This is a genomic window from Fluoribacter gormanii (assembly GCF_900156395.1).
Lineage (GTDB): Bacteria > Pseudomonadota > Gammaproteobacteria > Legionellales > Legionellaceae > Legionella > Legionella gormanii.
Window position 1 is genome coordinate 1 of the sequence record NZ_FTNL01000007.1, and the last position, 115,343, is coordinate 115,343.

Sequence of the window (115,343 nt, forward strand, 5' to 3'; positions counted from 1 at the left end):
ATGACTGTATCCGAGATACACCGCAGGAGATCCCTCACCCTCGCTGCGCTCGGGTTCGGGATGACGTGGGGAGTTACTTTAATTTTAATTTTTGGAATTGGTTAGCAAATCTCTAAGATGATCTAATAATGCTAACAACAATTTGGTCGAAGCTGAGTATATGAAATACATTGTAAATCAGTGAGTTATTTCTGCTCTTTCTTACGTTTATTCGTTTTTTGTCGGGCACAAAGATAAATAAGATCAAAAAATAATTTCTTAATTCTTTCTTAAGGTTTGATCATTATACTTAACAATGAACTAATAGGGAGCCTGGATGCTATGCGCGTATTAATTATCGAAGACAGCGTTTTTAATGCATTTTGCTTATCTCGACTTTTGGAGTCAGTTATTACTTCAGTCTCAATAGATGTGGTAAGTAATAGCCAGGATGCTTTATCTTTTTTAGATACTCAGGCACCGGATTTGGTTATCATTGATGGTGAGTTAAATTTGATTGATGAGTTATCTACTCATGGTCCACAACTTGCAGCGGTTATACTGCAAAAATATCCTCATCTTCCTCTTATAGCATGGTCAGACTCTGAATTTATGCGCGGAGCATTTGCTAAGGTTTTTATTCAATATAATCGCTTGGTAAATGAGTATAATACCTGGACTAAAACTGTAAGTCCGGAATGTATTCAAAAAACTTGGGCTTATTATTTTGATGAGTCAGTCGGAACAAAACAGAAAACGTTTTCCCATGCATCTCATGCTAAAAGACAGGCTGCTATCATCTAGATTCACACATATATCTGTTCTGAGTTTGAGCAAAGGCCTGCAATACACGCTATAATTGTAATTAGATAATACTGTTTTTGTGACAGATAGATAATCTATTTTTTTAAGGAAATCGCAAATGATGGATTATGAGCGAACACAGGGCCCTTCAGATCACAAACCACAGAAAATACATAAAACAACAAGAATTGGTGAAAGAGAAACGGACGATGATCTTGGTTCCTTAAGCCAACAATTTAAAAAGATTAAAAAGCATCAAAGACAAAAGAATGCACAGGTAAAAGGGTGCATGCTTGACTTGGAGGTACAACCTATTAAGACAGAAGAAGCATTTTATGCAAAAAGTATTCTGCAAAATATTCTGGAAAGCATGATTGAGTATTCAATTGTGGCAACAGATTTGGATGGCAAAATAATTGTATGGAACGAAGGAGCTTACCGCAATTACGGGTTCCATGCTACTGAGATGGTAAACAAGAAGAATATTTTGGACCTTCATAAGCCTGAAGACATTGAGTCGGGAACTGCTCAAAAATTCATGCAAAAAACATTGCAGGAGGGAAAAGCCGAAGAGGAATTTGAACGTCTTCGCAAAGATGGGTCGACTTTTATTGCCTCGGTCACTTTAGCATTGCGCAGAGATAATGAGGGTAATCCTATCGGTTATGTTATGATCTCCAAAGACATTACTAAAGCAAAGCAAATTGAAAATCAACTGATTAAGACGAATGAAGAGTTAGAACAGTTTGCTTATATTGCATCACATGATTTAAAGGCTCCTTTGCGGGCAATTGAACGATTAGCCACCTGGATTGAAGAAGATAATTTCGATAAGTTAGATGATAAATCAAAGGAACATTTGGCATTATTACGCCAACGTACGTTGCGTCTGGCAAATTTAATTGATGGAATATTACAATATTCACGAGCTGGTCGTTTGGATTTAAATCTTGAGCTGGTGAATACCAAAGAAATTTTGAAGGAAATTATTGAAAATCTTAATCCAGATGGTCGATTTGAAGTACATTATCCGCAAAATATGCCAATTTTTAAAACCGCTAAGATTCCATTGATGCAGGTATTATCCAATTTGCTGGGTAATAGCATAAAGCATCACCATCGCAAAAATGGCACGATTAAAATTGAGATTGAAACATTAGGCGCCTTTTATTTATTTACGATTAAGGATGATGGTCCAGGAATTCCCTCCGAGTTTTTTGATAAAATCTTTGTTGTTTTTCAAACGCTTAAATCTAGGGATGAATTGGAATCCACTGGTGTTGGCCTGAGTATAGTGAAAAAAATTGTTGAGTCTCAGGGAGGGAGAGTTATGGTTCAATCACAGGTGGGGCATGGAACCACAATGTCATTTACGTGGCCTAAGCAGATCTGCGAACAAGATTTACACTCGTCATTAAACATCGATTAAAAATAGTATTAGGTACTATTCCGCTTTTTTGTTAGGAAATTCAAGTAGATTCCAATAATGATGTAATGATGTAATTACTTCCATAAAGTCTGAAATTTGGAATGGTTTTACAATATAACCAGCGGCATTCAAGTTATACGCATCTATCTTATCCTTTTCACTATTTGAGGTGGTAAGAATAAAAACTAGCAGTGATTTTAATTTTTTATTGGTTCGAAGATTTTTCATAAACTCAATGCCATTCATTTTAGGCATATTGATATCCAGAAGAATTATTTTGGGGGTGGGTTTTATTTTTTTTTCTCCATTTATGCCTAATAATTTGTTTAAGGCGTCTATCCCATTGGTAGCCACATGCAATGGATTATCAATATTATTTTTTTTAAAAGTTCTTTGCATATCTTTGATATCAATTTCATCGTCATCCACAAGCATAAAATTAATGGATTTATCTAATTGATACATAATTTTTCTTCCCTAACATTATGTAATATAGATTATAGGCAACAAAGTCAATTTTTCCACATAATGATCTTTTATTGGTACTATAATTAAGATATGAATCGATACAAATAGGATAAGTATTCTTAGAAACTATTTCCTGATAACCGTGATCTATGGGCCATTTAAAGCACAGAAAAGCGGTAGGAGAATGATTATGGAACCCCAAGGAAACACCGTTGATATTTTGTATATCGAGGATGATATTGTTGATGTTGAGGGAGTAAAACGAGTATTTAAAAAACTTAAAGATTCGTGTGCTATAGAAGTTGCCTCAAATGGTGAAGAGGCTTTAAATAAGCTATATGGGCGTCAAGGTCAAGAAAAAATTCATCCTAAAGTAATTCTTCTGGATATCAATGTACCTAAAGTGAATGGGATTGATTTACTGAAAATTATCCGTAAGGATCCTTCATTAGCTTTTACAGAAGTATTTATTTTGACAAATGCTTATACAAAAGAGGATAAGCTTGCAATCAAGGACTTAAATGTAAGAGGACAAATTATTAAACCTCTTGAATACGGTGATGCATTGAATATTTATTGGGCAACCCATCATGTCTAAATAAAGCGCCAATGCTTCATACCTCGCAACACCGCTGCCTCACCGGCACAATACCAAACCATTAGATAGCTGGTAAAGGTTTAATGAGCTGCATCCCAGTTAGCACCTGTACCAATAGAGACTACAAGCGGAACAGAAAGTTCCACCGTATGCTCCATCAATTCACGAATTATCGTTTTGCATGCTTCGATTTCACTGGCATTTACTTCGAAAACCAACTCGTCGTGTACTTGCATAATCATTTTTGCCGATGGATTTTTTTGCTCATTTTGCCATTTAGCTATGGATATCATCGCTTTTTTAATGATGTCTGCGGCGGTGCCTTGCATCGGCGCATTGATTGCTGTGCGCTCTGCTGCCTTTTGGCGTATCATGTTGCGTGCATTAATTTCAGGTAAATACAAACGCCTACCGAATAAGGTTTCTACATAACCCAAATGATGAGCCTGTTGCCGGGTGCGATTCATATATTCCAAAACTTTAGGATAACGTTGGAAATAGGTATCGATGTAATATTGTGCATCCTGACGTTCCACACCAATTTGTTTTGCCAGACCAAAAGCAGACATACCATAAATCAAACCAAAATTGACTGCTTTAGCACGACGGCGTTGCTCGCTGCTGACTTCATCCAAGGGCGTTTGAAAAATTTCGCTGGCTGTGGCCGCATGAATATCCCAACCGTGAGCAAATGCTTTTAACAGATTTTCATCTTGTGACAAATGGGCCATGATTCGTAATTCGATTTGCGAGTAATCTGCTGCAAGAATGAGGCTGTTTTCTGGTGCTATAAATGCAGTACGAATTAGCCGGCCTTCTTCACTTCGGATTGGTATATTTTGCAAATTGGGTTCACTGGAAGAGAGTCGGCCTGTGGCAGTGACTGCCTGGTTGTATGATGTATGTACTCGGTGCGTCTGCGGATTAATTTTTCTAGGTAGGGCATCAATATATGTAGAGACCAGTTTCGTTAGACTGCGGTATTCAAGAATTACCGCAGCCAGACGGTAATCATAAGCGAGCTCTTGTAATACAGACTCTGCTGTAGAGGGTTGTCCCGTTGGTGTTTTTGCAATCACTGGCAGTTTGTGTGAATCGAAGAGGATCTCTTGTAATTGTTTTGGTGAGTTCAGGTTGAAGGGTCTACCTGCCAATTGTAATGCTTCTTGCTCTAATGCATTAATGCGCTCTTTTAAGCGTTTTCCATGCTTCTCCAAAGTTACGGAGTCAATAAGTACTCCAAGTCGCTCCATATCAGCCAGCACTGTAACCAACGGCATTTCTATATCATTGAATACATTTTGCACCGATTCCGGGATCAAAGGGAACAGTTTATTGTGAAGTTGCAGCGTAATCTCTGCATCTTCTGCCGCATAAGCGGCTGCCTTATCCACTGGAATTTGATCAAAACGCAGCTGTTTTGCTCCTTTTCCAGCAACCTCTTCATAACTAATTGTTTTATGACCTAGATATTTTAAGGCCATTGAATCCATATCATGACGCCCGGAGCCACTATTGAGCACATAGGATTCCAGCATGGTGTCATAGCAGATCCCTTTGAGGCTGATGCCATGATTTTTTAATACCGCATAATCGTATTTGAGATTTTGGCCGATTTTTTTAATTTTGGGATTTTCTAAGATAGGCTTTAACGCGGTTAATACTTCTTCACGAATTAATTGTGTCGTCCCATCTGTATGTATAAATGGAATATATACGGCTTTTCCCTCTTCGATAGCTAGAGAAATTCCGACGATTTCTGCAAGCATAATCTCAATGCTGGTTGTTTCTGTATCTATGCAAAAGGTCTGGCATTGTTCCAGTTGATTGAGTAAATGATTGATTTGGTGGTTGGTTGTAATTAATTCAAAGGGAATGCTCGAAATACCTGTTTTGTTTGAGGGTGTATTTCCTTCTTCTCCTAAAAGATCTTTGAGCCAGTTTTTGAATTCAAAATATCGGGTTAACTCGATGAGTTGTTCTTTATTCATTGGTTTTGGCTTTAACTCACCCCAGCTTAGGGGCAAATTAACATCTGTTTTGATCGTCACCAATTTTTTGGATAATGGCAGTTGTGGTATGCCGGCACGCAAGTACTCACCAATTTTGCCACTAATTTCAGCTGCATGTTGGATGAGATTATCAAGCGTTTGATATTCTGTAAGCCATTTGACTGCTGTTTTAGGCCCACATTTCGTTATCCCGGGGATGTTATCTACACTGTCACCAACAAGTGTAAGATAATCGATTACTTGCTCAGGTGTTATCCCAAATTTTTCTTTGACTCCATCAATACCCATGATGGTATTACTCATGGTATTGATTAGTGTGATGTGCTCGTTGACAAGTTGAGCCATATCTTTATCGCCTGTCGAAATGACCACCGAAACTCCTTGTTCGGTCGCTTGCCTTGCCAACGTCCCTATTACATCATCTGCTTCAACGCCATCGATAATCAATATGGGAAGTCCCATCGCCTCCAATAGCTGGATCAAAGGCTCAAATTGCGAGCTTAACTCTTGGGGCATAGGTGGTCGATGTGCTTTATATTCTGGATACCATTCATCTCGGAATGTTTTCCCCTTGGCATCAAAGACTACTGCCAATTCTTCAGGTTGGTAGTCTTTAATGAGCTTTTTAATCATATTGGCTACCCCATAGATGGCACCTGTGGGTTGGCCTTTTGAATTAGTCAAAGGCGGTAGTGCGTGGAAGGCACGAAAGAAATAGGATGAGCCATCAATGAGAATCAAGGGGGATGTCATAGTTACTCTGCCTCTGCTTTGGCTAGTTGCTTCTTCAATGATTCAACTTGCTCCGAAAGTGCTTTAATGTTTTTGCGTATTAAAGGGATTCGATTAACACCTAGCTCATGTTGAATGGCAAGATCTTTGGGGCGAGCAGGATTTCCTAAATAAACATTCCCTTCTTTCAAATGTTTGTTCGGAGGCACTCCTGTGCGAGCACCCAATACCACACCGTCATCAATGCGTACATGGTCACTGACCCCAACATTAGCCGCAAAAATGACATGATTACCGGAAGTAGTACTTCCTGCTATGCCGGTAAAGCCGCATAAAATATTATGCTTACCTAATTTAACGGAATGAGCTACCTGGACCAGGTTATCAATTTTAGTCCCTTCACCAATAACAGTTGCCCCCATTGTGGCGCGATCTATAGCAGTATTTGCACCTATTTCTACATCATCTTCGATAATGACGCGCCCAATATGAGGAACTTTGAGGTGCTTTCCATCAACAAAGGTATAACCAAAACCGTCAGAACCAATAACAGTAGAGGCATGAATTGTTACTCGGGAGCCAATTTGACAGCTATCATACACCGTAACATGAGAATGAATGGTGGTATGAGCACCTAGGGTCACTTCACGACCAATATGAATATGACTTTTTAAAATACAGTGATCCCCAATAACACTACCTGCTTCAATCACTACATAAGGCCCTATAAATACCTCGTTCCCTAATTGCACCCCTTCGCCAATGACTGCAGTAGGATGAATGCCAGGAATGATTTTTTGTGGGGGATTGAAATGGTGCATCAGAGTAATAAAGGCTTTGAATGGATGCTTTACCTGTATTAATGGTTTTTGAGAGACAGTGATTTGTTCATTGACTAATATAGCAGCTGCTTGAGAGGCTTCTGCCAATTTTACATTTTCATTACTATCAGCAAACACTAAGCTCCCTGGTATAATTTCATCAATAGGAGATAACAAAGAGATTTTTATTGAGTCATCACCTATGACTACCCCTTGTATCTTATTTGCTATATCACGCAGTGAATAACTCATTTGTTGGCCTTTTTTTGTAAAATAGCTGATTATATACCCAAGAAACCTCCATTGCTATGTTTTAAACGACTTGATTGATTTGTTTGACGTCCTCTAAAACGCGCATCATGATTAACTGCTATTCATTTTTATAAATTTAGAAAAGTATGTGAAAACTTAACCCTGGCTACAATTATGGCACCAATAGTTGAGTGATTAGTTAGTATTTTCTTACGCTGAATAAAGCTTGATAGAACCGGTTAAAATGTAACGAGACGAAGTATAGAAAAGTAGGTCCAAATACTGTATAAAATTAGCCTGAATGCTCCGGATTTCATGGTTAAAAATCAAAAGGATAGGTATGTTGAAAAAAATAATAGCCTCAGGGTTTTGCGCGCTGTTTACCGTAAATGCGTTTGCAGTAGTGGATCCTTATGCCCCAGTTTTGCCCCAGGTTTGGTCATCGATTATTATTGTAAGTGGAGGACCTGCATGGTCTGATCCGGGAAAAGATCAATATCTTTACCCTTTTCCACCTCCACAAAACAACTTATATCGTGCTGATTCAAAATCCGATTGGTTAGGATCAGGTGAATTATTTTTTGGGCTACAGCATTTTATTGGTGCAAGCAATATGATTGCCCAATTCGGACTCGGTGTGGCTGCTGCGAGTGATGCGAGTCTTTCAGGAACAGTTTCTGTTGATGGTGTTCCCGATGTTTATACCTATAGCTATAAGGTGAGCCACGTGCGTGCAGAGTTTAAAGGAAAACTCATTGCTTGTGGTTTTCAAACCATCCAGCCCTATTTGAGTGGAAGTTTTGGGGTGGGTTGGAACCATGCTCATGATTGGCTTCCTACTACAATTGATCCAGTTCTCTATCCAACATACTGGTTTTCTACCGCCAGTACGGTTGCTTTTTCATATACAGTAGGTCTAGGGGTGCAAAAAATGTTAACTCCAAACTGGCAAGTAGGGGTGGGGGCAGAATTTGCAGACTGGGGTAAAAATTATTTGGGCGGTGATAGTGCTACGCTGGATAAGGGTCCAGGTATGCCCCATTTGTATACCACGGAATTATTGTTTAGTGTGGGTTATATGTTTTAGCTAAGGCACGAAGGTGAGAGCACTGGTAAGTGCTCGATGTGTAGCCCTGTTAGTCAGCATCTGCCTTTTGATCACATCAGCGCTTACGCCCCGCGACTTTTCCTCGGGGGCCAGCGCTTTGGGGCAGATTGTTATTTGATATATCTACGTAGTATCAAGGCGACGTTGGCGCCTCCAAAGGCAAAATGATTGGATAATACGATATCAATAGTCTTTTTACGTGCTTCATTAGGCACATAATCCAAGTCACAGTCAGGGTCTGGCGTTTCTAAGTTAATCGTAGGTAATAGTAAATCATGCTGTAGGCTTAGTGATGTGGAAATGACTTCCATTACCCCAGATGCTCCTATTGCATGGCCAATCATTGATTTTTGTGCAGTAACCGGGATCTCATAGGCTCTTTCACCAAATATTGATTTAATCGTTTGTGTTTCAATTTTGTCATTTAATGGTGTTCCGGTACCATGGGCTTTGAGGTATTGAACATCTCGTGGTGATAATTTTGCATCATCTAATGCCCCCTGAATCGCTCGTTGCTGTCCTTCTGAAGAAGGCGCGGTAATATGAAATGCATCACAGCTGGAACCAAAACCAATAATTTCTGCAAAAATATTGGCTCCTCTTGCTCGGGCATGATTTAATTCTTCAAGAATTAAAATTCCAGCACCTTCCGCCATCACCATTCCCTCACGATTCAGATCAAATGGACGGCAGGCTTTTGTTGGCGTTTCATTGTCGGTAGACATCACCTTTAATTTACACCAAGCGGACATCATCGATTCCCAAAGAGGTGCTTCTGTTCCGCCACAGACAGCAGTGGATAGTCTGCCACTGGCGATTTGTTGGTAAGCAGAGCCTATGGCATCAGCTGAGGAAACACATGCATTAGATATCGTTGAATTAGGTCCACCCAGCCCGAATGCGATGGCTATAAAATTAGCAATGGAGTTAGACATTCCTCGGATTACCGTCAGAGGTTGCATTTTTTTCCAATTGTCATTGAAAAACAATTTATAACTAGCCTCTGATTCGGGATACCCTCCCATGCCAGTTCCTATAAAAGTCCCGGCTTTTCTGAGTTCATGAGGAGTCAGCCCGGATTGTTCTATAGCGTTATGTGTACAATAGAGGGCGAATTGAGCGACTCGCGGATAACGTTTATTTTTGTTAAGCTCAGGAAGATGCTCCAGGGAAAAATCCGTAACTTCACCTGCTATTTGTGTTGGATACAAAGAGGGATCATAACTCTGAATCCGTTTTATTCCACATTGCCCTTGTTTTGCTGCTTCCCAGAATTTGCTTAAGCTTGTTCCTATGGAAGAGGTTATTTCCATGCCGGTTATAACAACCCTTTTCTTCATCAATGATCCCTTTTTTTTAATATGTGAAATGCTCTTTATGTATGCTGAACAACGATTTTGAGATAAATGGTTGTTCTTGCATTTTTAGCTCAATACTAAAGGCGAGGTTTAAATTCTGTCAAGCACTCTATATGAAGAGTTTCTATTTTAAGGAAAGGCGACCCCACACTGCCATTAAGTTCATGATTTTGTCATTCCCAGGTATGGGCTATTCTTGTAGTAACACCGCATCTCTCCTGAAATGGGCTTCCATCTTCGGGAAACGACTGTTTTTTCTGGAATGTCAGAGTTTCAGTTCCGCTTACTACTTAGATACAAAAAGTGTTCCTGGTAGTGAAGACAGCTCAATGTTTGCGTTTTGGTTTAATTAGTTTTTGCAAATCGTAGAGGTTAATTTCCCAGTAATCACATGAATTTTGAGTTAGAAAACCAAGGCGCGTATATAAATTAAGCGCTTTTTGATTGTGTGTTTCTACATCTAGATTGAGATCAGGTTTGCCTTCGCTTAAAGCATAATTAATGCAGTGGGAAATCAAGGCTGTCCCCAAACCTTTACCTTGGCGAACTGGCAAAACGGCGATATCAGAGAGTGTTGCGCCATGGTTTTCCCAGCGTATGTGCGCTTTTCCTACAAGATGATTATCTTCAAAGGCCAGTATTATTTGATAGGTTCTATCACTAAGTATGTGTTCAAAACGAGGAACTAATTCTGCTTGCGTTTTGAAGAAACATGCTTCATCTAAGACACAAAGCAATGGTATATCCTTTTCTGTAGCAGTACGGTAGGTTAGATTTTTTTTGTAATCCAGTAATGGGTTTAAGTCATGTCGCTCCATATAGTATTCACTATGCAGATACGAAAAACCAAGTTCAGGTAACCACGGGCTGTTTATATGAGCAGGGCTGGAAAAAATTAATTTTAAAAAACCTTGTTCTTGTACGAGAGGCAATATATTGTGCAGCAATTTTTTGGCAATACCTTTCCGACGATAATCCGGGTGAACAAGCAGTGAAACTTCGACTGCATCCTCGTAAAAGAAAAAAACACTTAGGAAGCCGACTAATTTTTTTTTGTCATAATTCAGCACGAGCGTAGGTAAATTTCTTTTTTGGATGAGCAAGTGGGTATATAAATTAGGCACACTACCGTCATTTTTTTTGCAGACGGTTTTTAATTGTTCCAGATCTTTGAGCTGATCTTTATTAAGTTGATTTGTTGTACTAAGCATAATTGATAATGAATTATTATTTGTTTTTTTAAAGAATAGCTTGTTTTGGATTAATTTGCTCTTATTTGAGTCTAATTTATTAAAAATGTAAATTTAAGACTGCAACGATAATTTCCAAAATGATTAAGACAATAATGATAATCTCCAAATTATGGCCATGTCGATTGTCTAAGTACCCATTAAACATATCAAAGATTTCATTTAAAGTATCCAGTCGATGATTGATCGCGTTGACCCGTCTTTGAATGTGTAAGTAACGTTCCAACATAGTAAAGTGTTCTTCCAAAGTTGGATGTTGCCAAAAATATTTGGGATGATAAAGAAAATTACTAATTAAATTCATTTCACTTTTAGCACCCAGGATTTCTCCGATAATTTGTTGTATTTGAGTACGGCTAATTTCCATTTCACCTGTATGCGACAGCGTTTGGATCATAGGATTGTATTTCTCAATTAGCGCATCAATAATTGTTTCAAAATATTGTAATTTGACTGATTGGGAAAAACCATAAGATAGACTGAGCTTGAGCTCATCACTCTCATCTTCTATAGTCAGGCAATCCACATCGAAAAAATCATGTGGTTCTATAGTGGTTTTGTCACTGAACTGATAATGAAATTCATCATGCACCAACAGGGTTACCGGTTTATCAACCAGCTGCTTGATGGTACTTAGATAATCATTAATTTGATAACGTTTGACTCCCCAGGAAACCACAGTGCCATTTTTAAAAATGAAAATTGTATGGTCTTTGTTGTGGTTCGCACTTAACTTGAGAACATCTCGAGTCTTCAACGAAGTAAAGTCAGTTGAAGCATTTTTAAAATGACTGTCGACACGTGTTAAATCAATTGATTTGGCAATACAAAAACTTAAGCATTCCATGATGGTAATAATCCGCGAATAAAAACTATTTTCTATGATGAAAATAGATACATATGCTGTATCTAATTAATCGATATTTAAGATCAGATACAGCATTTTACAAATATATAATAATTATCTCAACTTTAACTATTATACATCATTCTGTAGTTTCACGCGCTTGATAAGTTTTTTTTCGATCGGTTGCCCCACATAACCATTTCGGACAAACTTCTAAAATCTCGGCGATCCGGTTAAGTTGTTCGGCTGCAGGAAGTATGTGCCCAAAGATTAACGAGTTTGCTAAATGACGTGAAATACCAAATACTTTAGCCACGGCTTTGACTTTTTCAGTTAAATCCTCTGGAAAGTCCAATGAAGCCAACTCGCGATTGAAGCGTTGCGAAAATACTTTACTGTTCATTTTCTCACTCCATGAAAAAATAATATTCAGCATCATGCTGACCCATCCTAGATACCTGTCAATCCTTGAGTCAGGTAAAAGAGATTTATAACTCATTTTTTTTTAATAGCAAAGACTTTTTTATCGTGGAATCAATTAGTTATTATTTCCTCGCCATAATGACAACTAGTTGACCAATTACAGTTTGGAATCAGTAACAATTCTTAGTGAAAATGGAGGTTACATGTGGAGTGACGATGCGTTTAGGTTATCCGATGGAAATAGTAAAAGCTAACTCATCTTCTTGTTCCGCAAAAGTATCTTTAACTTCAATAAAAGGAACTCTAAAATCTGATAATGTATTTTTTGGAATCAGAGAAACTTCTTGAAAAAATCTGTTTTTTCTTTGGTATTCATCAGCAAGAGAAAACCCAAACACATTAAAAATACTAAAAATTGTTGCAAGAAAACTGTAAAAAGCCGATTTAACACGTACATCACTTGCAATGGCGGCTTGATGCTCAGAGCAAATAAATTGTAGTTTTTTTTCAAATTTTTCATGCTCTTGCACTTGTTTTACAGGTGATAATTTTAAATACTGTTTAACTGATGAGGTTAGTTGTTCTAGCGCACTTTCTAATTCTGTAACATAAGGATTATCAGTAACTTTTAATTGTTGTATTGTTGCACTTATCCTAGCTAATTTTTTTCGAGCGACTTTTTGGATATCAATTACATTTTCTTTCAAATACCAATTATAGGTGAGAGTGAGTACATTAAATGCGAGTGCTTTATGTTTTAGATCCGACATGGATAATTCACGGGAAAACGAATCCAGGACTTCTGCAAGGTAAGGATGCACTTTAATTCCACGGACCGCAGTGCGTACTATTTCATCGATAGATGTCATAAATTTATCGGGTTCAATGCTGTTGTTACTTTGCGTAGCATTATCATATATTGCAAAAGCCGCTGCAGTTAGTTTTTTTTTATTCTTCACATCAAACGGGTTTTGTAAATAATGCATTAATGCGGTTCTAAACTTTTTGCTTAATTCTTGAGACATTAATCAATGCACATCTAGTTTTAATTTGCGCAAGTGTAACAAATAATTTTTACTTGGTTAACAAAAAAGGCAAAAAGATTAAAAAAATATCGCCCCTAACCTAAGAGATAAAGCGATACATTTAATTCATTGATAGTTCATCCATTCTGGCCCCATCTATGGAGGCTGATTCCGATCAAAATGAGAATTAATTTATAAATTTTTACACTATTCGTATGAAATAGGGTATAATGGCGAACTGAAATTAATCAGAGCAGTTGTTTTATTATTAGACAATCTCTTGTTTTCTTGTTCTTTGCAGTGGTTTAAGGATAATAAAATCATTACAGAGAATATTTATTTCAAATTAGGAGTTAAAACAGAATGATGAAAGTAGCCTCGGTAATATTGGGTTTGGTTTTAACTGGTTATGCTTTTGCAGACAATCCTAAAGAAATAGCAACTCATAAAGTGACTCTAGCTGGTTTGCAACCTGGTGAAGGTCGTTTTATTCGTAGTGATGTATTTGAGAATGACACGTTTCAATCCGGTTCTTATTTTTGTGCTGGCGCTGATAGTGTCTTGTACGATATGCAGTATGTTTTTTCAAAAAGCCATGAGCCCTTTCACGCAGAACATTTAATTAAATTTTCAATATGCCAAGACGAAACGATGGCTCAATGCCAGGAGTTTGCTACAGATAAATATTTTACCTTTAGAAACCTCGATGGATATTTGCAAAATGACAGCACCAAATCAAGCGTGGATGTTTCTCCATTAAAAGTGGTTTATCAATCTTGCGAACCTAGCGCTGATATGGATGAATTGGTTAAAAAATCAATTTATGAAAATGATCGCCGTTTTTCACATGTAGGATAATGTTCCTTCTTTAGTTTCAAGTGTGTCCCGGGAATTTTCAATGGATTACGATTCTCGGGTCGTGCTTCACCCAGGCTTTTTTGTTTTTTGCATCAATTGAATACAAAATCGAATTGGTTAACTTTTTGCAAAACTCATCCCTTTTTTGCCTGGAATTCATGTATTAGTGGTTAAATACCACCGACTTTAAAAGTATCCATCTATTAATTTGGAGGACCAGTGAATGAAAAAAATGAAAGTATTAGGATGTTTTTTCTTGTTAATGCTTGCATTGGATGCATACTCCTACCAAACACGAGAAAGTAAAATTTATAATGATAAAAGCCAGCTTGTTCATATAGATGGTCTATCATGGTCTGGATTTCAGGACACAAATGTGTTTCAAGGCTTACAAAGTAATCCCTTTTACGCAATTCCTTCATTGAGTTCTAGCCCACGAGCTTATGGAATGATGAATTTGATCAGCAAGCCATGGGAGTTCCCAAGTTCAGGCGTAGATAAAAATTCAGCGGTGAGTTTTAAAACATTACGATTACCCATCCAGCCTGAAGTCCTTTATGATGATCAGCGTGAAGTTGATTTGAATAAGTGGCTTTCAGATAAAGCCGTTCCGAATGCAGGTAATGGCTTATTTTGTAAAACATGGCAAAGTAATGGAAGTGCTTGTGAAAAGACAGTGAGTCCGAAACAAGCGTTCTGGACTGTTTTACAGGAGTTAAAAAAGAACAATATCAGAGTGATGATTGACATCCATCATCGTCATGGCTACGGTGATGCCATGCGCGATGGTACTGTGTACGATATGAATCGGTATGAACAGGATATTTCTCTTTTAGCTACGGAAATTAAAAAACGCAACCTGGACAATGTGCTGGGCATTGATATTTTTAACGAACCTTATCGTTTAAATTGGTTTAAAATGCATGACGCTCAAGTACCTTGGACAAAAGTCATAGCAACGGCTGCGAATGCAGTACAAAAAAACAACCCTAATTTGTTGCTCTTTGTGGAAGGTCCTGATTCAGGAAATGATGATGCAAACAATCCTGTCATTTGTGTCCCTAAATCACAGATCGTGAATGATAATGGATACAGTCACTCTCCTGAGCCCGCTTTATGTGGCAATTTAGACCGGATGTTCTTTAAAGGGAATTGGGGCGAGGATTTCAAGCCTTTACTTAATGAACAACAGGCTAAAAATGGAGTTGCTGTATTTGACAAGGATAAATTCAAAAAAGAATTAGTCAGCCAAGGAATCAATCAGACTGCGTTGCTATGGTTGTTGGGTGATGCACAAGCCCAAAACGGTCATATCGTTTTTTCACCGCATGTATATCCTGCTGAGGTCGCGGGTTGGGAGACAGCCCCCGGAATTCCAAGCCAATTACGTTTCGACTGGTCATGGGGGTTTTTATACAAAGCAGGTTATCCGGTCGTGCTTGGTGAGGCATCATGGAACACTGCAAAAGGGAAGGCATTTTTTACCAATGCACTCATGCCTTATTTGCAAGCGAACATGGAAACCAACAATATCTTCTTCTGGGCGATTGGTTATCTTGGGGATACGGTAAGCGCGATTGATCCCAATTCTGGTGAGCTCAATTTAGATGTGCAGCAAACATTAAAAAATTATTTTGATGATATCTAAAAAAATGTAGTCTGGTTAAGCACAGCCAACCCGAGTTTCATACCACAAATCTCTCCGGGGTGGGCTGTGCTTCGCTCAGGTTACTATCCAATTCAGAATCTTACTCACTTCCCACACAATGATGACAGGTAAATATGTTTTCGGGGTCATATTTGTGTTTTATGTGCAGCAGTTTAGGATAATTGCTTCCCCATAAAGCCGATTGCCAATTTTTAATGAAATAATCTGCTTCATTCGGATAAGTACCCGAATGGGGGGCTAAAGTTTGAAGCAGTGCCATAGCCTTATTAGCTTGCTTTATTGCTTCTTCGGCTTTAATTAAATCGGGTTTATGTCCAGCAATATTGGCGTAGGTATCTTGTTGGCCTCCTGAAATAATGACTAGAGCTGCGGCATTAAGTACCGCTGGGTGCATGGCCGTATTTTTTTGCCGTGCAAGGGTGTCTTTGGGCGCACCTGACAATCCTTTATTGAAATGAAGTGTAATTTCAGTAAAACGTGATGCATCAAAAAGTGTTTTGGTAAATAGAGTTGAATTTTCTTTGGTGAATAATGTAAATGGAAGATACATGGATAAATAGTAGTTAATGTACATGGATACTTCCGATTGATTTGAGGCCCACCAAAACTCATCAGGGGCCGCGTTTTTTTCTTTGTTAATCACAATCGCATCAGGAGCATTGGCAAGCAAATAATCAAAATCCCAATAGTGCCTTGCAGGACGTGTCGCGCTCTTGAGGTTAAATTGATATTGCTCCGGTCTTCTTGCTAACCAATTAAGAAACGGCTGCCAAAGTTTGTCAACTTCGGTTTTACTTAAACCAGAAAAAACCAGGGAGAAATTCATTTTATTATCAGGAGTTAAAGTAACTTGCTCTCCCCAATGCTCATTATTGAGATTGTGTTGATAAAAATGGATGAAATAATGAATAAGTTGTTGGTACGCTGAATTGGATTTTGCAGTAATTGTCCCTTTAACTTTTCCAAATCGGCTGGGAAGGTCATGGGTTTGCAATGTAATTTTACTCACAATGCCATATGTGCCCCCGCCTCCGCCTTTTAATGCCCAAAATAAATCTTGGTTCTGGCAGGCATTAACCGTACGAATTGTTCCATCTGCAGTAATAATCTCTGCCTCCAAAACTCCGGCAGCACCGGTGCCAAATTTTTTGGAAAAACTACCGAAACCACCTCCCTGAATAAATCCTCCGGCCGCACCGACTGTCGTACAACCTCCTCCCTGAACGTAGCGACCATTATTGGTAGTGACTTCTTTATATACTTCTATCCATCGTGTCCCTGCTGCAAGAGTGACTGCTGTCGTTGGTGCCTGGGTTTTAGGGCATCCTTGAGGGATAAACTGCTCTTGGATCGTCACCTGACGTAGATTATGAGTCCAGATTAAGAGTGAGTTTGGTGCGTTGGAACGGCCAAGATAATCATGCCCGGTTCCTTTGACCACCAGTTTAATTCGATGTTTACGTGCAAAATTAACTGCAGCAGCTATTTCTTGAGCATTTTTAACAGCAACCACATAAGAGCTCACTGCAGTTTGCCAGGCATCGACCCAGCCATTGGATTGAGTCGCCCCAGCTTGTGATTCAATAAAATAAGGGTTTCTTAGTTCATGAAGGATCTTTTGGCATGAACTGCTCTTTGAATTTTTAACGCAAGGAGATAAAGGAGATTGTCCTCGCACTAAATGTCCATTGACTTGTTTATTTAATTCGTCCCATTGCGCTTGAGTTGGCCAACAGGGTTGATTCGGGAAACAATATTTAGAAGCCCCATTGCAAATGGAACTCATGAATAGAAAACATACCATCATCCATAATTTCATGAATCATCTTCCAGACTTTTATCAATTTTGAATTCTTAATTCCGGGTTTCACTCTGCGAAACCCAGGCTATCAATATGACAAGATTACATGTGTCACATTGGCTTCACATTCCATGCAAGACAACGCCATGCTTCAGAGGGCTCTTTATTCTCAAAGACACACAATGCACCGGTCGCGATTTTGATTCTATATTGCGCACTGAAGGTTGCAAAATCACCAGTTAAATAAGGCGCAAAGCGGGCAATACCATTGCTTGTAACTACCAGACATGTTTTCCCAGGGTATTCTTTACGAATACGAGTGGAAAAATCCATCCAATTTTGAATGAGCAGCGAAGGATCTACGTTCCAACCTTCAGGTACTATGGCGTGTGTTTCCCATGCATTAATCGCTTCCTTTCCAAGGCGAGCCACAACATCTTCTTCGGGTTGATTTTCATCAGGTCCATAATCGATCTCGTTGAAGATGGCCAGTGTTTTAATCGGCAAATTTGTTCCCATCGTACTTTGTGCTTGTTCTGCAGTCTGTATGGCTCGTTTTAGCTTTGAAGTGAAGATGACATCAGGAATAAGCTCATTATTTTTAAGATAATTGCCCAACATGCGTCCTTGGTTCAAGCCGCTATCAACGAGCGGTAAATCAGTAGTTCCAACTCTGCGAATAATATCGCCTGGCGCAAAAGTATTTCCATGCCGGGCAACCAGTAATCGTGTCGACATAGTTATATCCTCTCTAATAGTTCACCGTGTTGGGCTATCAGCGCTTCAGCACGCACGACATCTTCTGGGCTATCAATACCCGACATATTGGCACGACCTTTATAGTCTACGGGAATGCAACGAAGAGTATAACCATTTTCCAAGATACGTAATTGCTCCAATCCTTCCATTTTTTCAAATGTACTTTCTGGCAAACTAATGTATTGTTCGAGCATCTCTCGCGAATAACCATATAAACCAATATGACGAAATACAGGGCTTTTATCACTCTTTTGACGTAATTCCTTTTCTTTGCGTATGGCAGGAATAATGTTCTTGCTAAACCAAAAGGCCTTGCCTGTTTGTTCATCAAATACGGCTGTAGTACCACTAAAGGGAGTAATCAACTTATTTTGACGTAAATCGTCCAGCTGGTTCCATGTTAATTGAGTTACGGGGGTGACGGCGTCACAAGGAGACATGGCAAAAGCATCGATTAATGCACGTAAAAAATCTGGTGGTGTTAAAGGGGCATCCCCTTGCATGTTTAAAATGAAATCCGGCTGCTTCGCCATAGACCGTATCGCTTGGGCGACACGATCGGTCCCACTGGGGGCCTCTGGTGAGGTCAGTACTGATGCAACACCTAACTCATTACAATGTTGGACAATTCGCTCGTGGTCGGTTGCAACGACTACAGATACATTTTCCAATCCTTCAGCCGCAGCACATGATAAGCGGACCACACGTTGCAACATTGTTTGCCCTTGAATCATTGCCAGAGGTTTTCCTGGTAAACGAGTTGAAGCATAACGGGCAGGAATTACAATGGCAGTGTGCATGGCAAAAATTATTCCAATAAAAAGGCCAATAATAGCCTAAATATTAGAGGGTTACTATAGTAGAATAGTGTCGCAATAATATGGTTAAAAAATACACTCTGAGCCCTACTGGCAAGCTGCAGAATGCGAGGATTGAATTTTCCCGACTTATTGATTCGTAGTTTTAGACACTGGATTTTAGATAAGGACATTGACATGAATAAATTAAATATCTTGACGACAGGGTTAATGCTGCTTAGCGCCACAAGTGCTATTGCAGACAATCATTCCTTGGCGAAGTTAACTGATTTGGCAGGTGCATCCGGTTTTGAAAAGTCTGTTCGAGATGCAGTAAAGCAACAATGGCAGCAATCCATGAGCCGTATTACTGTAGATGGAATGGGTAATTTAATTGGTCAATCTAAAGGGAATCAAAAAGGTCCTAATATCTTGTTAATGGCGCATATGGATGAAGTCGGGTATATGATTGAATCAATCACTTCTGATGGCTTCATAAAAGTTATCCCATTGGGAGGCATTCCTTCTTCAGTAATTTTTGCTCAGCGCTGGATGATTTCCACGCCTAATGGACCTATTTTAGCTTATTCAGGAATGGACTCAACGCATCTTATTGATGAGACCAAAAAAAATCAGTTGCCTTCAGGTACTGCAATATTTCTTGATATTGGTGCAGAAACAAAAGAGCAGGTAGAAACAAAATTTAATGTGCGCCCAGGATTGCAAGTTACTCCCGCGAGTCAATTTAGTCCGTTAAGTGAAAACCGCTTTTTAGCAAAAGCTCTTGATGATCGCTTGGGACTGGCACTTATTGGGGATGTTCTTGACTCCATAAAAAACCAGAATCGCCCCAATCAACTCTATGCTGCAGCCACGGTGCAAGAAGAGGTTGGTCTGCGTGGAGCCAGTACGGTATATCAAAGTACTCATCCAGACATTACGATTAATGTTGAGGTTGGTATTGCTGATGATTATCCCGCTTTAATTGCAAAACGCAAAGGTCGAATTGCCTTAGGCAAAGGCCCTACTTTGTTTGTCTATGATCGCTCAATGATCCCTCATCAAGAACTACTTAGCTGGATATTGGATTTAGCTAAAAGAAATAATATTCAAGTACAACTGGAATCAGAAATTGGTTATGGTCAAGATGGCTCCAAAGTACAAGGCTCCGGTTCAGGTGTCCCCAGTATTAACATCGGGGTACCTATTCGCTATGCACATCAACAAGCCGGGGTGTTTGATAAGCGTGATTATGAGCAAGCAGTTAAATTAGTCAGTCTTATTGTGACTCATCTCAATCAACAAGCAGTTGAGCAAATTAAAGCAGGTTAATGGATGTTGTTCTCACCAGTCATTTTTTCTTTGCATTGCTGCAAAAAATATTGTGCTGGTGAGTCATTTGGATTATTTAATACGATTTGCTCAAGAAGATTGGCTGCATCCACAAATTGTTTGGCTTCATAATGCTTCAATGCAGTCGTAAAAAGAGCAGCAGAATCCTTTTTCAATTGTATTTCAGTTAGTGAGTTATGATTAAAAACTTCATAAACTTTTATCGGCACGCTTTTGCCTTTCACTTGCGTTAAACCTAAGCATCGTAAATTGTATTTTTCCTTTTGTGTTAATGCTTCATAGGTTTGTTCACCAATGACAAGTTCAATATTAAAATTTCTGGTTAATGATTCAAGTCGAGAAGCAGTATTGACTGCATCGCTAATGACGCTGCAATCCATACGTTTTTCATAACCCACGGTGCCTACAATCAAATTACCGGTGTTTATCCCAATTCCTGCGTTAATGGGTTTCAGGTTATTGCGTACACGTGTGGCATTGAAATCATCCAGGGCTTCTAACATCTCCAATGCCGCAGCCACCGCATCATCGGCACTATTGAATAATGCCATAATGGCATCACCAATGTATTTATCAATAAGACCAGAATTTTTAAAAATGGCTGGATCTAAATAACTCATTAGTTCGTTAAAAACAGTGAAAATTTCAACAGGAGACAAGCGTTCAGCTAGAGAAGTAAATGATTTTATATCTAAAAATAGAACGGTCATGACTTTTTCAACACAATCGCCAAGCTTGATATCAGCAATATTTTTACGATTCAGCACCTTAAGGAAATCTTGAGGGACAAACCGTGCTACAGCAATCGCATTTTGCTGGATTTCGACTAGCTTATTAATCAGTTCTTCATTTAGAGCTTTGACCCTTTGTTCAGCAATCTGCAAGTCTTGAAAGTATGAGTTTGTACGCACCATATAACGGACACGATATCCTAATAGCGTTGGATTAATTGGCTTGGTGGTAAAATCAGTAGCTCCGGCCTGAAACGCTTTATTTATCGACTCATAGTCTTCTAAACCAGTAACCATCATAATTGGAAGAAAAAGACAATCAGGTAATTTTCGAATCGCTGCACATACTTCAAAACCATTCAGACCCGGCATTTCTACATCCAGCAGAATTGCATCAGGTTTAGAGGTTTTAAGTAGCGATAATGCGGCGTCACCATTCTCGGCTTGAATGACTTCAAAACCTACTTTGATTAATGCGTTGCAGGTAATCATACGCATAGTGGCGCTGTCATCCACAACTAAAATCACTGGATTTTCCTTTTCCATAAAAGAGCTACTCATGTTTCGTGGTACAAATTTTTGTTAAATAACTTGCAATATGTTCTAAACCAATGACCTGATCTACAGCATTCAATGACTGAGCTACAGCACCCATTCCAAAAACGATGGAGCTTTCCTGGTTTTGGATCAAGGTATGTCCATAGGCTTTTTTTAATTCCAACAAGCCTTCTGCTCCATCATCACTCATTCCGGTTAATAGAATTCCAATCGCTTTGTTTCCAGAAACTTTAGCAATGGATTGCAGCAATCGTGTAATCGAAGGACAAAATCCGGAAACAGGAACTCCATCAACTAATTTACAAATTAATTGTTCATGAACACGTTCAATTTCCATATGCTGGTGTTCCGGAGCTACATATACCGTCCCTTTTTGTAATGGTTCATGATGTACTGCATTTTTTACTTGAAGTCGCGTATTTTCATCAAGCCATTGTGCAAATCCGCGAACAAAGCCAGGACTCATATGCTGAACAATCATAATAGGTAATGGAAAATCAGGGGGTAATTGCGAGAGAATCGTCTTTAATGCCATAGGACCGCCAACAGAAGCGCCTATCCCTACAATTTCGTAATTTATTATTTTAGAATGTTCTGTTTTATTTTTTTTGTCTTCATCAAGAGACAAATTTTTTTTCAATGGTTTTTTTACAACGCGAATATCAGAGAGGCTTCGCAGGGTATCTACTATGTGGTTCCTGCTTTCTTCAAAAGAAGGAGAAAATACATTAACGGGTTTTGCCAAAGCTGTTAACGCGCCTGCTTCAAGAATATGGAAGGTGGCATGGAGCGACTCATCATTCACCATGGAGCTGATCACCACAATGGGTGTCGGATTTTCAGCCATAATAATGCGAGTGGCTTCGAGTCCATCCATGATTGGCATTTGAATATCCATGGTAATGAGATCAGGTTTTAATTTTGCTGTTAAGTCAATTGCTTCTTTGCCATTTTTTGCAACACCAATGACCTGCATATCATGCTCAGATTCTATGATGTGTTGAATTAATGCGACTTCAGTTGGTGAGTCGTCAACAATTAAAATGTTTATCATGGGTAATAGTTCACTATAGCAGCATTTTTTTTATGATCTCCGAGGAGTTTAATACGAAATTAATTTGATTGCTGCCCGTCAGAGTAGCTCCGATGACACAAGGGATATTTGTTAATGGTTCTTGCAACGGTTTGAGTACAATTTCCCTTTCACCAATAATTTCGTCGACAAGTAAGGCAATTCGGTCCCCATTTTTTTTGATTACAACAACAGAGATATGTTCATCATTATTCTGTTTCTTTTCATCAAGATGCAGTACCTTTGACAAAGAGCATAACAAAACTGGTTGTTCTTTGACAAGAACACTTGGGCTGCCTTCAACTGTTATAACGTCTAGTCGTTTTAATAGCATCACTGTTTCTACAGAGTTGGTAAGAATCACAAATATTTGACCATCACAGGCTACAGTCAATCCACGTTCGGTAGCTAAGGTCAGCGGCACTCTTAGAAAGAACGTAGTTCCTTTTCCTGGTTGGCTTTCGACAGTGACCTGGCCTTTTAAACGAAGTAAATTGGAGCGGACGACATCCAAGCCCACACCGCGACCAGAAATATCAGTTGCAATTTCCCGCGTGGAAAAGCCCGGTCGAAAAATAAGCTCGTAAATATCTTCTCTTTTCATATTTTCAAGCTCAGCTTGGGTAATTACTTTTTTTTGTAGCGCGATGCGAATCACATCATCCGCTTTAATGCCGGCACCATCATCAATGATTTTGAACACAATCTGATTGTCTTCCTGATTAACATTGATGCGAATATTGCCTCGGGGCGATTTACCGGCTGCTTTACGGGCTTCAGCGTTCTCTATACCATGATCGATTGCATTGCGTAAAAGATGCACTATGGGATCTTTTAAGCCATCGAGGATCATCTTATCAATTTTTACATCATTATTATTTATTTCGAGATCCACTGGTTTATTAAGTTCATGGGCTAAATCTCGTACGACTCGCGGTAAATTACTTAATTGGGTGGTGACCGGAATAAGGCGCAAAGTGCGAATTTCATCCTGGAGCGCATTTAATAAGATGGATAATTCGTTAACAGGGGTTCGTAACTCCCTTTGCATTAAGTGAGTTGAATTATTGATTTCTGATAATTCAGCAAAACTGGTGGAGAATAAGGAGAGCAATGGTTCTTCTTCCTCTTGAGCAAGAATTTTTAAATTGGCTTTATTTTTTTTCCATAATTGGACCAGATGCTCGATTTTAAACGTCATCTTGGTTAATTTTTCGTAATATTCTTCGATGGCAATTTTAATGGTTTGAATCTCCTCTGTATAAACTGAAACACGATCCAAATTTTGTAAAGAAACACGAATTGATTCAAACTCACTTGCTTTTGCTTGTATTTCTTGAGTTGCAGGTGCTTTTGTAACTGCTGATAGTTCAGTTCTTGGTTCTGGGGATGGCATTTCTTCAGTGGGCAATTCATTGTAATGCTCTAGTTGCAGTAAGTGATTTTTTAAGTCGAAGGATAGTGGTTTTTGCTCACTGAAACATTGCATGGCTTCATTCATGTAATCGATCGATTGCAGACAAAGATTAATCAATCCCGGAGAAATTTTAATGCTATTTTTCTGGATTGCGGTAAATAAGGTTTCTATATGATGCGCAATCTCGCCTACATCAAGAGCTCCTATACCACGCGAAGAACCTTTGATGTTATGCGCAACACGAAACATTTCCTCCAGTAAACTCTGAAAATCATGTTCTGATTGAGTTCCTTTTTCAAGCTGCAGCAAACCATCCGTAATGGTGATTAAATTTTCCTGGAGTTCTGCTTTGAATGTTTCAACAAGTTTTTTTATAAATTCGCTATCTAAGGCTTTAGCCGCAGGTTTTTTTTCAGGGGCAACAGGCTCAGGCGAAGACGATGTTTCTTCTATATGTTCAATTTCTTCGATTTTTTCCGCATGAAGAGCCTGTTGTAACTGATACAATAATGCATGAAGCTCTGCAGATGGTGGTTTTTTTTCTATAAAATCATGAAGAGTTTCGCGCATTCCATCCACAGCGTGAAACCCTATATTAATTAGTGCAAGTGATATGTTTTGAGACGGCTCAAACAGCTTTTCAATGTACTCAGCCATTTTCCCCAGATCATCGATACCAACTGAAAATGCAGACACTTTAATATTTCGCCCTGCTCGGGAAATTTCTTCCATCATAGGACTTAAATGACTCATGGATTCACTGGGTTCAATTTTTTTTAAATTATCAGTGATGAGTGTCAGTAATGATTCAAGTTCTGCACTAAATGTTGCAAGTAATTGATCGTCTGGAGTCATATGAAGCTCCTAAACTTTGTAGATATTTATATCATCCTTGAGATGTTTGGCAATATCATCCAAATTATGAATAAATGTCATCATCTCTTTTATTCCACTCGAAAAAGTTGATGTAGTGCGATTAATTTCATTCATACTTTCAACGATTTGTTCAATACCAACAGCTTCTTGACGAATGGCTACTTCGATATGTTGACTTGAAATGGACGCGTCATTAATCATTTTACTTAACACTTGAATAATGTGACCTGCTTTTTCAATGAGTTTTAATCCTGAATCAAGAGTCTTGGCTCCTTCTTCGGTTACTGTAACTGCTCGTTCAGTAGTGCGTCGAATGTCTTCAAGAATTTTTTGTACCTGCACGGTGGATTGTTCTGATTGTTCTGCAAGATTTCGCACCTCCGTTGCTACGGCGGCAAAACCTTTCCCAGCTTCTCCGGCTTTGGAGGCTTCAATCGATGCATTCAATGCCAGCATTTTTGATTGTTGGGCAAGGGTATTGACTACCGAAGTAATGTCGCCAATCTGTTGCGTGTGATTACTTAAATCAAGAATGGTTTGCGCTATGAGTTTCATTTTTTCTTCGGAAGCTTTAATGCCATGAATACTCTGCTCGACTGATTCGGTGCCTAGTTTTCCTTGTTCATAGGTATTTTTAGCAACTTCCCGCAGTGTTTGTGCCTTAGCCATGGTTTGCTTTGAGCTTTTATCTATTTCTTCCAATGAAGCACTAATTTCGTTAATCGCTGAGGCTTGGGAAGTAATACCTTCTGCTTGTTCATTTGCTGAGGTGAGTACTGTGCCAACCATAGTGACTATGTCATTGCTGACTTTGGCAATTTTTTTGGTGATTGATGCCAGTCCATCGGTCATCGAATTCAAATCTCTGCCCAGATCCTGCAATACATCTTCTTTGTCAATTTCAAGGCGCTCTCTCAGATCACCTGAGGCAACTTTACTGCTATGCAGCCTAAATTTTTTCGATGAATTGACTAATTTTTCAAATAATTCTCGAGATTCTTCTTCTTTATTGCGAAGAATTTCCTCATTTTTCTTAATCGCCTCTTGCATGGTCTTTAATGATAAAAGCAGCTTACCCAATTTGTCTGCAGTTCGGATGTGAATATCGATATCACGTTCACCGGCCGCGATGCGCTCTGCAATGTTAATCGCATTATCCACTGGCCGCGCTATGGAGCGTTGTGTTACATAAGGAACTGTAATCGTTAAAAGAATGGCAAGAATCAATAATGCGTAAGCAGATTTTTTTAGGGAATTTAAGCTTTGATTTATCTTATCCGTGTTTTTTTCAATTTCCTTCGATAAAGATGCGTACAAGCCACCACTTCTTTTGCCTGTTTCTGAAGAATAAGTACCCAGTATAATGTCAATCATTGCATTTTCGACATCTCTCGTCTTATTTCTGCTATTTTCTACATTATTTGAATTATTGGGATCTCTAGGGGCATTGATAAATGATGTTTGAATATCATAAAGAGGTGTATATAATTCTTGCAATTTGTCCCATTTAGTTTGCAATCTTTTATCACCGATTGAGTGCATTACTTGATCCCAATGGTTCCTGACTTCATTAATTTGAATCCACAAACGGGCGAAATGTGCTTTGGCGCTCGGATCCCCCGTCATCGCCCAGTGTTCAAGAAGATCTTGGGTTTGATAGATTTGGCTATCAAGAATTTCAGTTAAGTTTTCACTACGAATTTCCTGACTCAGATAGACTACGTTGTTTACTTTGGGGATCAAATAGAGAATTGATAGTATTACAGGTAAACTAAGGGTCATAAAGCCAATCAACAAACGAGCACGTACTGTAAGAACAAACCGTTTATTCCCATTAGTTTCCATGGACTTCTCCTTTCTTATATAAACGCATTTTAATTTCTTGGCTTAAACTTGCTACTAACGTTTCTACATTAATGATTGCCGTAACGGCATGATGTAATCCCAGAATATACTCTGGATTAGTCACATTCGCAGAAGATAGTGGTGCGGCTAACTCGCTAGGCTGATAAAGCTCGCTACCTTCGACGTGATGCACAAGTAAGCCAAGAGTTATATTATTTACCTGAATAACAATGATAAATTCATTATGTTGTTTGGCGCTGGGAAGTGAATGATTTAGATGAAAAAATTTCATCAGATCTACTACTGTAATCAGCGCACCACGCCAGTTGATCACACCTGCAATAAATTTAGGTACGAAAGGAGCAGGGGCGATGCTCACATTACGTAAAACTTCTTGAACATATTGATAAGAGATCCCATAATTTTCATTTTGGCCCAGGCTGAAGCGAACGAAAGTAATACCATGATTTTGGCTGGTATCTATTTCCTGTTTGGCAAGTTGTTTTGCTCTTGCCTGCAGTATTTTAAGTGCTTCTTCATTTTTGGGTATCAACTCTGAAGCATGCTTTTGTTCTTTGATCATCATTCAAAATCCTTTTTTGTTTCATCATTACTATCTAGTGAAAAATAGATTGCACCATCATGATGAAAAACAAGATTTGTCCCAATTGTAACAATGGGATCTGATGCGCCCAGTAAAAGATAAGCATTTTCAGTCATGCATGCGCTTATCTTTTTCATAATTTTTGTAACAAGTTCATTATCAAAATAAATTAGCACATTGCGGCATAAGATTAAATCGACTTCAAATATTCCATTGATTATGGATGGATAGGTATTATCACATAAGTTGAGATATTTAAATTGGACTAAATCACGAATCTCAGGCGATAGAGTATAAGTGCGATTATTTTTCAGAAAATATCGTTGTAAGCATTGTTCCGGAATAGATCGCATGGACCATTGTCCGTATGTTCCTGAAATTGCTTTCTGAAGTGCGGCGGTATTGATATCGGTACCTAATAAATAGAGATCCCATATATCAAGATTGGGTATGAGTTTATCCAATAACATGGCAATGGTATATATTTCTTCCCCCGAAGAACAACCGGCACTCCAAATTTTTAAAGTAAAATCTTCTGATTTGCGTTTTATCAATTGAGGTAGAAGTTTATACTCAAGTAAATGCATTTGATTTTTGTCACGAAAAAAGTAGCTTTCTCCCACTGTAATTGCAGTAACTAAATCAGCTAATAAAGAAGAATTACTGGCACAGCTTTTTAATTGTTCCAAGTATTCTCGTGGTTGATAATTGAATTTATTACATGCTGCAGTAATGGTTTTTGCTAATTCTTGCGCTTGGTTTACATGGATAATAAGCCCAAAACGCTGATGAATTAATTCAATAAATGCAGGCTCGAGTCTTTTTATGTCATTTAATATGTTAGTGCTCATGTTGCTCATGATTCGTAGTTGAATGGTAGAGTTGGGTTAGCTTTAAAGCAAAAACCCAATCGATGCTAATCAATAGTGAAACTCCTGTTTCCAAAGTTACCGCGCCAAAAAATGGTGAGTTATTACTGGTCAATTCTTCATGTATTTCGATTTGTTGTTCATCGATAGGACTTAATCCAAGGACTTTATCAACAATCAAGCCAACCTGATGCGTTCCATCAGAGCAAAGTAGAATGGGTGTAGTTAAAGGATAGATTTCATTTCGTGTCATGCCCGTAGCAATAGCCAAGTCAAGCACAGGAATACATTTGTTTTTGAAATTCATTAATCCTGCAAAATAGACTGGACTTGATGGAACGATTTCGAGCATAGGCAAAGGGAGGATTCTTTCTATAAAACGTAAATCCATACAGACTTGTATGTCTTGTAAGAGAAAATGGAGAACTGTAAGGTTCTTGGAGAGCACTTTATACATTCCTTCTTTTATAATTCAGCACCATCATAAGCTATCTAAAGCGCAGGTGATGCTGGTTTAAAAATAAATTATTAATTCCATTTTATAGTTATAGACCTAATAGAATTGATGCACAAGACATGTTCCGTGTGTTTTAATTGTGGTCTTTCTGGGGTGGGGATCATAACTTGGACGTATAGCACCCAAGTTATGATTATAAAAGGTGGTGATCTACAGCCTTATTCGCATCACATACCTTGAAATGAAGATTAATGGTTCCTCTAGGTTTCTTTATCTTTATGGGATGCAAAATAATTTAAATCCAACTCTCGGGCTGCCTTTACATCATCTAACCGTTTGACCGGTAATGTATGAGGGGCATTTTTAACCAAGTCAGGGTTTATGGCTACTTCTTCTTTAATCGTTTTCATGATTCGCACAAAATGATCTAATTCTTCTTTACCCTCGGTTTCCGTAGGTTCAATCAGAAGACATTCGGGAATGAGCAATGGGAAATAAGTAGTTGGGGCATGAACGCCATAATCCAACAGCCTTTTGGCAAAATCCATTGCGGTAACGCCATATGTTTTCTTTTCTGGACTTAAAGTAAGAATAAATTCATGTGATGCGCGTCGGTTTGGATAGGCTGCCGTAAAGCCTGCTTTAGTTAGTTCTTTGAGTAGGTAATTTGCATTAAGCGTTGCATATTCTGAAACGCGAAGTAAACCTTCCTTACCGAGTACGCGCATATAAAAATACGCACGCAGTAAAATACCTGCATTTCCCATAAAACAAGACAGGCGACCTATACTTTGTGGATAGTCCTGGCGGGTTGCCCATTGATATCCTGAATCGGTTTTTTTCACGACGGGTAAGGGTATGAAGGGAAGCAGGCGCTTACCTACAGCTACAGGACCAGCACCAGGTCCGCCGCCACCGTGCGGGGTTGCAAATGTTTTATGCAGATTTAAATGCATGACATCAAAGCCCATATCCCCGGGCCTTACTTTTCCCAAAATAGCATTAAGATTGGCACCATCGTAATACAATAATCCTCCTGCCTGATGAACAAGAGCAGCTACTTCTTTAATTTGGCGCATGAACAAGCCCAAAGTAGAGGGATTGGTTAACATGATGCCGGCGGTTCTTGGTCCCAGTTTGCTTTTTAACTCTTCAAGATCGATGTCGCCATCCGCAGCGGTAGGTATTTCAATAATCTTAAAGCCACACATGACCGCAGAGGCGGGATTTGTGCCATGGGCCGCATCGGGAATCAGCATTTCATCGCGTGCTGTATCGCCTCGGGATTGATGATAAGCTTTAATCATCGCAACGCCGGCAAATTCTCCTTGTGATCCCGCCATGGGAGTTAAAGAAACACCCGCCATCCCTGTAATTTCAGCAATATGTTCTTGCAAGCGATACAAGGGTTCTAAAAAACCTTGGCTGTTTTCTTCTGCGGCCAGCGGATGGCGATTGAGAAAGTTAGCGATAGATGCCGCTTTGTGAACTCCTCGAGGATTATATTTCATGGTACATGAACCCAGAGGATAAAAATTGCTATCAATCGAAAAATTTTTATGAGACAAACGAGTGAAATGCCGGACTACCTGTAATTCGGAACATGCAGGCATTTTGGGGGGTGTTTTTCGCTGCAGCTCAGCAGGAATGGCGTATTTACTGGCTGAAATCTTTGGCGCTTGAGCTGTCGCCTGACGGTCTTTTTTAGATAATTCAAAAATCAACATAATTTGCCTTCCATTTTTTGAATGAATTCTTTAAGTTCAGCTCGATGAAGGGCTGGAGTAAATTCAATAAATTGATACTCCGCAATTTCCGCCAAATAATAAGGATCCTTTTTGAATATGGATTCGAGATAGGCGCGATCATTCGTGGCTGCAATGATTATTCCACCAGTACGAGGTTTCATGGGACCTGAGACCAGTAATAAGCCTTGTTTATAGTAGTAATCAAGAAACTCTCTATGTGCTTGCAGGTACTTATCTACTTCACTAAGTGGAACTAAGTAGGTTAACTGGATTACAAACATGAGACACCTCGTTGCGACATGATGGATTTCAAGGTTTTTGCATAAAGTGCTATTTCCTCTTTAGTACGCATTTCAGTCGCACAAACTAAGAGGGTATTTGCCAATTGAGGGTAATGATTTCCTGGGGTATAGCCTCCAGAAATACCTGCTTGCGTCAATTGTTGTAACACCTGCGCTACAGGTTGGTCGAGTTTAAGTAATGCTTCATGAAAATAAGGGGTTGTAAAAACCTGCTCTACACCATCAATTTGGGTTAAAGCGTCTACTAACTCATGAGTATTCTCATGGCATTGGCTTGCAACCTGGCGTAATCCTTCAGCACCCAAAAGGCTCATATGAATGGTCGCTGCGGTGACCAACAAACCTTGATTCGTACAGATATTTGAGGTTGCCTTGGCACGACGTATATGCTGTTCACGTGCTTGCAACGTTAAAGTAAATCCTCTTTTCCCATCTTTATCCAAAGTACATCCTATAATACGGCCAGGCATTTGGCGTACATGAGCCATGCGGGTACTTAAAAAACCAAAATAAGGACCACCCGATGCCATAGGAGCGCCTAAAGGCTGTCCCTCACCGCATGTAATATCAACGCCGTGCTTACCCCATGAGCCTGGTGGCTTTAATAAGGCAAGTGACACAGGGTTGACGCAGGCAATACTGATGGTTTTATTGTGCTGCGCCCAATCGCTGAGTTCATCTACTTTTTCCAGACACCCAAAAAAGTTAGGTTGAGCGATAACCAGCGCAGTAATATCTTGTCCTGTATATCCTTCCAATGCTGAAAGAGAGGTGATTCCTTGCTGTTCATCAAAAGGCAATGTGAGTACTTCAATATGCTGGTTACGCAGGATGGTCTCAATGGTTTCACGATAGAAAGGATGAATTGTCCCCGGGATTAATACACGACTTGTTTTGCTATGCTTATTAACTCGTACAGCCATTAAAATGGCTTCGGCTAATGCTGTAGCGCCATCATACATCGATGCATTAGATACATCCATGCCTGTTAATTCACAGATCATGGTTTGGTATTCGTATAGTAATTGCAAAGTGCCTTGGCTGGCTTCGGCTTGATAAGGGGTATATGCGGTTAAGAACTCACCACGAGAAGCGATATCCCACACTGCTGCAGGTATATGATGCTCATAGCATCCTGCACCCATAAAGCAGATTCCATTTATATTTTTATTTGCCAGATTTTTTGCTTCTTTGAGCATATCCATTTCATTGATACCCGCAGGTATATTTTGAAATCCTGCATATTGCAAGGACAATGGAATTTCATCAAATAAAGTTTGTGTATCTTGAACTCCAATGGAATCAAGCATGGCTTTGCTGTCTTCAAGAGTATGTGGGATATAAGGCATGATTAATGCTCCTCAGCGATCTCATTTTGATATTGTTCAGCAGTCAATAAACTATTAATTTCATCTGGATGACTGGGTTTCAGTTTGACAAGCCAACCCGCGGCATAAGGATCAGAGTTAACAAGAGCTGGATTTTCGACAACTATTTCATTGATCGCCGTAACGACACCGCTTACTGGTGCATAAAAATCAGAGGCTGCTTTTACTGACTCGACAACACCAAGTTCTTCTCCAGCGCTCACTTCATCACCAATTTCAGGCAACTCGACAAAAACCATGTCGCCCAATAATTGTTGGGCATGGTCGGTAATGCCTACGGTTACTTCGTTTTGTTCTTCTTTTAGCCATTCGTGGGTATTAGTGAATTTTAATTCATTCATTGCATTGTCCTTATATAATTCTATAGCACTGAAGTGAAGTTGAATCTATGGAATCTATAAGCTACTAGAAACCCAGATTCTGCTTCTTGTATTCAGACCACAAGTTCTCATTTTAAACGGATCCTAATTTAATCTGATGCCTTAAATTGCTTTTCCAGCTTTAACAAAACGCGGTTTACCTACTTTTGCCGGGAGTAATTTGCCGCGAATATCAACCATGACCTCTTTCCCGGTTTCAACCGGAACTCTTGCCAAGGCGATAGATTTTTCGAGCGTAGGTGAGTAGGTCCCACTCGTAATAATTCCATCAGTACAACCTGGGATGATTACTTTTTGTCCATGACGCATAATTCCTTTATCTAATAAAGTTAGCCCCACCATTTTTCGTTTAATTCCAATTTGCTTTTGGGAGTATAAAGCGCCCATGCCAATAAAATCGCGATCCGCGGGTTCCCATTTAATAGTCCAACCAAGACCTGACTCCAAGGGGCTGGTGGTAGTATCCATATCCTGGCCGTAGAGAAGCATTCCTGCCTCCAGGCGAAGAGTATCGCGGGAAGCCAATCCACAGGGATGTACGCCAACCTGCATTAAATTATTCCATAATTGGACAATGGATTCTTGGGGGGCGATGATTTCAAATCCATCTTCACCGGTATACCCAGTGCGGGCAAAAAACCATTGTTCCACATCCACACATTCAAAATTTGTCAAAGTAGAAACGGCGTCAATTTGCGCGGGATTAAGAATTTGTTGTGTTTTTTCTATGGCGTTAGGTCCTTGTACGGCAATCATCGCCAATTCTCTTCGTTCTTGCAAGCCAACAGCAAATCCTTCACTTTTTTGGCGAATCCAGGCCAAATCATTTTGTCGAGTTGCAGAATTCAGGACGACCCTATAATTATCTGACGCGCGTTGGTACACGATAAGATCGTCAATAATTCCGCCATGCTCATTACACATGCAACTGTAAAGTGCTTTTCCATTGTGTGCAAGCTGATCCACATCATTAGTTAAAAGCTTGCGTAAGAATTGACGGCCGCCGGCACCAAGAATATCCACAATAGTCATATGCGAAACATCGAACATGCCCGCATCGTTACGCACATAATGGTGCTCATTAAGCTGAGAACCATAATGCAAAGGCATTTCCCAACCATGGAAATCAACCATTTTAGCGCCACATGCTTGGTGTGTGGCATTGAGAGGGGTTTTAGCAATCATTGTACGTCCTTTTTCAATCACCTTAGTGTGGGTGATTATACCTATTGCGATATATACTGTATATTGCATACTGCATATTTCTTAGGACTACTTTAATGACTTGGCTAAATGTATGGCGTTGGATGTTGGATTTAGGATGGTTATTATTTCTCCTAATACTCCTCAGGCATTTTTGGCGTGATAGACAAGTTTTGGTGCAAGCGCAATCGTGGCTAAAAGTAAAAGGGTATATTACGAAATGTGAATGGACAAAAGTTGGTCATAGCATTTGGCCTAAAATTGAATATAACTACCAAGTTGATGATAAAAATTTGACTGGAGAATATTTGTTTTTAGATACAGCGCGAAATAATCCGAATAGTAAATATTCCCGTGGTATTGCCTATAAAGCGGCCATGGCCTTTCAGGAAAATACCGCGATTGATATCTATTATAACCCCAATGACCCAGAAGAGTCGGCTTTAGATGTAACCATGCCAATCAAATTAAATATGATTTTAATTTTGATTGGCATGTTAATTGTCATCCATTTAGCACTTATGGCTTGGCATTATTTGGGGTAGGGGTGCCTGCTGGAGGTGTACCTGCTGGCGTTGATTCATTATCTACTTCAACATCACATTTACAAGGTTGTTTGTTTATTGTGGACTGCAGACCGGTGATGGTATATCCACGTACTCCCTGTCCTGATGGTGCTACCATAAAGCTAATATTAACGTTCAAATTTTGTCGCTGTTGATATTGTGGATTTTGATACGCAACGATAAGTCCCATAGTTGCTTTCCAATGTGTTGGGTCGATATTGGTGATTACCGGGGGGGCAGTAGCTACGGAAGTCACGTTATAAAGATTTTTTTGTACATCCTCGGGTAATTTGGAAGCATTTAAAGCATTGCTATAGGCAATCCAGGCATCTGCAGTAAAATATTTAGCTATTTTTTTCTGATCTTCGAGATAATTTTTATAGCTGTAGGTATAGGTAGCAACGATTGCTTCATTGACCCAGACGGATAATTGCACAGGGTCTGGTTGTGCATAACTGAATTCGAAAAAAATTGATAAGAGAATAAAGGCTAATTTTTTGTTCATATGCATATCCTGTTTGCAATAAGAAAATAAGGTTTAAGAATACATTCACAGCTAGATAGATTTTTATAGTGTAACTCATTCAAGAGACATAAAAAAATCCCCGGCTGCTGCCGGGGCAAATTGGATGTTTAGATAATGAATCTAAACAGTGCTCCACTTAAGAGGGGGTAAAGTGGAGCTAAGCATTCGGGGGAAATGCTCACTATGTTAGACACGGAAATCATTAAAAAGTTCAATTTTTGTGCAAAATATTTAATTTTAGATAAAATAAAGAACTAATCTATTGAATATTAATGCATTTTAATAATTTGTCAGGTTTTTCCTTGTTATCATTTAGAATACTCTTGGTTTTATAAGAAAGAAAGCGAGATATTCAACTGCTTTAATCTATCGGTTATGCCGTCTTTATGATATTTTATTACCCTAAAATAAGCAGCTGAACTCGTATTGACAAAAACTAATTCCAGCGCAGTAATTTTGAGATACACAGGCTTAGGTTGAGACCTTTTAGTTTCACTGCTTTTTTCAATTATATATACTGCGTGATTAATAAGTTGCAGAGTGTGTTTGGGTGTCGACAAGGTTATTGAGGAGGCATTGTGCGCGAGAATCGGTTCTACTTTGCTAATCCTGATAGATTTGGCCGATATATAAATCGTTGGGATTTGCTGCTCCTTATTCTCATTTTTTCCATATTGTTCTTTTTGGGTTGGGCCGGCTCGCAAATGGCCACTCCATATCAGTTGGGAGAGCAGATTCCTATTTCATTGGATCCAGCCAATCTTCCCTTTTATGCATTGCGTACGGTACTTCGTATGTTTATTGCATTGTTTTTTTCAATCATTTTTACATTTACTGTAGGGCTTTGGGCCGCTAAAAATCGACGTGCAGAACAAATCATTATCCCTGCGATTGATATTTTGCAATCCATACCGGTTTTAAGTTTTTTATCGATTACAGTGACCGCATTTATCCGCTTGTTTCCTAACAGTTTATTGGGACCTGAATGTGCATCCATTTTTGCTATTTTTTGTGCCCAAGTATGGAATATGACTTTTGGCTTTTATCAGTCATTAAAGACATTGCCACATGATTTGCAAGAAGTTTCTTCTATGTTTCGACTTTCTGCATGGCAGCGCTTTTGGAAATTGGAAGTTCCTTTTTCTATGTCGAGTTTGTTATGGAACATGATGGTTTCTATGTCAGCCAGCTGGTTTTTTGTGGTTTTGTCTGAGGCCATCTCTGTCGCACATCAAGACATCCGTTTACCAGGAGTAGGTTCCTATATTGCCTTGGCAATTCAACAACGTGATTTACATGCGGTGGGTTATGCTATTTTGGCGATGATGATCGTTATTTTTTTATATGATCAAATCTTTTTCCGACCCTTGATTGCATGGTCTGAAAAGTTTAAAACAGAGCCGTCACATGATGAAGCTGAATATCAATCTTGGCTGGTTGATTGGATACGTGGTAGTCGACTAATGAAGCAGTTTGCTGAAATTCTCGGGATTTTTACCGATCATTTTGTCAATGCGCGCTGGCTTAGAATCAATGAGGCCAAAGTAATTAAAGAGATTGATTTTAAAAGACAAAGGCGCCTGGATCGACTTTGGAGCATCCTGGTTTTAATCAGTGTTTGTTCTGGTGCATGGTTTTTATTGCGCTTTATTCTTGCAGAATTGAAAGTGAGTGATATTTTGCACGTGTTTTTGCTTGGCGCCGCAACAGGAGCACGGGTGCTCTGCATGATTTTCCTGAGTTCTTTAGTTTGGATTCCAGTAGGGGTGTGGATTGGTTTAAGACCAAGAATTGCGCAAAAAATACAGCCAGTAATTCAATTTGTTGCAGCTTTTCCCGCAAATTTATTCTATCCTTTGTTTGTGATTGCTATCGTTGCGTTTCATTTAAATGTCGAAATTTGGGTGACTCCACTCATGATTCTTGGAACCCAATGGTATATCTTATTTAATGTGATCGCGGGCGCATCTACTATCCCCAGAGAACTCTATCTTGCTGCAGATAATTTTGGCTTGAAAGGATGGTTGTGGTGGAAAAGATTGGCGTTGCCTGGCATTTTTCCCTTTTATATCACTGGCGCCATAACCGCGGCAGGCGGTGCATGGAACGCCAGCATTGTGGCTGAGTTTGTGAGTTGGGGAAACACCACACTGAGAGCGACCGGTTTGGGTGAGTACATCCAAGCCAGTACGGCTACAGGAGACTTCCCTAAAATTGCTTTAGGTACTGCAATGATGTGTTTGTATGTACTTACTTTTAACCATTTGATTTGGCGTCCGCTCTATCGGTTGGCGGAAGAACGTTTTAACCTTAATTAAAAGATACCTATGTCTGAAACCATTATTGCTATAGAAAGCTTACGCAAGTCTTTTAAAAAAGCAGCAGAACAAAATTTGCTTGTGCTTGAGGATGTGAACTTCAAGCTGCAAGAAGGCGAAATCGTTGCTTTATTAGGTAAATCTGGTTCGGGAAAGTCCACTTTGTTACGCATTATTGCGGGTCTAATAGCACCCACCAGTGGGACTGTGACCTATAGAGGTAAACCCGTAACCAGTCCTGTTGCTGGTATTGCAATGGTTTTCCAGTCGTTTGCATTGATGCCGTGGCTTACCGTATTGGAAAATGTAGAGCTTGGTCTTGAGGCGCAGGGAGTCAGTCGCGAAGAGCGCAGGCATCGAGCAATTGAAGCAATTGATATCATCGGTCTTGATGGTTTTGAATCAGCCTTCCCCAAAGAGCTTTCCGGGGGGATGCGCCAACGGGTTGGTTTTGCGCGCGCCCTGGTTATTAATCCTGATGTTTTATTAATGGATGAGCCTTTTTCCGCGCTTGATGTGCTTACCGCGGAAAATCTGAAATCGGACTTGTTGGAACTGTGGGCAGAAAAGAAAACCAATACCAATGGAATTTTATTAGTGACTCATAATATTGAGGAAGCTGCTACATTAGCCGACAGAATTGTAATTTTTGGTAATGATCCAGGTTACATCCGAGCGGAATTACCCGTCACCTTGCCGCAACCACGTGATCCTCAATCGCCTGAGTTTCGGGCTTTAGTTGATAAAATTTATACTTTAATGACTACTGGCCCTAAAGAAAAAGCAAAACGTGCTCAAAGAGAGCGACAAATCGGTTTAGGATATCGCTTGCCTGATGTAGAGCCCTCCGAACTGACCGGCTTGATTGAGACGATGACCTCGTTCGAGGAGCGCATTGATTTACCTGAGCTTGCAGATGAGCTGATGATGAATATTGATGACCTATTTCCCATACTTGAAACATTGGAAATATTAGGTTTTGCGAAAGTTTCTGCAGGGGACATCCAATTAAGCGACTTAGGAAAGCAATTTGCTGAGGCTGATCTTCAAGAACGTAAGCAATTATTTGCGCAAAGATTATTGGAAAAGGTACCTCTTGCACGTTATATCCGGCGAATTTTAGATGAAAAAGTAGGACATAGAGTTTCTGAGGAACGTTTTTTGAGTAAGCTTGAAGATTATTTAAGTGAGAAGGAAGCAGACCGTGTATTGCGCACGATGATTGACTGGGGGCGTTATGCCGAGATTTTTGCTTATGATTTTAATACCGGGATTTTAAGTTTGGAAAATCCAGGGAAGGGAATTTAATTCTTATTTTAACCAGCCAAGTTCAGAAATGTTTTGTAGCAGCAAAATACGCTTTGCAAAGCCGTCACAAATAGCGCACTCCTAACTGAGAATGGGGCGGAGTGTATACACTTAATATTTGTTTAATCTTTATACAGTATACTCCATTCATTCTAATTAAAACGAATGGTAAATTCATGCAAGAAAAAATAGAGCCCGTCCATCCATTATATACAAAAATATTAAAGAATGGCGTGGAAATATCCGTCAATATCAAAATAACGGAAAGTGAGCCTGGACAATTCTACTTGTCTATCTTAGAAGATGAACAATCGATTGGAACTGCCATTTTTCATTTGGAGCGTGGAGAAACTTTATACATTGATAAAATGTCCAATCTGGACCAAACCCGCTATAAACACGTTGGTACTGCTTTGCATGAGATTCTATTTAAGAAAAGTTGTGAGCTGGGACTAGGTGGACATGTAGAATTTGATGCGGCTTGGAACTCGCACATGTTCCACTATATTAACGGGTTCCGCGCCTTACCATCCTATAGGTTTATCAAAGGGGCATCGTGGAATACTGTACCCTTTAAAAGAGCGTTAGAGGAGCTAATTGAGCTTGGCTTACCTGATTCGTGTGCTGATCATGACAAATTAAAACAAATTGAAAAATCATTGCTGGAAACATTTGAAGAGGAAGATCTGGAAGACTATGAGGATATTAAAAAAGATTATGCTGAAAAAGCTAAAATAGATGTTGAAAAAGTCACTTTTTCACAATTGATGTTTAATGTGTTTTTTAAATATGATTATGAGAACGGGTTGCTTCAGAAGTTACTGGCTAAGAAAAAGCCTGGTCAAAATATCGACACATCAGAATTAACCAGTTTAATTATGTATCTTCCTGATCAATCGATACTGGCTAAGAAAAGAATGTATGGAATTCTTCCACCGGAACAGGTTGATGCAACCACTTCAGAAAAAATTGAACCAGAACTCGGAAAAGTTATCCCTGAGAATAACAGCGCTATTCCGGAACAATTACTTGTTCAAAACAAAATCGCGCCTGTAAATGAAATTGCGATCCAGTTCATCCCTGAACATCATGATGACATTTTGGAGCAATCACTTGTTGAGAACAAAACCTTAACTGTAAATAAGATTGCAACCCAGGAAGCATCGATTGCCTTCGAAGAGAATGTCGTCACCACTGCTAAAATTGATGAAGCTTCGAATGAGAAAGAAGTACTCGAAAATTCAACCTCAAACGGTGAGAAAGAATGTGAAAAGTCAGTACCTACAGTCAAAAAATCACCTGTTTCCAACTATTTCTCAGGTAAAGACTATAACAAATGCTTGCGTTTAATTGTTGAATTATCATCCAGACTTTATCCTTTAATTCTCGGCAAACTAGAATGCAGTGGTGAAGAAACAATGGCCGTTAAGCATTTTATGGAAGCATTAACTTTTAAAAGATTAATATCTGAAAAAGAGCGTAAGTTGCTTTTAAATGGGAAATCATTTGAACTAATTAATCAGTATCTTCAAGAGAATGAAAGAATGATTGAAGATTGCCTGGCGAGCCCAGTTAAATCAGTTAGTGATTTAGTGGATGCGATAAACCAGAGTATTAATTCAGTCGATTTTTTTATTGATATTCTACAAAACATTAAGAAGAACTTGCCTAGGGAAAATAAGAGTTTTTGGAACTTTTTAGCGCCACCCCAATTGGCAGATCAACAAAAGGCGCTGGATCATCTTGTTCTGCTGTTGAAAGGTGATAGTAATGAGCCATTATCTGAAAAGGAAAAAAGCAATTTAAGCAAAACGAACTTAGGATCTTCAATTAAAACGTTTCTAAATGATTTTGGTAAATATTTGGCTAGAGATTTGGGTTATCAAGATACCGTGATTTCATTAGCTACTCTTAATGAACGGCTGGCAGCCAGTAACCTCAAATGTGCTTGAGTGTTGTTTTCGACAATAACGACTGTTGGTGCATCCACGATGCGATTGATGGATTAAGTTATCTCTAAGATGCATTCCTAAACACAAATGCCTCATTCACGAGTAAAACGGTACTTCAAATAATAACTAAGGGAATAGTAACTGGAATGACAACTGCCAAAAGCTCTGCTAGGGTTAAATTTTGCGAAGATTGATCAGAACAATAACAAATCAGCCAATACTTAAATTATAGCAAATTGTTTGTTATTATTTGTTCAGATTGGTCCAAGGAGGGTTAATTTAGATGGAGCAAAAACAAGAATATGATGAGCATTTCAAAATAATCCTTCTAGGAAATAATGCAGTTGGTAAATCGTGTTTACTGCGTACTTATTGTGATCGCACTCCCTGTTTCGATGAATATATGGATACTATGGGGGTTGATCAAGAAATAAAACCGATTAATGTCTTCAATAAAAGAGTACTGTTGCGTATCTGGGATTCTTCGGGTGCACCAAAATTACAGAACATAGTTGCTTCCTATTTTCGATTTGTTGATGGAGCTTTGATCTGCTTTGACTTAGCCAATAGGGCATCTTTGTCGGGCGCTAAGGAGCATGTGGCTCGTTTAAGGACGATTAGAAACGATATCCCCATCGTTTTAGTCGGTTGTAAATCAGACTTGAAGAAACGAAGAGAAGTAACTTCCAAGCAAGCAAAGGAATTAGCTGATGAATTGGGGAGTGATTATCTAGAAGTTTCTGCCCTTAATGACATGAATGTCGAGCAACTTTTTACACAAATTACCCTTCAAATATATCTTTCCAAACAACTGAACAAGATCAAGCCCACCTTAGATAAATGTTTCAATAATTTTTTAAAACTCAATAACCCTAATCGCGCCAAGTTGTTTACTGAACAGCACCAAAGTTCCCCCATAAAAGGAGAAATAAGGGCAGAGTACAGAGCCCAGTTTGCAAAATTGTTTGTTTCTCGACGAGTGGACGAAGTGACTGAGTTTTGTAGAAAAACATTAGATCTCATTGAAAAGACAAACTATTTTTATAAACAAGAGAGTCCTGTTTTAAGTAGCTTTCTAACCAGTCCACTTTCAAATGCTCTAAAGGATATTTTGGATGTTTTAAATAGTATGTTAGGTGACATGATGGGATTTACCGCTGCGAATGAACTTATATATCAGAAAAAATCCATAGAGCACGCACTTTAAATCAGATCCAGTATACTAAATCTCGATCCGTGAGCCCTAAGCTCGATATTTATCCCGAATGTCGTGAGGGGCTTCAGCAGGTGGTATGAGTAAAATTAAGGAGAACCTTTGTCGTAAATTCTTCAGAATGAGGTGATTATGAGCATATCATTCTAACGTTTCACGTGAAGCATTAGCTTATCTTTATGCAAATTTTTTCTCACTAAGTACTATATACTGGGTGAAGCGCAGGGGAACTCAGGGATTCCGGGCATGAATGAGTTTTTTGACCCGGGTTGCGGCTTGCGCCTTCACCCAGGCATTTGAATGGTTATAAGAAGCCAGGTTATCAAGCAGATTTTCGTGTGAGGTAATTCAATAGTTCTAATAAACGCTCTGGGTTGCCAGCCATTTGTAAGTCCGTTTTATACTTATTATTTACCACAAAGGCAGGTACCGCATTGATTTGATAAGTTCCCATGAGACTCATCCCATTTTGTACACGCATATCAATGGTTGGTGAGTTTTCAAAAGCACTTTTCGCAATTTCTCTATCGACTCCTTGCGCAACAAAGAAACTGATCATCGATTGTTTGGAATCGAGAGGTTTTCGCTCTTCCTGTATGGCTTTAAACAGTAAAGGAGTTATTTTATCAGAAAGTGCAAGCGTTTTTGCGGTGTAGTAGGCTTTGGCATAGAGCTCCCAGGATGGTTTAAATACAACTGGAACGCGTTCGAATTGAATGTTATTACCCATTTTACTAACCCAAGAATTGAGGGGGGCTTCTATTTTGTAACACCAAGGACAGCCATAACTAAAAAATTCTTCAATCATGGGTGCTTTATTTTTATTATTTGTTGCGTTCGGATTGCTAACAATTTGATAATCCTTCCCTTCAACAAATGATGCAGCTAGGGCCATTGCTGGTAAAAGAAAGAATATAGCGATTAATTTTTTTAACATAATTTAGTTTCCTAATGTAACCCTTCAATATAATGTGCAACTGCTTCCATATCTTCTTGACTCATTCTACTGCTAATATCTTGCATGATATGGTTTAAATCATTTTTTCTCTTCCCGTCTTTAAATGCATTTAATTGCAACACGGTATAAGCAGCATGTTGGCCAGACAGTATTGGGAAGCCAGCTTGAGCATTACCCGTACCTTTAGGACCATGGCAGGCGATACATGCCGTAATCCTTTTTGCAAAATCTCCTCCACGGTAGATTTGTTCACCCCGTTTAAGAAATTGTTTAGGGGTACTGCCATTAGCAAGAGGCATTTTAGCATAATATGCTGCCAAGTCATCCATATCCTGTTTTCTCAGTGTGGCAACAAGTGCATTCATTGTGGGTGCGTTACGTAACGCACTGTCTTTCATATCGTTCAGTTGTTTAATAAAGTATTTGGGATGTTGTCCTGCAATATTAGGCCAGTCGGGATTCGGACTATTGCCTTCTTGGCCATGGCATGCGGAACAAATCACCGCTTTGTTTGCGGCGGATGAGGTGTTTTCTTGAGCAAAAAGAACTAATGGAAAGCATAGAATAAAAGTGAGTACAAATTTTTTCATCGTTTTCTCATAATAAATTCACGAAGTAATGGTACACTGCCTTGGTTGAAATCCCAAAATATTATAATTCTTATGTTAGAAAATCCTTATTCTAAAGCAGTTTTTTTACAAAGTGCTGCACGTGTATCTCAGTTACCTGAGGATTCAGGGTATGAAGTTGCCTTTGCTGGCCGTTCAAATGCAGGCAAGTCAAGTGCTTTAAATTGTCTCACTGGCATCAAAAATTTGGCCCGCACCAGTAAAACGCCTGGCCGCACTCAATTGATTAATTTATTTGGAATTGATGAAACGCGTCGTCTTGTTGATTTGCCAGGTTATGGCTACGCCAAAGTCGCTTTGCAAGTGAAAATGGACTGGCAAAAAAATTTAGCGCATTATCTTGAAGTCAGGCAAAGCTTAAAAGGGTTGATTTTATTGATGGATATCCGTCATCCCTTAAAAGATTTAGATGTGATGATGATTGATTGGGCATTAAACCGTGAGCTCCCCGTCCATATTTTACTGACTAAATCAGATAAATTAAGCCGCAGCGAGGTAAAAAATACGGTATCAAAAGTCCGCAAGCATTATGAACTCGCAGTGCATTTGATTACAGTTCAATCTTTTTCTTCTTTAAAAAAAGAAGGGGTGGGTGAATTGATTGCATTGCTCAATCAATGGCTTGATTTGTAACCTGGGTGAAGCGAAGCAGAGCCCGGAATTTCTGGATATTAAAGAGCTTCTTTACCCCGGGTTTTGTTTCATTGTACCCAGGAACAAATTAAAGCAGGTTGAATGGTTGATTTATTTCTTAGGATACCTGATCAATTATTAATTGTAAGGAATTCACATGCTAGGATTCGGCAGATTTTTTAAAGGTTCTACTGATTCTCACCAAGGGCAAACTGGTTTGTCAATTGAATGCCTTCCAAATGAAATGCTTCTGCCAATTCTGCAAAGAACAGCGACTTCCCGGAGTGATAAAAACAGCGTGTCACTGGTTAGCAAACGGTTTCATGAGTTGAATGAAGATAAATCAGTTGGCAAATTTCTATCTCATGATATTCATTTTATTATTGATTCCTTGTTGCGTGATTTGTATCGACTAATGTTTAAGCGAAGCTCCGTGGGGGCTGGACAATTTTTTGCGGAAAAAGAATTAATACTGTCGATTGAGCAACTTAAAAAACAGCTCGTAGCTGTTTTGAAGGCAAGATCTTTTGAAAGAATTGATAAAAAAACACTCGATATTTTTTCAAATGGAGATGCGAAAGCAATTCGATCAAAGCTACTTATGAAGTACGGGGGTATGCTGCCTTACGTTATTGATAGTGTCAAAGATTTTCAATTTCTTGCGGCTACCGTTGATAAAAGCCAATGGAATGCCATTGAAGTGATATTTAAAACGATTAAATTAAGTGAAAAAAATGACATAACCATCTGCATCCATTTAATGTTACGTCTTTGCGCTGAATTAAAAAGCAAAAAGCGGCTTACTGATAAACATCAGGATTACCGAGAACTCTTAACCAATGCGTGTTCAAAGCTTGTAGGGGCGCTGTCTAAAGAGCAACAAATGGTCGCTATTGAAATCGTTAAAGATGGGGTTAGGTTATCAGAGGAGATTTTTTTGCATAATCTAGCCAATGCTTTTATTGCAGTGAGTAGAGAATTACATGAGCAGTTGGGGAACGAAGTAAGCAATGACTTTTCTTTAGTATCAGATAAACCAGGCACATAATTTTTCACAATCACCCTATAAAGTTATAGGGTGAGATGAATGGTTTATAATTCGACTGGTTATCCCTTAATTTCAGCATGCTCCAATACTTTTTCTGCTTGGGTAGCACGATAGTTTTTAATTGCTTCGCGGTACACAGGATACTTATTGCCCAGGATCGTTACTGCCAAAATAGCAGCATTGATGGCACCTGCCTTACCTACGGCAAGAGTTCCTACAGGAATTCCCGCTGGCATTTGGACTATGGATAAAAGCGCATCCAGGCCATTAGTAAAAGTCGAGGAAGGCATAGGCACACCTAAAACAGGGACTATCGTTTTAGCTGCTACAACACCTGGCAAATGAGCCGCACCACCTGCTGCCGCGATAAAAATTTCAACGCCACGTTGTTCGGCTGATTTGAGATACTCAAATAACGCATCAGGGGTACGATGTGCCGATAAGGCGCGAACTTCGTGAGGAACGTTAAATTGTTCCAGAGTCCGGCTGGTTTCCTCCATGATGGCCCAATCAGATTTTGAACCCATCAGTATCGATACAAGTATATTTGACATAATTCCCTCGTTAATTATTTATCATGTTCAGTATTTGTAGCTTAAGTGCAGTTCAGCAAAGCCCGGGTATTATCGGAGGTTGCAATAATCTGTATTGCTTCAACCAAAGCGAGTCCTTCGAGTTCTTGCACCCTAACTTTCAAAAGTTCTGGTGTATCGCCTGCCAAAACAGGACATTTCTTTTGCAAAATAATCGGGCCTGCATCCACTTGTTCGGTAACAAAGTGTACCGTACAACCTGTTTCAACCTCGGCTGCATCTAAAACAGCCTGATGAACATCGAGATTCATCAACCCAGCATGAGCGGGCAATAAGGACGGATGAATATTGATTATTTTATTTTCCCAATCGGAGACGAATTCAGCTGATAAAATGCGCATATAACCAATTAAAACAACAAGTTCTATTTGATGTTGTTTGAGGATTTTGGACAGATAATTATCAAACTCCATGCGGCTTAGGCCTTGAGGATTGGCGAACATTGATTGAATTCCAAAGTTCGCTGCTTTTTCCAAAATGGGTGCATCCTCTTTGTTGCTCAGAACCAGTTCGATTGATGCCGAGAGGCGTTGTTGCTTTATTGCAGCAACAAGTGCATTAAGATTGGTGCCTCGAGTAGAACCGAGTACGGCGATGCGAATCATAATGCGCGTATCCTTTGCATATGGTCAATGCGTTGTTGGATTAATTGTTGGGTACCTATATCCTGGCGATGAAATAAAGGACCTTCAATTGATGAAATTTCGTGCTCAGCGTGTTGTTCAGCAGCAAAAATCGTATCAGCAATGCCTACATAAGCTGCAGTACGTGAACCTTCAGCAACGATTTGATCATCAACTTGATTTACTGAGGAAAGGTATAAATGATCTTGATGTGCAACCCTAGAGAAATCTACTATAAAGTTTTTCTGTGGTGCATCAGGATAACCCTCAGGGACGGCATATTTACACACGGTGGCCTGTTTTGAAAATTTAACATTCTCTTCAGTAAGATTGCCGTTTACCATGGCTTGGCATAGAGCAACAAAGTCAGATTCCAAAATCGATAATACATTTAAGGCCTCAGGATCGCCAAAGCGGGCATTAAATTCGATTACATAAATCCCACTTTTAGTCGCGATGAAACTGCCATATAAAATACCAATATAGGGTTCACCACATTCAGTAGATAAAGCCTGAAATACTGCCTTATTGATGGCTAAGGCTTCATCAACATCGTTTGGGGTTAAAAAAGGTAACCGATGATCGGTATCCGAATAACTTCCCATACCCCCAGTGTTGGGTCCTTTATCGCCGTTATAAGCACGTTTATGGTCTTGAACCAAAGGCATGGGAACAAGTTTTTTGCCATCAGCGAAACACATGAATGAAAACTCTTGGCCAATCAGTTTTTCTTCAATAAGGATGGTCTGTTTTTTATCAAGAATTTCCTGACAAAACCCCAAAGCCTCAGTGATTGAATGAAGATGATCGCCAGCAACTTTGACTCCTTTTCCGCCCATTAAGCCGTTGGCTTTAATGACGTAATTGCCCTCACCGAGTTCATTGAGAAAATCTTCAACGTGATTGAGGGTTGTGAATTTTTTATAACGTGGCAAACCCGCTATGCGATGTTTTTGCATGAGATCACGAGCGAACTCTTTAGAGGTTTCAATTTGTGCCAATATTTTTTTCGGACCGATGGTTGGGATTCCTGCTTGCCAAAAGGCATCGGCCATTCCTTTTTCAAGCGGTGCTTCTGGACCGATAATTACTAATTCAATGCCCCAGAGTTTTGCCATAGACACTACTGCAGCACAATCGGTGATATCGCCTGTGCAATATTGATTCGTTAATTGATGGATACCTGGGTTAATCGCCGTACCATAGCAAAACAATGACGTTTTATGTGGCGAACGATGTAATGCTTTGAACAGTGCATGTTCACGTGCGCCAGAGCCGATAACAAGAATATTCATTCGCGGGTATCCTCTATTTTTTGGGGAGTAGTAAGTCTGCTTGTTTCACGTTGTTGCTCGAGCTGCTTCATTTTTTCTGTAGTGAGTTTTTTACAAAAATAATCGCCATCCATACACGCCATACACGGTTTTTTGATTTGATGCTCCCCTCGACGTGTTACTGCTTCAATCAAATCTTCGTGCGACTGATAAAGTAGCACATCAACACCAAGATAATTGGCAATTTCATCTTCAGTTTTATTGGCAGCGATCAACTCTTTGCGTGATGGAATATCAATCCCACTAAAACAGGGATTTTTAAGTGGTGGAGATGTGGAAGCAAAATAGATTTTCTTTGCACCCGATTCTCTTACCATTTTGACAATTTCACGAGAGGTTGTTCCTCGGACAATGCTGTCGTCGATAATCATCACGACTTTATTTTTAATTTCAGTTTGCTGTGGGGTTAGTTTGTAACGGATATTTCGACTTCGTGCCTTTTGATTGGGCATGATAAAGGTACGACCTATAAAAGGATTTTTATATAAGCCTTCGGAATATCGTACCCCTAATTCATGGGCAAATGATAAGGCTGCAGTATTTGCAGTAAAAGGAGCTGGAATGACAATATCCGGTATGAGTTCAGGGTGCTTTTGCTTCCATTGCTGCGCTAGATTTTGTCCCATACGTAAACGAGCGCGGTATACGCTGACGTTATTGAGGGTTGCATCCGGACGAGCAAAATAAACATATTCAAACACACAAGGCCTGAATTCTTCTGTTTTTAGAACACGGCGGTGCAGCGTCCCCTTCAGATCCACAAAAGCGACTTCACCAGGCAAAATATCCCCTCTAGGTTCAAAGCCTAAGGCATAAAAAGGAGTGGTTTCTGATGCAAAAATTGTATCAACCGTTCCATCAGGATTTTCACGCGTTCCCCAAACCAATGGGCGAATACCGTGAGGATCACGGAAGGCAACAAGCCCCTTGCCAATAATCACGGATACAATGGAATAAGCTCCTTCAATTCGTTCAAAAATATGCGAGACGGCTTGGGTGAGTAGCTCGAAAAAGCTCTCCGTATTTTCCTCATTACTGGACGCATTACTGGCTAGGTTATCTGCAAGCATGAGTAATAGTGCTTCAGAATCAAGAGAAGTATTAAGATGGCGATGTTGTTTTAAACGAATCTCATCAGCCAGTTCTTGGTAATTGGACAGATTGCCATTATGGGCAAGCGCTATACCACGCGGACTCCCTATCCATAATGGCTGGACATCGGTTGCGGTATAGCCGCCAGCAGTAGGATAGCGTACGTGACCAATACCTATGTTTCCTTGTAATGAGGAAACGTTATCAGATGTAAAAATTTCCCGTACCAAACCTAATCCATGTTTGGTATAGAAGCGCTGATCACAAGTGAGTATGCCCGCAGCATCTTGCCCTCGATGTTGTAGATGGATGAGACTTTCATACAATTCGAAAGCTACTGGTTCATGACTGTAAATACCTACTATCCCACACATTCTTTGCACTACCTTAAATAATTTGCAACATGGCGCATGATCCGTTGCTCCACAGGTTCTTTATGTTCTACAAAACTGAATTTTTTACCTGTGATACGTTCATACAACTGAATATAACGTGAGGAAAGTTCTTCAATTAATTCTTGTGGTGCTTGAGGAAGTTGCTCATCGTGATAAGGGTCTGAATTTTTTGCAAACCATAGTCTCAAGAACTCTTTATCAATATTTTCTGGTTCTAAGCCCTCGGCAATGCGTGCTTGATAGCTGTCAGCCAGCCAATAGCGACTGGAATCAGGAGTATGAATTTCATCTACTACTATAATTTTTCCATCGGCATCGCGGCCAAATTCGTATTTAGTATCTACTAAAATCAAACCATTTTCTTTAGCGATTTCAGTACCACGTTGATAAAGTTTTAGGGCTAGTGCACTTGCTTCTAACCAATCTTCTTCAGACATCCATCCATCTGCAATAATTTCCGCAGGCGAGATAGGTCGATCATGAATTTTTTCTTTAGTCGTTGGGGTTAAAACAGGTTGCTCCAGTTTTTGATTTTTTCTTAATCCTTCAGGAAAAGTAATTCCACAATATTCACGTACCCCATTTTGATACTGAGTCCATAAAGAAGTGCTCGTGGTACCACTAATGTACCCTCGGACTACAAACTCAATCGGGAAAACGGTGCATTTTTTGGCAATAACGACATTCGGATCGGGAACTGCAATGATGTGATTCGGGACAAGATTTTTGGTTTGTTCAAACCACCATGCACTGGTTAAATTAAGTACGGCACCTTTATAAGGAATCAATGCAAGATGTCGATCAAAGGCGGTGAGTCTATCTGTTGTAACCAGCATGATGGTATCACCCAAATCATACGAGTCTCTTACTTTTCCTTGATATTTTTTGCCCACAGGCAAATTGGTTTGGTCCAGGCAAAAAGCTAAGGCTTCTCGAATTTCATTGTCATAATGAGTGGTCGTAGCGGTAGCATTCATGAGCATAAGGGTTCCCGATAATGTGAGTTAATAAAATATGGTCTATTAACGCAGAGACATTGGTTTCATCGCTGGTAAATTGCCATAGAACACCATGATTTATTGTATTGATTTTAGGTACTGCATAGTGGGTATTAAGAGTTTGTAATGTTTGCTGCCCTTTTAAGTCTTCTTTTGCGCGAACAAGATAAGCCAAAGTATTTGGCGCGCCCAGTTCGTTTAAAGAAACTTCTCGTTCTTTGCGATCAGAATATAAAAGGCCGGTTTTTTTGAGCTGCGCGAAACTCTCTGCCGAGTCACAGTCAACCTCCCAGTGTTCAAAACGATTTACGGTTACTGGAAAACCTAAGCGTCTTAGCGTTTTTTGTACGGTCAAGGCTTGATTATCGGTGATAATCAGTTTGACAAGGCAGATCTGACTGCTTGGAGTTTTGCTGAAGTTTTTGAAGTTGACCGCCATTCCGTCCACGACGTCTCGCGACTTGTTCGCGGGATCTAATGTTAGTGAGCATTTTGGACTCATCGGTTCGGTTTTACTTTCATCCAGGCTGCGATAATGTTCTTCTATATAATCACGCATTGAAGCAAAAATAGGATCACCATTTTTCGTGCGCTCAGGATGTGGCATCATGGCCATGACATTGCCAGCATGGTTGGTAATTGCCGCAATATTGCCTGCAGAGCCATTTGGATTAATCGGGAAATTATCACTGATATGGCCTTGGGCATCACAATATTGAAACAAATTTAAACCGTGTTGTTCTATCTCTTTCAACAAGGAGTCTGGCATAAGAAAACGTCCTTGGGCGTGAGCTATAGGCAGATGAATAAAATCTTGAGTCGTTAGATGGCGAGTAAACGCATTATGTTGATGGTTTTCCGCCAAGCGCATATGCACCCAGGCATTATAAAAGCCTGTGCCAACAATTTTTCCATGGGCAATACGCTTATTTTCTGTGAGTGCCATGCTGATTTCATGATGATTTAAGCCTGGTACTAGACCTGATTCAACAAGTATTTGTGCGCCATTGCAGATTCCTAATACGGGCTTTCCTTGTTCGCTTTGGGCTTTGATTTCTTGAATCACGGGATCAAGTGCGGCGATGATTCCTGCACGAGAGCGATCTTCATAGGAAAAACCGCCGATTAGGATATACCCGTCCAGATTACGTAGTTTTTCTAAAGATTCATTCCACAAAAACTCAACAGGTTCCATTCCGACCCGTTTTACGGCAAGCGCGGTTTCGCGTTCACAATTGGAGCCTGGAAATTGAATTAAGCCAATACGTATCATAACAGCCTCACCTTTTGATCTCCTTTTACTACGCGTCCGATTTCATAAAGAGGGAAGGAAGGAAAATCGCGGAGTACTTCGCGAACAGCCGATAATGTATCTGGTGCTATAAAAAGAACTAAACCTGCACCCATATTAAAAGTACGATACATGTGTTCATCATCCAGATTTCCTAACTTACGCAATAGATTAAATATAGCTAGTTCAGGAATCTGTTTTTTATAAATTTCAACACCACATTGTTTGGGTAAAATACGGGGGATATTTTCCAGTAACCCACCACCTGTGATGTGTGCCATTCCTTTAACAGGGATGTTTTTTTCCAAAATACTTAAAATGGGTCTGGTATAATTCAGATGCGGTGTTAAGAGTTCTTCACCAATGCTCTGAGAAAAATCTTCAAATTGAGATTCTACTTTGTAACCAGCAACATCAAAAAGCAACTTTCTTGCCAATGAATACCCATTAGTATGTAAACCACTTGAAGGAAAAGTGACTACGAGATCTCCTTCACAAATGGTTTTGCCTTCAATCGCTTTATCTTTTTCGACAACGCCAGTAATGATACCAACCAAATCTAGCTCGCCTGGCAAGTAGGTACCGGGCATTTCAGCCGTTTCGCCGCCAACTAAAGAAATATGGTTTTCTTTGCAGGCTTTGACCATGCCATTAATGATCTGCTCGATAATTTCGGGTTTTAATTTGTCGTTTGCAATGTAATCAAGGAGAGTTAGTGGTTTTGCTCCCAAAACAATAATGTCATTCGTGGTGGCGCTGACTAAATCAATCCCGATGGTATCGAATTTTTGCATCATTTTGGCGACCATCATTTTGGTGCCTACACCATCAATACTTTGCACGAGAACGGGATGCTCATAATCTTGCAGCAGGTTTTTGAGATCATACATAGCACCGAAGCTGCCGATCCCGGTAAGAACTTGCGGTGAAAAGGTGCTTTCTACCGCTTTTTTAATACTACGAACTGCTTCATTTCCTGCTTCTATATCTACACCTGCAGCTTTGTAATCAATAATTGACATTATATGAGCCTCTCAACTAAACCATTTTCCCAGGCAGTTTTGGCTGCACTGATTGATAGATTGATAACCGAATTGATTAACAGGGTTGGGGTTGCTGTTGTTTCACCTATGGGTTGAAAAGATACAGAATAATTATGGAATATTTGTTCCAGTGCGCTTAATTGTTCCAGCGAGACCTCGAGGATAAAACCACCGCTTTCTGAGAACAGTTTTTTATCCGTGGTTAAATCACCAGGAATAAAAACATTCACCCCAATTTCATTTTTAAAGCTCATTTCTGCAAGAGCAACTGCAATACCGCCTTCAGAGATATCGTGTGCTGATAACACCAGCCCAGCTTGCATGGCGGCATGTATGGCGCTGACTTCATCAGCAAATGAAGCAAGATTGGGTTTAGGTAGTTGGCTGCCTAGTTGGTTGTGCAATTGGTAATACACACTGCCACCACATTCATCTTTGCGTTCGCCAATCATTAAAAGAACCGAATTAGGCTGCTTGAAGTCATAGGTAAGTGTTTTGGAATAATCGTTGATTGCACCAATGCAACTGATAATCGGACTCGGTGGAATGGCACCTTGAGCTGACTCATTATAAAGCGACACATTCCCCGATATAATGGGTAGGGTCACATTGCGATCGGCAAACATTTTTACTGCAGAGCATGCATCGACTATGCCGCGTACTGCATCAACAAACTCGCCCATTTGTTCGGGATTTTCAGGATTACCAAAACACAGGCAATCAGTTAGAGCAAGAGGCCAGGCGCCTACGGCAACGATGTTGCGTACTGATTCGACAACAGCATTAACTGCACCCCAATATGCATCAATTTTGTTATAACGCGGATTATGATCGACGGATAAGGCGACACCAGTACACTGAATTTCTTGCGGATATTTATCTTCATTAAATGGAGCAATTACCCCGGCATCCGCCCATCCTGGTTCAACGACCGAGCGACCTTGAACTTGTTTGTCATAACTTTCATAGATTGGAGCGCGGGAAGCTATGTTTTCATGAGCAAGTAAATCCAATAATTGTTTATTGAAATTGCCCACTGTAATATGCCCTGGTTCGCTATGAGTGTTTGGTTTCGCGCTATAAGGACGATCATAAAGAATCCCTTTAGTAATGTCCTCTGCTCGCGCAGAGACTATTTCTTTTCCTTGGGCTTTAACAACATATAAGCCATCGTTTCTTATTGTTCCCACCACAGTGGCTTGTGCACCATCGCAGAGTTCTGGAAGGGCAAATCGTTCGTTATAATGTTTTAAGAAGGTATCAACCAGTTCTTGAGGAACAACCCACATAAAGCGTTCCTGTGTTTCAGAACAAAGGACCACTGCGGGTAATAAATTATTCATGCTGGTTGGCACCAGGTCAAGATTGATTTCTGCCCCATAGCCACTGGCTTCCGCCAATTCAACGCTGGCGCAAGCAATTCCTCCTGCCCCCAGATCTTTGAAGCCAACGCGATCAATGAGATTGTGTTCGCGCAGGAATTCAAACATGGCGTAATTGGCTTTAAGAATATGTCGTTGTAAGAACGCGTTAGGCTCCTGGACCGCTCCCTTATTTTGCTCTTGTTGTTCTTCGCTCAGTGTTGCGGAAGCAAACGCCGCACCGCCAAAGCCGCTATTATCTGTGGGCTTACCAACCAATATAAACTGATAACCCTCTGCATTGGATGGAGCATAAGAATGGATGATCTGATCTTCTCTGACTACACCTAAAGTAACGACAGTGACCAGACAATTTTCATTGTAGGCTTCATCGTAATAAGTATCACCACCTAAATTAGGGATGCCAAGGGGATTCGCATAACCCGCAATTCCTTGAACTACTCCTTGATTTATCCATTTCGTTTTTGGGCGCTCAATATCGCCAAAACGTAAACTATCCGCTACTGCAATTACTTCCGCTCCCATACAGCAAACATCGCGTACATTTCCACCCACACCAGTTGCTGCACCTTCGAAAGGTACCAGCTGAGAGGGATGATTATGCGATTCATGGCTCACCACAATGCCGTAACGTCTGTTTTGTTTATCCGTCGCTACTGCAACAATTCCAGCATCCTCTTTGGGACCTAGAATGACGTGGGGGGCTTTGGTATTGAACTGGTTAAGATGTTTGCGGCTACTTTTATAAGAACAATGTTCGGATCCCTGAATAGACCATAAAATGCATTCTGCATAAGTAGGTGGTCGTTTTAAAAGGGAATTCTGTATGGTGAGGGCTTCATCAGGAGTTAGGCGCACGCTAAAACGTTGGAGTAAATTGGCTATTTCCTCCAAGGACAGCTGCGAAAAATCAAAATAATCCGGGATTTCTTGCATTTTAGGGGATCTGACCTATAGCTAAAACGTCACTAATTTTAAGCGTATTTTGAGTGTAAAGCAATACATTTTTTTCATTTACTTGACAATTTGATCAAAAATTCACAAATTTTGAGCGCGAGAAAAGGTAGCCTGGATGAAGGGCCTCAGCCGTAATCCCAGGTCTGAGCAGCGGAATCCTTGGCTTACGGCTGTGCCTTCACCAAGGCTGCGTTTAATGAAGAAATGAATTCATTAGAATTGACTCGACTCCCTCCATAATTTCTCCACGATTTGTGGATTTGCTAAAGTGGATATATCCCCTAATTCTTCCAGGCTTTGTATTTCTTTTCCTGCAATTTTGCGCAAAATACGGCGCATGATTTTACCCGAACGTGTTTTAGGTAAATCATTGACGATATGGATTATATCGGGTTTTGCAATAGGGCTTATTTCTTTATTGACCTGTCGGATTAACTGAGCTTTTAAGCTCTCATCTGCGGTGATATCTTGTTTTAAAACGACATAGGCATAAATACCCTGGCCTTTAAGATCATGGGGGATGCCTACTACCGCTGCTTCAGCGACGGCAGGGTGACTCACAAGCGCACTTTCGATTTCTGCTGTACCCAAGCGGTGCCCTGAAACATTGATTACATCATCCACCCGACCGGTAATCCAATAATCACCATCCTCATCTCGTCTTGCACCATCACCAGTAATGTAATAACCATGATGTAAATACGTCATACAATAGCGTTGATGATCACCAGCGATGGTCCTCGCCATAGACGGCCAGGGATATTTTATTGCTAAAAAACCTTCACCTGCTCCGGTTATTTCGTGGCCATTTTCATTGAGTAATACAGGAATGATGCCTGGAATAGGTTGGCGTGCCGAACCGGGTTTATTAATTGAATCATCAGCTCTGGGACTAATCATCACAGCCCCTGTTTCTGTTTGCCACCAGGTATCCACAATTGGGCATCTGTTTTGACCTATTTTTTGATAATACCATTGCCATGCTTCGGGATTAATGGGTTCCCCAACAGAGCCAAGTAAGCGTAACGAACCTCGTGAGCTGGAGGCCAACCAGTCATCGCCGGCACGCATTAAGGCGCGTATGGCGGTGGGTGCTGTATAAAATACATTCACCTGATGCTTATCAATGATTTGCCAATTCCGCGAGAAATCTGGCCAGGTTGGAATTCCTTCATATATTAGAGTTGTAACTCCATTACAAAGAGGACCATATACTACATAACTATGCCCTGTAACCCATCCTATATCTGCGGTACACCAAAATACTTCATCGGGTTGGCAATTAAAAATTAATTGATGTGTATATGCTGTTTGCACCAGGTAGCCGCCGGTGGTGTGGACTACTCCCTTGGGCTGGCCCGTACTGCCTGATGTGTACAATATGAAAAGAGGGTCTTCTGCATCCATGGGTTCTGGATCACAGTCTGCACTTACTTGTTCTTTGAGCTCATGCCACCAATAATCCTTATTCTTATCAATAGCAACAGGATCATCACTCGTTTTGATGAGCAGTCTTTGTAATGATAAATCACTGCATGCCTCGTCAACCTGTTCCTTTAATCCAACCAACTTACCACCCCGATTAAAATGGTTTGCGGTGATTAGGCAGACACATTCAGAAGCAAGTATGCGTTGTCTTAATGCATGAGCTGAAAATCCAGCAAAGATTACCGTATGTATGGCGCCAATCCGTGTGCATGCCAGCATGGCAATTGCTGCCTCAGGAATCATCGGCAAATAGATGGCTACTTTATCTCCTTTTTTTACTTTTAACTGCTTGAGCACATTGCTCATCCGACACACTTCGGCATGGAGTTCAGCAAAGCTCAGTATTTTATGCTGACTTGGATCATCTCCTTCCCAGATAATTGCTGGTTGATTTGCTTTGTGGGGTAAGTGTCTGTCTAAACAGTTACTACTGACATTCAATGTTCCACCTTTGAACCACGTCACATCACCATGTTTTAACCCGCCGGTGAGCACTGTATCCCAAGGCTTAAGCCAATCAACAGTTTGTTGGGCTACTTCAGACCAAAACTCACTTATTGAATCTTCTGTTGGCGTTAATTTAGGATTGAGCAAATGAGAATGCATGTTATACCTCTGTACCTTGGGAAATTAGTTTAATAATTGCTGAAAAATCATAATCGCCCAGACCCTGGTCAATAAAATGCTGATAAAGAGTTGTAGCTTTAGCTCCCAAAGGAGTTTTCACATTGACCGACTGAGCTGAATCTTGGCTGAGTAACAGATCCTTAAGCATCATTGCTGCAGCAAATCCAGGTTTGTACTCGTTGTTCGCAGGGACGTTTTCCAATACTCCTGGAACAGGAGCATACTTGCTCATTGCCCAGCATTGTCCGGATGCATTAGTTACTACTTCAAATAGTTTTTGAGGAGACAATTGCAGTTGTTCTGCAAGGGCAAACGCTTCTGAGATGGCAATCATGGAGATCCCCAGGATCATGTTATTACATATTTTTGCTGCTTGCCCGCTTCCTGCACTGCCAGTATGAATTATTTTTTGTCCCATCGCTGCTAAAATAGGTTGCGCAGCTTGGAACGCTTGTTCTTCGCCACCAACCATAAACGTTAATGTAGCTGCTCCTGCCCCGGCAACTCCACCGGACACTGGTGCATCAACAACCTGGAGGTGGTATTGTTTGGCCAGATGATGTAGTTCACGTGAACTGTTGACGTCAATGGTGGAGCAATCAATAAATAAAGCTCCTTTTTTTGCTGCTTGGAACAATCCATTACTGCCATGACAAACGTTCAATACTTGTTGTCCATTTTGCAACATCGTAATCAATACATCTTTTTCTTTAGCAATTTCCTGAGCATTTTGCGCGATAAGGCCACCGGATAGGGAAAAGTGTTGCAAGGCAGTTTGTTGTATGTCATATCCCGTGACCTGATGTCCTGCTTTAACAAGATTAATTGCCATGGGTAATCCCATATGCCCCAGTCCCACAAAGCCTATTTTTGCCATTGAGTTCTCCCTGTATGTAAAATGTAGCCTTAAGACTTATGTCATTCCCGGTTGCGCGGGAATGACAGCTTACTTAATGATAGTGGGAATCAAGGCTTCGCCTTCACCCTGGCTACATTAATTTTCCAATTTTTAATCATGCGTTGGCATGATAAAAGCACTTTCTTTGATTTCACTAACAGGCCATTTGCTGGTGACAGTTTTGCGTCGAGTATAGAAATTGACGCTTTCTTGTCCGTGCATGTTGGTGTCACCAAAAGACGAATGTTTCCAACCGCCAAATGGATGATTTGCAATAGGAACAGGAATTGGTATGTTAATTCCTACCATCCCAACTTGTACACGCTGGCTGTATTCGCGTGCACTAAATCCATCGCGTGTGAAAATTGCTGTTCCATTGCCGTATTGATTTCTATTCACCAAAGCGAGTGCTTCTTCAAAATTATCCGCACGAACAATCACGAGGACTGGCCCAAAAATTTCATTCTGATAAATGGACATATGTTCATGAACATGATCAAACAGGCACGGTCCCATGAAGAAACCTTGTGGATGTTCAGAATGTTTAAATGTTCTACCATCAATAATTAATTTGGCACCCTCGCTTATCCCTTTATCGACAGCTGCGAGTACTTTTTCTCGATGTGGTCCACTAATCAATGGCCCCATATCAGTGCCAGGTACATCACCCGCGTTGATCCGAGTCGCTTTAATTTGTGGTGTCATTTTTTCAATTAAGGCATCAGCGGTGTGATCACCTACAGTCACAACAACAGATATCGCCATGCATCGCTCACCTGCAGAACCGTAAGCCGCACCCACAATTGCAGAAGCAGCTTGATCGAGATCGGCATCAGGCATCACGATGCAATGATTTTTAGCACCACCAAATGTATGGGCACGTTTTCCATGAGCTGTTGCTGTAGCATAAATATGTTGCGCAACAGGTGTAGATGCAACGGCAGTAAAGGCGGCGATATCCGGATGAGCTAGCAAATGATCTACGGTTGTTTTATCACCATGTAAGCAATTGGCAACACCAGGAGGCAATCCTGCATCACTTAATAATTCCAGCAGACGAACTGGGGCGGAAGGGTCCTGTTCAGAAGGTTTTAAGATGAATGTGTTGCCACAAGCAATCGCAGGAATCATCATCCACACCGGAACCATAACAGGGAAATTAAAAGGAGAAACACCAGCACAAACACCTATTGGTTGACGTAACGTATGGCAGTCAATTCCATTGGTTACATCCGCAGAAAAATCTCCTTTAAGTTGATTGACCAGACCGCAATGTAATTCCACTACTTCAATAGCGCGTGCTACAGAACCTTTTGCATCATCTAAAGTCTTGCCATGTTCACGAGTAACGATCCGTGCCAGATCCAATTGATTTTTTTCTAATAAATCGCGGAATTTAAAAAGAATTCGTGCTCTTTTTATTGCAGGAGTTTGTGCCCATTCTGTTCCAGCTTCTTTGGCGGTAGCGATCGTTTTATCGCACAGTGTTTTAGATGCAAAATGAACTTGACCGATTACTTCGCCTAACGCTGGGTTATAGATAGGATGGCTCGTTGCATTTGTTTCGTTGGTTAATTGTCCACCAATATAATGTTGTACAATGTAGCTCATTAACAAACTCCTTTTTATTATTTTTATCAAATTAAGTGATTATTGTAATTGTTTCATGGAATTATTTATACAATAATAACGAAGAGATTAGGACTAATATAACCTCTTTTTGAATCATCCTAAGGGAGTATTTTAAACCGAGGTAAGTCGTTAAGGAAATTAATCGATGGGAAAAGGAATTATTTTACGTGTACCTCATGGTACCGAATTATCAGCTGAATTACTCCAAGCCTTAGCAATTCGCTTTCCTGGCTATATTCTAGAAACTTACCACAAGAAACCTGATAATCACCGCAGTTTCGTGCGTCGGGTTAATAGTCTCCATAAGGCGTTTTCCTTTCTTCTTGATGCTTATCCATTAGCCTCGCAAAGCAGCTTTTTGCTCAAAAGCACCTTAGAGGAGTATGTGGACGAATGCGAAGAAGAAGCTTTACATGCAAAAGGATCAATGGATGAGTTGCATAAGGAATTAGAAAAATACACTGCAAAATTAATTGAACTTATTGCTTTGGGGTGGGGTACTTCCATTAAAGAAGCAATTGAGTTATTGAATGAAGCAGAACAATATGAATTAATGCGTAAAGGTCGCTACGATCTGGCAACATTAACGCCCATGAAGCTGAATGATGACGATTACATTCTTCAGATCGACGAATCACTTCCTCCATACTATGAGCAATTTATAAATGAATTAAAACAAATAAAGGCGTACAAGTATCCAAAAACTCCATCTTGGGTTCATAAGCTTGAAGAGTTTCAACAAGCGTATTTTTGTAATCTGAATCGTACCATTAGCAGTCATATAGAAGTCGTACAGGACTTTAATAGTTTTTTAATCGAATGGGCATTAATAAAAAAAAGAGCGATTAATTTAAATGTCGATCTGAAACAAATTGCTACGAACTCTTTACCACTTCCTGCCTGGTTTAATGAATTGAGCCCGCATTTGCAAGAAATGATGCGAGTCTTGGCACTAGACCCATCGAACTTGGATTACAACTTAAGCAAGTTTAAGAAGCTAATCTTCTCAGAAAGCTTTAAGAAGGAGTGTTCTGCTACGGTGGGAGGCATTTCAAGTATTCCACAATGGTATTGGGTATTGTCCGAGCATCAACAGTTTTTTTTGGAACATGTACTGAAAGGTTGCGAACGAGTCGAAGATGCAGTTACTTATTTATCAAGTCGTCATCGAACGCTGCCTTTGCCGGCCAATTATGCTGTTCATAGTTTATTAGCAGTGAGTCAGGATGGGACATTTCGTGAGCTGTCAAAGAAGCGATATCGATCCAGTCATGTTGCAACCCGAGATGGATTAACATGGCCTCAAGCGGTGCAACAACGCCATATCGATTCGAATTTGGCGAAAGTGATGGAGTATGCGGAACCGGATCAACTTGCAATATTGCAAACTCTGATTAGTCCGATTCATGCTGCCGATTATGTGCCGACGTGGATTACCGATTATTTGCCCACCTTACCCCCAGATTTAGAGCTGTATAAATTAGCACGGGCAGCGGTAGAGCGACGCGCAGCGACACAAACGATTCTCCAGAACAATCATCCCTACAATTTAGCAAAACGACTCTATTATACCCAGTCAAATGATAAAGACAGTTTGAATTTATTGGCTGTTGCGGAGAAATATGTTTCTTCGACTCCAGGCCTAAAGACGCTTCTGGAGCAATATAAAAGTGTCTTAGAGTCAGCTACAGGGACCGCAACTATTTTTGATTATGCGGGCAGGGAATTATTTTTGAGCTCTCTGGAGCAGTTAATTATTTTGACTGTTGGGGGGCATTCTTATGGATCGTGTGTGAGTGGCAAGGATAGAAAAGCCATAGAAATTATTCATACTGATGCGATGATTCTTTATAAAGAACTCTATGGATGTTGGCCTGTATTTGATGAGCTTAATGATAAAAAAAATCGCATTCGTTTTGTTTCCTTAGTGGCCGATCTGTATATGAGCCGTCATCATCATGAACATGCTGGACAGAATGCGCCGGGTTCTGAAGGTATCAAGACCCCAGACTGGTACTTACCCGAAGATATTGCTTTAGAAATTAAAAAAAGGTTGGATAACGAGCGAGCGCTTAAAGAGGATGATCGGGCTGCAACAGATAACGAAGTAAAAAATATTTTTATTGGCGGCTCTAAAAAGGTCAAAGAATATGTACTCCCCAAAAATACATTGCTCTGTCGGTTGGTTGCTCGCCAATTAGGTAAAACAAACTGTAATCGACTTTACGATTCGTTACATCTATTAATCAATGAAAAAAGTCTATTTACCCCTGTCCCAGTTGGCGATTCAAACGGGCGTTGGTCTGTAAAATTCTTTTCTGAGACAGTACCAATAAAATATTTTTCTGAGCCGGTAACAATTCCTGATGGAATAAAACAGATTTTCGACTTAATGCTAAGCCCTACATCTGGAAAAGATAATGTTGTGCGGTTTGAAAAGATATTCCAAATCATATTAGAGCGGCCTGAATCAGATGAAAGTCGTGCTGAGGCAACTAATTCAGTTTATGGACGTGCTCGCGATTTCTTCAAGCCGCATGATGACGCGGATTTTACGGAAATGGTTGAAAAGACGGTAGAGGAATGGTCGAACTTGTTTGCTAAATCGAAAGAGTCTCATCTTTGTGAAACCTGTCTCCATAATTAAAGGAACTTCCTCGTGGCAAGACCTGTCGCATGAGCACATCTATAGCGATATGTAGAAGATTCAGGAACTAGCCACGGAGGAAATTTGAGGTGAGCGAATCGACACCAAATGTCAACACGCCCTACGGTAACAGTCATCATATCTTTTGCTATTACTGCCGATAACAATGGCAACTAATGCCAGCTTACCAAAGGCTCAGTGAGATTTGCGGTTTGTTAACAATTTTATGTAACAAACAGCAGAATGTAAAAATTGGAATATAAAAAAGAATTGAAAACACAATGAAAAAGAAATGGCACCTCATAACCCTTTTTATTCTTTCCTTCGCTATGGGTATGTTAGTAAGCTTAATTTTTTTGACGGACTCTTTTCAATGGATTAACCGTTTATCTGAACATAATTATTACAGCCAATCTACAGTAATTAGACACATAATATTACTTTCCCCTGTATTTCTTGTATATACCTTTATAACCTCGCAATTAGTAGGAATGCTTAGGACGACCAGACATTGGCCTGTTGGTTCTACCCGTAAGTTATTCCATCTATTAATATTTAATATGGCCGGTTTTATCCAATTAGTATATGGACTAGCACTGGTAATTTTATTTGGAATTTATGTCAGCTGTTTTATACTCTACGCCCTGATGCGCGGTGAAAGCTATCCTTTTTATGAGGCAATAGCCAGGCCACAAGACCATCCTCGCCGTTCCGTTTTGGTGTTAACCCCCTTAATCATGACGGCCTTAGGTGGATATTTAAGCAATCTTTTTTTTGGAGCTTTTGCTGCCCTGGGTATTTTTGTCTGTGGTTGGGGCGATGCCATGGGTGAGCTCATTGGCTGTCGTTGGGGGCGTCATAAATTTACTGTTCCATCCTTGTTTGGAGTACCTGCAATACGCAGTCTTGAAGGAAGTTTTGCAGTGGCTTTAGCGAGTATCGTCGTTTCTTTTTTCCTATTACTATTTTGGGCGCTACCATGGCATACTGCTCTATGGATAGCAATAGTAACTGGGTTAATTGGTGCTGTGGCAGAGGCTTTTAGTAGTCACGGATTAGATAACTTAACTATTCAGTTATCTACCTCGGGAACCGCTTTTTTATTAACAGGTTATTTTAGTTGATTAAAATTCGAATTACGAAAAATCCAAGGTCGAGGCAAAAAATGTTTTTAATAAGGCCGTTTAGCATAGGCTAAATGCCCAATCAGCCAGTTAGGTGCAACCATTATGAACAATAAAAAAAAATATTCTGTTGCTTGCATTGTTGGAACCCGCCCGGAATTGATTAAAATGGCTCCTGTAATTCATGAACTAAAAGCAAAGGACTGGGCAAATGTATTTGTCATCAATACAGCTCAACACCGTAAATTAATTGATGATATGTTTGACTTGTTTCATATTGCACCTGATATTGATTTTAACAGTATGAAAGCCAATCAATCCTTGGGCGATCTAACCCAGGAGTTAGTTCAAAAATTTGATACGTGGATGAAAACAAATCGGATGGATATGCTTTTAGCTGTTGGAGACACGACCAGTGTTTTTGTTGCTGCGCTTATAGCATTTTATCACCATATCAATTACGGCCATATTGAAGCCGGACTGAGAACTTATAATAATAAAGAGCCATTTCCAGAAGAAATGTTTCGAGCTTTAACCTCTAAATTAGCAACATTAAATTTTGCATCTTCTATTGAGGAGCAAAACAATCTTTTAAAAGAAAATATCAATCCGAAAAGTATCTTTATTACAGGAAATCCAGTGATTGATACCATCAATTGGATTATTCAAAAGAAACCGCATCAACCTATATTTGAGCAGTGGTCCAACCTTGTCGTAATTACTGCTCATCGCCGAGAAAATATAGGGCGGAATCTGCAAAATATTTGTAACGCCATTAAATTGCTCTCCCAGAAATTTAGTAAATATCACTTTGTTTGGCCGGTACATCCTAACCCAAGTGTACAAGCGATAGTCTTTGATTTATTAAATAATATAAGTAATGTTCATCTAATTGAACCACTAAACTATGAACAATTTATTCATCTGCTAAATGACTCAGAATTAATTTTGACGGATTCGGGTGGAATCCAAGAGGAAGCGCCTATCTTGAAAAAGCCGGTAGTCATTTTAAGAAACAGGACTGAGCGAGCCCTTGTGGTTAAGGCTGGACTGGCCGTATTAGCAGGAACTCAGACGGAAGATATTGTTAAGATAGTAACAGATCTTCTTGAAAATAAGCCATTAAACCAGGCTTTGTCTGCAGGGATCTCTCCTTATGGTGATGGAAAGGCCGCCGGACGTATCGTTGAGCACATTTATCAATATCTACTAAATAATAACCCCCAAGATATTTAGACACGGTGCTGTGGTGATCCTGTTTTTTCTAGACTATTATATCTTATAAATTACTAATTTCTGAAAATAAATTAATGGTACCTAAAGGATATGGTTGTTTAAAATTTGCAGTAATTAGTACCAGCCCAACAATTTTTCCAACCTGGCAAGCGAATTGTTTAACTCAGCTGCTTGATTATGAGCATGCTGAATTGGCACTTATCATCGTTCCCGAATATAAACAAAAGAGGATGAGTAAGTGGCGTTATCTTTTAAAAAATTCTCGATTTTTATTCTGGATGTTGTTCTATAAGTATCTAGTCTTACCAAAATTAAAAGCTATGGTTCCTAGAGATATGAGCAGTACCTTGCAAAATACTGAAATAAAAAAAATTAAATTTCGCTCTTTTAATCGTAGGACACAAACTATTTATTGTGATGATGAAGACTTAAAAAATCTTAAGATAAGAGATTTAGATTTTATATTGCATTTTGAAGACAGCATTTTAAAAGGTGAAATTTTGAATGCTGCAAAATATGGGGTTTGGAGATTTCATTATGGGGCTCCTGAATATGATGGGGAATTACCTCCGGCCTTTTGGGAAACGTTCAATAAAAGCGATTCAATTACGGTCACATTGCAACGTTTGACTGAAGATCTCGATAGAGGCTACATACTGCATAAAGGAGAGTTATTTTGTAGCCTGTTCAGTTGCAAAGGGACTTACAGAACTAATCTGGATAGAGTCCTCTTAAGTACTACCTATTTCCCAAAACGAGTTTGCCAAGAACTAATTCATTCTAATACAGATATTGTTCGCAATTATCCATTTCAAGAAAAAAAAGTAGCTATAAAAACAAAACCCAATAATGGCGACATGTTAAAATATTTTTTTCATTTAAGCAGTCGTATTTATTCCTGGCTTGTAACACACCCTAAAATTACAATGATGAGTTGGCGAATTGGTGTTATTGAAAAGCCAATTGAATCTTTTGTTCAAACAACATCAATAGATGAACATTTAATAAAATATATTAATTCTGACCTAAAGAAATATTTTATGGCCGATCCTTTTGGAGTATCTCCCTATGAAGAGGGAACGGGATTAATATTATTTGAAAAATTTGATCAAATACAAGAAGAAGGGAAAATCTCCTATTTAAAATGGGATAATGGAAGGGAATTTCAGGGCGAAGATAATATCTTGGAAACTCCAGGACACCTATCTTATCCTTATCTCATCTGTGAAAATGGAGCGCTTTATTGTATCCCGGAGTCTTCTGCATCGAACGAAGTGTCACTCTGGAAGCGAGCAAACACTGGAAAATGGTATAAAAAAACTATTTTGATACATGATTTCCCCGCCGTTGATATAACAATTATGTATAGTAAGGATTATTGGTGGTTATTTTGTACCCATAAAGAAATGGGAGATAACTCCCATCTGTTCATTTGGTACTCTAAAACACTAACAGGCTCCTGGCAACAACATGCACTTAATCCAGTAAAATGTGATATTAGGTCCAGTCGACCAGCAGGAACGCCGTTCATTATAGATGATATAATTTATCGACCTTCGCAAAACTGCGCGGGTAGGTATGGGAAATCCATTATGGTTAATCGAATTAAATCCCTTAGCCCTACATCTTTTCAAGAAGAGTTTTGTTGCGAAATTCAACCGCCTTTGGGAAAACAAGGAATGCACACCATTTCAAAATTTGGCTCAAATGCTGTGTTAATTGATGTTTATTCCAAGCCTATATTTTCTTTTAGAAAATTAAAAAAATTATGGATTTAAAAAAATATTTGTGCCGTTTGATTCAATCAGTACTATTAAGATTTATGAAATTTAGCGAAACTATGGTTCCAAATAAACTGAAGCAAAGAATGAATTTTGTGGGGGAAACTCCATTTTTTTATGAAAGGGACAGGATCATTCCAATACCAAGTGTTTATTACAGCACTTTTTCTCCATCGTTGTAAAAAAGTAAAAAATGCGTTCCATTTGTTTGGTTCTTGAAATATTAAGGTTGCTTCACTAACAAGATCAATCCAAGTAATGGGGGAACATTTAGAACACTTCTTATAGGAAAACGGAAGTTTTGTATCGGTTAGAAATTGAAACTGGAGATAGGGGAAGTTACCACCAATACATCGAGTGATCCCAATTTGATCCCAACTTCTAAGGTTGGTTTCAATATAATAAGCTAATCCATTTTTTTCATTTAATTTAAATTCCATATTTAAAATTCCGCTTAACCTATTCTTTTGAACAAATTTTATGGCTAGCTCTTCTATCTCTGGGAAGAAACTTTCTTCAACCAAACAACCTGTGCCATATTTCCTGGGAAACTGATGAATTTTTCGTACGGTAATAGAGCTTATTATGTCACCTTGTTGGGTGGCTATCATAGAAACCTCTATTAAATTAGACTCTGGGCCTGGAATTATCTCTTGGATAATAACACTTTGTTGCGTTTTCAAAAGCTCGCGGACTAGCGGTTCAAGATCCGTTTTACTCGAAATTTCTATTCCTTTTTCTTGAATATTTTTTTTCCAGGTAGTTGAGTCAGCCCCTTTTACTAATAAAGGGAAACTAAGCTTTTCTAAACGCTTAAAATCATCATGATTTTTGATTTCCCTTGTCCAAGGTATGTTTAAACCTGCATTTAACGCTAATTGACTCTGTACATTTTTATTTTTGAAGAGAAGGGTTATTTCCTTTGAGGGTTGCTCAAATAAAAAATACTTTTTTAGTATGTCTTCATTTTCTGCTATCCAATAGACAAATAGATCTGTAGTAGGAAAGAGTACTGGGCGACAGAGGCCGGTCCAGTTATTATCCTTTGTAAACTTGAGAAGAAATTTTAATAGTGTATCTTCACGTCCTATGGGATAGGGGATCTGATGAACCTTGCATTTTCGTGTGTGTACCCCGATTTCACCCGAAGAAAAAGTTGAGAAACCGATAACATTAACTTTGGCATCTGACAGAAGATGTACCACAGCGAGGCCTGCATCAAACAAACCTAAAATAAAAGCAGGATTATTCAATTTATAATTCTCACCTTTAATTAGGTTGCTCATTGATTCATCTCCAAAGACAAGATTATTTAATAAATACAATAAATTAAAATAATGGGTTATTGTAAACCGTTTAATTCTTATCTATCTTAATTAAGTTTTATAGTGGTTTATTCATCCATTTCTTTACAAAACCGAATCTTCTTCGCATAAAAATTGAACTTCGATATTGAAAACCTGTTTTTTCTATAGCATCGCGGAACGGTAAATTACTTGCTAAAACAAAAACATAAATAGATTTAATGTCTTTGAAAGTAAATGCTTCATGTATCATATGAGCAAGCATTATTTTATAAAGACCGTTTCTTCTAAATTTTGGATGTATCGACGCGTCATAAAATACAATGCTTTTTTCAGGAATAGTAACTGAATATTGGAAAATAGAAAAAAACCTGCAGTTCTTCGCCATCCAAATATAAATTGCAAGGTAATTATCAATAGCCATAGTATAGATATATTCCTTTGCGTTGAATCGTTTTAATGCGGTTGATAAAAAAACATATTGATTGTGCCATGGTTCACAATGGAGTAAATCAGATATTGAATTGCATTTGACTCGTTCATCAGATTTAAAACTCGGTGCAGAAGGCCGCTCAAATAAGTAGATACACATTTCGTTATCTTCTTTAATCCAATTTTTTATTCTATAAATTAATTTTGCAAAGCATAGACTGGATACCTTATGAATAAAGGATCTAACTTTATTTAAAGAGCTCTTATAAGGTTTTAACAGCTTTTTCAAACCATCAAAAAGCGTTACAAAGAAACGTAAAAAGGAGGATTTATAAAGGATAACTTCAGCAACTTCATCATGCGCATTGGCAAAACGCTCTTTCCAAGGATCATCTCCAGGAGTTAGATCAAACTGTTGATAGCCCTGGCTAATAAGGTACTCGCCTAATTGCATTAGATGCAATTTTCCAGGTGAATATTCTGCTAAAAATGGAGAGCTGAGTAACAAATCCAAGTGTACCATCTTGTTGCTAATCATTCCTATCATGGCAGCAATAGGAGTATTGTTAAGATAAGTTACTGTAATGCTGATTTTATCAGGAGCAGAGACAAATAAATGTGTTAAGAAAGAGCGTTTTTTGTCGTCATCTCGAAAAGGAGTAACTTGATGAAGTGCACCTTGACGAAAATCATAATAATTTATTAACTCAGGGAAAACTCGCTCTAACTCAACCAATTCAGTAATTTTTAAAAACTTCAACTCCCCTAATTTTTTGAGATGATTCAATTTGCTTTTATTTTTCTTTTTCATAAAAGACTTGTTCAATTCATTGGCATTTAATTGGATTAAAGGCCTATTCTTTTTCCGCACAATAAGATTATAAGTTATCTCGGGGATTGACTGAAGAATATGAAGAAGAGATGGCGGAAGATAGGTAAATTTTAGTATTGAAAATCTAAATTGATTTTTCAATGCAAACCATGCCGTTCTTATAAACCAATCAGATACTTCAGGTACTGCTAACCAGGCATGATATTCTGCTTGAATCGTTCCGGCATGAGCAAGTGTGTTCGTTTTTAAGGAAAAAGCAAGAGTCCATAAAGCAGTGAGGTCATTGTCTTTGTTCCAGGAAGTAACCAGCACCGGTTGCCATTCAGAATCATATACTTCATACCAAGAGCAGACGAAATCAGGAGATTGATATACAGTGCCATACAAACAGGAATCATATAAAATTGACCATTTTTTTATAAATTCAATATCATTCAACAGCTGCTTGGCTTGGTCTCCAACAGTTATTTCTATGCGACCATTCATGCTTTATTTTCTCCGCAGTAAATAGAAAAATAAATCGCTTTATTTTTTTGCTCGCTGGAATAATTTATTCATTAAAAAAAAGAACCCATCCAAGCCTAAACTCATTTGCCCCATCAAGGTAAATGGATAAATTCTGATCGTTAGATACTGATGTTTGTCATTAGTCCAATAGTTTTTCCAAGGATCATCCTGGCCAAGAAACTCAAGGGCTTCCAGACCTTGTTCAAACGAGTATCGTATTGCTTCATACTCAAGAAGTACTCCTGGAGAATATTTTGCATAGGCTTCATTGTACGCAGTTTTTATGGACCATAGACGGTTAAAATCTTTAATGCGTAATAACGCTCCTGCAATTTTATGATTAATTTTTAAAAAAAAGAATTTCAAAGCGCCTTGTTTTGCCTTTTCTTCACAGTAAAGAGATAAGAATTTCTGCATTCGGCTATCACACAAAATAGCGGTACCATTTCTTCCCTTCCAGCCCGATGCTTCAATTTGAGTAAACAAATTAAAATAATAAGGCAATTTCGAAATGGACGGGGTTATTTCTTCAACTTCTATCTTGCCAACTTGAGCTTCTGCATTTTTTCTTTTACGCCGAAGATTATATTTTTTGGTGGAAGATAAATTTGTCTGAAATAAATTCCAGGAGGTATTAATTGACAGCACCGGAGACAAAAATCCATCTCGCTTCAGAACAAAGCATCCCTTTTTATTCATCTTTAGTAAGGTGGAAACCTCTAATGAATCCGATCTTAAGCCTGTTAGAATAATAGGAACTTTTAATTTAATAATAAACTCAATTAATTCTTGAAGTGTTTTTTCATTTCTGTAAATCAATCCACTTGGTTCATACAAGAATGAACCTAATAATTCTAATCTTTTTATGCCATGATTTTTCACTAAAACAAGTGGTGCAATTGCATCGATTCCTTTACTTGATTTACTGACAATAATTTGAAGCTGTTCAGGTTGATAAGTCGCAGCACATGCAGCGAACCACTCATTAAGCAATAAGGGATTTTTGAATCGTTTGGCTAATTCATTCCAGCTTGAGGCCAAAAATTTTAATTCTTCTAAATCATGAATTATTTCTATCATGATTGGTTCCATGTTTCATAAAGTATGACAAACTCCTTTTTCAATTATGGATACTTCATATGATGACTGTAATCCATATCTTATGCTCTTTATACATTGAGTTTAGTTTTTTCTTGGGAATATGCAAAATAGGTCAAGCGTTAAAAATGAGGTGTGTTTGAGTATTGCCAAGCATCATGAATAATATCTTTTATTGTATATTTGGCATGCCAACCTAGCAATTGGTTGGCTTTGCCTGGATCGGCAATCACGGAGCACAAGTCTCCTTGACGGCGTGGTTTAAAATGATATGGGATCTTAGTATGAAGTTCATTTTCCAGAGTGTTGACTAAATTCAATACTGAGCTGCCCTCGCCACGTCCTAAATTAAATACATCAAACCCTGAATGAGCGTCTAAATACTTTAATGCATCCAGATGTCCCTGAATCAGATCCATAACATGAATATAATCTCTAATTGCTGTACCATCAGGGGTAGGGTAGTCATTACCATAGATATTTAAATATTCTTTTCGTTTCGTTGCCACTTTAAGCAGCTCTGGGAAGATCCCCGAACTGTTTAATAATGATTCGCCAAGCAATGCAGAGGGATGTGCTCCGGCCACGTTAAAATAGCGTAGCGATATGGCTGAAAATTTTTTTTCAGCACGACAATAGTCATTTAGCATGGTTTCAAACATGAATTTTGAATGACTATAAGGAGAGGATGGATTACACACTGGAAATGTCTCTTTATAAAGTTTATCTCCCGCATCTATATAAACAGCAGCTGTAGAGGAAAATAGAAATTTATTGATATTGTTTTTTTGTAATGCGTTCAATAAGAAAAAACTCGCGATGACATTATCTCGGTAATAATTCAGCGGTTGATGTATTGAATCATAAACATTTTTTTTAGCTGCAAGATGAACGACAACATCAATGTCTTGGTTTTTAGTAATAAATCGAGCTACTGATTGTTCATCACATAAATCGAGTTGCACAAAATTACATTTTTTTTGGCTCAAAGTCTCGATTGCATTTAGTGTCTTTATGGAGCTATTTGATAAATCATCAACCATAATCAATTCATGGTGATTTTGAAGTGCTGATACGCAAAAATGACTGCCTATATAGCCAGTTGCTCCTGTCACTAAAAGTTTCATATATAGTCCCTTCAAGTATTGTCTGTATATTTACTCCAAAAACGCATTAATCATTTCAATGTTTTGTCAGTGTTGCTCAAACTTTTAATCACTATTGCCGGCACTCCCGCAGCTAATACATTGGGTGGTATATCTTTGGTAACGACACTTCCAGTGCCAATAACACTATTTTCTCCAATATGTACACCCGGCAATATTTTAACATCTTGACAAAGCCATACGTTATTTTCAAGAATAACCGCTGCGACACTATCTTCTTCATCTGGAAGACGAGCCTTTCTACTCATGGGATTAGAAGAGTGTCCGGAATACCCTCTTAAAATACATCCTTCACCGATCAAACAATTATCGCCAATAACGATTTCATTGCCGATATAAAACTCGGCGTTATAACCAATATAAACATTATTCCCTATTGATAATCTGGGTCTTACATTAGGGCTGGAGCGTCCTACGATTACATTTCTACCATTGATAATACAGTTTTCGCCTAATGTAATACTAGGATAACCTAATACAAAGGGCAAAGTTATTTCTAGCTTAAAGTATTTGGGTTTTGATTCAAGTAATTGCATAAAGAGTGGTTTCCAGTAAAAAAAAATTAATAATTTTCTAATGGCATTTCTAATAAAAAGATGAGTCAATAAAAGTGGTTTAAATAATATTTTGGGTGCTGGTAACGATATAAAAGGTACTCTAACAATAAACGTATATAGAAAGCGGCTTAATGGATTTTTTCGTGACTTGATGTACTGTTTTAGGTTATTTAGTATTTGCATTTTTATCTGATTTTGAAAGTGAATTTTATTATTGAATTAATCCATTCGTTTATTTTACTAGGTAATTTCATAGGATTAATTGTCAAAATACGAACACCGTTTTTTTCAATAAAACTCAAAAAAGCATCCAACATGAGCATGGTTTCAATAGTTCTTTATACTATAAAGATAGCAGCAGACTGTGCTGCATGCCAAACGATAGCAAGAAAAATCAATCTTTTAAATTGATGCATTGGATCAATCTTATGCTATGATGAAAATAAGATTTTTATTTCCAACTTACACGACGTCTATAACATATGGGAATTGTTCTAGTCAGAGGGGTACTCTACATTAGAAGTATTTTAGTGTGAAATTAAAAACATGATCAATCGATGGACAAATGAACGGTTAGGACAATCATTAATCGCTATTGGCGTAGCCAGTTTAATATTTATCCTCTCTTTGAATTTCACTTATGGCTTTATTTTAGCCCCGTTCGCTATCATGATGTTGGTTTTTGCTCTCGCATATCCTTACTTGTTTGGCATTTTGTTTTTTATATTAAGCCTATTTCGTTTTCATGAGATTATTCCAGGACTTTATTCACTTCATCTGCCATTATTTTTTGCAATTTTAGGCATACTTAGCTTAAGTATCAATGCTCAATTAGGGCGAGTAAAAATTTATTGGCGTCGCGAAATGACCTATTTTATGCTCTTCTTTGTATGGGTGAGCACGAGTATGGTATTGGCTTATAGCCTCCAAACATCTTTTGACTACTGGAAGGATACATACATTAAAATTTTTATTGCTTTTTTTATGATCACCTGGACGGTGACAAGCGAAAAAGCATATAAGCTCATTGTGTCTTTGATTGTATTAAGCGGTATTTCGCTCTCGTTGTTGACGCATTATTATTTTGCAGAGGGTAAACATCTCGTGGAGGTAGTAAGAGCAACTCTTGGTGGTTACTCTGCAATCGCAGACCCAAATGATTTAGCTTTAACCTTATTATTTCCCTTTAGTTTTTGTTGTAGTATGGCCGTAAGCACCTCAAGCTCCGTTCTAATAAGATTCAGTGGTTTTTTTGGGGCAATCATTATTATTGGCGCTATTTTTGAAACTCAAAGTCGTGGCGGATTAATGGCATTAATAGTTATCATTAGTTATTTTGCTACACACCAAATAAAACCCAAATCATTAGTTATTTTTTTAACTATGTTTATGATGCTTTTATTCTATTTGTTTACCAGTAGCCTATTTGTCCGTGTTGGAAGTTTGGAGCCGGGAACATTTGATGAATCGGCCATGGGACGCATTTATGCCTGGGAAGCGGCCATTAATATGGCAATACATCATCCTGTTTTTGGTGTTGGTATCAATGGCTTTCAAGATAATTATTACAATTATGCTATTGTATGGGATAACCAACAACATGCCGTGCATAGTAGCTGGTTGGGGGTGCTCGCAGAATCTGGTTTTATAGGTTTAATCTTATTTATTTGCTGCGTCATTGCTGCAATAAAAACTGCACAAAAAAATATTGTATATATTACAGAAGAGCATCTAGAGCAATTTAAGCAAAAAACAATTTATCCGATTTTGGCACGAGGATTGTATTCTGGACTTATTGGTTTTTGTATTTCGAGCACTTTTCTAACCCAAGGATTTACTTGGCCTTTCTACATTTTTTTTGCTCTGACTATTGCATTAGCACAAAGCATCGATACAACGATTGCCGATAATGTGGGTAAGGCTTGATGAAACAAATCGTATATTATGGAATAGGTCTTGTTATTGCAAAGCTTGTTGCTATATTTATGCTGCCAATAATGACAGGAATATTAAGCCCTGCTGAATATGGGACCTTGGAAATTTTACAAACCTTTATTAACATTTTACTCACCATTTTTTGTCTTGGACAGGGGGACGCAATTTTTCGTTTTGGAGGTATGGCTTCAACAAAACAAGCTATGGACAGTATTTGCTTAAATGCTGGATTTCTGGTTTTCTCAAGCAATCTCTTTTTGTGCATCCCAATGATTTTATTTGCAAGCCAAATAAGCTCTATGCTTCCTGGCAATACGAATTCTTGGCAAATCGTTTATTTAGCTTTACTCATGATTCCAAGCAATATTTTAGTGGTCCAACTTGATTGGCTTCGGCTCCAAGAAAATGCACTAGCTTTTGTTTGGACCAATGTAATTAGAACATTTATTCAAGCTGGACTTGTTCTAATAGTATTATATGCTGGTTATGGAGTGACCGGCATTATGTTTGTTTCCGTAATTTCTAATGTATTAATTTTTTTATATTTTCTTCCAACTCAATTAAAAGGACTCTCACAAGTCGATCTTAATATTCAAAAGCGTTTATTTCTTTATGGAATCCCTTTGATTTTTGCAGGATTAGGTGATTTTGTAATCATGTCATTGGATATCTGGTGGCTTGGTTATGCAATAGGAGCTGCTGAAATGGCCAAATTTGCTTTGGCTATGAAGTTTGCAATGGTAACACTTTTTCTCATACAACCATTTACGATGTGGTGGTACCCAAAACGTTTTAAATATATTAATCATCGTGATTATTGTGCAAAAACAACTGAACTTGGCGTTATTTTGGGAATGATATGTGCTTTTTCTGTCACTTTAGGCGGCAGTTTATTTGTTCATTTATTCATTTCTAAAAATTACCAAGACGCTATTTTGTATTTACCTCTGTGCGCTTTTATTTTTCCATTGAAAATTGCTGGAGATATAATGAGCATGGGATTATTTTTAGAAAAAACAAAAAAAATTATGTGGATTAATAATATGGTTGCTGTATTAACGATGATCGGATTTTATTTTTCCATCCCATTATGGCATGTTTGGGGGGCACTTTACATTTTATGTTCAGTACTCTGTTTAAGGTGGCTTATATTTTTTTATTACAGCCAAAAAGAATTATATTTACCTTATCGATATTTAAGATTAGGCCTTTTTATCGTTGTCTATGCTGTTTGCCAATCAAGTATTTGGCTTATGGGAACAGTGACAGCCTATGTTATTTATGGGGGAGGATTGTGGTTATTTTTAATTGCTATAGCATATTATTTAAAATTTATTCCCCCTTTGACAGTTCTCTTAAAAAGTTAAGATCGCTAAGAGTCCAAATTTCTAACATTTCTTGTTAATGACTCTTGATCAAGTCGACACAAGAAGACTTATCTTCAGATACAATTGAAGTAGGTATTTTTATCGCCGCAGGAAAATTTCGTTGTATTGTTGTATTATCAACTTTAGTTTCGTAATAGTCAGGATTCCCAGGAGCTACTCCTGTGTAAAAAATCCTTTTTCCATTTAACTTATCGAATAAACTTGGCTCATAATATTGGGCAATATCCTTTTCACTATAACCAAACAATAATAAAATTGTTGGAAAAATATTGAAATGTGATGCTTTATTGTAATTATTCAGGAAATTGTTCTTTGCTAAAGAAAGAAACTTGGTATAACTATCACCTAATGCAAATATAATTAGTGGAACGATCCCCTGATAGACTATGTTATTCACAATACAATGCGTTGCTAAAATTCCCTGTTCCCTCAAAACTTGTCCATGATCTGATGTGTAGATAATTATTGGATTATATTGAGCAATCTGAGGTAATAAAGTGTTGAAAAAGTGATCGACATTCCATTTTGTGGAACTATAATAATTCAAACGAAGTTGGTCTACGGCGTCATCACTATTTTTATCTTCTACAAATGTTTTGGCTATCCCAGGATCAACTTGAATAATTGATTTTTCGTAGGGGAAATGGATCCCACTCTTGATGACATAGATAAATAATTTTTCTTGAGTATTTTCTTTTAATAGACGAATAATTTCTTCAGATATCTTAAAATCTATTTCTGGGTGAGTGACATTTGGATACTTGGAACGTATTTGAATGGTTTTGTCTATCGACTCAAAATCACTTGAGCGAAGATAGTTTTGTAATAGTGAACCCATGGTTTGCCCGTCGATATATATCGTTTTATAGCCAGCATGTTTAGCAAATTGGAAAATACTGGGGTTTTTAAATAATCGAATTGCCATCTCATGCATCTGATTTGGGCGAATACCTGTTTGTAACATAATATGGCTGGATGCAGAGCAATTTCCTGAAGAAGTGGCTATTCCATAATTAAATATACAACTTTTAATTTGTTGTAAATAAGGGGTGGTCTCAATTTTAAAACCATTAATTGACAGCACATCTCCACGGACACTTTCATCAACAATAAATACTAATTTGTTAACTTGTTTTTGAGCGTTAAAATGCCAGGTTACAGGGGCTCTTTTGCCTCGATAAACGGGTAGGGTTGCTGCAGCATAAAATTGAAACGGAACTTTAACAACGACTGGAAAGTTTGCAATTGATGCTTTTGAATGATTGAATTCGATATATAAAATACTTAACACAACGATCGGAATTAACGAGGTATAGTATTTACCAATTCTTACCCCACTTAATTTAACAATTAACCAGATTAGCATGGTGTATGCAAGTGCAATCAACATACCATAGCAAATGACATAACTATAAGAGCTCATTGCTGCATCGACTGCCCCAGATCGCTGCATTTCTATCAAAATAGTATTTGCATCGTTTACTTCGAAACCCAATCCAGTATTAAAGTCTAAGCCACTGCCATGCAACTTTTGATAGATAATAAATAAGGAGAAGGTAGCAAAAGTAAAACAATAAGAAAACCATCGAATCGCCTTATTCTGTGAGACATAAAGCAGAAAAAAGGCGAATGAAAAAATACAATTAAATAGAAAAGGTCTTAATATGAGTTGAGTTGAATAATCTTGGTGAACCATTCTAATGTAGTCAACAATACCTACACCAACTTGAATGTATACAAGAAAAACCAGAATCCCAGCAACCATAAGTTTAATGATCCCTGAAAAGGGCTTACTGGGCAATTTTTGTTTTTTATGCATATAAATTTGGTCCTTAATTTTTTATGCGATGTTTATATTTCAGTGTATCAGGGCTTTCGAAAAAAACATCCTCAATCCACGTATTGCATTATCCTAAAAAATGCAGCAGCCATATAAGATCAACTGTTTTTTTTAGGATTATTGAGTTTTGCAATGGGATACAAATCTTTAACTGGACGAATATATCTATATTTTTTCATAGAGTTGATAATAATGGCTTATTAGCGTATCAAAATTGAAATTTTTAAGGATAAACTCACGAGGCTTTTCAGTTTTTTGGTTGATTTTCACACAGGCTTCGGCAATTGCTTTAGGGTTTTGAGAGGGGACCAATAAACCCGATTCCGGATCAACTTCCTCAGCGCAGCCTCCAACATTACTGCATACGACCGGAACACTACAGGCTTGGGCTTCTAGCAAAGCAAGGGGCATCCCTTCGTTCAATGAAGGGAGACAAAAAATATCGCAAGCCTGATAAAATAAACGCATAGGCTCAACCATACCCAATAGGCGTATTCTATCTGATAAGTGGAGTGTCTGAATATGTGTTAAAAGAGTCTGATATAAACTGCCAATGCCTGCAATAACCAAGTAATAATCTAATGGCATAAGACGAATGGCTTCTATTAAATAGATATGTCCTTTGACTGTTTCTAGGCGTCCCGCACTGCCTATGATCGTTGCTCTCTCAGGTAACTTGAAGTATTGGCGAGCATTTGCTTGATTTCCGGGTATAAAATAACGTGTATCTACTGCGTTAGGAATAGTGCTTATATCCATTTTAGGAAAATAACTTTTTAATTGTGTATATACATCTTTTGAAACAGCGACTAAATGAATTTTTTTGTTCCAGTTAAATAAAAAATATTGAATTAACCAATCCTTGTAGCGTTGTAAGTGCCATATATCGTGTTCTGTATGGATGTGCCTTATCGATGCGCACTGAGAGCTTGCTAAGCAACCATAGATTAATGGACCAATATGATGTGTATGAATCACTGAAATGCTTAAAGTGCGACAGATGTCTTTAACAAAATTCACGGTTCTTAAGCTAAACCCTTCTTTTTTATCTGCAAAAAATAAATTGCTTTGGTATTCTTTTAGTTTTGGCCATTGACAAAAAGACTCTTCTGATGGGCCTTCGAGTGCAAGAATGTAAACGTTTTTAACATCATGGCATAGCATTGAAAAAACGAGATGCTCTATGCCACCATATTTAAGTCTCTGGATTATATGGAGGATTTTCATGTATGCTCTCTATGTCTGAGAAAGAGGACATGTTCTAAAATTCAGGAAGCTTACGAGACCATTGCTCATGCTAACTGTTCCACACGACAGATAACTTTTATATCGCCTATTGCTTCGATATCTCGTCTACGGCGTACCGTGTTATCCATAAACTCAAATATTATTGCAAGGCTAAATCCAAGAAAAATTCCAGAGAAAATACCAATTATAAAGAAAAATAATGGAGGTCTTGCAAGTGATTTTATGGGTTTTTGTGGATATGCTACAATTTGAGCGCTACTAGACCCATTAGTTTGATTTAAATTGATAGTCATTTTTAACAGATTATAGCGGTTTAAAAGATCGCTATAGGCGTTTTGATTATTTTTTACTATTTGATTTAGTTTTGATATGGTTTTACTGGTAGTATCTATGAGTCTTAATTTTTTATTTATGTCTTTTTGCTGATTACTTAAATCACTGATTTGTTGAGTTAGCCCTTTAGTTTTAAGTTGCATATCGCGCAGTTTTTCTAATTGTGACGTTAAAGTTGGGTTGGGCTGTTCGTTTTTATTATTAGACGGGACAATAGCCATATTCCATAACGCCTGGATGGTATTGTCGTCTATATTTTGATATTGTTTGTACAATTTGTCGCGCTCAGCTCTCAGTAATTCTCCGCGTTGAATAAGTGCTTTGACACCAGGAAAATTATCTGTATAAGTAAGTCGCATTGCGAATAGTTTATTCTCATTTTCAAGAATGGCATTTTCAATTTGCCCAATTTGAGGGTTCAGTTTAATGATCATGCCATACAGTTCTTTTTGCTCGGTGAGCAAGGTATTGTAGCGGATTTTGTTCTCCCCTAGTTCTGATGTAATCTCACGTAAACGGGCAAAATATATATCACGATAGGCTGGGGTTAGATCGGCATGCGTATCCACATAATGATTTAGTGTGTCAATTGATTTATTAGTGGTTTCTTCTTGATTTTTTAGTTCATTTTCCAAAACGATTAAGGATGAATTAGTAACACTTAAATTTTGAGCATTTAATCGTTCAATTAACTTATTACCCAAAGTATTTAGAATATTGGAAAGGTAATTTGGACTGCTTTGAGCCAGATCGATTTGTACCACATCTTCTCCAACTAAAGTTATCTTGAGTTTTTTCTTTAACTCATCTGCTGCTTGTTGGACAATTTTCTCACTGGAGTTTGCAGGTACGAGATTGGTTTCAACCACTGTTTTTTCTAAAACACTCGGTGAGCTAAGATAAGCTTTTAACCCCGCGAATTGTTGAGTGATATCAATGGTGTTACTTACATCTTTCAGTGACGGTGTTACAATTTTATTAATAGCAATAGAAATACTGGCTTTATAAGTCTTAGGCAAGAGTGTGGCGCTTAAAAGAGCAAGGAATGGGGTAATGAGAATACACGTCACAATCAAATATCTACGCCGCCAAAAGGCGTCAAGATAGATGTAAAGCGCATAATAATTGTCAGTTATTGCTTCCATTTTTTCATTTTCTTCCGTGAGATTTATGCTAAAAGCCTAATATAAACACAATCAGGTTTTTGATTTTTTAAATAAGCAACCTTAACTTCTTTCACTCGTTTACTATATCTGCTTTTTATATCTTCTGCACGTTTAAAAACGGGTGCTAAATTAACGACTTGATTTTTTTCACCACTAGAGCCAAAACTAGCATATATTTTATATTCATCAGGATAAACAATCTTTTTCAACATCGCTTCTACTTTCTTTACTTGTGCAGGACTCAGATTTGTTTGTCCCTGTTCGTATTCAAGTTCAAGGAAATAACTTGGCATTTGTAAGGCCGCTTGTTTAACATGAGAATTTTGTTCTTTTTTTTGATAAAGAACTTGGGCATTCGAGAATACCCTGTCGGAACTTATCTTTGAATTTGTGCAGGCACTTAGGCCAAATAAGACAACAAGCCATAGTTCCTTTTTCATAATTATGCTCTACTCCTTGGGCGCGATATTTGAAGTGAAAATTTATCTTTGTCAATCAAATGACTTTGGTTTTAATCGTGAGACAAAAAATATAACATAAAACCTGTTGTTACACCAAATTGGCACTGATTTATTCTTTGTAAAACGCTTCAATTTTAGACACAACGATTGATGTGGAAAAATTTTTTATGATTCTTCCTCTTGCTTTTTTTGCCATGATTTGACGTTCTTCCATTGTTTTTAAAAAATACGAAGAGATGCGTTCTTGCATTTGCTTTAGATTAAAGCATTCAATAATAAATCCGGTATTTGATAATACCTTTTTAACAGCCCCCACATTAAATGATACTACTGGTATGCCCCGAGACATTGCTTCAAGTAATACGAAAGGGAGTCCTTCATAGCTCGAGGTAATACACAATAAGTCAACTTTAGGCCAAATCCCCTCCATATCAAGTACATTGCCATGAAATTGGACATGTGCTTGATACTTATTTCGACACTGCTCCAATAAGGGTCCAGCACCTACCATATGCCACTCAAAATCAGATGATGTTTGTTCTGCCAGCTGACAAAAGCGTATGGGGCCTTTTTCAGGACTTACTCTTCCAATAAAATAAATTTGAAATGGTTTCGTCGTTCTTAATGGGTTAGGGTGTTCTGGGACGTCAACAAAGTTGGGGATTATTTTCGCTTTACTTGGAAGATGTTTGGCAATCTCTGAATTAATACAAATGTTTTTTGAAAGAAAACTAGTCCAGCGATCGAGAAAATTGTATAAAATAAGCCTTCCTATCGGTTTTTCACCCGCATGAAACGTTGTAACAATAGATGCTTTATTGAATATTCCGAATAGGCGAGCTAATATGTTCGCCTTATAGCCATGCGCATGAATTACATCGGGTTGCTCTTTAAGTAATAGACGGAAGAGCGCTCTATATGATTTGCAACCATGATAACGAATATTCTTTTTCTCACAAAGAGTATATAAAACATTATTGGGATAATCACAAACAAAGATAATGCTGCAATCATGATTTCTCCTAGTTAATTCGTCACAGAGATTTATGACATGCGTTTCAACACCACCAATATGTTTCGAGTCAACTAATAGTCTAATCTTCATATTTAAATCTCTTATGATGTTCCAGGCATTTTGACAACTTCAAGGTGGCACTTATGATACAGAGAATTTACATTTCAATACGATCTCCTTTTCAATGGAACGAGGACAAATCAAGCAATTGTTTTTCTAGAGCTAATGCCCTACTATCCCAACTTTGATCTTTGACCAGATTTTTTCTAATTTCTTCTTTGTTATCACCTAAGGAAGCTACTATTCCATTGATGAAATCATCCGTGTCTTTGGCAATATATATGTTTTTTTTATACATATGCAAGGCGGGAATATTTGTGGTGACAACAGGCTTTCCTGCTGAAAGATATTCCTTTATTTTTAATGGATTGCATGCTGCGGTTACTTGATTGTTAACAAATGGAATCAACCCTACATCCCAATGTTGGGAATAGGCCGGAATATCAACATAAGCTTTAGGTCCCAAATAAAAAAAATTGCTTAATGTTTCTAATTTTTCCAAATCAATATTTTTTGGTCCAATGAAAACAAAATTCCAGTTTTTTAAGCGAGTCGCACACTGGTAAATTAGATTAATATCAACCCAACTGCAAAGGCTTCCATAGAAACCTGCAATTGGCTTTCCTGTTGGCAAATCATCTGGTCGTGCATAGGGTTTAGTAAAAAGATCGATATCAATAGCTTGATCGAGAAAATGTGTCTTGTTTTTAGGCATTTTTTTAGCTAAGACTGCACTGGTTACATATATTAGAGCTGCTTTCTCGATTAACTGGTTCTCAAAGTAATCAAGCTTAGGAAGAGGAGGTTTTACTAAAGCAGAATAATCATCACAACAATAGTAAACGAGAGGACAATTATTAAAAATTCTTATAAATGGATAGGCACTAGGTAAGGTTAGCCAAATAATGGGCTGTTTCATTTTTTTTAGGGTCGTCTTAAGTTGTTTTTTTAGAATGAAACAATTTAATGTGTCAATTATTGGATTGCCAATAAAGGGGATGATCAATGGGTGAATTACGGTAAGATTTTCAGGAAGAGATATACGATATTTTGATTTTTTTCCCAGGACGAATTGAGCTAATTTTTCTAAAACTCTTTTAAAGTAAGAAATACTCAAACTGGGTTTACGCAAGCCAATGGAATTAATCCAGGTAACGTGCCAATTTTTTTTTAACAAGGCGCTTATTAGACTCTGAGTGCTGCTCGGGAATCGTCCCCAGTCTTCTGCGAAGACTATAAGTGTTTTATTCGCATTCATAGTGTTCTCAAGATCAAAAGATTTTGATGAAATAATCATCTTACTACAGAAGCTATCTGTAAATATAATTGATCCTCAACATCCATATAAACTAACTCATTATTGTCTGGGGACATTGGAGCGTAGTTGTCACACCCAATCAATATCCCGTTATGATAATTATTCAGGAAATTATACGATTGGGTGGATTAGCATCGTCTGATTAAGCCCCAATGATTTTAGCTTTCTCAATGGTTGCCCATGCAATCCGATTAATTCTAGCGCATAACCAGCCATGCGCAATCGTTTGAATAAAAATACAAGAGCGCCAATTCCCGAGGTATCAATTCTTGTGGCTTTGCTTAAATCAATAATGATATTTCTATCAATATGCTCGGTTAATTCATTAAAAATGGGTTGAGCATGCAAGCTTGTTACTGTATTAAAAGCCCCTGAAATCTTAATTAATATGTTGTTATCAAAATATTTAACTGAAATACTCATGATGTTTACATCGTGTAATCAATGCGGACCTTAATTCTGATTATAGGATAAATTAGTGAGATGAATATGCTCTTGAAGAAAATGTCAATTCTAGAAAAAATCATCGACACTTTTAAATTTATTAAATTATACTTAATTGTAATTTAGTGTAATTTTGTCTAATTCAAAAAATTTAATCACATATACCTAAAGACAGATTGTGCAAAAATAGAATATTTAACCCGCATTAAAATAATAACATTTGAGAGAAAAATATGGGTGTTAAAACGTTCGCTATATGTCTGTTCCTTCTCTTCTATCATCATATTGGCTACCCGTTATTACTCACCTTTATTGCAAAAACACGAAAGCAAATTCATGCGGGAAAAAAACTTCCTTTGCACCAATTTATTTTTATTATTCCTATGTATAACGAAGCAAAATATATTGCTAAGAAAATAGCGAATTTGGCAAAAATATCCTATCCTGCCGATCACTATGAGGTTTGGTTGCTTGATGACGGCAGTGTCGATAAAACAGCAAATCAGGCCCAAGCGGCTATAAAAAAATATCCCCAATTAAAAATAAAAATTTTTTCATCACCAACCAATCAGGGAAAAGTTGCTTGGTTTAACCAAATTATTCCTAATATTGATGATGATTATATTGTCTTTTTTTCTGATGTTTCGGCAACTCTATCCCGTAATGTATTACAGAAAGCTAATGCTTATTTTAATAATCCTCAAGTAGGCGTCTATTGCACGAGTTATAAGCTACGAAAAAAAGAAGTGGAAGGAGAAAAATATTATTGGCAATATCAAAATGATTTAAAGGCTAAAGAATCCAAGTTGGGCACACCGATTGGCTATCATGGAACTGGATATGCTCTTCGCAAATTACTTTGGAAAAAAATTCCTCCTAATACAATTAATGAGGATTTTGTAATTCCTCTGCAAGTTATTGCACAAACCTATACGCCTAAAGATATGGGTAAAATGTCTTTGTCTATTAACAAAAACAGTAAACAAGGATATAGAAATAGACTCTTTAAAGTTACTGGAAAAAATTTTGTTACCAAGAGTATCCAAAGGATAAAACAGGTATGTAAGAGTTTTATGATTAGAAAAAGTTATTGGGGGGTTTATGATTCCTCCTGTGCGTCTGTAGAAAATGAAATTTCAACAATAGAAATGATTTTTCAACGGCGGATTCGGCTGGCCGCTGGGAATATTCAACAAGTTTTCCTTCTTTTTAGGATTTTATCACCGAGACAAGGTTGGGTTGCCTGGATGTTCTTTAGTTGTAAGGTACTGCGAATATTTATGCCATGGTTGTTAATTCTCCTATTCATCAGCAATCTGTATTTAGCTCATGATTCATTCATATTTTTAATTTTGTTAATCGGTCAGATTCTTTTTTATTTCAGTTGTTTGTCTAACGTTCTCTACAAAACCAAGATCACGGAAATCACCAGCTATTTTATTTATGGACATTTTGCAATGCTTTTAGGCTGGTTTTATTTTTTTAAGCTTAATAAGACGGGGCGCTGGAAACGATCCAATCGAGCGGTAAGGCACTACTACATTCATCCTATTGTTTACATAGGGAAATGGTTTATGGATAAAGTTTTTGCATTGACAGGATTGTTGCTACTGCTGTGTATTGGCCCATTTGTTGCAATAATTATTAAAGTTTTTTCCCCTGGCCCTATTTTTTATAAACAATTGCGTGTGGGGCTTAGTAATGAAAAACAAACAAAGATGTTCCATTTGTATAAGTTTAGAACAATGAACATTAATACACGCTTTAGACACCGTCGTTGGACAACCAAAAATGATCCCAGGGTATTTCGTTTTGGTTCTTTTATGCGTAAGACTCATCTTGATGAGCTTCCACAAGTCATTAATATTCTTAAAGGAGACATGTCATTGATTGGTCCTCGCCCAGAACGACCCTCGCTATTTCCTTATATCGTTAAAAATATCCCTTTTTATCAAGAGCGACTATTTGGAGTGCGTCCAGGGTTAACTGGTCTTGCGCAAGTGAGTTGTCATTATGATAGAACAATTGAGGACGTAAAAAGAAAAGTTGCAATCGATCATGCTTATGCAACTTATTTGACTAAGCCATGGATTTGGTTTAAAACAGATATGTATATATTAAGTAAAACGATCATCATGATTTTATTTGGAAAAAGTCCCTAGAAAACGTATTATATCCTTTAAATATAATTATTTTTATTTGTGATGTCCCGCAGTTTGATAAGGAAAGTTCTCGATGGATTTTTAAGGTCATTTGTGATACCGCAGGATACAGACTCTCTAGAAAGTTTGAGCAGGAAATATGAGTAATGGTTAAGGAAGCGAATACAATGACTTACCGATATCCAATTAAATGGTATGTGAATTTGGGCCTGCTTTTCTTTATCTTATGTCTTTTAGGTTGCACACCCTATCCGCCAGCTTCCACTGGAGGATATGCAGCACACTATTACTTAATACATTATCCTCTTCGAAATCCAAACTTATCCTATCGACCAGAAATCCAGAAATATGGTCCTTTACGTGCCAAACTCGATCAATTATACCGGAGTAAAGTATGGCGTTGCTATCCAGCACGCATGGTCGAAATGGACCTCTTGGCACAGCAAATTGCTCAAGAAATTGTCGCTGGTTTGTTGCTGTCCGCTCGACGTGATATGAATTTACTAGAAAATAATATAAGAATTCTTTGGCCACTTCGGGAAGTAAAAGGGTGTCCTAAGCTTAAAAACGATCAATATTGGCAAATATTGAAGGCGAGGATTCAATGACCAAACGTTTGATTCGATATCTATTGCTTTTCTGTTTGAGCATCACCACTGTTTTTGCAGCTGAAGCAGATGAACAACTGTATCCAGGTAATCTTCTTAGTTTTTCTCTTTATGGAAATACAACGCTTTCAAAAGAAGTTCGTATTGATCCACAAGGCCATATACAATTACCCGATGTTGGACAATTCAATTGCCAAGGACAAACTCTATCCAGTTTGCGATTGTTAGTAGTGAATAAGTTACGCACGATTTATAAGAATGCCAATGACTTAAGCATTTCAAGAAAGAGTGACGAGATTTATGTTCAGGTACTTGGTATGGTTCAAAATCCTGGGCAATATCTTGTGCCGCCAAATGCCAATATTCAAATTGCAATACGAAAAGCGGGGGACTTGCTTGATGGGGCACAAATGAATCAAATTCAGCTCCGTCGTAATGGAAAAGTCACTGTTATTGATTATAAAAAATATCTTGACTCTGGAAATAACTCTATTTTGCACCCGCTTAGAGCGAGTGATGAGATTTTTGTGCCGAGCTCACAACTCGTGAGTAATGTGAAGGTAGATAATCGTTATTTAGTACCCAAACAAGATATTGATGTTGCTACCCTGAAAGACTCCATCAAAATTTTTGGGGCGGTAACTAAGCCGGGTGTGTATGCATATAATGCTCAATTTTCAGTACTTGATTATCTTCTCAAGGCAGGGGGTACAACCTATTTAGCGGATACAACACAAATTAAAATCATTAACAATGCAACTGCATCCGTTTTTAACATGAGTGAATATTTAAACACAGGCAATAAAAAACTCATTCCTGCCCTTAGTGGTGGCGCTACAATTTTTATTCCGCAAACAAGTGAAACTGCAAAGCCTGGCTCCACCACAATTTATGTAATGGGACAAGTGCAAAAACCAGGCACTTATGAACTAGGCAAGAATGCTACGTTTATGGATGCCGTTGCTAATGCGGGGGGGCCTGACCAATATGCAGAAACACGTAAAATTCGTATCATTCATAGTGATGGAACGACTGCAGATTTTGACCTTCAGGCATTTACCGAGGGGCTCACAGCAGCAAAACTACCTGTTTTGCGTTTGGGTGATGTGATTTATTTTCCTCTAAAAACGGATCTGAATGAGAAATCATGGCTGAATACGGCCCCCAATCGTGCTATTAAAATTATTGGTGCTGTTCAGAAACCCGGGCGATATGACTGGGCTGATGAAATGTCGATTATGGATTTAATTTCCAATGTTGGCGGACCAACCAAAGATGCTGATACAGCGCATATCCGTATCGTGAGTAATGACAGTAATGTTGCCCCGGTTGAATTTAACTTAAAACAGATGATTGCTACCGGCATTGGTGCAAAAGGATTACCCAAACTAAAGGCCGGTGACACAGTTGTAGTACCGGAACTTGCCAGTACTCCTTTAAATATAAATCAGTCCGTTAAGATATTAGGAGAGGTATTCAAACCGGGGGCTTATACCTATAATCCGAAATATAATGTAGTCGACTATTTACTTTTAGCTGGGGGAATTACCCATTATGCGGCTCCCGAACAAATCAAGGTTCTAGATCATGAAACTTCTGTGGTGTTCAATTTAAAGGATTATCTAGAGACTGCCAAATCAAGCCATATTCCTTTAATCAATCAAGGGGCTACTATTTTTGTTCCTGTGACTACAAGCCAAATGCAAGCAGGTGCTCAAACAGTTTATGTGATGGGACAAGTACAAAAACCAGGTGCATATGAACTTCTTAAATCATCAACGTTTATGGATGCTATTGCCAATGCTGGGGGGCCGGATCATTATGCGGAAACACGTAAAATACGCATTATTCATTCTAATGGTACGGTAAACTTTTTTGACATGCAGGCATTTACTGATGGATCAGGCACAGCAAAGCTCCCTATCCTTCAAGCAGGGGATGTTATTTATTTTCCTCTCAAAACGGACTTGAATGAGAAATCATGGCTTCATATCGCTCCTAAACGTGCGATTAAAGTGATGGGTGCAGTCGAACGGCCTGGGAGATACGAGTGGGCCGATGAAATGTCTATTTTAGATTTAATGGCTAATGTTGGGGGGCCAACTAAGAATGCGGATACGGCCAACGTTAAAATTATCGGCAATGACAATACAAAACCGCCGTTGGTATTTAATCTAAAGCAAGCCCTTGCTAAGGGAGTTGGTGCTGAAGGGTTGCCGGAACTTAAAGGCGGTTATACCGTTTTTGTGCCGGAAATGAATACCATCCCTCTTGATATGAAAAAAGCCATTAAAATTTTTGGAGAAGTATTCAAGCCCGGAGCATATGCATATAATCCCAAATATACGCCAGTTGATTATCTGCTTTTGGCTGGAGGACCAACTCATTATGCAGCGCCAGATCAAATTAAAATTATTGATGACAAGACTTCAGTGACTTTTAATTTAAAAGAATACATGGATAGCGCAAAATCAAAAAATTTACCCCCTGTTAATATTGGCGCCACTATTTTTGTTCCCGTGGTTACTGAAGAGGTAAAGTCGGGACAGCCGATGATCTATGTTATGGGCCAGGTTCAAAAACCTGGAGCCTATGAACTGGGTAAAAAGTCTACCTTTCTGGATGCATTAGCCAATGCAGGGGGGCCAGATCAATATGCCGATCCTGCTAAAATTCGCATCATAAGAAAAAATGGTACGATTGTTCTTTTTGATATGCGAGCTTATGTAGAAGGACTCCCTAAAAAAACATTACCTAACATAGAAGCTGGAGATGTGATTTATGTTCCTCAGAAAAGTGTAGAAGAAGAGCGAGGATGGTTAAGTCTAGCTCCTGGACGAGCTGTGAAGGTGATGGGCGCGGTGAAACAACCCGGACGATTTGAATGGTCTGATGAAATGAGTTTAATCGATCTTTTAGCTCACGCTGGGGGGCCGACAGACCATGCAGACATTGCTAACATCCGTATTATTAGCAATGAGCATGATAAGAAGGGACGGTTGATTACAAAACGTTTTGATTTGCGTAAGTTTTCTGAAAAAGGCGGTGAGTTATCTTCTGTGCCAGTAATTAAGGCAGGTTATACCATACAAGTTCCAGAACTTCCTCAATCACCTATTGATAATAAAGCGATGTGGACCCAGATCGATAAAAAGAATTCGATTTATATTTTTGGTGAAGTTGGAAAACCAGGACGCTACAAATTTAGTAATCAGCTGAATTTTCTTGATATTTTATCGGCAGCTGATGGTCCTACGCCAAAAGCGGATTTACGCGATGTACATGTAATTGATAGGCAGGGTATTTACCCGCAAGTGGTACATGTGAATCTTGCGTTATACTTTCAAACAGGCGATTCGGAATTAATACCCAAAGTGTTACCTGGAGATGCGATTTATCTTCCACCAAAAAGTAACGATGCTGTTGAAATTAATACCAAGCATGTGGTTAAAGTTTTAGGAGAAGTTAAAAATCCCGGCCGTTATCGTTTTACCAGTGATCTGACGATTCTGGATTTACTTGCAGCTGCGGGTGGTCCAACCAACTCAGCGTTAGTTTCGAGAATTTTAGTTGTCAATATGGGAACTGGGCTGGAAGCAAAGGCGAGTGTCTTTAATTTACTAAAATTTTCAAAAACTGGCGATATCAGGATGTTGCCTGCTATTCGCGAGGGTGATGTTATTTATGTACCTAATAATGATGAAGATTATAGAAAACAAGTTACTCAATTCTTGCAAAATTTTGCAAATGTTGCACTTGTTATTTATTCACTAGGTTCTCTGAAATTATGACGCAATTAGCAAAAAGCAGTAAGGCGATTAATAAGCTCTATATAGAAATTTTGGCTCATGAAAGTAAAACTATTTGTTTTACCTCGCCTTTATTTACCGAAGGAATTACTACTATAGCCAGTGCCGTAGCAAAGGCTGCTACAGCTTTTGGCCGTAAAGTTCTCTATTGTGATTTTGGAAATTACAATACCTCGTTGAGTAAGCAATTGAACCTTGAATTCAAAGCAACCCAAGGCAGTATTTTGGAGCAAGCTTTTGATAATATTAAATACAGTGACAAGGATGGTTTTTACATAATGCCCCTTCCTGGTCCACGCCCTTTCGAACTCAGCTTGATTGAAAAGGAGATGTTAAATGATTTGTTTAATAAATTAAAAGAACAATTTGATTTAATCATCATCGACTGTCATTGCTTTAATAAATATCAACCACATACGATTTCAACCCGATATTTAAGCGAGGCAGCTAATGCAACTGTCCTTATCGTTCTTTCTGGTGTCACGACTAAAGAAGCGGTAGAGGAAACAGTGGAAGAAATGAAAAAAATTGGTACTCACCTAATCGGTTGTGTCATGAATGATTTCAAGTATCCACGACTCATAGACGAACTTTATAAAGAAACCAGTCGTTTGGACCGATATGTTCCTAAATTTGCTGAATATCTTCGTCAAAAAATGCGTAATTCAGTTATATTAAATATGGAAATTTGATATCAAGGAAACAAGTAACGGACCCATGTGCAACATCGGTTACATGATCTTAAGGATGAGCATGAAATTTTTAAAAATTATTTTAGCATTCATTCTGACCCAACAATCTTATGCATCTGTAATGGGTATTGGAATTGGAGGCGGGGGAGCGCAGGGTGGAATTAGCTTTGACCCACTTTCTCCAGGCCATGTTTATATTGGCAGTGATATGGGGTTAGTCTACGAATCTTTTGATTTTGGTACTACCTGGAGTCCTATTAGTCGAAAAAAAATAGGCTTTTATGTCGATTTGGATCATCAAAGCCATATGGGGTTTGATAATTCAGGTGGATTATATTGGGCAGCAGGAGGATGTGATCCACAAATCAGTTTAGACAGAGGTAAAACATGGCAGCCCATAAAGACTCTTGCGGACATGCTACCTGAAAATTGTCTTGCTGAGAGTACAAGAATTAAATATTGGTTTTTCTCCAAGGATGACTTAAAAATGGTAGGTGTTGGAACTACGTCTGGCTTATTAATTAGTCGCGATCTTGGAAAAACCTGGACACGACTTTTTTCTAATCAGGACAGTTTAAGCTCCTTAATGGTTGATAAGAGCACACTTTATCATGCAACAAATGCTGGCATTTTTAAATTTAACCCACAAACAGCACAAGTGGCCCCCCTGTTAACTGAAGCATTGTCTGCGGCGGCGATGGGCAAGGATAGCAAAGGTTTAACTCTTGTTGGTGTAGAAAAAACTGACAATTCAAGAAAAAGAATGTTCATTAAACCAGCTAAAGAAGAGGTATTCTCTCAGCAAACACAACCTGTTGGAACATTTGTCCGCATGAGTCCAAATAATTCTTCTATTATTTACTTTACCGGAAATTCAAATATTGGCGAAGGCGCTGCTATTTGGATGACGGAAGATAGTGGTTCTCATTGGACACAGCGTTATACAGACGATTCAATAGCCTATCGTGAGGGTAAAATTAATCCTAATCCGGTAGGTCTCTATGTGGGCTTTTGGGATAGTGGGTATAATGATTTTCAAGTCGCGCCTAATGATCCAAATCTTATAGCCGGCAGCGGAAATTTCTTTTTTAAATTGTCCACAAATGCAGGGGAACAATGGAAATTTCCATATGCAAAATTAAGTCCAGCAACTGATAATGTGAGTAAAAGCAATTTTTGGGCTTCAACAGAGCTTAACCCCGTAAGTGCTTTTTTTATAAAACAAAATCCCTCAAATAACAATATGATTGTTGCAGGTTTAGCAGATATCGGTTGTGTTCTAAGTTTAGACCATGGCCTTACATGGCGTATGTGCAATATCCCTGACATGAACACGACATATGATGTCGTATTTAATCCGGGAAATCCCAATCAACTCTTTGCCGCTGCTTCATCCATGCATGATTTTCCAAATGATTGGTATGCAGATATTCATAATGATGTTCCTGGTGGTATTTTTGTCTCTGATGATGCTGGTGTTAATTGGCGACGAGTGTCACCTGATGAGAGCGAATATCAAAATCCCTATTTAGCATTAGCAATTGATTTCAAAAAGTCTCCTTGTCACATGTATGCAGGTACAAAGGGTAAAGGCATTATTGCTAGTTTTGACTGTGGTAGCAATTGGCAGAGGTTAAATAATGGGTTTGAACCTTTAGAAACTTCTGTTGACTCATCAGAACAAAAAGGATCTTTGATTTTCCCAAGTATTAAAATATCTCCAGTAACAGGTGATGTTTATGCGATTCATGCAGGTAATCGATTGTGGCAACATGCGGATAATCCTTTCATAAAATATACCGGAATTTATAAACTCAATAAAAATACGAATACTTGGAGACAATTGGGAAGACCTCCGAAGATACAAGGTCCAGGTCCTGTTTTAGGTAATTTATACTGGAAATATCCACTGGATTTTGCTGTTGATTGGAGCAATCCCAAGCAACTGTATTTAGTTGACATGGCAACGGCAGGTACTTGGAAAATTAACGGTCTTTGGTCAAGCTCTGACGAAGGAATAACATGGCAACAAGTCTTAAATTTTGATGGAGCGCGAAAGGTTTTAATTAAGAATCACGATGTTTTTGTTGTTGGCTGGGCTGATCCAGATGAGCCTTTTATGTATCATGCAGCCCAAGGTGGTCAGTTTGAGCCAGTAAATGTTGCGCTACCTTTACAGCGAGTGAATGATCTTCTAATTGATGAACAGGGTTTTATTTTTGCGACTTTTGGTGGGGGGCTATTTAGGCTGAACACAGTAACTGATTGAGAATACTGAAGCAAGTGTTCTGACGGCATACTCTATAGTCCCTTTTTATCTAACTTAGATATTACTTCGCATAATATTTGTGCATACTCATTGATCATAGACTCATTGTCTCCTTCAATCATAATCCGCAATATTTGCTCTGTACCTGAAGGTCTAAGTACTATGCGACCTTTACTTTTCAAAGCCTTTTCCAAATGTTCAACTGCTTGAATGACTTCGGGATGAGATACCAATAAGCTGGCGTTATGTGTTTTTAAATTGACTAAAGCTTGCGGTAACAAATGAAGGCTTTGCGTTAGCTCATACAATGATTTATTCTGCATAACCATAATCAAAAGAACTTGTAATGCAGTAATAATCCCATCTCCTGTCCTTGCTTTATCAGAACAAATAATATGACCAGAGGTTTCACCGCCGAGTGTCCAATTTTTCTTTCTTAGCATTTCCTGAACGTATCGATCTCCTACTTGAGAGCGAAGAAAAGGGATACCTAATGATTTAAGTGCTTGTTCAAGACTATAATTACTCATCAAAGTGCCTATCACTCCACCATTAAATACACCCCGTTGGTACCTGTCTTCAGCAATAATGTAAATAATCTGATCACCATTAACGAGATTGCCTCGGGAATCTACTAAAATAACCCTATCTCCATCACCATCCAGACCAATACCAACATCAGCACCCTCATCAAGCACTTTTTTTCTTAATAACTCAGGAGCTGTGGAACCGCAATTTTGATTGATATTAAAACCATCAGGTTTTACCCCTATGGAAATTACTTTCGCGCCTAATTCAGAAAATACGTTTGGTGCGATATGATACGTTGCGCCATTGGCACAATCCACGACTATTTTGAAATTGGTGAATCGAGACTTGAACGGAATTGTGGATTTACAAAATTCAATATAACGACCGGCCGCATCATGAATCCGTGTCGCTTTACCTAACTGAAATGAAGGTACGGTTTGCAATTTTTTCTCTAATTCAGCTTCTATTGCAAACTCCAGACTCTCAGGAAATTTGCTTCCCTCTGATGAAAAAAACTTAATTCCATTATCTTCAAATTGATTATGGGAAGCACTAATTACAATGCCTATATCTGCTCTAAGCGTCTGGGTAAAATAAGCAATTCCAGGGGTAGGCATAGGGCCTAATAAGGCTATATCAACCCCCGATGCGGATAATCCTGCTTGCAAAGCAGATTCCAACATATAGCCAGATATTCGGGTGTCTTTCCCAACAACGACTTTGCTCTTTGCTTTTTGGTTGAGCAAATTTCCTACTGCCCAGCCTAATTTTAAAACAAACTCAGGGTTGATATTTGATAGCCCAACGCGGCCACGTATCCCATCTGTTCCAAAATATTTTCGTTGACGCATCCTTTCCACCTTAGAATTTAATTTGAGCGCTGAGTCCCTTTGGGCAAATTTCTAAATTAAATATCGCTAGCATCTAGATGCATTATAGCTAAAAATAAAAGATATGGAGTCAATAATCCATCAAATCCAATGCTCCATTACTTAGAGTTATCCGACCAAATGGTTTATATGCGAGATTGCCGTTGATTTTTTTCCTAAATAATCCCGCTTGTTCGAACCTTCTGGTCGCAATGAGCTTACAGGTAAATTAGAGTAAATGTTCAAGTCCATAGATCAATGTAGATAATCCTGTAACTTTCTGACAGGACAAAATTATCCCCGGCATAAAAGAGCGACGGTCAATGCAGTCATCCGTAATGGTGAGTGTTTCACCCACACTGCCAAAAACGACTTGTTGACGAGCAATAACGCCAGGAAGCCGCAAGGAATGGATGTTGATATCACAATGTACTCCGCCACGAGCACCAGGAATTAATTCTTTGAGATTTAATTTGTTTTTAGGATTTTTCCGGGCTGAAGCAATCATTTCAGCAGTTTTTAAGGCCGTTCCTGATGGCGCATCCAGCTTTTGTTGATGATGTGCTTCAATAATTTCGACTTCAGGAAAATATTCAGCCGCTTTGGCGGCAAAGACCATCATCAAAACCGCACTTATAGAGAAATTAGGTACAATGATTCCCCCCAAACGATGGCTTTCACAAAGGGCGGTTAATTCCTTTATGTGGCCTGGAAGAAGTCCAGAGGTTCCAATAACTGGACGTGCCCCATGATTTATAATTGTGAGACTATTTTGATAAACACAATCTGCGCGAGTTAGATCAACAACAATTTGCGCCTTGGTATCTTTAATGGCTTGGGCCAAATCATCTTCTTTGCCAAGTTGGGCGACTAATTCAAATTCCTGGTGGTTATCAAGGGTCTCACAAGCCAAAGCGCCCATCTTACCTTTAGCCCCATTGACAATAACTCGAGTTAACATAGTTCTCCTTAGGATTTCAGTTTTGCTTTTCTTTTTTGGGAGGATATTGTGTTCGCAAAGCCCAAACGGTTGCAAATGGCCATCCAATTACCGTGGCTTGTAACGCCAAGGCGACAAAGGCACCCCCAGGATTATCATTCATAAGAAATATGACCCATGGAAAAAATAATGCAATAAATAACATAAATAATTTTTTTATGAAATCTGTCATATGTTGCTCCATCAGTTATATCAAAAGGGCATATTAATCAAGACACAAAGATAATATCGCATCGATATTTAAGAATTAAAGAGTACGATCTATAAAAAATCCTGTTATCATTATAGGACTATCATCACCTATTTTTCTACTTTGATTTCTTATTTTTATTTACTGTACTGAACATGGTTCAGAGTGCTTGCAAACAATCATCAAACATTGTACATTGTGCGCTCATTCTTAAGGCGAATGATTTCATTTTCCGGATATGACATTCAATATCTAACAAGGGTACACTAATGAGAAAACAGGAGCTGCACCCACGCACTGCCGTTATTAACAAAGCTCAAAAAATTAAGTCTAAAAAAGCACGCACAGACGCATTATTGTGGCTCGCTGCCCATTTCCCCGCAGCATTTGATAATTCATTACGAATCCGTCCATTAAAAGTGGGGATTATGGATGATATCTTGCAGCATGCTGATGAGGCTGAAGCAGCGGGGATTTCCAAAAGTAAATTAAGAGAAGCAGTAGTTTTATTTACGCGTCGACTTGATTATTTGGCATGCCTGAAACTACGAGAAATGCGTGTTGACTTACATGGTAATGACGTCGCCGAGGTGACCGAAGAAGAAGCGGAGCATGCAGCAACCAAAATTAGAAAGCGTGTTGAAAAAAGTGTAAGAAACGCTCGAAAAACTCAGGTAGAAAAGACGACACATCAAACATCTTCGGCTCAGCAAAGTTCAGCTTTTCAATCGCAGATAACCGGTCAATCCTCTACGCCTACAGAGGCTCACTTTCCAACCTACCCAGTACGCTCTTCAACGTATAACACCTTAAATACTCCAGCACAACCAGTTAGGACAACAGCTGTAGTCGTAAAAAATAAAACGACCAGGCAATATGATCCGGATGCTGTGGCTCGTTTGAAAGAGAAATTGGGATTATCTCGAAGTGAGAAAAAAGAAATCATCGAGTAGTTCATTTTTTTACTTTGAACAACGTAGCCTGGGTGCAGCGTAGCGAAACCCGGGTTATTCTGTAAATCCTCCCCGAACGCTATTTCGTTATACCCAAGTTCAATAAATTCTTCCCCGAATAATACAATCAGCATTCATTATTCGTGATTCATATTAAGTAAATAAAAGAATGAAATAACTATTTGAATATTAATTATTATTGGATAATATCAACTGAACTGAAAACGACATTCCATTTTTAATTTTTTTAATGGGGGAGTTGTGTTTAAAAAAAGAGAAGAACAAAAAATTGCTACAAATAAAGGAAGCTTTTCTCAAGTTCCTAATGAAGTCATGTATCTGGTGATGTTTTTCCTTGACGTGAAGTCGTTAAGTCATTTAGCTATGACCAATTCAACCTTCAACGAACTGGTTTCTAATTATCCAACGCAAATTTATGTCAAAATATGTAATAAAGAATATAAAGGAACCTATTCACAAATACATACTCAATTTATTGAGTACCTACGAATCCAGCAGGCTGAAATTGTTCGCCAAAAGCGGAGCGAAGAAGAAACAGCGATTGAAAAGCTTAAAAACTCTGTTAAAGCCAAAAAATATAACATAAGTCAAACGTGGGATGTTCCCCTTAAAAAGTCATGCATCACCCAGGAAGAAAAAGCTGCAGTAGGATGCTGTTGTACTTTGGGTTTAATCGGTGGCATTTTAGTTTCCTGTTTCACTCCCATGCCTTGGTTCTTAACTACTAGTTTAGGTATGGGGGCAGGAGGAGCAATGCCTTTGGTTGTTTCGCGAACGATCCGGTGTTGTTGTGGAAAATGCTTGCAGTGTAAGGAACATCAGCTCGCCACCAAAGAGGAAAATCTGCATAAAAATTATCCTTCTTCCCCAAGTATGAAAATGTGAAATGAGGCATTAGTGCTGATAACTGTAATTTGAGGCTTATATTCAGATCTTAACTTAGTATTTTTAAAGTAAAAATCTTTGATCTTTGCTCACCTCACCTGACCTTTTACAATTGAGCGGGTGATGGGAATCGAACCCACGCCATCAGCTTGGGAAGCTGAGGTTCTACCATTGAACTACACCCGCAAAAGAAAGGAGTCTTCTACTTTTGCTTTTACCAGAACGTATATCCTATAAGCGGCGTTTAAACCCGGATAATTTCCATACTGTTTGTACCACCTGCTGTACCTATCTTGCGACCACGTGTTAATAAAACAAAGTTTTGCGGCTCAAGATGGCCCGATTTTACTAATTCTTCAAGAACTTGCTGATTCAAGGTTTCAGCGGCAAATTGATGATAATTCATGAACACCGGAAAAACATTATGGGCAAGGCACAAGCGACCTATGGTTCGCTTATTGGCCGATACAGCGATAATAGGAACTTTACTTTGTTGTCTGGATATCCATAATGCGGTATCCCCTGACTCGGTCAACGTGATAATTGCCTGGATGGGGAAATGATTGGCTGCATGCATTGTTGCCATGGCAATCGCCTGATCCGCGCGTTGATAATGGCAGGTTTCATCATTACTATCATAATAAAAACTGGCATGTTTTTCGGTGCTTAAGCAGATCTTGTTAACCATAGTCAACACTTTTACTGGAAATTGGCCACTCGCTGTTTCTGCAGATAACATCACAGCATCTGTCCCATCTAATATAGCATTGGCCACGTCAGAGACTTCTGCGCGTGTAGGTTGTGGATTGCTAATCATTGATTCCATCATTTGCGTAGCTGTTATCACTACCTTGTCTAATCGACGGGCTTCGCCAATAATGTGTTTTTGGATTGCAGGTACTTCTGCTGCGCCTATTTCAACACCTAAATCGCCGCGGGCAACCATAATTGCATCAGCTTCTTGAACAATTTCAGTTAAATATTGCAATGCTTCTGTTCGTTCAATTTTGGCAATTACAGGAATTTTTTTGCCAAATTCATTCATGAGCTCACGGGCATGACGAATGTCGTCCGCATCTTTTACGAAAGACAAACTGATGTAATCTACTTCAGCTTCAATTGCTGTGCGTAAATCACGCTTGTCTTTATCCGTCATGGTTCTGGCGGCTAACCCACCTCCTTTTCTGTTTAATCCTTTAAGATCACTCAAGACACCGCCTTCAATCACAGTGCAGTGAATTTGGGATCCAGAAATACTCGTAACCTCCAGCTCAACCAAACCATCATTAAGCAGTAAATGATCTTCTGGAGTCAGTTCACGGGAAAGATTGGGGTATGCGACTGAAACTTCGTGATTATCACCTAACAATTCTGGGGCATCACAATCTAAAGTGAAGGCTTGGCCTTCAACCAACGTGATTGATTTATCTTTAAAACGGCCAATCCGAATTTTAGGCCCTTGTAAATCCGCCATTACTGCCAATGGACGATTTAATTCTTCAGCAATTTCTCGAACTAAGGCAATGAGCTGCAATGCCGATGCATCAGCATGAGAAAAATTGATGCGTACCACGTCAACACCTGCTGTTAACATGGCGCGAAGTGTTGTCGGATTATTACTGGCCGGTCCTAATGTTGCAACGATTTTAGTTTGTCTTAACATCTTTTGCACGCTCCTGCAAAATGGCAACAGCTGGCAGGGTTTTTCCTTCTAAACACTCAAGAAATGCCCCACCGCCTGTGGAAACATAAGAAATTTGCTGATTCAGATCATAGAGATCAATCGCGGCAAGGGTATCACCACCACCAGCAATTGAAAAGGCATCGCTTTCAGCAATAGCAATCGCTAACGCCCGTGTTCCATAGGCAAATTGTGCAAATTCGAAAACCCCAACCGGGCCATTCCAAATGATGGTTTTAGCCTCATTAATAATATCTACATACTCACTAACCGTCATGGGACCAATATCAAGGATCATGTCATCAGTGGCAACATTTTGTAAGGACTTATTATAGGCAGGGCACTGTTCGCTAAACGATTTACCCACTACAACATCAGTTGGTAAGGGAATACGACACCCTTTTTCTTCAGCGATTTGGAGAATTTCTCGTGCTTCATCCAGTAAAGCTTCTTCATAAAGAGAAACGCCAATTTCAAATCCCTGGGCTTTGAGGAATGTATTTGCAATACCGCCCCCAGGGATTAAATAATCAACAAGGGTGACTAATTGGCGTAACAAACTGAGCTTTGTTGAAACTTTGGCGCCACCAACAATTGCGACAATCGGTTTTTCTGGTGCGGCGAGCGCTTTTTCTAAAGCATTAAGTTCACGAACTAATAAGGGGCCCGCAACGGCAATCGGTGCAAATTGTGCGACACCGTATGTAGAAGCCTGGGCTCGATGCGCTGTACCAAAAGCATCCATAACAAAGACATCACAGAGATTGGCAAGTTTTTTGGCCAGCTGTTCTTCATTGTTCTTTTCACCGACATTAAAGCGTACGTTTTCGCAAACGACTAACTCTCCTGGTTTCACATCCACACCATTGAGGTAATCGCTTACAAAATGTACAGGATAGTCCAGATTGTTTTGCAAGTATTCTGCAATGGGTTCCATAGAAAAGCGTCGTTCAAATTTTCCTTCTTCAGGACGGCCTAAATGAGATAAAACCATCACTGCAGCGCCAGCATCCAAGGCAGCTTTTAATGTGGGTAATGCTGCTTGCAATCGTTGATCACTGGTAATAATTCCCTCTTTGATTGGAACATTCAGATCTTCACGAATTAGTACCCGTTTCCCAGACAGGTCTACATCGCTCATTTGTATCAGACTCATCAGTATCTCCATGCTGGGGTTTTAGCAACTCATCATTTGTTGTGCTGTATCAAGCATACGATTAGAAAAACCCCACTCATTATCATACCAGGCTACGATTTTCACTAGATTTCCAAATACCTTGGTTTGAGTGGTATCAAAAATGGACGATGCAGGATTATGGTTAAAATCACATGATACTAAAGGATCATCATTGATTTGCAAGATGCGGCTTTTAGCCTGGCGTACGATGTCATTGACTTCTTTTACCGTGGTTTCACGCTTTGCTGTAAAGGTCAAATCGATAACGGAAACGTTAAGAACCGGAACACGCATCGCAAAGCCATCAAGTTTTCCTGCTAACTCAGGTAATACTAATCCTACTGCTGCTGCTGCGCCTGTTTTTGTTGGAATAATGGAGTGAGCTGCAGCACGAGCGCGGCGCAAATCCTCGTGACTTCCATCCAAAAGCATTTGGTCATTAGTATAGGCATGCACTGTATTCAATAAACCGTGTTCAATGCCTAAAGCATCATTTAAAGGCTTCACAACGGGTGCCAGGCAATTTGTGGTGCAAGAAGCATTGGAAACGATAAGATCGGAAGCTTTGAGCGTGTGGTGGTTTACTCCATAAACAATGGTTGCATCCACATTTTTTCCTGGAGCGGAAATCAATACTTTTTTCGCACCAGCAGTAATATGCTGCATTGCTTTTTCTCGTTCAGTAAAGAAGCCGGTGCACTCTAGAACCAAATCAATGTTTAGCTCTTTCCAAGGCAAGTTTAGAGGGTTACGCTCAGCGATGATTTTGATTGCATGGCCATCAATTACTAACATGTCGCCTTCAACGCTCACATCGGATGCGAAACGGCCATGTGTTGTGTCATAACGGGTCAGATGGGCTGTAGTTTCAATTGCAGATAAATCATTGATTGCAACGATTTCAAGTTCATTTTGTTTTTTGGATTCAAAAATTGCTCTTAAGACACAACGGCCAATGCGGCCATAGCCATTAATTGCGACACGTATTGTCATATTACTTCTCCAATTTTAATAATGAGTTTCTTATCTCAAGTCAAGCGTCTCATGGCAGTGAAGTTTTACTTCATCCACCCTACATTTATTTTTTGTTTACTAATGTATCCAATGTCTTAATTATTCGCTCCACAGTAATATCAAAGTATTGGTATGCCTGATTTGCTGGAGCCGATACACCAAAACTATCCAGGCCAATTACGGCACCTTGTAAGCCAACGAATTGATACCAATAAGCTGAGCTTGCGGCTTCAATTGCTATACGAGTGTGAATATTTTCGGGCAATACCTGATTTTTATAATTTTGGTCTTGCTCCAGGAATCGTTCTGCACAAGGCATTGAAACCACTCTCACCTTAAGTCCTCGTGATTTCACTTGCTCTGCTGCCGCGATTGCCAACTGCACTTCCGAGCCTGTTGCAATTAAGATAGCATCAGGTGTGCCATCACAATCGATAATGATATAACCTCCTTTTTTAATTAACGCTGCCGCGGTTGCACCATGGGGCAATGCAGGTAAATTTTGTCTTGAAAGCAGTAAGGATGTTGGCCCATTATGATGCTCCAAAGCGAGCTTCCATGCAACGGCTGTTTCCATTAAATCTGCAGGACGCCACACACTCATACCTGGGGTCATACGCAACATGGATGCATGTTCTACAGGTTGATGTGTTGGGCCGTCTTCGCCTAAACCAATTGAGTCATGAGTAAAGACATAAATAACGCGTTGTTTCATTAACGCACTTAAACGTATTGCATTGCGTGCATAATCTGCAAAAACCAGGAATGTGCCACCGTAAGGAATAAATCCTCCATGGACTGCCACGCCATTCATGATTGCAGCCATACCAAATTCCCGCACCCCATAGCACAGATAGTTACCCGAATAGTCCTCACCGGTGATGGCTTTGCTTCCTGACCAATCCGTATTATTGGAACCAGTTAAATCGGCTGAGCCACCAAGCATTTCCGGCAGTATACGAGCAAAATGTTCAATACATTGCTGTGACGATTTACGGGTCGCGATTGCTTTGTCATTGCTAAGACATTGATCAAAAAACGCATTGCTGTGGTCTTGCCAATCATCAGGGAGATCGCCATTAATGCGGCGCAAAAATTCATAATGTTCTTGGGGATATTGTTGTTGATATTGGTTTAAAAGAGCGAGCCATTGCTGTTCCTCTTTTTCCCCTTGTTCTTTGTGACTCCATTGCTGATAAATTGCATCAGGTATAACAAAAGGCTCATGCTTCCAGTTAAAAAATTCGCGCACATTGGCAACGTCTTTTGCACCTAAGGCAGAACCATGGGCTTTTTCACTGCCTGCTACGGAAGAGCCAAGTCCTATTATTGTTTTGCAGATAATCAGTGTGGGTTGGGTGGTATTGGCTTGTGCCTGGAGAATGGCTTGCTCAATCGCCTCCATATCATGGCCATCTACTGCTTCGATGACTTGCCAACGATATGCTTTAAAACGTTGGGCTGTATCATCAGTAAACCAAGACTCAACGTTACCATCAATTGAAATCCCATTGTCATCATAAAAAACAATCAGTTTTCCTAACTCTAAAGTGCCGGCGAGGGAACAGGCTTCGTGTGAAATGCCTTCCATGAGACATCCATCACCAGTAAAGGTATATGTATAGTGATCTACAAGATTAAAACCATCACGGTTAAAGTGCGTTGCCAGAACGCGCTCTGCTAAAGCCATACCTACTGCGTTTGCCAAGCCTTGCCCTAGAGGACCAGTAGTTGTCTCTACTCCAGGGGTATGACCAAGCTCTGGGTGTCCGGGAGTTTTGGAATTTAATTGACGAAAATGCTTCAAATCGTCGATGGAGAGTTTATATCCACTCAGATGCAATAATGAATAAAGCAACATGGAACCATGTCCATTAGATAGTACAAACCGATCGCGATTAAACCAATGAGGATTTTGCGGATTATGTTTTAAAAATTTGTTCCATAACACGGTGGCAATATCAGCCATGCCTAAAGGCATTCCTGGATGTCCTGATTTGGCTTGTTCTACTGCGTCTACACTTAAAATGCGAATGGCATTAGCTAATTCTTTGGAAAGATTCATGGGTTCTCTTGTACGCTTAATTAGGTGAGATATTGTCGCTCAGAAGACATGAATCAGCAAGAAAATAAGTGCATTTTTGATCATTTTTCTGCAAAAAGACTTAATTTTGCCCTGATCTTTTGTTTTTTGAGCAAGCTAAAACGACAAATTAACTTACCTATAGTATAGATCGAATAAGCCTAATAAAGGGGCTTCCTTGGCGAAGAAAGAGTATGTATATTGTTATTGATAAATACGCATGCATAGTAACAATAAATAGTTAAAATAGTTCATAAATTTTCTTTTTGTGTGATTTTATATATAATTAGGCCTATTTTTTTACTTTCAAAGTTATTTATAGACAATAAGCAAATGATCAATATAGAATTGTTTATTTGATATCCCGAAATTCCAAATTCATTTTAGGACATCATGACCCCATTAATTCGACATTTACAAGAAACGTTCCCTGAATTATCTATCCCTCTGTCCGGGCAAATTGCTATGAACTGGACATTCAAAAAAGATCTTAAGAAGCTAGGTCCTGATTTTTATCGCAAGATTATCCCTCTTCATTTGGTTATGAACCTTGAATATAGTCTTTTAGGGCAACAACTAAGGGCTAAATTCCTGTCCAAGCAGGCAATCGATCAAGAAGAACTCAAAGAGCAGCTTTTTGCGGCATTGATAATGGCTGAGCTTTTAGAGGAGATTTATGAGCACTACTTGATCATACCAAGAGAAGTGACGCGTTTAGGTCAGCAACAAAATTTATATCGTGAATTGTTAGAATTAATAGGAGCACCGCCACAACGGCAGAAAAAAGTAGAAGACAGCACTTCGTTTACCCAACAAATACGTAATACAACGCTCGAGATTAATTTATATCGTTTGTTATTAATTCGCTCCAAACGGGCATTGGATCTGTTGGCTCTTCTTAATACAAGCTCGGAATCATATCGACATTTTGTCAGAATAATGGGCAAGCTTATGGATCCTATTTTGACACATCTATCATGGTTTTTTTGGTTACCCCGTTTGTTAGTGAATCTTTTTGTAGTAACAAAGCATACGCTGCCTGGATGGTGGATGGAGAATGAGGAATACTCTTTGGGCTGGTCTGTGCGTCTTAGCGCCCAAATAAAGCGGCGTTGGTTTGAATTAGGTAATGACATTGCCTGGGTTGGAGCAGGATTGGTTAATTGTTTTATCTTAACTGGTGCATTGGCCCCATGGGCAATTTATGTGTCGCTCGCTGTTTTTGCGTTTGACGTCATCATGGCGATGACGAGGGCTTATATTGAATTGAGTCGTTTAAATGAATTGCGAACACACTATTCCGCAATGCTAAATAACCCAAGTAATGCGAGAGAGTATAGAGAAATAAAGGAGCATATTAAGGCAATAGATAACCAAATTGCTTTTGAGCGATTTCGACTTGGCTCCCATGTAACAACTACGACGCTTATTTTTCTGGCAATGTGTTGTGCTCTTCCTATGTTTGCAGCGAATCCAATTATTCCGTTCATTGCCGCAATGTGTTTGGTTACGATTTGTCTAGTTAACTTTGCCTTAACAGAACAGCTTAACCAATATCGACCTAAAGATACAATCGATCGTTCAGTTGCCTTGGCAAAATTGGGATTCTTTAGCAAAAAGGAACAGCCAACGGTTGATTTGGATTTAGAGCATGGTGAAGAAGATGATTTATCATTCAATAATTCACTGTGTTATGTCTAAACAAAGCCTGAGTGAAAAGGCGTAAGCCGTAACCAGATAAATCAGAGAAAAGCCTCAATTTTCACTGCCCCTCAACCAGAGTATATGAATGATTTGATTGAAGTATAGAGGCTTTATTAATTGAATGTTATGCTTTATGTCTTGTATCTATTTTCAAAGGTAAAGCATGTCAGCATCAGTCGGATTACCCCAATTTAGTCATATAGATGTTAATCATTTTCAAGCTCATCTTGATGCCATATTAAAAAAGCATTTAGATGAAGTTGATCGTTTACTTAAAGAAAATCCTCATTATACGTGGGATAATTTAATGTATCCTCTAGAGGATATGGCAGATGAGCTGGAGCGTTTTTGGTCGCCAATGTCTCATTTACATGGAGTAATGGATTCTCCGGAGTTACGCAAATGCTATGATGCGTGCTTGCCGCTTCTTTCAGCATATGAATCTGCAATGGGCCATAATCATGAGCTGTATGAGGCCATTAAATCAATTGATAAGCACTCGTTGAATCCGGTACAACAAAAGTTGATCGCCGACAGTTTGCGTGATTTTGAATTATCAGGAGTTGCCCTGGATAAAGAACGTAAAAAACGATTTGAAGCAATTCAGACACGCCTGGATGAGTTAACCAATCAATTTGAACATAATATTCTGGACGCTACCCAAGCATTTACTTTGCACATTAACGATTCAACGCGGTTGAGAGGATTACCCGCGCACGCTTTAAATACAGCGAAAGAAGTCGCGGCCGAAAAAGGCCTTGAAGGACATGTGCTTACCCTTGAGTATCCTTGTTATCAAGCAGTAATGACCTATGCCGAAGATCGAGCATTACGCGAAGAGATGTACCAAGCCTATATTACCCGAGCCTCAGATCAAGGCCCAAATGCAGGAGCCTACGACAATACCCCGTTGATGAAGGAAATTTTAGCGTTACGTCATGAAAAAGCGGAGCTTTTAGGTTTTAACAACTATGCAGAATTGTCGATTGCGACCAAAATGGCAGAATCCACCAGCCAAGTTAGAGAGTTTATGAATGATTTGGTTAAGCGCATCCACACACAAGCAACAACGGAGTTCAAGCAACTGGAGCAATTTGCTGCGGAAGAATTTCAGATTAATCCCGTCAAACCGTGGGACGTCGGGTATTTGTCTGAAAAGCGAAGACAAGCTTTATTCACTTTGTCACAAGAAGATCTACGTCCTTATTTTCCGCAACCCAAGGTAATGCAGGGTTTATTCGATTTGGTTAAAAAACTTTATGGAATGTCCATTGAAGAAGTAAAAGGGGTTGATATTTGGCATAAGGATGTCCAATGTTTTTGTGTGGTCGACGAGCACAATACGGTTCGTGGTTACGTGTATACTGATTTATTTGCCAGACCCAACAAACACAGTGGTGCATGGATGGATTCGTTGCAAAGCCGCAGAAAATTGGAAGAAGGTAGGGTACAGTTACCTATTGCAACCTTGACCTGTAATTTTGCCAAAGCATCTGCCAATAAACCCGCGATGTTATCGCATGAAGAAGTAGTCACTTTATTCCACGAATTTGGTCATTGCCTGCATCACATTTTAACCCAGGTTGATTATCTGGGAGCTTCAGGCATTAACGGAGTAGAATGGGATGCTGTGGAGTTACCCAGTCAATTTTTTGAAAATTGGTGTTGGGAGAAAAGTGGTTTGGATGTTTTGACTGCGCATGTGGACAGCGGCGAACCGATTCCAGAGTCACTTTTTGAACGTTTGATCGCCGCAAAAAATTTCCAATCAGCAATGGCGATGTTACGACAAATGGAGTTTTCAATATTCGATTTCCGTATTCATCAAGAGTATACGCCAAATCAGGACGCTTTGGTTGAGAATATCCTAGCTGACGTACGCTCTAAAACAAGTGTTGTTCCTGTGGTTCCTTACAATCGTTTTCCACAGAGTTTTAGTCATATATTTGCAGGTGGATATGCTGCAGGGTACTACAGTTACAGTTGGGCAGAGGTCTTATCGAGTGATGCTTTTTCTCGTTTTGAAGAAGAGGGCGTTTTAAATCCCCAAACAGGACATGATTTCCTGCATCACATTTTGGAAGCAGGCAGCTCGAAGAAAGCCGCTGAGGCCTATAAAGAGTTCCGAGGCCGCCCGGCAACTGTTGATGCCTTGTTACGCCACAATGGGATTCAAGGCTAAAGCAATCCTGGGTGAGGGCAAAGCCCTAACCCAGGAAATTACTTCCCGAATTTTCAAAAGAAAACTGCTAATCTATACGCATTTTATGTTATACTTAAAGTGTACAAAGGGGGCGACCTGGCTTCGACGTGGGTTGCAAAACCAGAGGTGCATGCCGAGAATGAGAACTCTCGTAAATCAGACTCAACTAAATATAAATGCAAACGATGAAAACTTTGCTGGTGGAGAAGCTATCGCTGCCTAATAAGCACTTTAGTTAAACCATCACTGTGTACTGGCCAATAAACCCAGTATCCCGTTCGACCGAGCCCGCTTATCGGTATCGAATCAACGGTCATAAGAGATAAGCTAGTGTCTTAATCCATCCCGTATTAAGATGCGAAATTCAGGGAATCGCTGTGTAGTATCCTGCCCGTCGGAGAATGCACAGTTAAATTAAAAGACACGGCTACGCATGTAGAGCTGAAGGCAGAGGATTTGCGGACGCGGGTTCGATTCCCGCCGCCTCCACCAACTTATTGATTTATAAAGAATTTTTTATTAACTTGTTCCCGCTGGTTATTTCTTCTTTTAATAAATATTAATAAGTAACTATCTAATTATATTTGAAATCTGATTTTTTAATCATCTATTCACCTCCTGATAGTATATTTTGAAAGTCCCCAATTTATGCCCAAAAAATGAAATTTAAATAGCTCGACTATAGTTAATTGTATATTGCTAATCATTTATACAGATATACAGATTTTTATTTTAGAGGGATTAGATTATTCATATAATTGTTAGTTTTCTTTTCAATATTCGCAAAATGATGATTTCTAGGAAGCTAAATTCAACAAGAGACAATTAAGATGAACTCATTTTAATAAATATTTTGATCAGAGCTCCTTTATGTTGTATTCCAACATGGAAAATGCAAGCTTTTTAAAATATGTGATTGTTAAATTTCAAAATGCCTGTAATCTTGGCATTAAGTCACAGGAATCGTCATTGCAGAGAGACAACATGCTGGAACATTATGATAAAACAATTGCAATTCTACCTTATGACCTTATTTTAGGGATTTTTTCGGATCCTTGTCTTGGAATCAGAGAACACCTAATCATAAGTCTTGTCTGCAATTTATGGGCTAGACTCTCTTCACACAATACTGTCTGGCAAGCATTATTTTTAAGAAAATTTTCATGGTCTCCTGCTCTTTTTTATACCCATGCTTCCATCAGGGAAAGTTACAAGCAGCAGCTGTCCCTAAACGTCAATTTTGAAGAAAAATGCAAGCCGAATCATCAATGCTCCATGGAGCCTGGATTAATAGCGGCAATTCGGGAAAGTAATCTGGCACGGATTGAAGCCTTGCTGCACTCTGGTCATGGAATATTCGTCAGCTCCCAGCAAAATGTAGGTGGATTTTTCGATGAATACCTGCAAGTGTTATCTGAATCTACAAATCTACCCCCCGTTCTGTTAAAAAAAATTTTTGAAAATGGAATTGTCGATGAAAACATGGAGCGTTATGGAATAAATGGATTTCATATTCTTTGTTTAAAAGGAAATCAGGCATTGCTGGATAAAATATTTACATTGCTTGGCGATGACTTGTTAGAGATAAGTCGTTATGCTGACAGCGATGGTGTTGATTTATTTTCCCATTTATTAAACTATCCATTTTATGAAGACAATCCAGTTGCTTACGCCGATGTTCAAATCGGTGAAGAAACTAATCGTCTGGGTCTTATACTGGAGACATTTTATAATGTACTTGGTAAAACAAGAATGCGCAGTTTGTTAATCACTCCATTTTTCGAATCAGGGCATGAAAGTTTCATCCATGTATTAGCAAATTACATCAGTTATCCCAAGGGCAACCAACATTTCTTTAAGGCATTTTCCTACCTAGAGAGAGAAGATTATTGGATATTATTAGCAGAAGGTTCTAACTATTTTGATATCCCTCTATTCAAACTTATCCACTGTCCCCAATCTTTCAAACGATTAGTACGGAGCTTGGAAGATGATGCACCAAGATTCCTCATGCATAAGAATTGTCATGGATATAGTTTTCTATATTTTCTCCTATGTAACGGCAAATTTTCCTCTATCCCTTTGCTTGAAGAAGTAATGGGACTGGATTTTATTGATTTTCTGGTTATGAAAGACAGCAATGAAAATATGTTAAAAAAAATTCTTGGTACTAGAGTGACCAAGGTTAAGGATATGATTATTCAGGTTCTGAAGTTAATGAAAGATTACGACTGCACGGACATTATTCAGGAGCTCCATGGAAGTCCTGAATTTTTCGATATTGTAAATAAAAATTGTCTTTTAGATGCGAATGAAATTTCAGATATTTTCATTGAATACCTTGATGAGGAAACTTATTCATGTACATTGCTCTAATTTCTCCATCAAATCACTGCATTGGAGCTGAATAGGAGGAAGAAATTCTGTCTGGTCTAGGTAAAAAATTATAGTTGCAAAAAACCTATGCCAGGTTTTGGCTGATGGCAATTAAATTGGATCCCTGGATGTATTATATTTGCAGCTAATTTAGGTCAATTTTGTGTTCTGTTTGCGAGCCCTTAACGGTAGGGGGCTTAAGAAAACTCCCTTTAAATTAAACATGGAAATATATAATACACTGTACTATAATACCTGGTAGCATAATTTGGTTTGCATTTATGAAGCACTTAAAAATAAAAAAATTTAATAATGAAGCAAAAAAAGTTGGTTTAAAGGATGAAACCCTTATCAAAACGTTAGATAACTTTTTTAAGTTAAGTAGGGATGAACAACTACAATACTCTTTGGGGGCTGGGCTTTATAAGTTAAGAATTGCAACAAATGAAGGGCGAGGCAAAAGCGGAGGGGGAAGAAGTATATTAGCTTATAAGAAGGATAATGGAATTTATTGGCTACATTTATTTTCTAAAAACGACAAAGGAAATGTGACGACTTCTGAACTTAAAAAATTAAAACAATTAGCCGATATCATGCTCGGACTTAATGATGAACAAATAAATAAGCTAATTAATTTAGGTGAACTTTGTGAGGTAAATATAAATGTCTAATATACAAGATACAATTAATGATCTTGCACAAGGTCTTTATAAAGCTGAAATTATTGATAAAAAAACATTAAGAAATCTTACCGATCAAGATTTACCTGTTTTACATGAATTTACTGGAGAAGAGATTCAGCAGTTACGGAAAAAACAAAAATTAAGTCAATCAGTATTTGCTAAATATCTTAATGTTAGTCCTGCAATGATTCGTGGGTTAGAACAGGGAAAGCGGCATGCTCATGGTGCAATACTTAAATTACTGAATATCGTAGAAAACCATGGCATCGCTGGTTTACTTTAAGGATATTGGTTTGATCATGACAAGTACTTATAAAGACAGCTAGTTTGGTGTAGATAAATTTAAAGGTGACAAAATGACTAATCAAGTATGGAGCTTTGCCAAAGACATTTTCTAAGTTAACTAACTTAGGAATGATTATGTCTGTAAAAAATAAAACAAAAGATCGTGATATAAACGGTCGTATATGCCGAAAATATACTGGTCCATCTCTCAATTGGAAGGTAGCCTTTCCCAAAGGATGTCCTAAAAGTTGGAGAAATATGTTTATGAACAGACCCAAGCGAAGAAAGAGCAAACAATTATGTCATCAGATTTTAAAAGGAAGTGACTATAATGAACTCAATTTTCCTTTGGGTAATAAAAAGCCTCATTACTATTATTGGTAATGAGGCTCATTTAATCAAAAATAAAATTGACAAAAAAACACAGAAGCAATTGAGAGAAAAACTACCCAATATCTGCCCAAAAAATCAGGGAAATTAATATAACCCTGTAATAACAATAAGTTAGAATAAATTGTCTCGGGTTCGATTCCCGCCGCCTCCACCATAAAATGTTGATATATTAATCATTTTTATATATTGTCCTTTCAAAAGTGTTTATTCGGACTTACCTTTCCACTTAAATTAATCTAATAAACCTTGTTTTTAAAAAATTTAGAATGTTGTCCTAAAACTATTGAAAATAACCGTCCTGGCTTAAGAGCCTGAGGCTTTATTGGGGCGGAAGTTTCCTTAAAAAAATATAAATCAGAAATGACAATAAAAACTGATGAGGCTTTGGTGACAACTAAAAGTGGTCATTTAGTTTAAAAGAAATTGAGAAGTATTTTTGTTGCATTATTCTAGTTTAAGTAAAATAGTCTAAAAAGTACGACTATAGTTTTGCAAATTAACAATTCAAGGCTTGATCCTGTACGTGCATCACCCCATAGGCGTTTTATAGCGCCAACCCAATGTTTTTAAATATATCTATCCTCAATTCGCTCATGCCTGTTTCCCTCTTTACGATGGAGCTAATTTGAGGCAATTCGGACCAAAGTACTAAATATTTTTGTTAATTTTCGCTTAATGTTAATACTTTATACTGCCAACATTTTTATAAATTCTAAAATAAACATGAGTCGATATAAATTATATACAGCAGAAGAAGTTGCTCAATTAGACTTAGAGAAATTTAATCGTTGGATTTCATTTCTTTATAAAAATCCTACTCAAAGTAGGAGTTCTTCTTATGGGGCAATGCGACCAGGTTATGATTGGCTATATGAGTGTTGGTGTGCCGTTACGCAAGCGCATTCTCGCTCATCTTTTTCTAATATTCGTGCTAAATACGAAGAACGAATTTTAAGTGCCGTAGCAAGCAATGATAAAAAATCAACCATTCGTTTATTAAGCTTAGGAAGCGGTGGCTTATTTCAAGATTTAATGATTCTTTTGAAGCTTTATTATCATGGCTACAAAAATCTAGAGTTAGATTGTATCGAAACCGATAATAATCAAGCACAGCAAGAAATTCTACAGGCAATCATAAATCGATTAAATCAAAATGGCGCCAATATTCGAGTTCGGCATTTTAAAACTGTAGAAGAAAGAAAAGCAAATACGGACATTTCTCAAGCAGAGTGCGATGTAGTGTATGCGATTGATTTTGATGATATCGGAGCTGTTATAGGTAAGGATTTTTCTAAAAGACAATTGAAGTTTAGGAATAGAGACAGTCTCACCGATGAGTATTATCCTCTTTTTCTTGGAGCTTATGCGGAATTAAAGAAGTCGGCTTCTTCTTTGTTTCTATTAACTTTTGGAAAAAATTACATTGCTCATTGTGGGGAAAGTGCGGACGTTTATTGTGATGAATTTGATCATCAATTTGAAAGAAGAATCCCGCCCCATGCTTATCATGACTATTACTACATTAATGCAAATCTTTCCTCTATCTTATTGCATCTTCCCTTCTTAAAAGCAAAAAACAAACCTCTGCTTATTAATGAGGAAATTTTAAATCCAAGTACGACAGCGGCATTAAAAAAAATATTGGCCAAACATAAGATTTCTTATGTGATTGCCTCAACCGCTGATATTGGAAAAAAACTAGATGAAGAGGCTGCTACTGTACTTGTAATTGATGATTCGATACACGATAGCAATCTGGGTGGAGAGAACTATCTTGATGCGGATTTTAAACATGGTCATGCACAAGTTACACGTAGCGACATTCGTGGCAGTAATAAGCGGCGCATTGATGTGTTCTTTTCTTTTAATGAGATTAAAGTCAATCAATTTACTCAAAGAGTTGCTCAATTATCCATCGATGAATCTGTTGAAAAAGTAAATGCAGGCATCTGCAATTATTTGGATTGGTGCAAAGAAAATGCAACGGGAATACGAGGCATAACGCGATTTTCACATTGGTTTCATGGTGAAAGTGGTGTTTTAAGAGCTCAAAACTTGCAAAGGGTTATCAGTGACTCATCTGATTTAAATAAAGAGGCTTTGCTGTCTCTTTTAAGCAAGCATTTGCAAGGCTCAGGGAATACGCGCCATTCATTGACTCGCTTTATTCACGCTGCTTTGGCTAGAGACAATGAACTCGAAACCTTACCTGATGCTGATTTTAAAGAAGTGCGTTCTCAAGTCAAAGTAGGATAATAGGATGGATTTACTTTCATAAACTTATCCTTTTCCATCAATGCTGGAGCAGAGGCTGCCTTACAGCTGACGTTGAACTTTGTAAAAGATATCGGCACGGTTTTTTGCCGGAATATTTTTGTTCCCTTAAGTGGTCAGCCCATGAAATGTTAGAATGACTTGTTCAATCCATCTATTTCAAAGGACACCCCTTTCTCTGCCTTTTTATATCGGTTGCGTATCTAGGTTAAGCTATCATCGATAGCTTCCCCATAATCAATGTCCATATTTTGTTCGGTAACGTTGTCTGTGATGCGATCTGCACAGCATTTGAAAAATTGCAACTTAGCCATTCAATGCCTATGATTAATAATAATTCATGTAGATTAATCTGTGCTCACGAGGTGAGTTATGTTCTGCAAAATTGTAGAAAAAGCAATTAGCGGAGGGGGAGTAATTGGAGCTGCATCCAGAGTCGCAACAAGAGGCAAACTAAAACCATGGGAGCCTGAACTTGTAGATGTAGGTGAAAGACAACTCTGCCGCGGGGTAACCAAGCCTCAGCTCAAAAATATGCTCCAAATTCAGCAAATCACCCAAATTCAGGCTTCGAATTATGAGGACTTGGAATTTAGTGATCTAGGGCGTCAAGTAATGAGAGGCGGAGATCCTAATTTGTTATCATGGACTCCTAATGTATCTACTGCTAATTGTTATGGAGCAAACAGATATTGGTTGCCACGAGACGGAGCTATTATAGTAGGGTGTTATCCTGCTGTATTCACTGACATAAGTGAACAAGCAATAATGTGCCCACCGATATGCGATAAAGAACAAAATAAAGTAGTTGAACGTTTGTTACAAACTGGTGATTATTATCGAGAAGCTCCTGATGTTGTAAAAGTCTCAGCAGAATGTGATGAAATATGCGCAATAGTTGGGAAACAAAAGGGGGTTGACTTCGGTGGAATGTATGATGTAAACAGGTTTGTAGATAAGATTTTTCATGTGATAGGTACAGGACGATCAAAGGTAGGTTTAGTACCGGTTTCTTCTTGTTTAGTAGAAACATTCGTTAATCCTGACTACATTGAACGAGCTCTCTCTGTAAATGCACCCGCTGTTGATAATGGTTTAAAATTATAAAAATATCTATACAACCACTTCGGGGTCAGGAGCTAGCCCCGTTAGTGCAAGCTATGCTGAAATAGCGGTTATCGATTTTTTGGCGAATTCCAATTTTCCAGAACGTCCCCCGCTGTTTTGACAATTTTGTTTAATTCCTGTTTAAAATTTTTAAAAAGGGACGTGTTAGATAAAGAAAGACCTGTACTTTGTTTAACATCTTGTGATGTTTCTTGCTCAGAAGTCAAGGCGTAGTATTGGTTTAGCTTGGGATAGAAATCTCTGGTAAAACGTTCAATAAATTTCGTTTTATCCGGTTCAATTAATGCTTCAAAATCTAGGGGGATTGGATGCTCATAGGGTATAACCGGTAAACCAATTTTTTTCATCATCGTTCTGGCAAACAATTCTGTCGTTGCGGCACTACCACGATCACAAGGCATGGCATGAGCCAAATACCATACCATTTCACCTATTTTTTGCATGTTTTCTTTTGTTGGCTCCGGATGTTCAAGGACTGAATGAAACAGTCGATCAATTTTTTCATAAACCTTGGGAATATATTGGGCTTCGGTGTGAAGAAAATTAAAGCTTGGATCGAATCCCATCATATGTGGTAGTGGTTCTTTAGGATAGGTAATTCCTGTCAAGGGCAAATCACCATCTTTTATGACAACCCAATCACCTCGTCTGAAATTTCCTTTGTTAGTATCTTTCTGAATTACATATCCATCCTGTGCCTGGGGCTCTTTATTGTATAACGCTCGGATTCGCTCTTTGACTTCAGGAAAGAAATCTTGATACTTGCCATTTGGCAAAACTGGAGTACTTGGATTGCCCGGTTCATCATAGGCTCTCATGATCCCAACTCTCTTCTTTGATGGTTGGTTCAATTGTAGCGCAATTGCATGTCTTTGCTCGGCTAAAAACTCATATAACGATTTAACACTCATGGGTTCGGTTTTTAACTTTTGCAGAGATTGTTCTACAGCTGCATGACAAAGCTGTGCATAACGTTCCTGATCGCTATTCCATGCATCACTAAGACTTTTTGAGTTATTTTGATAGACTCGCCATTCTTGCTCAGGATCACTACTGTAATCGATCAGATCCGAATCAGGAGCTGGGACAGGTTTCTTTTCCATTCTTGGACCTTCTTGTGAGTCTGATGGTAATGGCTGAGACTCTTCAGAATCAGGATGAATA

At 38.7% G+C, this 115,343-nt stretch carries 92 protein-coding genes, 1 tRNA gene and 1 other RNA gene (1 of these 94 running past the window's edge); 36 read left to right on the forward strand and 58 right to left on the reverse strand.

Annotated elements, in window-relative coordinates; translation table 11 throughout:
* The first annotated feature begins 321 nt into the window (after positions 1-321).
* Both BW930_RS05865 and BW930_RS05870 read left to right on the forward strand, forming a co-directional pair.
* Positions 322-783, forward strand: a complete 462-nt coding sequence (locus BW930_RS05865) for a response regulator (protein WP_058467279.1) — start codon at positions 322-324, stop codon at positions 781-783.
* Between the two features lie 118 nt (positions 784-901).
* Positions 902-2,212 (forward strand): sensor histidine kinase, encoded by a 1,311-nt coding sequence (locus tag BW930_RS05870; RefSeq protein WP_238587834.1) that lies wholly within the window; start codon positions 902-904, stop codon positions 2,210-2,212.
* A 15-nt stretch (positions 2,213-2,227) separates the two neighbouring features.
* Here BW930_RS05870 and BW930_RS05875 read toward each other — a convergent pair whose 3' ends face one another.
* Positions 2,228-2,677: a response regulator gene (locus tag BW930_RS05875; protein ID WP_058467280.1), complete on the reverse strand. Its 450-nt coding sequence runs from the start codon at positions 2,675-2,677 to the stop codon at positions 2,228-2,230.
* Between the two features lie 193 nt (positions 2,678-2,870).
* On the opposite strand from BW930_RS05875, the gene BW930_RS05880 reads away from it, so the two are divergent.
* On the forward strand, positions 2,871-3,278 hold the full coding sequence (locus BW930_RS05880; RefSeq protein ID WP_058467281.1) for a response regulator: 408 nt from the start codon (positions 2,871-2,873) through the stop codon (positions 3,276-3,278).
* A gap of 80 nt (positions 3,279-3,358) precedes the next feature.
* Here BW930_RS05880 and polA read toward each other — a convergent pair whose 3' ends face one another.
* Together polA and lpxD are read right to left on the reverse strand one after the other, a co-directional pair.
* Positions 3,359-6,043, reverse strand: coding sequence for a DNA polymerase I (polA, locus tag BW930_RS05885; protein ID WP_058467282.1), 2,685 nt, complete (start codon positions 6,041-6,043; stop codon positions 3,359-3,361).
* A 2-nt stretch (positions 6,044-6,045) separates the two neighbouring features.
* Entirely contained in the window at positions 6,046-7,095 is a 1,050-nt protein-coding gene (lpxD, locus tag BW930_RS05890) for a UDP-3-O-(3-hydroxymyristoyl)glucosamine N-acyltransferase (RefSeq protein WP_058467283.1), read from the reverse strand.
* Between the two features lie 340 nt (positions 7,096-7,435).
* Between lpxD and BW930_RS05895 the strand changes: the two genes are divergently transcribed.
* On the forward strand, positions 7,436-8,182 hold the full coding sequence (locus BW930_RS05895; RefSeq protein ID WP_058467284.1) for an outer membrane protein: 747 nt from the start codon (positions 7,436-7,438) through the stop codon (positions 8,180-8,182).
* A 131-nt stretch (positions 8,183-8,313) separates the two neighbouring features.
* Here the strand turns inward: BW930_RS05895 and BW930_RS05900 are convergent, their stop codons facing one another.
* The 5 genes from BW930_RS05900 to BW930_RS05920 all read right to left on the reverse strand — a co-directional run bounded on the left by BW930_RS05900 (position 8,314) and on the right by BW930_RS05920 (position 13,106).
* Positions 8,314-9,543 carry a beta-ketoacyl-[acyl-carrier-protein] synthase family protein gene (locus tag BW930_RS05900; RefSeq protein WP_058467285.1) on the reverse strand — a complete coding sequence of 410 codons (1,230 nt, stop codon included), beginning with the start codon at positions 9,541-9,543 and terminating at the stop codon, positions 8,314-8,316.
* A 344-nt stretch (positions 9,544-9,887) separates the two neighbouring features.
* Positions 9,888-10,772, reverse strand: coding sequence for a GNAT family N-acetyltransferase (locus BW930_RS05905; RefSeq protein ID WP_058467286.1), 885 nt, complete (start codon positions 10,770-10,772; stop codon positions 9,888-9,890).
* Positions 10,773-10,851: 79 nt separating this feature from the next.
* Positions 10,852-11,658, reverse strand: a complete 807-nt coding sequence (locus BW930_RS05910; RefSeq protein WP_058467287.1) for an RMD1 family protein — start codon at positions 11,656-11,658, stop codon at positions 10,852-10,854.
* A gap of 139 nt (positions 11,659-11,797) precedes the next feature.
* Entirely contained in the window at positions 11,798-12,061 is a 264-nt protein-coding gene (locus BW930_RS05915) for a hypothetical protein (RefSeq protein WP_058467398.1), read from the reverse strand.
* A 247-nt stretch (positions 12,062-12,308) separates the two neighbouring features.
* The gene (locus tag BW930_RS05920) at positions 12,309-13,106 is read right to left on the reverse strand and encodes a hypothetical protein (protein ID WP_058467288.1); all 798 of its coding nucleotides are present in this window, start codon (positions 13,104-13,106) and stop codon (positions 12,309-12,311) included.
* 363 nt (positions 13,107-13,469) lie between these two features.
* Here BW930_RS05920 and BW930_RS05925 point away from each other — a divergent pair, with 363 nt between their 5' ends.
* Both BW930_RS05925 and BW930_RS05930 read left to right on the forward strand, forming a co-directional pair.
* Complete coding sequence (locus BW930_RS05925; protein ID WP_058467289.1) at positions 13,470-13,964, forward strand: hypothetical protein; 495 nt, start codon at positions 13,470-13,472, stop codon at positions 13,962-13,964.
* A 223-nt stretch (positions 13,965-14,187) separates the two neighbouring features.
* The gene (locus BW930_RS05930) at positions 14,188-15,612 is read left to right on the forward strand and encodes a cellulase family glycosylhydrolase (RefSeq protein WP_058467290.1); all 1,425 of its coding nucleotides are present in this window, start codon (positions 14,188-14,190) and stop codon (positions 15,610-15,612) included.
* Positions 15,613-15,712: 100 nt separating this feature from the next.
* Here BW930_RS05930 and BW930_RS05935 read toward each other — a convergent pair whose 3' ends face one another.
* The 3 genes from BW930_RS05935 to kdsB all read right to left on the reverse strand — a co-directional run bounded on the left by BW930_RS05935 (position 15,713) and on the right by kdsB (position 18,993).
* Positions 15,713-17,452 carry an FAD-dependent oxidoreductase gene (locus BW930_RS05935; protein WP_058467291.1) on the reverse strand — a complete coding sequence of 580 codons (1,740 nt, stop codon included), beginning with the start codon at positions 17,450-17,452 and terminating at the stop codon, positions 15,713-15,715.
* Between the two features lie 93 nt (positions 17,453-17,545).
* Positions 17,546-18,172 carry a histidine phosphatase family protein gene (locus BW930_RS05940; RefSeq protein ID WP_058467292.1) on the reverse strand — a complete coding sequence of 209 codons (627 nt, stop codon included), beginning with the start codon at positions 18,170-18,172 and terminating at the stop codon, positions 17,546-17,548.
* A 2-nt stretch (positions 18,173-18,174) separates the two neighbouring features.
* On the reverse strand, positions 18,175-18,993 hold the full coding sequence (kdsB, locus tag BW930_RS05945) for a 3-deoxy-manno-octulosonate cytidylyltransferase (RefSeq protein ID WP_058467293.1): 819 nt from the start codon (positions 18,991-18,993) through the stop codon (positions 18,175-18,177).
* Between the two features lie 195 nt (positions 18,994-19,188).
* Between kdsB and BW930_RS05950 the strand changes: the two genes are divergently transcribed.
* Complete coding sequence (locus tag BW930_RS05950; protein ID WP_058467294.1) at positions 19,189-20,322, forward strand: M42 family metallopeptidase; 1,134 nt, start codon at positions 19,189-19,191, stop codon at positions 20,320-20,322.
* On the opposite strand, the gene BW930_RS05955 is transcribed toward BW930_RS05950, so the two are convergent.
* The 12 genes from BW930_RS05955 to gcvT form a co-directional block, all read right to left on the reverse strand.
* A complete protein-coding gene (locus BW930_RS05955; protein WP_058467295.1) occupies positions 20,319-21,620 on the reverse strand; it encodes a response regulator in 1,302 nt (433 codons plus the stop codon). The genes BW930_RS05950 and BW930_RS05955 overlap by 4 nt on opposite strands.
* 7 nt (positions 21,621-21,627) lie before the next feature.
* Positions 21,628-22,686 carry a chemotaxis-specific protein-glutamate methyltransferase CheB gene (gene cheB / locus BW930_RS05960; RefSeq protein WP_058467296.1) on the reverse strand — a complete coding sequence of 353 codons (1,059 nt, stop codon included), beginning with the start codon at positions 22,684-22,686 and terminating at the stop codon, positions 21,628-21,630.
* A 13-nt stretch (positions 22,687-22,699) separates the two neighbouring features.
* Positions 22,700-24,976: a chemotaxis protein CheA gene (locus BW930_RS05965; protein ID WP_058467297.1), complete on the reverse strand. Its 2,277-nt coding sequence runs from the start codon at positions 24,974-24,976 to the stop codon at positions 22,700-22,702.
* A gap of 9 nt (positions 24,977-24,985) precedes the next feature.
* On the reverse strand, positions 24,986-26,842 hold the full coding sequence (locus BW930_RS05970) for a methyl-accepting chemotaxis protein (protein ID WP_058467298.1): 1,857 nt from the start codon (positions 26,840-26,842) through the stop codon (positions 24,986-24,988).
* Positions 26,832-27,428: a chemotaxis protein CheW gene (locus tag BW930_RS05975; RefSeq protein ID WP_058467299.1), complete on the reverse strand. Its 597-nt coding sequence runs from the start codon at positions 27,426-27,428 to the stop codon at positions 26,832-26,834. Before BW930_RS05975 ends, BW930_RS05970 begins: the two co-directional genes overlap by 11 nt.
* Positions 27,425-28,297: a CheR family methyltransferase gene (locus BW930_RS05980; protein ID WP_238587835.1), complete on the reverse strand. Its 873-nt coding sequence runs from the start codon at positions 28,295-28,297 to the stop codon at positions 27,425-27,427. The genes BW930_RS05975 and BW930_RS05980 overlap by 4 nt, the downstream gene beginning before the upstream one ends.
* Positions 28,287-28,772 carry a chemotaxis protein CheW gene (locus tag BW930_RS05985; protein ID WP_058467301.1) on the reverse strand — a complete coding sequence of 162 codons (486 nt, stop codon included), beginning with the start codon at positions 28,770-28,772 and terminating at the stop codon, positions 28,287-28,289. The genes BW930_RS05980 and BW930_RS05985 overlap by 11 nt, the downstream gene beginning before the upstream one ends.
* 260 nt (positions 28,773-29,032) lie before the next feature.
* Positions 29,033-30,499 carry an aminomethyl-transferring glycine dehydrogenase subunit GcvPB gene (gene gcvPB / locus BW930_RS05990; protein WP_058467302.1) on the reverse strand — a complete coding sequence of 489 codons (1,467 nt, stop codon included), beginning with the start codon at positions 30,497-30,499 and terminating at the stop codon, positions 29,033-29,035.
* Complete coding sequence (locus BW930_RS05995) at positions 30,493-30,801, reverse strand: YciI family protein (protein ID WP_058467303.1); 309 nt, start codon at positions 30,799-30,801, stop codon at positions 30,493-30,495. The genes gcvPB and BW930_RS05995 overlap by 7 nt, the downstream gene beginning before the upstream one ends.
* The gene (gcvPA, locus tag BW930_RS06000; protein WP_058467304.1) at positions 30,792-32,171 is read right to left on the reverse strand and encodes an aminomethyl-transferring glycine dehydrogenase subunit GcvPA; all 1,380 of its coding nucleotides are present in this window, start codon (positions 32,169-32,171) and stop codon (positions 30,792-30,794) included. Before gcvPA ends, BW930_RS05995 begins: the two co-directional genes overlap by 10 nt.
* 2 nt (positions 32,172-32,173) lie before the next feature.
* A complete protein-coding gene (gene gcvH / locus BW930_RS06005; RefSeq protein ID WP_058467305.1) occupies positions 32,174-32,551 on the reverse strand; it encodes a glycine cleavage system protein GcvH in 378 nt (125 codons plus the stop codon).
* 141 nt (positions 32,552-32,692) lie between these two features.
* Positions 32,693-33,775 (reverse strand): glycine cleavage system aminomethyltransferase GcvT, encoded by a 1,083-nt coding sequence (gcvT, locus tag BW930_RS06010; protein WP_058467306.1) that lies wholly within the window; start codon positions 33,773-33,775, stop codon positions 32,693-32,695.
* 95 nt (positions 33,776-33,870) lie between these two features.
* Between gcvT and BW930_RS06015 the strand changes: the two genes are divergently transcribed.
* Positions 33,871-34,338, forward strand: a complete 468-nt coding sequence (locus BW930_RS06015) for a DUF3592 domain-containing protein (RefSeq protein ID WP_058467307.1) — start codon at positions 33,871-33,873, stop codon at positions 34,336-34,338.
* Here the strand turns inward: BW930_RS06015 and BW930_RS06020 are convergent.
* Positions 34,313-34,864: a DotI/IcmL family type IV secretion protein gene (locus BW930_RS06020; protein ID WP_058467308.1), complete on the reverse strand. Its 552-nt coding sequence runs from the start codon at positions 34,862-34,864 to the stop codon at positions 34,313-34,315. The two genes, BW930_RS06015 and BW930_RS06020, sit on opposite strands and share 26 nt — an antisense overlap.
* 599 nt (positions 34,865-35,463) lie before the next feature.
* On the opposite strand from BW930_RS06020, the gene BW930_RS06025 reads away from it, so the two are divergent.
* From BW930_RS06025 to BW930_RS06040, 4 genes are all read left to right on the forward strand, one after another.
* Positions 35,464-37,203 carry an ABC transporter permease gene (locus tag BW930_RS06025; protein ID WP_115266246.1) on the forward strand — a complete coding sequence of 580 codons (1,740 nt, stop codon included), beginning with the start codon at positions 35,464-35,466 and terminating at the stop codon, positions 37,201-37,203.
* Between the two features lie 9 nt (positions 37,204-37,212).
* Entirely contained in the window at positions 37,213-38,511 is a 1,299-nt protein-coding gene (locus BW930_RS06030) for an ABC transporter ATP-binding protein (RefSeq protein WP_058467310.1), read from the forward strand.
* Positions 38,512-38,687: 176 nt separating this feature from the next.
* On the forward strand, positions 38,688-40,463 hold the full coding sequence (locus tag BW930_RS06035; RefSeq protein ID WP_058467311.1) for a hypothetical protein: 1,776 nt from the start codon (positions 38,688-38,690) through the stop codon (positions 40,461-40,463).
* A 283-nt stretch (positions 40,464-40,746) separates the two neighbouring features.
* On the forward strand, positions 40,747-41,670 hold the full coding sequence (locus tag BW930_RS06040; RefSeq protein WP_058467312.1) for a Rab family GTPase: 924 nt from the start codon (positions 40,747-40,749) through the stop codon (positions 41,668-41,670).
* A 328-nt stretch (positions 41,671-41,998) separates the two neighbouring features.
* Here BW930_RS06040 and BW930_RS06045 read toward each other — a convergent pair whose 3' ends face one another.
* Positions 41,999-42,613 (reverse strand): thiol:disulfide interchange protein DsbA/DsbL, encoded by a 615-nt coding sequence (locus BW930_RS06045; RefSeq protein ID WP_058467313.1) that lies wholly within the window; start codon positions 42,611-42,613, stop codon positions 41,999-42,001.
* An 11-nt stretch (positions 42,614-42,624) separates the two neighbouring features.
* Positions 42,625-43,224, reverse strand: a complete 600-nt coding sequence (locus tag BW930_RS06050; protein WP_058467314.1) for a c-type cytochrome — start codon at positions 43,222-43,224, stop codon at positions 42,625-42,627.
* A 72-nt stretch (positions 43,225-43,296) separates the two neighbouring features.
* Between BW930_RS06050 and yihA the strand changes: the two genes are divergently transcribed.
* Entirely contained in the window at positions 43,297-43,896 is a 600-nt protein-coding gene (yihA, locus tag BW930_RS06055) for a ribosome biogenesis GTP-binding protein YihA/YsxC (protein WP_058467315.1), read from the forward strand.
* Positions 43,897-44,053: 157 nt separating this feature from the next.
* The gene (locus tag BW930_RS06060) at positions 44,054-44,944 is read left to right on the forward strand and encodes an F-box protein (protein ID WP_058467316.1); all 891 of its coding nucleotides are present in this window, start codon (positions 44,054-44,056) and stop codon (positions 44,942-44,944) included.
* A gap of 59 nt (positions 44,945-45,003) precedes the next feature.
* Here the strand turns inward: BW930_RS06060 and purE are convergent, their stop codons facing one another.
* The 11 genes from purE to BW930_RS06115 form a co-directional block, all read right to left on the reverse strand.
* Positions 45,004-45,498 (reverse strand): 5-(carboxyamino)imidazole ribonucleotide mutase, encoded by a 495-nt coding sequence (gene purE, locus BW930_RS06065; protein WP_058467317.1) that lies wholly within the window; start codon positions 45,496-45,498, stop codon positions 45,004-45,006.
* A 41-nt stretch (positions 45,499-45,539) separates the two neighbouring features.
* Entirely contained in the window at positions 45,540-46,142 is a 603-nt protein-coding gene (gene purN / locus BW930_RS06070; RefSeq protein ID WP_058467318.1) for a phosphoribosylglycinamide formyltransferase, read from the reverse strand.
* On the reverse strand, positions 46,139-47,455 hold the full coding sequence (gene purD / locus BW930_RS06075) for a phosphoribosylamine--glycine ligase (protein WP_058467319.1): 1,317 nt from the start codon (positions 47,453-47,455) through the stop codon (positions 46,139-46,141). The genes purN and purD overlap by 4 nt, the downstream gene beginning before the upstream one ends.
* The gene (purF, locus tag BW930_RS06080) at positions 47,452-48,960 is read right to left on the reverse strand and encodes an amidophosphoribosyltransferase (RefSeq protein WP_058467320.1); all 1,509 of its coding nucleotides are present in this window, start codon (positions 48,958-48,960) and stop codon (positions 47,452-47,454) included. The genes purD and purF overlap by 4 nt, the downstream gene beginning before the upstream one ends.
* Positions 48,961-48,968: 8 nt before the next feature.
* Positions 48,969-49,964: a phosphoribosylaminoimidazolesuccinocarboxamide synthase gene (locus tag BW930_RS06085; protein ID WP_058467321.1), complete on the reverse strand. Its 996-nt coding sequence runs from the start codon at positions 49,962-49,964 to the stop codon at positions 48,969-48,971.
* On the reverse strand, positions 49,927-51,252 hold the full coding sequence (gene purQ, locus BW930_RS06090; protein WP_058467322.1) for a phosphoribosylformylglycinamidine synthase I: 1,326 nt from the start codon (positions 51,250-51,252) through the stop codon (positions 49,927-49,929). Before purQ ends, BW930_RS06085 begins: the two co-directional genes overlap by 38 nt.
* Positions 51,249-52,292, reverse strand: coding sequence for a phosphoribosylformylglycinamidine cyclo-ligase (purM, locus tag BW930_RS06095; protein WP_058467323.1), 1,044 nt, complete (start codon positions 52,290-52,292; stop codon positions 51,249-51,251). The genes purQ and purM overlap by 4 nt, the downstream gene beginning before the upstream one ends.
* Positions 52,292-54,631, reverse strand: a complete 2,340-nt coding sequence (gene purL / locus BW930_RS06100) for a phosphoribosylformylglycinamidine synthase subunit PurL (protein WP_058467324.1) — start codon at positions 54,629-54,631, stop codon at positions 52,292-52,294. Before purL ends, purM begins: the two co-directional genes overlap by 1 nt.
* A 234-nt stretch (positions 54,632-54,865) precedes the next feature.
* Entirely contained in the window at positions 54,866-56,746 is a 1,881-nt protein-coding gene (gene acs, locus BW930_RS06105; RefSeq protein ID WP_058467325.1) for an acetate--CoA ligase, read from the reverse strand.
* Position 56,747: 1 nt separating this feature from the next.
* Positions 56,748-57,644 carry a 3-hydroxyisobutyrate dehydrogenase gene (gene mmsB / locus BW930_RS06110; protein WP_058467326.1) on the reverse strand — a complete coding sequence of 299 codons (897 nt, stop codon included), beginning with the start codon at positions 57,642-57,644 and terminating at the stop codon, positions 56,748-56,750.
* A gap of 132 nt (positions 57,645-57,776) precedes the next feature.
* Positions 57,777-59,276: a CoA-acylating methylmalonate-semialdehyde dehydrogenase gene (locus BW930_RS06115; protein WP_058467327.1), complete on the reverse strand. Its 1,500-nt coding sequence runs from the start codon at positions 59,274-59,276 to the stop codon at positions 57,777-57,779.
* A gap of 166 nt (positions 59,277-59,442) precedes the next feature.
* Between BW930_RS06115 and BW930_RS06120 the strand changes: the two genes are divergently transcribed.
* The 4 genes from BW930_RS06120 (at position 59,443) to BW930_RS06135 (ending at position 66,082) form a co-directional block, all read left to right on the forward strand.
* The gene (locus BW930_RS06120) at positions 59,443-61,944 is read left to right on the forward strand and encodes a hypothetical protein (protein WP_058467328.1); all 2,502 of its coding nucleotides are present in this window, start codon (positions 59,443-59,445) and stop codon (positions 61,942-61,944) included.
* A 281-nt stretch (positions 61,945-62,225) separates the two neighbouring features.
* Positions 62,226-63,068 (forward strand): diacylglycerol/polyprenol kinase family protein, encoded by an 843-nt coding sequence (locus BW930_RS06125; protein WP_202972259.1) that lies wholly within the window; start codon positions 62,226-62,228, stop codon positions 63,066-63,068.
* A gap of 105 nt (positions 63,069-63,173) precedes the next feature.
* Positions 63,174-64,304 (forward strand): non-hydrolyzing UDP-N-acetylglucosamine 2-epimerase, encoded by a 1,131-nt coding sequence (gene wecB / locus BW930_RS06130; protein ID WP_058467329.1) that lies wholly within the window; start codon positions 63,174-63,176, stop codon positions 64,302-64,304.
* Between the two features lie 74 nt (positions 64,305-64,378).
* A complete protein-coding gene (locus BW930_RS06135) occupies positions 64,379-66,082 on the forward strand; it encodes a glucosamine inositolphosphorylceramide transferase family protein (protein WP_058467330.1) in 1,704 nt (567 codons plus the stop codon).
* Between the two features lie 35 nt (positions 66,083-66,117).
* Here the strand turns inward: BW930_RS06135 and BW930_RS06140 are convergent, their stop codons facing one another.
* The 5 genes from BW930_RS06140 to BW930_RS06160 all read right to left on the reverse strand — a co-directional run bounded on the left by BW930_RS06140 (position 66,118) and on the right by BW930_RS06160 (position 72,164).
* Positions 66,118-67,338 (reverse strand): hypothetical protein, encoded by a 1,221-nt coding sequence (locus tag BW930_RS06140; RefSeq protein ID WP_131756819.1) that lies wholly within the window; start codon positions 67,336-67,338, stop codon positions 66,118-66,120.
* 130 nt (positions 67,339-67,468) lie between these two features.
* Positions 67,469-69,139, reverse strand: coding sequence for a GNAT family N-acetyltransferase (locus tag BW930_RS06145; protein WP_058467332.1), 1,671 nt, complete (start codon positions 69,137-69,139; stop codon positions 67,469-67,471).
* A gap of 39 nt (positions 69,140-69,178) precedes the next feature.
* On the reverse strand, positions 69,179-70,240 hold the full coding sequence (locus tag BW930_RS06150) for a GNAT family N-acetyltransferase (protein ID WP_162262995.1): 1,062 nt from the start codon (positions 70,238-70,240) through the stop codon (positions 69,179-69,181).
* 140 nt (positions 70,241-70,380) lie between these two features.
* Positions 70,381-71,385, reverse strand: coding sequence for a UDP-glucose 4-epimerase GalE (gene galE / locus BW930_RS06155; protein WP_058467334.1), 1,005 nt, complete (start codon positions 71,383-71,385; stop codon positions 70,381-70,383).
* A gap of 50 nt (positions 71,386-71,435) precedes the next feature.
* Entirely contained in the window at positions 71,436-72,164 is a 729-nt protein-coding gene (locus tag BW930_RS06160; RefSeq protein WP_058467335.1) for an acyltransferase, read from the reverse strand.
* A 363-nt stretch (positions 72,165-72,527) separates the two neighbouring features.
* On the opposite strand from BW930_RS06160, the gene BW930_RS06165 reads away from it, so the two are divergent.
* Both BW930_RS06165 and BW930_RS06170 read left to right on the forward strand, forming a co-directional pair.
* Complete coding sequence (locus BW930_RS06165) at positions 72,528-73,907, forward strand: O-antigen ligase family protein (protein WP_058467336.1); 1,380 nt, start codon at positions 72,528-72,530, stop codon at positions 73,905-73,907.
* A complete protein-coding gene (locus tag BW930_RS06170; RefSeq protein ID WP_058467337.1) occupies positions 73,907-75,283 on the forward strand; it encodes a lipopolysaccharide biosynthesis protein in 1,377 nt (458 codons plus the stop codon). The genes BW930_RS06165 and BW930_RS06170 overlap by 1 nt, the downstream gene beginning before the upstream one ends.
* A 34-nt stretch (positions 75,284-75,317) precedes the next feature.
* On the opposite strand, the gene BW930_RS06175 is transcribed toward BW930_RS06170, so the two are convergent.
* From BW930_RS06175 to BW930_RS06205, 7 genes are all read right to left on the reverse strand, one after another.
* A complete protein-coding gene (locus BW930_RS06175) occupies positions 75,318-77,123 on the reverse strand; it encodes a sulfatase-like hydrolase/transferase (RefSeq protein ID WP_058467338.1) in 1,806 nt (601 codons plus the stop codon).
* A 186-nt stretch (positions 77,124-77,309) separates the two neighbouring features.
* Positions 77,310-78,371 carry a glycosyltransferase gene (locus tag BW930_RS06180; RefSeq protein WP_058467339.1) on the reverse strand — a complete coding sequence of 354 codons (1,062 nt, stop codon included), beginning with the start codon at positions 78,369-78,371 and terminating at the stop codon, positions 77,310-77,312.
* 65 nt (positions 78,372-78,436) lie between these two features.
* Positions 78,437-79,870 carry a GumC family protein gene (locus tag BW930_RS06185; RefSeq protein WP_058467340.1) on the reverse strand — a complete coding sequence of 478 codons (1,434 nt, stop codon included), beginning with the start codon at positions 79,868-79,870 and terminating at the stop codon, positions 78,437-78,439.
* A gap of 23 nt (positions 79,871-79,893) precedes the next feature.
* Entirely contained in the window at positions 79,894-80,331 is a 438-nt protein-coding gene (locus BW930_RS06190) for a hypothetical protein (RefSeq protein WP_058467341.1), read from the reverse strand.
* Between the two features lie 130 nt (positions 80,332-80,461).
* Complete coding sequence (locus BW930_RS06195; protein ID WP_058467342.1) at positions 80,462-81,457, reverse strand: glycosyltransferase family 4 protein; 996 nt, start codon at positions 81,455-81,457, stop codon at positions 80,462-80,464.
* A 91-nt stretch (positions 81,458-81,548) separates the two neighbouring features.
* Positions 81,549-82,685, reverse strand: coding sequence for a glycosyltransferase (locus BW930_RS06200; RefSeq protein ID WP_064276647.1), 1,137 nt, complete (start codon positions 82,683-82,685; stop codon positions 81,549-81,551).
* 171 nt (positions 82,686-82,856) lie between these two features.
* Complete coding sequence (locus tag BW930_RS06205) at positions 82,857-83,168, reverse strand: STAS domain-containing protein (protein WP_058467344.1); 312 nt, start codon at positions 83,166-83,168, stop codon at positions 82,857-82,859.
* Positions 83,169-83,422: 254 nt separating this feature from the next.
* Between BW930_RS06205 and BW930_RS06210 the strand changes: the two genes are divergently transcribed.
* The 5 genes from BW930_RS06210 (at position 83,423) to BW930_RS06230 (ending at position 92,729) form a co-directional block, all read left to right on the forward strand.
* Complete coding sequence (locus BW930_RS06210) at positions 83,423-85,351, forward strand: sugar transferase (protein WP_058467345.1); 1,929 nt, start codon at positions 83,423-83,425, stop codon at positions 85,349-85,351.
* 167 nt (positions 85,352-85,518) lie between these two features.
* Entirely contained in the window at positions 85,519-85,959 is a 441-nt protein-coding gene (locus BW930_RS06215; protein ID WP_131756817.1) for a hypothetical protein, read from the forward strand.
* Complete coding sequence (locus BW930_RS06220) at positions 85,956-89,750, forward strand: SLBB domain-containing protein (RefSeq protein ID WP_058467347.1); 3,795 nt, start codon at positions 85,956-85,958, stop codon at positions 89,748-89,750. Before BW930_RS06215 ends, BW930_RS06220 begins: the two co-directional genes overlap by 4 nt.
* Positions 89,747-90,460 carry a P-loop NTPase family protein gene (locus tag BW930_RS06225; RefSeq protein ID WP_058467348.1) on the forward strand — a complete coding sequence of 238 codons (714 nt, stop codon included), beginning with the start codon at positions 89,747-89,749 and terminating at the stop codon, positions 90,458-90,460. The genes BW930_RS06220 and BW930_RS06225 overlap by 4 nt, the downstream gene beginning before the upstream one ends.
* Before the next feature lie 61 nt (positions 90,461-90,521).
* Positions 90,522-92,729, forward strand: a complete 2,208-nt coding sequence (locus BW930_RS06230) for a beta propeller repeat protein (RefSeq protein ID WP_058467349.1) — start codon at positions 90,522-90,524, stop codon at positions 92,727-92,729.
* Between the two features lie 32 nt (positions 92,730-92,761).
* Here BW930_RS06230 and glmM read toward each other — a convergent pair whose 3' ends face one another.
* From glmM to BW930_RS06245, 3 genes are all read right to left on the reverse strand, one after another.
* Positions 92,762-94,111, reverse strand: a complete 1,350-nt coding sequence (glmM, locus tag BW930_RS06235; protein WP_058467350.1) for a phosphoglucosamine mutase — start codon at positions 94,109-94,111, stop codon at positions 92,762-92,764.
* Between the two features lie 247 nt (positions 94,112-94,358).
* On the reverse strand, positions 94,359-95,090 hold the full coding sequence (gene dapB / locus BW930_RS06240) for a 4-hydroxy-tetrahydrodipicolinate reductase (RefSeq protein ID WP_058467351.1): 732 nt from the start codon (positions 95,088-95,090) through the stop codon (positions 94,359-94,361).
* A gap of 16 nt (positions 95,091-95,106) precedes the next feature.
* Entirely contained in the window at positions 95,107-95,301 is a 195-nt protein-coding gene (locus BW930_RS06245) for a hypothetical protein (protein ID WP_058467352.1), read from the reverse strand.
* 287 nt (positions 95,302-95,588) lie between these two features.
* Between BW930_RS06245 and BW930_RS06250 the strand changes: the two genes are divergently transcribed.
* Together BW930_RS06250 and BW930_RS06255 are read left to right on the forward strand one after the other, a co-directional pair.
* On the forward strand, positions 95,589-96,272 hold the full coding sequence (locus BW930_RS06250) for a ProQ/FinO family protein (protein WP_058467353.1): 684 nt from the start codon (positions 95,589-95,591) through the stop codon (positions 96,270-96,272).
* Between the two features lie 261 nt (positions 96,273-96,533).
* A complete protein-coding gene (locus BW930_RS06255; protein WP_058467354.1) occupies positions 96,534-97,178 on the forward strand; it encodes an F-box protein in 645 nt (214 codons plus the stop codon).
* A gap of 115 nt (positions 97,179-97,293) precedes the next feature.
* On the opposite strand, the gene BW930_RS06260 is transcribed toward BW930_RS06255, so the two are convergent.
* The 5 genes from BW930_RS06260 to tkt all read right to left on the reverse strand — a co-directional run bounded on the left by BW930_RS06260 (position 97,294) and on the right by tkt (position 103,115).
* Positions 97,294-97,364, reverse strand: a tRNA-Gly gene (locus tag BW930_RS06260).
* Positions 97,365-97,422: 58 nt separating this feature from the next.
* On the reverse strand, positions 97,423-98,841 hold the full coding sequence (gene pyk, locus BW930_RS06265; RefSeq protein ID WP_058467355.1) for a pyruvate kinase: 1,419 nt from the start codon (positions 98,839-98,841) through the stop codon (positions 97,423-97,425).
* Positions 98,825-100,015 (reverse strand): phosphoglycerate kinase, encoded by a 1,191-nt coding sequence (locus BW930_RS06270; RefSeq protein WP_058467356.1) that lies wholly within the window; start codon positions 100,013-100,015, stop codon positions 98,825-98,827. Before BW930_RS06270 ends, pyk begins: the two co-directional genes overlap by 17 nt.
* Positions 100,016-100,036: 21 nt before the next feature.
* Entirely contained in the window at positions 100,037-101,029 is a 993-nt protein-coding gene (gene gap / locus BW930_RS06275) for a type I glyceraldehyde-3-phosphate dehydrogenase (RefSeq protein WP_058467357.1), read from the reverse strand.
* Between the two features lie 85 nt (positions 101,030-101,114).
* On the reverse strand, positions 101,115-103,115 hold the full coding sequence (gene tkt / locus BW930_RS06280; protein WP_058467358.1) for a transketolase: 2,001 nt from the start codon (positions 103,113-103,115) through the stop codon (positions 101,115-101,117).
* A gap of 411 nt (positions 103,116-103,526) precedes the next feature.
* Here tkt and BW930_RS06285 point away from each other — a divergent pair, with 411 nt between their 5' ends.
* The 9 genes from BW930_RS06285 to BW930_RS06325 all read left to right on the forward strand — a co-directional run bounded on the left by BW930_RS06285 (position 103,527) and on the right by BW930_RS06325 (position 114,158).
* A complete protein-coding gene (locus BW930_RS06285; RefSeq protein ID WP_058467359.1) occupies positions 103,527-104,834 on the forward strand; it encodes a hypothetical protein in 1,308 nt (435 codons plus the stop codon).
* A 166-nt stretch (positions 104,835-105,000) separates the two neighbouring features.
* On the forward strand, positions 105,001-107,019 hold the full coding sequence (locus BW930_RS06290) for a M3 family metallopeptidase (RefSeq protein WP_058467360.1): 2,019 nt from the start codon (positions 105,001-105,003) through the stop codon (positions 107,017-107,019).
* Between the two features lie 108 nt (positions 107,020-107,127).
* Positions 107,128-107,532: a transfer-messenger RNA gene (gene ssrA / locus BW930_RS06295) on the forward strand.
* A gap of 378 nt (positions 107,533-107,910) precedes the next feature.
* Positions 107,911-109,416, forward strand: a complete 1,506-nt coding sequence (locus BW930_RS06300; RefSeq protein ID WP_058467362.1) for an F-box-like domain-containing protein — start codon at positions 107,911-107,913, stop codon at positions 109,414-109,416.
* A 281-nt stretch (positions 109,417-109,697) separates the two neighbouring features.
* Positions 109,698-110,087, forward strand: a complete 390-nt coding sequence (locus BW930_RS06305; RefSeq protein WP_058467363.1) for a type II toxin-antitoxin system RelE/ParE family toxin — start codon at positions 109,698-109,700, stop codon at positions 110,085-110,087.
* A complete protein-coding gene (locus BW930_RS06310) occupies positions 110,080-110,382 on the forward strand; it encodes a helix-turn-helix domain-containing protein (protein ID WP_058467364.1) in 303 nt (100 codons plus the stop codon). Before BW930_RS06305 ends, BW930_RS06310 begins: the two co-directional genes overlap by 8 nt.
* 137 nt (positions 110,383-110,519) lie before the next feature.
* Positions 110,520-110,768, forward strand: coding sequence for a hypothetical protein (locus tag BW930_RS06315; RefSeq protein ID WP_238587836.1), 249 nt, complete (start codon positions 110,520-110,522; stop codon positions 110,766-110,768).
* 732 nt (positions 110,769-111,500) lie between these two features.
* The gene (locus tag BW930_RS06320; RefSeq protein WP_058467400.1) at positions 111,501-113,033 is read left to right on the forward strand and encodes a hypothetical protein; all 1,533 of its coding nucleotides are present in this window, start codon (positions 111,501-111,503) and stop codon (positions 113,031-113,033) included.
* 390 nt (positions 113,034-113,423) lie between these two features.
* Positions 113,424-114,158: a hypothetical protein gene (locus BW930_RS06325; protein ID WP_058467366.1), complete on the forward strand. Its 735-nt coding sequence runs from the start codon at positions 113,424-113,426 to the stop codon at positions 114,156-114,158.
* Between the two features lie 68 nt (positions 114,159-114,226).
* Here BW930_RS06325 and BW930_RS06330 read toward each other — a convergent pair whose 3' ends face one another.
* Positions 114,227-115,343 carry the 3' portion of a type III effector AvrB4-1 gene (locus BW930_RS06330; RefSeq protein WP_058467367.1) on the reverse strand. It continues 14 nt past the right edge of the window, so the window shows 1,117 of its 1,131 coding nt (coding positions 15-1,131); the start codon falls outside the window, past its right edge; it ends in the stop codon at positions 114,227-114,229.

Excerpts from the sequence above, each read along its gene's own strand:
- BW930_RS05930 (WP_058467290.1), top strand. The coding sequence starts at position 14,188 with ATGAAAAAAATGAAAGTATTAGGATGTTTTTTCTTGTTAATGCTTGCA.
- BW930_RS05965 (WP_058467297.1), bottom strand. The coding sequence starts at position 24,976 with ATGACTCCAGACGATCAATTACTTGCAACATTTAGTGCAGAACTTGAA.
- BW930_RS05910 (WP_058467287.1), bottom strand. The coding sequence starts at position 11,658 with ATGGAATGCTTAAGTTTTTGTATTGCCAAATCAATTGATTTAACACGT.
- purE (WP_058467317.1), bottom strand. The coding sequence starts at position 45,498 with ATGTCAAATATACTTGTATCGATACTGATGGGTTCAAAATCTGATTGG.
- BW930_RS06200 (WP_064276647.1), bottom strand. The coding sequence starts at position 82,685 with ATGAATGCGAATAAAACACTTATAGTCTTCGCAGAAGACTGGGGACGA.
- BW930_RS05970 (WP_058467298.1), bottom strand. The coding sequence starts at position 26,842 with ATGGAAACTAATGGGAATAAACGGTTTGTTCTTACAGTACGTGCTCGT.
- BW930_RS05935 (WP_058467291.1), bottom strand. The coding sequence starts at position 17,452 with ATGAAATTATGGATGATGGTATGTTTTCTATTCATGAGTTCCATTTGC.
- BW930_RS06135 (WP_058467330.1), top strand. The coding sequence starts at position 64,379 with ATGGTACCTAAAGGATATGGTTGTTTAAAATTTGCAGTAATTAGTACC.
- BW930_RS06125 (WP_202972259.1), top strand. The coding sequence starts at position 62,226 with ATGAAAAAGAAATGGCACCTCATAACCCTTTTTATTCTTTCCTTCGCT.
- mmsB (WP_058467326.1), bottom strand. The coding sequence starts at position 57,644 with ATGGCAAAAATAGGCTTTGTGGGACTGGGGCATATGGGATTACCCATG.
- BW930_RS05940 (WP_058467292.1), bottom strand. The coding sequence starts at position 18,172 with ATGTCGACACGATTACTGGTTGCCCGGCATGGAAATACTTTTGCGCCA.
- BW930_RS05995 (WP_058467303.1), bottom strand. The coding sequence starts at position 30,801 with ATGTTTGTAATCCAGTTAACCTACTTAGTTCCACTTAGTGAAGTAGAT.
- glmM (WP_058467350.1), bottom strand. The coding sequence starts at position 94,111 with ATGCGTCAACGAAAATATTTTGGAACAGATGGGATACGTGGCCGCGTT.
- BW930_RS05880 (WP_058467281.1), top strand. The coding sequence starts at position 2,871 with ATGGAACCCCAAGGAAACACCGTTGATATTTTGTATATCGAGGATGAT.
- BW930_RS05975 (WP_058467299.1), bottom strand. The coding sequence starts at position 27,428 with ATGATGATCAAAGAACAAAAGCATGCTTCAGAGTTGATACCCAAAAAT.
- BW930_RS06325 (WP_058467366.1), top strand. The coding sequence starts at position 113,424 with ATGTTCTGCAAAATTGTAGAAAAAGCAATTAGCGGAGGGGGAGTAATT.
- wecB (WP_058467329.1), top strand. The coding sequence starts at position 63,174 with ATGAACAATAAAAAAAAATATTCTGTTGCTTGCATTGTTGGAACCCGC.
- BW930_RS06145 (WP_058467332.1), bottom strand. The coding sequence starts at position 69,139 with ATGAATGGTCGCATAGAAATAACTGTTGGAGACCAAGCCAAGCAGCTG.
- BW930_RS06300 (WP_058467362.1), top strand. The coding sequence starts at position 107,911 with ATGTTGTATTCCAACATGGAAAATGCAAGCTTTTTAAAATATGTGATT.
- BW930_RS06150 (WP_162262995.1), bottom strand. The coding sequence starts at position 70,240 with ATGATAGAAATAATTCATGATTTAGAAGAATTAAAATTTTTGGCCTCA.
- BW930_RS06160 (WP_058467335.1), bottom strand. The coding sequence starts at position 72,164 with ATGCAAATACTAAATAACCTAAAACAGTACATCAAGTCACGAAAAAAT.
- pyk (WP_058467355.1), bottom strand. The coding sequence starts at position 98,841 with ATGTTAAGACAAACTAAAATCGTTGCAACATTAGGACCGGCCAGTAAT.
- BW930_RS06120 (WP_058467328.1), top strand. The coding sequence starts at position 59,443 with ATGGGAAAAGGAATTATTTTACGTGTACCTCATGGTACCGAATTATCA.
- BW930_RS06320 (WP_058467400.1), top strand. The coding sequence starts at position 111,501 with ATGAGTCGATATAAATTATATACAGCAGAAGAAGTTGCTCAATTAGAC.
- gcvPA (WP_058467304.1), bottom strand. The coding sequence starts at position 32,171 with ATGCCTTATATCCCACATACTCTTGAAGACAGCAAAGCCATGCTTGAT.
- BW930_RS06165 (WP_058467336.1), top strand. The coding sequence starts at position 72,528 with ATGATCAATCGATGGACAAATGAACGGTTAGGACAATCATTAATCGCT.
- BW930_RS05955 (WP_058467295.1), bottom strand. The coding sequence starts at position 21,620 with ATGGAAAAGGAAAATCCAGTGATTTTAGTTGTGGATGACAGCGCCACT.
- BW930_RS05875 (WP_058467280.1), bottom strand. The coding sequence starts at position 2,677 with ATGTATCAATTAGATAAATCCATTAATTTTATGCTTGTGGATGACGAT.
- BW930_RS05985 (WP_058467301.1), bottom strand. The coding sequence starts at position 28,772 with ATGTATAAAGTGCTCTCCAAGAACCTTACAGTTCTCCATTTTCTCTTA.
- BW930_RS05980 (WP_238587835.1), bottom strand. The coding sequence starts at position 28,297 with ATGAGCACTAACATATTAAATGACATAAAAAGACTCGAGCCTGCATTT.
- dapB (WP_058467351.1), bottom strand. The coding sequence starts at position 95,090 with ATGTTAACTCGAGTTATTGTCAATGGGGCTAAAGGTAAGATGGGCGCT.
- gcvH (WP_058467305.1), bottom strand. The coding sequence starts at position 32,551 with ATGAATGAATTAAAATTCACTAATACCCACGAATGGCTAAAAGAAGAA.
- BW930_RS06040 (WP_058467312.1), top strand. The coding sequence starts at position 40,747 with ATGGAGCAAAAACAAGAATATGATGAGCATTTCAAAATAATCCTTCTA.
- BW930_RS06250 (WP_058467353.1), top strand. The coding sequence starts at position 95,589 with ATGAGAAAACAGGAGCTGCACCCACGCACTGCCGTTATTAACAAAGCT.
- BW930_RS06205 (WP_058467344.1), bottom strand. The coding sequence starts at position 83,168 with ATGAGTATTTCAGTTAAATATTTTGATAACAACATATTAATTAAGATT.
- BW930_RS06305 (WP_058467363.1), top strand. The coding sequence starts at position 109,698 with ATGAAGCACTTAAAAATAAAAAAATTTAATAATGAAGCAAAAAAAGTT.
- BW930_RS06175 (WP_058467338.1), bottom strand. The coding sequence starts at position 77,123 with ATGCATAAAAAACAAAAATTGCCCAGTAAGCCCTTTTCAGGGATCATT.
- cheB (WP_058467296.1), bottom strand. The coding sequence starts at position 22,686 with ATGATAAACATTTTAATTGTTGACGACTCACCAACTGAAGTCGCATTA.
- purD (WP_058467319.1), bottom strand. The coding sequence starts at position 47,455 with ATGAATATTCTTGTTATCGGCTCTGGCGCACGTGAACATGCACTGTTC.
- BW930_RS06035 (WP_058467311.1), top strand. The coding sequence starts at position 38,688 with ATGCAAGAAAAAATAGAGCCCGTCCATCCATTATATACAAAAATATTA.
- lpxD (WP_058467283.1), bottom strand. The coding sequence starts at position 7,095 with ATGAGTTATTCACTGCGTGATATAGCAAATAAGATACAAGGGGTAGTC.
- BW930_RS06270 (WP_058467356.1), bottom strand. The coding sequence starts at position 100,015 with ATGAGTCTGATACAAATGAGCGATGTAGACCTGTCTGGGAAACGGGTA.
- BW930_RS06290 (WP_058467360.1), top strand. The coding sequence starts at position 105,001 with ATGTCAGCATCAGTCGGATTACCCCAATTTAGTCATATAGATGTTAAT.
- kdsB (WP_058467293.1), bottom strand. The coding sequence starts at position 18,993 with ATGCACACTGCCATTGTAATTCCTGCCCGTTATGCTTCAACTCGTTTA.
- BW930_RS06215 (WP_131756817.1), top strand. The coding sequence starts at position 85,519 with ATGACTTACCGATATCCAATTAAATGGTATGTGAATTTGGGCCTGCTT.
- gcvT (WP_058467306.1), bottom strand. The coding sequence starts at position 33,775 with ATGATTGCTAAAACCCCTCTCAATGCCACACACCAAGCATGTGGCGCT.
- BW930_RS05920 (WP_058467288.1), bottom strand. The coding sequence starts at position 13,106 with ATGTCTCAAGAATTAAGCAAAAAGTTTAGAACCGCATTAATGCATTAT.
- BW930_RS06190 (WP_058467341.1), bottom strand. The coding sequence starts at position 80,331 with ATGAAAAAGGAACTATGGCTTGTTGTCTTATTTGGCCTAAGTGCCTGC.
- BW930_RS06220 (WP_058467347.1), top strand. The coding sequence starts at position 85,956 with ATGACCAAACGTTTGATTCGATATCTATTGCTTTTCTGTTTGAGCATC.
- BW930_RS06115 (WP_058467327.1), bottom strand. The coding sequence starts at position 59,276 with ATGAGCTACATTGTACAACATTATATTGGTGGACAATTAACCAACGAA.
- acs (WP_058467325.1), bottom strand. The coding sequence starts at position 56,746 with ATGCATTCTCATTTGCTCAATCCTAAATTAACGCCAACAGAAGATTCA.
- BW930_RS05870 (WP_238587834.1), top strand. The coding sequence starts at position 902 with ATGATGGATTATGAGCGAACACAGGGCCCTTCAGATCACAAACCACAG.
- BW930_RS06225 (WP_058467348.1), top strand. The coding sequence starts at position 89,747 with ATGACGCAATTAGCAAAAAGCAGTAAGGCGATTAATAAGCTCTATATA.
- BW930_RS05905 (WP_058467286.1), bottom strand. The coding sequence starts at position 10,772 with ATGCTTAGTACAACAAATCAACTTAATAAAGATCAGCTCAAAGATCTG.
- BW930_RS06195 (WP_058467342.1), bottom strand. The coding sequence starts at position 81,457 with ATGAAGATTAGACTATTAGTTGACTCGAAACATATTGGTGGTGTTGAA.
- BW930_RS05925 (WP_058467289.1), top strand. The coding sequence starts at position 13,470 with ATGATGAAAGTAGCCTCGGTAATATTGGGTTTGGTTTTAACTGGTTAT.
- BW930_RS06310 (WP_058467364.1), top strand. The coding sequence starts at position 110,080 with ATGTCTAATATACAAGATACAATTAATGATCTTGCACAAGGTCTTTAT.
- BW930_RS06180 (WP_058467339.1), bottom strand. The coding sequence starts at position 78,371 with ATGAAAATCCTCCATATAATCCAGAGACTTAAATATGGTGGCATAGAG.
- BW930_RS06060 (WP_058467316.1), top strand. The coding sequence starts at position 44,054 with ATGCTAGGATTCGGCAGATTTTTTAAAGGTTCTACTGATTCTCACCAA.
- galE (WP_058467334.1), bottom strand. The coding sequence starts at position 71,385 with ATGAAACTTTTAGTGACAGGAGCAACTGGCTATATAGGCAGTCATTTT.
- purN (WP_058467318.1), bottom strand. The coding sequence starts at position 46,142 with ATGATTCGCATCGCCGTACTCGGTTCTACTCGAGGCACCAATCTTAAT.
- BW930_RS05900 (WP_058467285.1), bottom strand. The coding sequence starts at position 9,543 with ATGAAGAAAAGGGTTGTTATAACCGGCATGGAAATAACCTCTTCCATA.
- BW930_RS05950 (WP_058467294.1), top strand. The coding sequence starts at position 19,189 with ATGAATAAATTAAATATCTTGACGACAGGGTTAATGCTGCTTAGCGCC.
- BW930_RS06170 (WP_058467337.1), top strand. The coding sequence starts at position 73,907 with ATGAAACAAATCGTATATTATGGAATAGGTCTTGTTATTGCAAAGCTT.
- tkt (WP_058467358.1), bottom strand. The coding sequence starts at position 103,115 with ATGAATCTTTCCAAAGAATTAGCTAATGCCATTCGCATTTTAAGTGTA.
- BW930_RS06315 (WP_238587836.1), top strand. The coding sequence starts at position 110,520 with ATGTCTGTAAAAAATAAAACAAAAGATCGTGATATAAACGGTCGTATA.
- BW930_RS06085 (WP_058467321.1), bottom strand. The coding sequence starts at position 49,964 with ATGCTCATGAATGCTACCGCTACGACCACTCATTATGACAATGAAATT.
- purQ (WP_058467322.1), bottom strand. The coding sequence starts at position 51,252 with ATGATACGTATTGGCTTAATTCAATTTCCAGGCTCCAATTGTGAACGC.
- yihA (WP_058467315.1), top strand. The coding sequence starts at position 43,297 with ATGTTAGAAAATCCTTATTCTAAAGCAGTTTTTTTACAAAGTGCTGCA.
- BW930_RS05915 (WP_058467398.1), bottom strand. The coding sequence starts at position 12,061 with ATGAACAGTAAAGTATTTTCGCAACGCTTCAATCGCGAGTTGGCTTCA.
- purM (WP_058467323.1), bottom strand. The coding sequence starts at position 52,292 with ATGTCAATTATTGATTACAAAGCTGCAGGTGTAGATATAGAAGCAGGA.
- gcvPB (WP_058467302.1), bottom strand. The coding sequence starts at position 30,499 with ATGTTGATTTTTGAATTATCTAAAAAAGACCGTCAGGCGACAGCTCAA.
- BW930_RS06020 (WP_058467308.1), bottom strand. The coding sequence starts at position 34,864 with ATGAACAAAAAATTAGCCTTTATTCTCTTATCAATTTTTTTCGAATTC.
- BW930_RS06045 (WP_058467313.1), bottom strand. The coding sequence starts at position 42,613 with ATGTTAAAAAAATTAATCGCTATATTCTTTCTTTTACCAGCAATGGCC.
- BW930_RS06030 (WP_058467310.1), top strand. The coding sequence starts at position 37,213 with ATGTCTGAAACCATTATTGCTATAGAAAGCTTACGCAAGTCTTTTAAA.
- BW930_RS06015 (WP_058467307.1), top strand. The coding sequence starts at position 33,871 with ATGACTTGGCTAAATGTATGGCGTTGGATGTTGGATTTAGGATGGTTA.
- gap (WP_058467357.1), bottom strand. The coding sequence starts at position 101,029 with ATGACAATACGTGTCGCAATTAATGGCTATGGCCGCATTGGCCGTTGT.
- BW930_RS06230 (WP_058467349.1), top strand. The coding sequence starts at position 90,522 with ATGAAATTTTTAAAAATTATTTTAGCATTCATTCTGACCCAACAATCT.
- BW930_RS06285 (WP_058467359.1), top strand. The coding sequence starts at position 103,527 with ATGACCCCATTAATTCGACATTTACAAGAAACGTTCCCTGAATTATCT.
- BW930_RS06245 (WP_058467352.1), bottom strand. The coding sequence starts at position 95,301 with ATGACAGATTTCATAAAAAAATTATTTATGTTATTTATTGCATTATTT.
- BW930_RS05865 (WP_058467279.1), top strand. The coding sequence starts at position 322 with ATGCGCGTATTAATTATCGAAGACAGCGTTTTTAATGCATTTTGCTTA.
- BW930_RS06050 (WP_058467314.1), bottom strand. The coding sequence starts at position 43,224 with ATGAAAAAATTTGTACTCACTTTTATTCTATGCTTTCCATTAGTTCTT.
- polA (WP_058467282.1), bottom strand. The coding sequence starts at position 6,043 with ATGACATCCCCCTTGATTCTCATTGATGGCTCATCCTATTTCTTTCGT.
- purF (WP_058467320.1), bottom strand. The coding sequence starts at position 48,960 with ATGTGTGGGATAGTAGGTATTTACAGTCATGAACCAGTAGCTTTCGAA.
- BW930_RS06210 (WP_058467345.1), top strand. The coding sequence starts at position 83,423 with ATGGGTGTTAAAACGTTCGCTATATGTCTGTTCCTTCTCTTCTATCAT.
- purL (WP_058467324.1), bottom strand. The coding sequence starts at position 54,631 with ATGCAAGAAATCCCGGATTATTTTGATTTTTCGCAGCTGTCCTTGGAG.
- BW930_RS06185 (WP_058467340.1), bottom strand. The coding sequence starts at position 79,870 with ATGGAAGCAATAACTGACAATTATTATGCGCTTTACATCTATCTTGAC.
- BW930_RS05895 (WP_058467284.1), top strand. The coding sequence starts at position 7,436 with ATGTTGAAAAAAATAATAGCCTCAGGGTTTTGCGCGCTGTTTACCGTA.